The organism is Methanococcoides orientis, from assembly GCF_021184045.1.
Lineage (GTDB): Archaea > Halobacteriota > Methanosarcinia > Methanosarcinales > Methanosarcinaceae > Methanococcoides > Methanococcoides orientis.
Map to the genome: position 1 here is coordinate 1,381,137 of NZ_CP073710.1, position 115,343 is coordinate 1,496,479.

The 115,343-nt window shown below is 41.9% G+C and carries 99 protein-coding genes, 2 tRNA genes and 2 pseudogenes (1 of these 103 only partly in view); 44 read left to right on the forward strand and 59 right to left on the reverse strand.

All coding sequences use genetic code 11. The features are described from left to right. Positions 1–37: 37 nt before the first annotated feature. Positions 38–436 (forward strand): TfoX/Sxy family protein, encoded by a 399-nt coding sequence (locus J7W08_RS06615; RefSeq protein WP_233083758.1) that lies wholly within the window; start codon positions 38–40, stop codon positions 434–436. An 86-nt stretch (positions 437–522) separates the two neighbouring features. Then, positions 523–1,179 carry a hypothetical protein gene (locus J7W08_RS06620; protein ID WP_233083759.1) on the forward strand — a complete coding sequence of 219 codons (657 nt, stop codon included), beginning with the start codon at positions 523–525 and terminating at the stop codon, positions 1,177–1,179. A gap of 12 nt (positions 1,180–1,191) precedes the next feature. On the opposite strand, the gene J7W08_RS06625 is transcribed toward J7W08_RS06620, so the two are convergent. From J7W08_RS06625 to J7W08_RS06635, 3 genes are all read right to left on the reverse strand, one after another. Then, positions 1,192–4,239 carry an FAD-binding and (Fe-S)-binding domain-containing protein gene (locus J7W08_RS06625; RefSeq protein ID WP_233083760.1) on the reverse strand — a complete coding sequence of 1,016 codons (3,048 nt, stop codon included), beginning with the start codon at positions 4,237–4,239 and terminating at the stop codon, positions 1,192–1,194. 110 nt (positions 4,240–4,349) lie between these two features. Next, positions 4,350–4,988 (reverse strand): 4Fe-4S binding protein, encoded by a 639-nt coding sequence (locus J7W08_RS06630; protein WP_233083761.1) that lies wholly within the window; start codon positions 4,986–4,988, stop codon positions 4,350–4,352. Then, positions 4,989–5,336, reverse strand: coding sequence for a TrmB family transcriptional regulator (locus J7W08_RS06635; protein WP_048194994.1), 348 nt, complete (start codon positions 5,334–5,336; stop codon positions 4,989–4,991). It lies immediately after the preceding gene. Positions 5,337–5,882: 546 nt separating this feature from the next. Here J7W08_RS06635 and J7W08_RS06640 point away from each other — a divergent pair. From J7W08_RS06640 to J7W08_RS06695, 13 genes are all read left to right on the forward strand, one after another. Continuing rightward, positions 5,883–6,287, forward strand: a complete 405-nt coding sequence (locus tag J7W08_RS06640; protein ID WP_233083762.1) for a hypothetical protein — start codon at positions 5,883–5,885, stop codon at positions 6,285–6,287. A 472-nt stretch (positions 6,288–6,759) separates the two neighbouring features. After that, positions 6,760–7,182 carry a hypothetical protein gene (locus J7W08_RS06645; RefSeq protein WP_048204899.1) on the forward strand — a complete coding sequence of 141 codons (423 nt, stop codon included), beginning with the start codon at positions 6,760–6,762 and terminating at the stop codon, positions 7,180–7,182. A 57-nt stretch (positions 7,183–7,239) separates the two neighbouring features. Then, positions 7,240–7,365, forward strand: a complete 126-nt coding sequence (locus J7W08_RS12235) for a hypothetical protein (protein ID WP_259370102.1) — start codon at positions 7,240–7,242, stop codon at positions 7,363–7,365. Positions 7,366–7,367: 2 nt separating this feature from the next. Beyond that, a complete protein-coding gene (locus tag J7W08_RS06650; RefSeq protein WP_048204901.1) occupies positions 7,368–7,871 on the forward strand; it encodes a hypothetical protein in 504 nt (167 codons plus the stop codon). Between the two features lie 285 nt (positions 7,872–8,156). Beyond that, positions 8,157–9,866: a right-handed parallel beta-helix repeat-containing protein gene (locus J7W08_RS06655; protein ID WP_048204902.1), complete on the forward strand. Its 1,710-nt coding sequence runs from the start codon at positions 8,157–8,159 to the stop codon at positions 9,864–9,866. Between the two features lie 15 nt (positions 9,867–9,881). Then, positions 9,882–11,315 (forward strand): right-handed parallel beta-helix repeat-containing protein, encoded by a 1,434-nt coding sequence (locus J7W08_RS06660; protein WP_048204903.1) that lies wholly within the window; start codon positions 9,882–9,884, stop codon positions 11,313–11,315. Positions 11,316–11,599: 284 nt separating this feature from the next. Next, positions 11,600–12,409: a C39 family peptidase gene (locus tag J7W08_RS06665; RefSeq protein WP_233083763.1), complete on the forward strand. Its 810-nt coding sequence runs from the start codon at positions 11,600–11,602 to the stop codon at positions 12,407–12,409. Between the two features lie 73 nt (positions 12,410–12,482). Continuing rightward, positions 12,483–13,016: a hypothetical protein gene (locus J7W08_RS06670; RefSeq protein WP_233083764.1), complete on the forward strand. Its 534-nt coding sequence runs from the start codon at positions 12,483–12,485 to the stop codon at positions 13,014–13,016. A gap of 187 nt (positions 13,017–13,203) precedes the next feature. Continuing rightward, the gene (gene iorA / locus J7W08_RS06675) at positions 13,204–15,009 is read left to right on the forward strand and encodes an indolepyruvate ferredoxin oxidoreductase subunit alpha (protein ID WP_233083765.1); all 1,806 of its coding nucleotides are present in this window, start codon (positions 13,204–13,206) and stop codon (positions 15,007–15,009) included. Continuing rightward, positions 15,006–15,596 carry an indolepyruvate oxidoreductase subunit beta gene (locus J7W08_RS06680; RefSeq protein WP_233083766.1) on the forward strand — a complete coding sequence of 197 codons (591 nt, stop codon included), beginning with the start codon at positions 15,006–15,008 and terminating at the stop codon, positions 15,594–15,596. Before iorA ends, J7W08_RS06680 begins: the two co-directional genes overlap by 4 nt. A gap of 38 nt (positions 15,597–15,634) precedes the next feature. Continuing rightward, positions 15,635–16,474 carry a DNA-3-methyladenine glycosylase family protein gene (locus tag J7W08_RS06685; RefSeq protein ID WP_233083767.1) on the forward strand — a complete coding sequence of 280 codons (840 nt, stop codon included), beginning with the start codon at positions 15,635–15,637 and terminating at the stop codon, positions 16,472–16,474. Positions 16,475–16,738: 264 nt separating this feature from the next. Beyond that, positions 16,739–17,782, forward strand: coding sequence for an RES family NAD+ phosphorylase (locus J7W08_RS06690; RefSeq protein ID WP_233083768.1), 1,044 nt, complete (start codon positions 16,739–16,741; stop codon positions 17,780–17,782). 17 nt (positions 17,783–17,799) lie between these two features. Continuing rightward, positions 17,800–18,630 (forward strand): hypothetical protein, encoded by an 831-nt coding sequence (locus J7W08_RS06695; RefSeq protein WP_233083769.1) that lies wholly within the window; start codon positions 17,800–17,802, stop codon positions 18,628–18,630. A 281-nt stretch (positions 18,631–18,911) separates the two neighbouring features. On the opposite strand, the gene J7W08_RS06700 is transcribed toward J7W08_RS06695, so the two are convergent. From J7W08_RS06700 to J7W08_RS06710, 3 genes are read right to left on the reverse strand one after another with little or no spacing between them, the layout of a single operon-like run. After that, on the reverse strand, positions 18,912–21,602 hold the full coding sequence (locus tag J7W08_RS06700) for a DNA polymerase domain-containing protein (RefSeq protein ID WP_233083770.1): 2,691 nt from the start codon (positions 21,600–21,602) through the stop codon (positions 18,912–18,914). Further along, positions 21,595–21,951, reverse strand: a complete 357-nt coding sequence (locus tag J7W08_RS06705; RefSeq protein WP_233083771.1) for a hypothetical protein — start codon at positions 21,949–21,951, stop codon at positions 21,595–21,597. The genes J7W08_RS06700 and J7W08_RS06705 overlap by 8 nt, the downstream gene beginning before the upstream one ends. 27 nt (positions 21,952–21,978) lie before the next feature. After that, positions 21,979–22,623 carry a hypothetical protein gene (locus tag J7W08_RS06710; protein ID WP_233083772.1) on the reverse strand — a complete coding sequence of 215 codons (645 nt, stop codon included), beginning with the start codon at positions 22,621–22,623 and terminating at the stop codon, positions 21,979–21,981. Positions 22,624–22,837: 214 nt separating this feature from the next. Here J7W08_RS06710 and J7W08_RS06715 point away from each other — a divergent pair, with 214 nt between their 5' ends. The 6 genes from J7W08_RS06715 to J7W08_RS06740 all read left to right on the forward strand — a co-directional run bounded on the left by J7W08_RS06715 (position 22,838) and on the right by J7W08_RS06740 (position 32,752). Continuing rightward, positions 22,838–23,746 carry a hypothetical protein gene (locus J7W08_RS06715; RefSeq protein WP_233083773.1) on the forward strand — a complete coding sequence of 303 codons (909 nt, stop codon included), beginning with the start codon at positions 22,838–22,840 and terminating at the stop codon, positions 23,744–23,746. A gap of 1 nt (position 23,747) precedes the next feature. Further along, entirely contained in the window at positions 23,748–24,962 is a 1,215-nt protein-coding gene (gene cas1 / locus J7W08_RS06720; RefSeq protein WP_233083774.1) for a CRISPR-associated endonuclease Cas1, read from the forward strand. Positions 24,963–25,498: 536 nt separating this feature from the next. Beyond that, complete coding sequence (locus J7W08_RS06725; RefSeq protein ID WP_233083775.1) at positions 25,499–27,136, forward strand: class I SAM-dependent DNA methyltransferase; 1,638 nt, start codon at positions 25,499–25,501, stop codon at positions 27,134–27,136. After that, positions 27,129–28,478, forward strand: coding sequence for a restriction endonuclease subunit S (locus J7W08_RS06730; RefSeq protein ID WP_233083776.1), 1,350 nt, complete (start codon positions 27,129–27,131; stop codon positions 28,476–28,478). The genes J7W08_RS06725 and J7W08_RS06730 overlap by 8 nt, the downstream gene beginning before the upstream one ends. Next, positions 28,478–29,581, forward strand: coding sequence for an SIR2 family NAD-dependent protein deacylase (locus J7W08_RS06735; protein WP_233083777.1), 1,104 nt, complete (start codon positions 28,478–28,480; stop codon positions 29,579–29,581). The genes J7W08_RS06730 and J7W08_RS06735 overlap by 1 nt, the downstream gene beginning before the upstream one ends. 15 nt (positions 29,582–29,596) lie before the next feature. Beyond that, the gene (locus J7W08_RS06740; protein WP_233083778.1) at positions 29,597–32,752 is read left to right on the forward strand and encodes a type I restriction endonuclease subunit R; all 3,156 of its coding nucleotides are present in this window, start codon (positions 29,597–29,599) and stop codon (positions 32,750–32,752) included. A 1,167-nt stretch (positions 32,753–33,919) separates the two neighbouring features. Here the strand turns inward: J7W08_RS06740 and J7W08_RS06745 are convergent. Together J7W08_RS06745 and J7W08_RS06750 are read right to left on the reverse strand one after the other, a co-directional pair. Further along, positions 33,920–34,342: a phosphate-starvation-inducible PsiE family protein gene (locus tag J7W08_RS06745; RefSeq protein ID WP_233083779.1), complete on the reverse strand. Its 423-nt coding sequence runs from the start codon at positions 34,340–34,342 to the stop codon at positions 33,920–33,922. A gap of 1,021 nt (positions 34,343–35,363) precedes the next feature. Next, a pseudogene (locus J7W08_RS06750) lies at positions 35,364–35,510 on the reverse strand (CRISPR-associated endonuclease Cas1); the annotation flags it as partial. A 105-nt stretch (positions 35,511–35,615) separates the two neighbouring features. Between J7W08_RS06750 and J7W08_RS06755 the strand changes: the two are divergent. Continuing rightward, a complete protein-coding gene (locus J7W08_RS06755) occupies positions 35,616–36,245 on the forward strand; it encodes a type 1 glutamine amidotransferase family protein (RefSeq protein WP_233083780.1) in 630 nt (209 codons plus the stop codon). Between the two features lie 95 nt (positions 36,246–36,340). Here J7W08_RS06755 and J7W08_RS06760 read toward each other — a convergent pair whose 3' ends face one another. The 3 genes from J7W08_RS06760 to J7W08_RS06770 form a co-directional block, all read right to left on the reverse strand. Continuing rightward, positions 36,341–36,607: a CRISPR-associated endonuclease Cas1 gene (locus J7W08_RS06760; protein ID WP_233083781.1), complete on the reverse strand. Its 267-nt coding sequence runs from the start codon at positions 36,605–36,607 to the stop codon at positions 36,341–36,343. 32 nt (positions 36,608–36,639) lie between these two features. Next, positions 36,640–37,356: a molybdopterin-dependent oxidoreductase gene (locus J7W08_RS06765; RefSeq protein WP_233083782.1), complete on the reverse strand. Its 717-nt coding sequence runs from the start codon at positions 37,354–37,356 to the stop codon at positions 36,640–36,642. A 140-nt stretch (positions 37,357–37,496) separates the two neighbouring features. Continuing rightward, a complete protein-coding gene (locus tag J7W08_RS06770) occupies positions 37,497–37,823 on the reverse strand; it encodes a hypothetical protein (protein WP_233083783.1) in 327 nt (108 codons plus the stop codon). A gap of 89 nt (positions 37,824–37,912) precedes the next feature. Here J7W08_RS06770 and J7W08_RS06775 point away from each other — a divergent pair, with 89 nt between their 5' ends. After that, the gene (locus J7W08_RS06775) at positions 37,913–38,407 is read left to right on the forward strand and encodes a GNAT family N-acetyltransferase (protein ID WP_233083784.1); all 495 of its coding nucleotides are present in this window, start codon (positions 37,913–37,915) and stop codon (positions 38,405–38,407) included. A 220-nt stretch (positions 38,408–38,627) separates the two neighbouring features. On the opposite strand, the gene J7W08_RS06780 is transcribed toward J7W08_RS06775, so the two are convergent. From J7W08_RS06780 to J7W08_RS06790, 3 genes are all read right to left on the reverse strand, one after another. After that, positions 38,628–39,125, reverse strand: a complete 498-nt coding sequence (locus J7W08_RS06780; RefSeq protein ID WP_233083785.1) for a flavodoxin family protein — start codon at positions 39,123–39,125, stop codon at positions 38,628–38,630. A gap of 247 nt (positions 39,126–39,372) precedes the next feature. Continuing rightward, complete coding sequence (locus J7W08_RS06785) at positions 39,373–39,765, reverse strand: hypothetical protein (RefSeq protein ID WP_233083786.1); 393 nt, start codon at positions 39,763–39,765, stop codon at positions 39,373–39,375. A 318-nt stretch (positions 39,766–40,083) separates the two neighbouring features. Further along, complete coding sequence (locus tag J7W08_RS06790) at positions 40,084–40,323, reverse strand: MTH865 family protein (protein ID WP_233083787.1); 240 nt, start codon at positions 40,321–40,323, stop codon at positions 40,084–40,086. Positions 40,324–40,514: 191 nt separating this feature from the next. On the opposite strand from J7W08_RS06790, the gene J7W08_RS06795 reads away from it, so the two are divergent. Together J7W08_RS06795 and J7W08_RS06800 are read left to right on the forward strand one after the other, a co-directional pair. Then, entirely contained in the window at positions 40,515–41,267 is a 753-nt protein-coding gene (locus tag J7W08_RS06795) for a winged helix-turn-helix domain-containing protein (RefSeq protein ID WP_233083788.1), read from the forward strand. A 233-nt stretch (positions 41,268–41,500) separates the two neighbouring features. Beyond that, entirely contained in the window at positions 41,501–41,653 is a 153-nt protein-coding gene (locus J7W08_RS06800; RefSeq protein ID WP_233083789.1) for a hypothetical protein, read from the forward strand. A gap of 56 nt (positions 41,654–41,709) precedes the next feature. Here the strand turns inward: J7W08_RS06800 and cca are convergent, their stop codons facing one another. After that, entirely contained in the window at positions 41,710–43,050 is a 1,341-nt protein-coding gene (cca, locus tag J7W08_RS06805; protein WP_233083790.1) for a CCA tRNA nucleotidyltransferase, read from the reverse strand. Positions 43,051–43,349: 299 nt separating this feature from the next. Here cca and J7W08_RS06810 point away from each other — a divergent pair, with 299 nt between their 5' ends. From J7W08_RS06810 to J7W08_RS06830, 5 genes are all read left to right on the forward strand, one after another. Further along, positions 43,350–44,696, forward strand: coding sequence for an MATE family Na+-driven efflux transporter (locus J7W08_RS06810; protein ID WP_375141043.1), 1,347 nt, complete (start codon positions 43,350–43,352; stop codon positions 44,694–44,696). A 301-nt stretch (positions 44,697–44,997) separates the two neighbouring features. Next, complete coding sequence (locus tag J7W08_RS06815) at positions 44,998–46,431, forward strand: NosD domain-containing protein (RefSeq protein WP_233083792.1); 1,434 nt, start codon at positions 44,998–45,000, stop codon at positions 46,429–46,431. A 261-nt stretch (positions 46,432–46,692) separates the two neighbouring features. Beyond that, positions 46,693–47,223 carry a ferritin gene (locus tag J7W08_RS06820; RefSeq protein ID WP_233083793.1) on the forward strand — a complete coding sequence of 177 codons (531 nt, stop codon included), beginning with the start codon at positions 46,693–46,695 and terminating at the stop codon, positions 47,221–47,223. 5 nt (positions 47,224–47,228) lie between these two features. Continuing rightward, positions 47,229–47,588 (forward strand): carboxymuconolactone decarboxylase family protein, encoded by a 360-nt coding sequence (locus J7W08_RS06825; RefSeq protein WP_048195014.1) that lies wholly within the window; start codon positions 47,229–47,231, stop codon positions 47,586–47,588. A gap of 105 nt (positions 47,589–47,693) precedes the next feature. After that, positions 47,694–48,509: a GNAT family N-acetyltransferase gene (locus tag J7W08_RS06830; RefSeq protein WP_233083794.1), complete on the forward strand. Its 816-nt coding sequence runs from the start codon at positions 47,694–47,696 to the stop codon at positions 48,507–48,509. 37 nt (positions 48,510–48,546) lie between these two features. Here J7W08_RS06830 and ahbC read toward each other — a convergent pair whose 3' ends face one another. The 6 genes from ahbC to J7W08_RS06860 all read right to left on the reverse strand — a co-directional run bounded on the left by ahbC (position 48,547) and on the right by J7W08_RS06860 (position 55,720). Further along, positions 48,547–49,749: a 12,18-didecarboxysiroheme deacetylase gene (gene ahbC / locus J7W08_RS06835; protein WP_233083795.1), complete on the reverse strand. Its 1,203-nt coding sequence runs from the start codon at positions 49,747–49,749 to the stop codon at positions 48,547–48,549. 62 nt (positions 49,750–49,811) lie between these two features. Then, positions 49,812–50,615, reverse strand: coding sequence for a uroporphyrinogen-III synthase (locus J7W08_RS06840; protein WP_233083796.1), 804 nt, complete (start codon positions 50,613–50,615; stop codon positions 49,812–49,814). A 63-nt stretch (positions 50,616–50,678) separates the two neighbouring features. Further along, complete coding sequence (cobA, locus tag J7W08_RS06845) at positions 50,679–51,431, reverse strand: uroporphyrinogen-III C-methyltransferase (RefSeq protein ID WP_233083797.1); 753 nt, start codon at positions 51,429–51,431, stop codon at positions 50,679–50,681. A gap of 202 nt (positions 51,432–51,633) precedes the next feature. After that, entirely contained in the window at positions 51,634–52,032 is a 399-nt protein-coding gene (locus tag J7W08_RS06850) for a DUF1699 family protein (protein WP_233083798.1), read from the reverse strand. 105 nt (positions 52,033–52,137) lie between these two features. Further along, a complete protein-coding gene (gene hisD, locus J7W08_RS06855) occupies positions 52,138–53,418 on the reverse strand; it encodes a histidinol dehydrogenase (RefSeq protein WP_233083799.1) in 1,281 nt (426 codons plus the stop codon). An 82-nt stretch (positions 53,419–53,500) separates the two neighbouring features. Further along, entirely contained in the window at positions 53,501–55,720 is a 2,220-nt protein-coding gene (locus J7W08_RS06860) for an ATP-dependent DNA helicase (protein WP_233083800.1), read from the reverse strand. Between the two features lie 115 nt (positions 55,721–55,835). Here J7W08_RS06860 and nth point away from each other — a divergent pair, with 115 nt between their 5' ends. Continuing rightward, positions 55,836–56,447, forward strand: coding sequence for an endonuclease III (gene nth / locus J7W08_RS06865; RefSeq protein ID WP_233083801.1), 612 nt, complete (start codon positions 55,836–55,838; stop codon positions 56,445–56,447). A 32-nt stretch (positions 56,448–56,479) separates the two neighbouring features. Here the strand turns inward: nth and J7W08_RS06870 are convergent, their stop codons facing one another. The 5 genes from J7W08_RS06870 to J7W08_RS06890 all read right to left on the reverse strand — a co-directional run bounded on the left by J7W08_RS06870 (position 56,480) and on the right by J7W08_RS06890 (position 61,954). Next, a complete protein-coding gene (locus tag J7W08_RS06870; protein ID WP_233083802.1) occupies positions 56,480–57,001 on the reverse strand; it encodes a GDYXXLXY domain-containing protein in 522 nt (173 codons plus the stop codon). Further along, entirely contained in the window at positions 56,998–58,284 is a 1,287-nt protein-coding gene (locus J7W08_RS06875) for a DUF2157 domain-containing protein (protein ID WP_233083803.1), read from the reverse strand. Before J7W08_RS06875 ends, J7W08_RS06870 begins: the two co-directional genes overlap by 4 nt. Positions 58,285–58,492: 208 nt before the next feature. Then, complete coding sequence (locus J7W08_RS12270; RefSeq protein ID WP_233083804.1) at positions 58,493–59,407, reverse strand: tail fiber protein; 915 nt, start codon at positions 59,405–59,407, stop codon at positions 58,493–58,495. A 386-nt stretch (positions 59,408–59,793) separates the two neighbouring features. Next, entirely contained in the window at positions 59,794–61,098 is a 1,305-nt protein-coding gene (locus J7W08_RS06885) for a TrpB-like pyridoxal phosphate-dependent enzyme (protein ID WP_233083805.1), read from the reverse strand. Between the two features lie 289 nt (positions 61,099–61,387). After that, positions 61,388–61,954: a hypothetical protein gene (locus tag J7W08_RS06890; RefSeq protein ID WP_233083806.1), complete on the reverse strand. Its 567-nt coding sequence runs from the start codon at positions 61,952–61,954 to the stop codon at positions 61,388–61,390. 74 nt (positions 61,955–62,028) lie between these two features. Between J7W08_RS06890 and J7W08_RS06895 the strand changes: the two genes are divergently transcribed. Together J7W08_RS06895 and hmgA are read left to right on the forward strand one after the other, a co-directional pair. Beyond that, the gene (locus tag J7W08_RS06895; protein ID WP_233083807.1) at positions 62,029–62,235 is read left to right on the forward strand and encodes a hypothetical protein; all 207 of its coding nucleotides are present in this window, start codon (positions 62,029–62,031) and stop codon (positions 62,233–62,235) included. 159 nt (positions 62,236–62,394) lie between these two features. Next, the gene (gene hmgA, locus J7W08_RS06900; RefSeq protein WP_233083808.1) at positions 62,395–63,639 is read left to right on the forward strand and encodes a hydroxymethylglutaryl-CoA reductase (NADPH); all 1,245 of its coding nucleotides are present in this window, start codon (positions 62,395–62,397) and stop codon (positions 63,637–63,639) included. A gap of 98 nt (positions 63,640–63,737) precedes the next feature. Here the strand turns inward: hmgA and J7W08_RS06905 are convergent, their stop codons facing one another. The 4 genes from J7W08_RS06905 to J7W08_RS06920 form a co-directional block, all read right to left on the reverse strand. Next, a complete protein-coding gene (locus J7W08_RS06905; protein ID WP_233083809.1) occupies positions 63,738–65,423 on the reverse strand; it encodes an ATP-dependent DNA ligase in 1,686 nt (561 codons plus the stop codon). 49 nt (positions 65,424–65,472) lie between these two features. After that, entirely contained in the window at positions 65,473–66,468 is a 996-nt protein-coding gene (locus J7W08_RS06910; RefSeq protein WP_233083810.1) for a homoserine dehydrogenase, read from the reverse strand. A 13-nt stretch (positions 66,469–66,481) separates the two neighbouring features. Then, a complete protein-coding gene (locus J7W08_RS06915) occupies positions 66,482–66,988 on the reverse strand; it encodes an amino acid-binding protein (protein WP_233083811.1) in 507 nt (168 codons plus the stop codon). 121 nt (positions 66,989–67,109) lie between these two features. Beyond that, positions 67,110–67,964, reverse strand: a complete 855-nt coding sequence (locus tag J7W08_RS06920; protein WP_233083812.1) for a helix-turn-helix transcriptional regulator — start codon at positions 67,962–67,964, stop codon at positions 67,110–67,112. A 406-nt stretch (positions 67,965–68,370) separates the two neighbouring features. On the opposite strand from J7W08_RS06920, the gene J7W08_RS06925 reads away from it, so the two are divergent. From J7W08_RS06925 to htpX, 3 genes are all read left to right on the forward strand, one after another. Further along, positions 68,371–69,873: a hypothetical protein gene (locus tag J7W08_RS06925; protein ID WP_233083813.1), complete on the forward strand. Its 1,503-nt coding sequence runs from the start codon at positions 68,371–68,373 to the stop codon at positions 69,871–69,873. A 2-nt stretch (positions 69,874–69,875) separates the two neighbouring features. Continuing rightward, a complete protein-coding gene (locus tag J7W08_RS06930; protein WP_233083814.1) occupies positions 69,876–70,127 on the forward strand; it encodes a hypothetical protein in 252 nt (83 codons plus the stop codon). 229 nt (positions 70,128–70,356) lie between these two features. Then, positions 70,357–71,214: a zinc metalloprotease HtpX gene (gene htpX / locus J7W08_RS06935; RefSeq protein ID WP_233083815.1), complete on the forward strand. Its 858-nt coding sequence runs from the start codon at positions 70,357–70,359 to the stop codon at positions 71,212–71,214. Between the two features lie 16 nt (positions 71,215–71,230). On the opposite strand, the gene J7W08_RS06940 is transcribed toward htpX, so the two are convergent. Further along, entirely contained in the window at positions 71,231–71,677 is a 447-nt protein-coding gene (locus tag J7W08_RS06940) for a DUF488 domain-containing protein (protein ID WP_233083816.1), read from the reverse strand. 179 nt (positions 71,678–71,856) lie between these two features. Here J7W08_RS06940 and J7W08_RS06945 point away from each other — a divergent pair, with 179 nt between their 5' ends. From J7W08_RS06945 to J7W08_RS06955, 3 genes are read left to right on the forward strand one after another with little or no spacing between them, the layout of a single operon-like run. Further along, positions 71,857–72,510: a thymidylate synthase gene (locus J7W08_RS06945; protein ID WP_233083817.1), complete on the forward strand. Its 654-nt coding sequence runs from the start codon at positions 71,857–71,859 to the stop codon at positions 72,508–72,510. Next, positions 72,511–73,794 carry a 3-phosphoshikimate 1-carboxyvinyltransferase gene (aroA, locus tag J7W08_RS06950; protein ID WP_233083818.1) on the forward strand — a complete coding sequence of 428 codons (1,284 nt, stop codon included), beginning with the start codon at positions 72,511–72,513 and terminating at the stop codon, positions 73,792–73,794. Positions 73,795–73,842: 48 nt separating this feature from the next. Then, positions 73,843–75,042, forward strand: a complete 1,200-nt coding sequence (locus J7W08_RS06955) for a geranylgeranyl reductase family protein (protein WP_233083819.1) — start codon at positions 73,843–73,845, stop codon at positions 75,040–75,042. 28 nt (positions 75,043–75,070) lie between these two features. On the opposite strand, the gene trpY is transcribed toward J7W08_RS06955, so the two are convergent. Beyond that, positions 75,071–75,574, reverse strand: a complete 504-nt coding sequence (gene trpY / locus J7W08_RS06960) for a TrpY family transcription regulator (protein WP_233083820.1) — start codon at positions 75,572–75,574, stop codon at positions 75,071–75,073. 331 nt (positions 75,575–75,905) lie between these two features. On the opposite strand from trpY, the gene J7W08_RS06965 reads away from it, so the two are divergent. Next, entirely contained in the window at positions 75,906–77,183 is a 1,278-nt protein-coding gene (locus J7W08_RS06965; protein ID WP_233083821.1) for a hydroxymethylglutaryl-CoA lyase-like TIM-barrel protein, read from the forward strand. Between the two features lie 133 nt (positions 77,184–77,316). Here the strand turns inward: J7W08_RS06965 and J7W08_RS06970 are convergent, their stop codons facing one another. From J7W08_RS06970 to J7W08_RS07005, 7 genes and pseudogenes are all read right to left on the reverse strand, one after another. Next, on the reverse strand, positions 77,317–78,756 hold the full coding sequence (locus J7W08_RS06970; RefSeq protein WP_233083822.1) for a dicarboxylate/amino acid:cation symporter: 1,440 nt from the start codon (positions 78,754–78,756) through the stop codon (positions 77,317–77,319). 640 nt (positions 78,757–79,396) lie between these two features. Next, positions 79,397–81,622, reverse strand: a complete 2,226-nt coding sequence (locus J7W08_RS06980; RefSeq protein ID WP_233083823.1) for an NADP-dependent isocitrate dehydrogenase — start codon at positions 81,620–81,622, stop codon at positions 79,397–79,399. A 394-nt stretch (positions 81,623–82,016) separates the two neighbouring features. Then, positions 82,017–82,273 (reverse strand): annotated as a pseudogene (locus J7W08_RS06985) (isocitrate/isopropylmalate family dehydrogenase); the annotation flags it as partial. 179 nt (positions 82,274–82,452) lie between these two features. Then, positions 82,453–84,153 (reverse strand): sensor histidine kinase, encoded by a 1,701-nt coding sequence (locus J7W08_RS06990; protein ID WP_233083824.1) that lies wholly within the window; start codon positions 84,151–84,153, stop codon positions 82,453–82,455. 6 nt (positions 84,154–84,159) lie between these two features. Further along, on the reverse strand, positions 84,160–85,203 hold the full coding sequence (locus J7W08_RS06995; RefSeq protein WP_233083825.1) for a uroporphyrinogen decarboxylase family protein: 1,044 nt from the start codon (positions 85,201–85,203) through the stop codon (positions 84,160–84,162). Then, positions 85,203–85,868: a cobalamin B12-binding domain-containing protein gene (locus tag J7W08_RS07000; RefSeq protein ID WP_233083826.1), complete on the reverse strand. Its 666-nt coding sequence runs from the start codon at positions 85,866–85,868 to the stop codon at positions 85,203–85,205. The genes J7W08_RS06995 and J7W08_RS07000 overlap by 1 nt, the downstream gene beginning before the upstream one ends. Before the next feature lie 104 nt (positions 85,869–85,972). Further along, positions 85,973–89,635 carry a PAS domain S-box protein gene (locus J7W08_RS07005; protein WP_233083827.1) on the reverse strand — a complete coding sequence of 1,221 codons (3,663 nt, stop codon included), beginning with the start codon at positions 89,633–89,635 and terminating at the stop codon, positions 85,973–85,975. A 290-nt stretch (positions 89,636–89,925) separates the two neighbouring features. Between J7W08_RS07005 and J7W08_RS07010 the strand changes: the two genes are divergently transcribed. Next, positions 89,926–90,774, forward strand: a complete 849-nt coding sequence (locus J7W08_RS07010; protein WP_233083828.1) for a TatD family hydrolase — start codon at positions 89,926–89,928, stop codon at positions 90,772–90,774. A gap of 69 nt (positions 90,775–90,843) precedes the next feature. On the opposite strand, the gene J7W08_RS07015 is transcribed toward J7W08_RS07010, so the two are convergent. After that, positions 90,844–91,272, reverse strand: coding sequence for a desulfoferrodoxin family protein (locus J7W08_RS07015; RefSeq protein WP_233083829.1), 429 nt, complete (start codon positions 91,270–91,272; stop codon positions 90,844–90,846). Between the two features lie 169 nt (positions 91,273–91,441). On the opposite strand from J7W08_RS07015, the gene uvrA reads away from it, so the two are divergent. Continuing rightward, positions 91,442–94,267 (forward strand): excinuclease ABC subunit UvrA, encoded by a 2,826-nt coding sequence (gene uvrA / locus J7W08_RS07020; protein WP_233083830.1) that lies wholly within the window; start codon positions 91,442–91,444, stop codon positions 94,265–94,267. Positions 94,268–94,341: 74 nt separating this feature from the next. On the opposite strand, the gene J7W08_RS07025 is transcribed toward uvrA, so the two are convergent. Together J7W08_RS07025 and purB are read right to left on the reverse strand one after the other, a co-directional pair. Beyond that, positions 94,342–94,926, reverse strand: coding sequence for an FmdE family protein (locus J7W08_RS07025; protein ID WP_233083831.1), 585 nt, complete (start codon positions 94,924–94,926; stop codon positions 94,342–94,344). 9 nt (positions 94,927–94,935) lie between these two features. Beyond that, on the reverse strand, positions 94,936–96,276 hold the full coding sequence (purB, locus tag J7W08_RS07030) for an adenylosuccinate lyase (RefSeq protein ID WP_233083832.1): 1,341 nt from the start codon (positions 96,274–96,276) through the stop codon (positions 94,936–94,938). 197 nt (positions 96,277–96,473) lie between these two features. Between purB and J7W08_RS07035 the strand changes: the two genes are divergently transcribed. Beyond that, positions 96,474–96,887 carry a hypothetical protein gene (locus J7W08_RS07035; protein ID WP_233083833.1) on the forward strand — a complete coding sequence of 138 codons (414 nt, stop codon included), beginning with the start codon at positions 96,474–96,476 and terminating at the stop codon, positions 96,885–96,887. Between the two features lie 68 nt (positions 96,888–96,955). On the opposite strand, the gene J7W08_RS07040 is transcribed toward J7W08_RS07035, so the two are convergent. Then, positions 96,956–97,027 (reverse strand) — tRNA-Arg (locus J7W08_RS07040). A 380-nt stretch (positions 97,028–97,407) separates the two neighbouring features. Here J7W08_RS07040 and J7W08_RS07045 point away from each other — a divergent pair. Continuing rightward, positions 97,408–99,024, forward strand: coding sequence for a PAS domain-containing sensor histidine kinase (locus J7W08_RS07045; RefSeq protein ID WP_233083834.1), 1,617 nt, complete (start codon positions 97,408–97,410; stop codon positions 99,022–99,024). A gap of 11 nt (positions 99,025–99,035) precedes the next feature. Here J7W08_RS07045 and J7W08_RS07050 read toward each other — a convergent pair whose 3' ends face one another. The 16 genes from J7W08_RS07050 to J7W08_RS07125 all read right to left on the reverse strand — a co-directional run. Further along, entirely contained in the window at positions 99,036–99,236 is a 201-nt protein-coding gene (locus tag J7W08_RS07050) for a MarR family transcriptional regulator (RefSeq protein WP_048195084.1), read from the reverse strand. 200 nt (positions 99,237–99,436) lie between these two features. Then, a complete protein-coding gene (gene rpsJ / locus J7W08_RS07055) occupies positions 99,437–99,748 on the reverse strand; it encodes a 30S ribosomal protein S10 (RefSeq protein WP_048195085.1) in 312 nt (103 codons plus the stop codon). Positions 99,749–99,780: 32 nt separating this feature from the next. Further along, the gene (gene tuf, locus J7W08_RS07060) at positions 99,781–101,052 is read right to left on the reverse strand and encodes a translation elongation factor EF-1 subunit alpha (protein ID WP_233085740.1); all 1,272 of its coding nucleotides are present in this window, start codon (positions 101,050–101,052) and stop codon (positions 99,781–99,783) included. Between the two features lie 127 nt (positions 101,053–101,179). Further along, entirely contained in the window at positions 101,180–103,372 is a 2,193-nt protein-coding gene (locus J7W08_RS07065; RefSeq protein ID WP_233083835.1) for an elongation factor EF-2, read from the reverse strand. A gap of 47 nt (positions 103,373–103,419) precedes the next feature. Next, entirely contained in the window at positions 103,420–103,980 is a 561-nt protein-coding gene (locus J7W08_RS07070) for a 30S ribosomal protein S7 (RefSeq protein ID WP_233083836.1), read from the reverse strand. 4 nt (positions 103,981–103,984) lie between these two features. Beyond that, positions 103,985–104,413, reverse strand: coding sequence for a 30S ribosomal protein S12 (locus tag J7W08_RS07075; protein WP_233083837.1), 429 nt, complete (start codon positions 104,411–104,413; stop codon positions 103,985–103,987). 68 nt (positions 104,414–104,481) lie between these two features. Continuing rightward, positions 104,482–104,907, reverse strand: a complete 426-nt coding sequence (locus J7W08_RS07080; protein ID WP_233083838.1) for a NusA-like transcription termination signal-binding factor — start codon at positions 104,905–104,907, stop codon at positions 104,482–104,484. 18 nt (positions 104,908–104,925) lie between these two features. Next, on the reverse strand, positions 104,926–105,213 hold the full coding sequence (locus tag J7W08_RS07085; RefSeq protein WP_233083839.1) for a 50S ribosomal protein L30e: 288 nt from the start codon (positions 105,211–105,213) through the stop codon (positions 104,926–104,928). Positions 105,214–105,293: 80 nt separating this feature from the next. After that, positions 105,294–106,463: a DNA-directed RNA polymerase subunit A'' gene (rpoA2, locus tag J7W08_RS07090; RefSeq protein ID WP_233083840.1), complete on the reverse strand. Its 1,170-nt coding sequence runs from the start codon at positions 106,461–106,463 to the stop codon at positions 105,294–105,296. After that, a complete protein-coding gene (locus J7W08_RS07095) occupies positions 106,463–109,108 on the reverse strand; it encodes a DNA-directed RNA polymerase subunit A' (protein WP_233083841.1) in 2,646 nt (881 codons plus the stop codon). The genes rpoA2 and J7W08_RS07095 overlap by 1 nt, the downstream gene beginning before the upstream one ends. Before the next feature lie 11 nt (positions 109,109–109,119). Beyond that, entirely contained in the window at positions 109,120–110,934 is a 1,815-nt protein-coding gene (rpoB, locus tag J7W08_RS07100; protein ID WP_233083842.1) for a DNA-directed RNA polymerase subunit B, read from the reverse strand. Further along, positions 110,934–112,523 carry a DNA-directed RNA polymerase subunit B'' gene (locus tag J7W08_RS07105; RefSeq protein WP_233083843.1) on the reverse strand — a complete coding sequence of 530 codons (1,590 nt, stop codon included), beginning with the start codon at positions 112,521–112,523 and terminating at the stop codon, positions 110,934–110,936. The genes rpoB and J7W08_RS07105 overlap by 1 nt, the downstream gene beginning before the upstream one ends. Positions 112,524–112,764: 241 nt before the next feature. Beyond that, positions 112,765–113,001, reverse strand: coding sequence for a DNA-directed RNA polymerase subunit H (locus tag J7W08_RS07110; protein WP_048195102.1), 237 nt, complete (start codon positions 112,999–113,001; stop codon positions 112,765–112,767). Between the two features lie 45 nt (positions 113,002–113,046). Further along, positions 113,047–113,123, reverse strand: a tRNA-Lys gene (locus J7W08_RS07115). 415 nt (positions 113,124–113,538) lie between these two features. Continuing rightward, positions 113,539–114,774 (reverse strand): adenosylhomocysteinase, encoded by a 1,236-nt coding sequence (locus J7W08_RS07120; RefSeq protein WP_233083844.1) that lies wholly within the window; start codon positions 114,772–114,774, stop codon positions 113,539–113,541. Positions 114,775–114,842: 68 nt separating this feature from the next. Next, a protein-coding gene (locus J7W08_RS07125; protein WP_233083845.1) for an amidohydrolase family protein crosses the window boundary here: on the reverse strand, positions 114,843–115,343 show its final stretch. 804 nt of this gene lie beyond the right edge of the window; the window shows 501 of its 1,305 coding nt (coding positions 805–1,305); its start codon lies off the right edge, out of view — the gene reads right to left on this strand; the stop codon is at positions 114,843–114,845.

Sequence of the window (115,343 nt, forward strand, 5' to 3'; positions counted from 1 at the left end):
GTTACTTATATATCCCATCTTCCCAATACTTTTTACTATGACAGCGTGGAAGAAAGCTTCAGAGGAACTTGGGGAATTGATGGGAGAAGCCGTTTCTGAATATGATGTTGAATTCCGGAAGATGTTCGGCAGCCCTGTCTACTTCGTGAACGGAAACATGTTCATCGGAGTTCATGGTGACGGGATCATGCTGCGCCTGCAGGAGGAAGACCAGCAGAAGCTCTACGAAGAATACGACGAAGCAGCACCTTTTACACCAAACGGCAGGCGCATGAGAGAATATGCCCTTATCCCACCGGCAGTATACGATGATGAGATTGAGTTCCGGAAATGGCTGGACATATCATATAGCTATGTAAGCTCCCTTCCGAAGAAAGAGAAAAAGGAAAAGAAGAAAAAAACAGCTGCCGGGAAAGCAAAAAAGAGTGAGAAATGATGCTATGATCACATCTTTTCTTTTTTAGGTGATGTGAGATGTTTCAATCTCTGAGAAGTAGTAAGAAATTATCTATACTTGTTTTGATGTCCCTGTTAGCTATTTCCATCTATGTAGTATCCACATATCTGATAATTGGCCCGGGATTACCTCCTGCTGAGATCATGAAAGAATGGTATCTACCTGATAGAGCAAGTGATAAGGAAGCAGATCTTTCTTTATTCCCAACTATTTCTGAATACTCAGCGGCCGGAAGCTACTCAAATTCCACGATCATGTGTGTGTGGTATTTTGAAAAGAAATCTTCTTTTCTGGAAGGGGAGCTAAAATTGTCAGAATACTTAAAGAAATCTGGACAGTTCAAGATTGTCGAAATTAATATCACAAACGAGCTGGACGCAGTCATCAATGATCGCGGTAAAAATTGGCAACCTACCAACGGACCAAGGGTATTTAATGCGACCAGATACCAAGGAACAGAAACATCAGGTTACTTCATCGTCTATAGAACCCCGTTCCTTGAAACGAGCGAGGATTATTTCATAACATATTACGGTACAAAAGACACGACCAATTTCACTGGTAAGCAAAATGATATTTTGTATCTGATAGCACGATCATATTATCTCGGAGAAGGAAATGTAACATCTCTGGATATCGAAAATAGTCAGGACAGGAAGAACTCCCTCCTGTCCTCTTTAAAAGGCTTTATTGGCTGGTACTATTGTCCTATTGCAGTCTAACCTTGTTTTGTATCACATATCTTCCTTGATGTACTTGATCATCCTCGGCGTCAGCAGTGGAATGATCTGCGGAAGCATGTTAGGCATCAGGTTCTCCATTGACTGTGGCATGAGATCAGGCATCTGTTCCTTCATGTCATCGGACATCTGCACACGTTTCTCCACAGCCTTGAGCATGTCAGGCATGACCTTTGGCATTATGCCTGGCAGGAGCATTGGCATCATGACCGGCATCATTGGCTTCATCATGAGGTCCATACCAGGTACGTACTTGACCATCTTCATCATACCACGCAGTGGAGCAGGCATTGCAGCCATCATCTGTGGGAGGAGTTCCACCATCAGGTCGGTCATGTTCTCAGGTTTGAGGAGCGCGATCATCTGATCGAATGTAACCCATGCTGTGAGTGCAGTGTTCGTTGTATCAGGAATATCATATCCCATACTGCGAGCAACTGTTGCTGAAAGGTCCTGTACATCCACCGGACTGCCGCTCTTCTCTGCAGCGATCCTCAACTGTACCTGACAACATGGACAGGCAGCGACCATTATGTCAGCACCGATATCCTCAGCTTCCTTCAACCTCATGTTACCGACGACGTTAGCGATAGCCGGGTCAGCGACCAGTGTAAGGACTGAACCACAGCAGTGACCTTCTGCTCTGTTGTGCTCCATTTCACGCAGCTCAACGCCCGGAACTGACTTGATAAGGTCCCTTGGTGGCTCATAGATACCACCGGCACGGCCCATGTGACATGCATCGTGTACTGTGACAACCTTGTCAAGAGGTGTGACGAACTTCTCGGAAAGTACATCGAGCTTGTCCTGAAGCACCTGTGAGTAGTGCTTTGCCTCGAAATCGTATTCAATACCGAGTTTCTCCGCCCACTGGCGATAGAAGGTGTCCCATACCAACCAGCATGCAGGACAGGATGTGATAACGGTCTTTACACCCTTCTTCCTCATGTTCTCGATGTTCATCCTCATGATCTTCTCGAAAACATCCCACTTACCGGCAGCAAGCATCGGGATACCACAGCAGGATTCTTCCTTGCCAAGGTAGGTGATCTCCATTCCGGCATCTGTCAGCAGACGGACCGAGGCTTCAGCGATGTCCTTCTCGACAAATGATGCAGTACAGCCTGCAAAGTAAGCATACTCAGCCTTGTCCTTGATCTTGGGCTTGAGATCCTCAGGGATCCATTCTTCCCTGTTCTTGAGGTATTCTCCCCAGATGTTCCTTTCCTTGAGCAGGCTGGAAGCCATGATCTCGAACGGCGGGATTGTCATCATACCACGCTCAACCACCAGTTCATTCCTCATGGTCATCCAGGAATCGTTGATCGGAAGGTCAAGCTGGCATCTGTGGTCACAGAGCTCGCAGGTCGTACAGGCAAGGAAAGTATCCACTTGCTCCTGTGTCATCTTGTCCCTGCCGGCAAGGTATTCCTTAATAAAGAACCACTTACCTCTCGGGGACTGGGATTCCCATCCACGACCGTAGTACTGGTCACACTCTTCCACACAGTAACCACACTGTGCACAGGTGTATGCATGGGATACGATGTCTGCCGGGATGTCCTTCTGCTTTTTGAAGGTCTCTTCACCGACACCACTTCTGTTTCCGACGAATCTCATGATCGGCTCAAATGCCTTGGACATTGAGATACCTGCTTTTAGGATACCTTTACCTGAGATGGTCTCAGGGTTCATGATGTCATCCGGATCGACCTGTTGCTTCAGTGCAACCATCTTCTTCAGTCGGTCGCCATAGACCTTCTCTGCCTCCTTGGCAAAGTAGAGACCTGAAGCATAGATCCTGCCGCCATTCTCCTCGGCGATCTTGATGATGCTGATACCGAGTGTGAATGCAAGGTTGAACTTGAATGATCTCTCGGAGTGAGGAATAAAACAAAGAAGTATCACATTGCCATTCTTCTCCACCATACCTTCTATTAGTACAGGAAGATCGATCTTGGCTTTGATCTCATTGAAGACCTTGCCAACCTTGTCCACAGGGACGATGATCTCCGCAGGGATGAACGAAGGACCAAGCCTCTTGACCTTCATGGAGCGGAACCACTCACCAGCTTCATGTTTGGATATATCTTCAGAAAGAACCTTGCCACCATTGCTGGTTATGATATTTTCAAGAGCACTAACATCCCTTGATTCAGGATAAATAAAGTTACAAATATATGACTTCGGCAATTCCGGCCTGTCCTCGACAACCGTTTCGCCATGATGGGTTGAAAATGGCATTTCATTCTTCATGCCTGCCCAATCGGGATTTATAAATGATATTGACCAGAGTGGCACTTTTTCTGCAGCTACTGCCTGAAGGGCCTTCTGCATGGATTCTGAATCAGCAAATTCTGCTGAAATGGATGCTGTGTTTTCCAGGTTGCGGATCTTCAGGGTGATCTGTGTAATGATACCGACAGTACCCATACTTCCGATAAGGCTGTCCATTTCATCGCCTGTGAAATCCCTGACCTCACCGTTTGGCAATACTGCTCTTGCAGAGACCATGGTGTCCTGGGACCAGCCATATTCATAGCTGCCGTAACCAATACCGTTCTGTGCAAGCCAGCCACCTACTGTTGCTGCGGGGGCACTTGAAGGCATGGCACAAACAGAAAGGTCCTTTTCATTGAGCTTTTTCTCAAGGCGCTCCCATACAATACCTGCTCCGACAGTAACGGTCATGTTATCTGCATCGATGGAGATTATCTCGTTCAACAGGTTGACATCTGCAATGATACCGCCCTTTGTAGGAATTACACCACCGTAACCGGATGATGCTCCAGCGCGAGGAACAACAGGAATGGAATGTTTACGGGCAAAGCCCATTAGCTTGACAATGTCTTCCTCTGTGCGAAGTTTTACTATCGCTGCAGGGTCGGTGTTTCCTAACATCATCTTTGCCATTGACGGAAGTGCACCGACATCATGACAGTAGAAGTGTCTTTCTCGTTTGCTGAAATTCACGCGGTCGCCAAATATGCCACCGAGTTCTTCCTCCTGAGAGGAGGTGAGGTTTGCTGTGTTTTTTGCCATACGTTCTTCCCCCTTATATTGTGGGTCGTTTTTCAATATAAACTTATTACATTAATTGTGAGATTTATCCAATTTAAAAAAAGAAAAAATTGGAAAACATGTTCTTCATTTTAGAATGAAAGTGAATCCTTTGGACATTTGTCAACACATCTTCCGCATTTGATACAATCCGGGTTGTTGCCGATATCACGAACCTTGAGTTCCATCGGGCAGACCTTCTCACAGAGCTTGCAGTCAACACATGTATCGTGATCCATCTTGAGCTGGTACTTGTTGCCGCCGATGATCCTCTGCATTGTTCCCATTGGACAGAAGTTACACCAGGACCTTGTGTTGAAATGGCCACCAAGGATTGTGCCGATGATTGTCGTCATAAGACATACCGAGACAAAGATGGTACCGATAAGATCAAAGGTATTCTGTGCAGCAAATGTGACCGAGATACGGTACATCATCAAAGTGATCATTGCTGTGAATACAGGGATTCTGAGCCACATGCTTGACAGGATCTTCGGGATCTTCCTTTTCTTCGATATCTTGATTATGCCATAATCGAAGTAGCTTCCACGTGGACAGAGATTACCACAGAACCAACGCCCTCTGAAGAGGCTGGTGATGAACAGTGTACCCATGACAACGACCATGAAGTAACCAAGGATCGGATACCAGAGACCTCCAAGGGAGACAATGATGACCAGTGAACCAAGATAAGGCCTGATCTTATCGAGATATGTTTTTGTGTTAAACATTTACCAGTCCTCCAGTTCCTGTTCGACCTTCGCTACCCATTTGCTGACAATGCCCATGATCAGCTCTTTTATCTCTGCTTTGTTGTTTATCCTGTAAATGAATGAATATCCGCCTCCATCAAGGTTGTTTTGTGATTTTGTGAGTATGCCTTTTTCATGCAGCTTCTTGACAGACCTCTGGACGGTTGAAAGGTCGAGTTCTGTCAGGGTTGCAATCTGTTCCGTTTTGCTCCAAATATCAGGCTCTTCAAAGAAGTACTCCAGCACTTTCATGTCAGCCCGTGTCAGGTTCAGAGCACATTTTATCACATCTTTAATTTTGAATTCTTTACATGCGAAATCGATCATTGAATCACCTTCATTATTTGTCAGTACTGCTACATTATTGCAGTTGTATATAAACGTGGTTAAGTACTGAAGGAAGATGCAAGGTTTTGGCAGTACCGTGGATAACTGTGTGGATATGGCAGTAATATAGTGTAGGAACTAAAACCCACAAATATTATTTTAGAAATATTCAATTGCAGATTTTTTAATTTAATTATAACTATCAAATTCTGTTGGGTTAAATTCGAAATGTCACCCTTGAGGCAATCAGTTTCAAAATGGATATCGCACATATCTCCTAAATTCGACCATCGTTTTGTGAAAAAAGAATCTAAATATTATGATCATGTAGTCAACAAGTTCTTTTTCAGTTCGATGATATGGACAGAAAATATTAATACTGTGTCTTAGTTAGAATATAATGCAACATCGCAAAGATGTTAGCGGGGTTCAGCCAGTCTTGACGGAATAACTGAAACCCCAAACCAAAAGGCAAGGTTAGCTTTTGAAGTTTACACTATATAAGCATAGCTTTGCCTCTGGATTACTGAAATGAGGTATAAGTAAATGTATAAATTGAAAAGAAATGCTATTTTTACGATAATGCTACTGATGTTAGTATCGTTTATTCCAATGGTAAGTGCCCAGATAGAAATATCGTCTGATAGCTCAAATGCTGAACAAGTTACCATAGAACTAAATCAAAAAGATGGAGTTCTGATAATTCCTACAGATGAGAAATATATTGCTGATTTAAGCAGAACCGCTACAACTGAAAAATTAGCAGGTGCATATTTCTCAGGTACTATCGATGAGAACAATCTTGTAACTCTTGAAGGCGTAATTACGATTGATGGAAATAAAGAGAAAGTTCAATTATCCGGTGAAGCAACCCAAGTGTTCATAGGATGGGATGTACCAGAAGGAGGGCTTGCCCATAAAGTCCTCTTGACTACAAACTACGCAATTTGACTACAAAGTGTTACACTTGACCATAAACTCAAGAAATCAGCAACTTGCAATGCCCTTGTTTTTCTGAAAATGGTATCAATTTCAAAAATTCTTCGACAAGGAACACAGCATCCGTGTTTATATAAAATTTTAAAGAAGAATTGTAGCTTCTGATTTTTTGACCATAAAGTCAAATTTTGACTATAAATTCTCTCTGTCATATGTGCGGCAACAGTTTATGGATTGAACTATTCATTTTGTCTGAAAAATGATTCAAATAAATGCAAAGCTATTGATGTTTTCCCATGGATATGACCAAACCAGGATCACATCCAGTTGACAAAGGTCGGTTAGCTCCCACTCTTATATTCTACATTTTTTAAGCAAATGCGCTATTGGTTCAACATCTATATTCACACAGTTAACATATTTGTCCGATGTATTCATATACTTCCAACTAAAATATATTGCCAATGTTGGGGAGTTGTTATAGATGCAAATGAGAATTAAGCAAGTTATATTAGTTTGTTCAATAACTGTTTTGGTATTAGTAGCAATCTTATCCCAAGTGCCGTTTTATTCTGAAAACAATGATGAGTCAGCGTCAGTGGAAGAACCCATGGATGAAGTCCATACAGATGAACCCGTGGGAGAGGAGCCAAGGGACGAAAATTTGTTTGAAACTGATATCGCAGTGACACAAGGGAATTGTGTCAGTGCGTTGTATCCCTTACGGAATGGGGATATTCTCAAGCTTTCGGACAATTATGAACTCACAGCAAGGCACATCGATGGGGTAAACAAAGAGATTGGTATAGAGTTCTCGGAAAACGGTGTAGTGGTCAACGATGAGAATCTAACAACATCGAACAGTGATGAGACTTGGGATATTTGTTTCTTCCAAGAAAATGAATAGCTGGTGTATAAAGTCAATTTAAAGTATATATACCAACATCAAGAGGGTGATGTAGCCATGGTTCACATTAATTTTCCATCCCCGATTCCAGAAGAAGAAATACCAATATTGGAATCGAACGTAAAGGGTATACCAGGAATTGATTATCCTGAATATGGTATTATCATGTATATGGAAGGGTAAGCATGGAAATATTTGGTATCGAAAGCAAGTGGATTGTGTTCTTTTGTATAGGCATCTTCACATTTTTCTTGAGCGGATATATTCTAAGAGGCATACATCCACCCACAAATGCCTTTTTGATGTTGCTTGTATACTGGGTGTTATTTGGTACTGGGATACTGGCCTATAAGGAAAGATCGGCTGGATTTGTAGCAAAGGCGTTTGTCATTTCATTCATGGCGTTGCTTCTGATCTCTGTAGGTTTTTTTGCGTGGAGTGCACACCGTCATACGTATTCAACAGAGATTGATGCTGATCGTTTAGACTTTGTGCCCGAAGAATTTGTTGTTGTGACCGAAGAAGAGTTGAACGATTACCCTGCTCTGAAGGAAGCCATTGAGACCCAAACGTATGTGAAAGCAAATCCTGGCGAATGGACACGGACCATTGAATTCCTCGATTCAAAGGGATCTAGTGTTATTAAAGTGGGAGATGCGTACTATCAGATTGGTTTTACAACAGCATGAAAAAAGTCTGCTGTGTACGAAAAATCGATTTGTCCGATAATTCACATTTTTGTCCGAAAAATGATTCAAATAGATGCAAAGTTGTTGACGTTTTCCCATGGAAATTACCTAGCCAGAATCACAGCCAGTTGACAAAGGTCTGTTAGCTCCCACTCTTATATTCTACATTTTTAAGCAAATACGGATATTGGTTCACCATCTATATTCACACAGTTAACATTTTTGCCCGATGTATTTATCTACTTCTAATTGAAATATATTGCCGATGTTGGGGAGTTGTAATAGATGCAAATGAAATCATGCTACATATTTTACATTGCGATGGCAATTGGTTTTTTAACTATGGTCACAGGTGGTGCTGCGGCAGATACAATTACTGTCGATGATAATGGGAGTGCAAACTATACTAACATACAGGCAGCAATTGACGCTGCAAACAATGGTGATACTATCCTTGTTTATCCTGGAATATATTCAGAATACGTTGATGTGAACAAGGAGTTAACGATAGTTGCAAAATCAGGAAATCTAGGAGACACCATTGTTCAAGCCATAGATTCAAGTGATTATGTATTTCATATAACTGCAGACGAAGTAAAGATCAGTGGATTTTATGTGAAGGACGGCGTTGAACGTTACTGGGAGGATTCCGTACCTGGAATCTATCTCGATGGAGTTCATAATTGTGTCATTAACAACAACCAATTCTCCAATGTTTTTTATGGACTCGTTCTTGAAGCATCCAGCAACAACACATTGAGTAACAATATTGCAACATACAACATTGGCGGCATCCATCTTATCGATTCAAACTACAACATACTAGACAACAACGCCGCGTTGAACAACTCTGAGAATGGGATCCTTCTGGAACATTCTACATACAATAATCTGAATAAGAATAATGCCTTTAACAGCATTCATGGAATCCGCCTTACCAATTCCGAGAACAACTTCCTGAGTTATAATACCGTATCAAACACTACTTGTGGAATCTATTTTGAGGCATCCGATAACAACACCTTAGACAATAATATCGCATTGAATAACTTTATTGGGATACGTCTTATTGGATCAAGCTACTGCACATTGAAAAATAACACTGCATCAAATAATAAAGATGGTATCTACTTGGAGAGTTACTGCAACGATAATATTCTCATCAATAACAATGTATCGAATAATCATGCTGGTATCTCTTTGAGAGGGTATAATAAAAATAACACTTTGGAATATAACAAGGTAAATTCAAATGAAAAATATGGAATAGTTCTCTTTTCTTCTAACAATAATAAGCTTAGAGATAACACTGCATCAAACAACGACATAGGCATCTTCCTTAAGTTTTCTCATTGGAATCTTCTGGAAAATAATGATGGCTCGAACGAGAGGTACGGTATATATCACAGTGCTTCCAAGTACAATACTTTGAGTAATAACAATATCAAAGGCGAAGTTTTTTTGAAGGCATTAGCGTTTGTGTTCTTGCTAATACTAATTATGCTTAGTACCTCATATTTGCTCAAAGATAAAATTGGCAAGAAGAAATCGATTATCTCTGTTTCAATGATTTTGTTACTTCCACTTCTACCTGCATTGATTGGAGTTATATATGAACTACATTTGCTGGAAACAATAATTTCTATTCTCCTGTGGAATTACTTGTTTATAAGATTCCTGGAATTCGGCCTGCCTGCAGCAGTCATAATTTTTTATGGATATACAACGGAAGATAAGCTTTTTTCAACGCTTTCAGGGGTATTTCTAATCCCTCTTTTCTTCATATATGCAGATATTCTTTTGGGAATGCTCGATCCCCAATCTATAATGAATCTTGGATATTGGTTGCAATGGAATGCAATTGTTGATGTATCTCCATTTATGGTACTTTATGGATTAATTGGTTATTTTGGAGCAAGAAGAACAAAACTATCCCTTATAATTTCAATTTGTATTGCTATATTCATTCTCGTTATAATCAGCGGAATCGATTGAAAGGAGTGTAAGTAGATGCAAATGAAATCAAGTAACGCAATCTATATTGCGATAACAATTGTCTTTTTGATAATAACATCGAGTAACGTGACAGCGGATACAATTATCGTCAACGATAATGGAAATGCAGATTATACTACCATTCAGGCAGCCGTCAACGCATCAACCAATGGTGATACAATCCTTGTTCATCCAGGGAAGTATTCAGAAAACATTGATGTGGACAAGGAGTTAGCGATAGTCTCTGAATCTGGAAATCCAGATGATACGGCTGTTCAAGCAGCAGACTCAAATGATTCTGTATTTCATGTGACTGCGAATAACGTAACAATCAGCGGATTTAACATAACAGGTGCCAATAGCACTGAAAAAAACAGTCCTGCCTATGGAATATATCTTGATGGAGTTCCTGTATTTGTTCCCGTAAAGGATACTGAGGTCCAAGGTTGTATTATTACTAACAATCGATTGTTCAACAATAGCATAGGTGTCTTTTTGGAGGGATCCAGCAATAATGTACTGAGTAATAATACTGCATCAGGCAACCGTATCGCCATCTTTTTGTCGAGTTCCAACAACAGCGAACTGAGTAATAATGCTGTACTGAACAATGAAGGAGGCATCCTTATGTATGGAGGCTCTAATAACACATTTAACAATAACAACATTTCGAACAACGGGATTGCTATTGTTTTGCACTTTTATAGCAACGACAATACGTTTATCAATAACAGAGTTTCGGACAACGAACATGGTATCTACATTAGAGAAGCCTCAAATCTCACACTTATAAATAACACTGCAAACTTCAACAAACGTGACGGTATCTACCTTGATTCTTCTCATTACAACGTGCTGGAAGGCAACACAGCAAATTCAAACGGTGAACATGGAATCTATCTTAATGATTTTTCCTGGGGCAATTATCTGGGAAACAACACTGCTTCGAATAATGAGCACGGAATCCTGTTGTATTATTACAGCGACCATAACTCATTGATCAACAATACTGCAAATTCGAACGAACAATATGGTATATATCTGAATGAAATCAGTAACAACAGTATCGAGGGAAACACTGCAAACTCGAACAAAGTACATGGGATATACCTTAAGTCTTCCACCTTCAACACGATTATTAACAATACTGCAAACTTGAACGACTATCACGGTATCAACCTCAATCAATCCAATAATAAAAGAGTGAATACCGATATCGTGACACATGATTTCAAATATTGCAAGTTCCTTGAAGATTCCAGCAATAACAACACCGTAAGTGGAAATCATCTATTCGACAATGGCAAAGGTCTCGTTGCAAATGTTTCTGAAAATAACATTGGTATCAACTACATCAACGATAGGGGAATTACCGAGATGCCTTTTATCGGTTCCGTGTTGACATTGATCATGTTGGGAATCGCATTTATGTTTATGCGAAGAAAATGAGATGCAACAGGATTAATTAAGAAACTGTTGATGGGTGGCAGTTAAAGCGAGGGGATTTAATGTATTTTATTTTTTGTCCAAAAATTGATGTTGTTGTCCAATAAGTGTCCTATTTTTCGGACAAAGTGGCAATATTGATGAAATTTTAATATTGTACATTTACAACCAAATGATGATTTTCTGTCCTTGTAATAGTCGGAAATAGTTTGCCGATATGCGATTTGACCATAAAGTGGGCTATTTGACTATAAAGTGGGGCATTTGACCACAATGTAGGGGACTTTATGGGCAAGCCCCCAGAAGGAGCAAAACCCATTTACACCAAAGTCGGCAACAGGACAATGACCCGCTATGAAGGAGCAACAGAAATGTATGCAACATATGTTGATCTTCAAGATAAAGAAGGAATCTATAATCTGCATGGAGAATTCTATGAAGATGGTCATGGTGGATTTGTTGGGACTACCATAATCGATGGAAGAGAATGCCAGATTGGGCTTCGTGGCGACTCAATCAGTATGTATGAAAATGTACAGCCAGCTGTAACAACTAAAAGCACTAGTAAATTTTTGACTGTCCCTCAGAGGAGTCAATGGGAAATCTACTATAATCAGAATGATTTAGATGCTGCTGGCCAAGCATGTGGTGAAACATCTGCTGCAATGCTTGATGAGTACTGGACCGGCATCCATCCATCGATATGGAGTATCTGGGTTTTTAATGGTTGTGATCCAATGAATGCCAATGAAGCACAAGATTATTTGGATTACCAAGGAGTATATTTGACCAGAGGACTAAAAACAGGATCATTTTATGATACAATTGATGAAATAGAAAGCATGATTGATGATGGAAGACCTTTCTATCTTACAGAAGAAAGTAGATGGGGAACTTGTCATGCAGTAGTTCTTAGAGGATACTATGATTCAACCCTGAATCCATACTTCAAGTTAAATGATCCAAACACTGTAAATGGGGAAAATACAATGTATTGGCTCAATACAGATGATACTACCTTCAATTATGAAGAAAATGTCTATGAATACACAGGATCAACTGATACTTCATCAACTGGGTATTCATATTTGGGTTAAGAGCACGGTAAAAATTAGAAAGTGAAACATTGTTTCACTTTTATCTTTATCAATGCAAATATAGGATGTAGTCATGAAACTTAGAAGCATAAATTTCCCGCTGAAAAGAACCCTTATTGGTTTAGGCATTCTGACAGTAATGTCTTTGATCGTGATCGTCGCCTGGTACTTCCCGTTTGAGTCTGATCTACCTGGAAGCAATGTTTACATTGAAAACACAGAGACTAATGCTATTAAAATAAACGAAACGCATTCAAGAGTTACTCTGTCAATGGATCTCACTTACTTGTACAAGGACTCCTTTCTTCACACCAATAAAGGTGATATGACAGATAGCTTACCTGTTATTATCCAGATAAAATCCTCGTCTCCAATTAATGGAACATATATTGATAGAAATGCTCATCTGGAATTCGAAGAAGAGACCGTTTTACACTATCAGGAAACTGACTCATATGAATGTACCTTCGATCTGGAATCTGGAAAGGATTATTACATATCGATCGATGTATTGATTAAAGAAGAATTTGACAATCCACATCCATATTATGGAGAATCCAGATTGGATTTGTTAGGTGGCCTCCTGATTGAAACTGACTTAAAGTGATAAGCAAGATCGATTATGTTAATTGATGGTTGGAAAATCGGATCATGAAGAAGCTGAACAATCGCGAGAATAGCCAATACCCATACACCAACGTACAACAACCAACAATCTAAAAAACAATCACCTGCCGGATTTTACCTACATATTTATCAATGATGGACTATTATCAAAACGGCAGGAGATTAACATGAGCACACGCGAGTATATGCTTGGAAACGTGGCGATCGCACGCGGTATTGTGGAAGGAGGAGGTAAAGTTATCTCCGGGTATCCCGGTACGCCTTCTTCTGAGATCGTTGATACGTTATCTGCAATGAAAGAACGTGATTTTTACGTTGAATGGTCAGTTAATGAAAAAGTTGCTATGGAGGTTGCTGCAGGAGCTGCCATGACAGGTGTGCGTTCTGTGGTGACAATGAAACACGTCGGTCTAAACGTTGCAGCAGACCCTCTTATGACACTTGCCTACATGGGCGTCAAGGGTGGAATGATCATCATTGTCGCTGATGATCCTGCATGTCATTCATCACAGAATGAACAGGACACACGCAAGTATTCCGAATTCTCACTTATGCCATGTCTTGACCCTTCCACACCACAGGAAGCAAAGGACATGATCCCATACGCATTCGAGCTTTCCGAGAAGTTCGAGATCCCTGTGATCTTCAGGCCAACAACAAGGATATCACACGGCAAATCCGAGATCGAGCTCGGAACAATAACCGACCACAAGGTAGAGGCAAAGTTCGAGAAGGACACCTCACGCTGGGTAATGGTACCAAGCAATGCAGTAATTCGTCACCCACACCTTCTTGGAATACAGGAAGGTATCATGGAAGAGCTTGAGAGCTCACCATGGAACGAACTTACTATCAACAAGGATTCAAAGATCGGTGTCATCGCATCAGGTCTGGCCTCAGTATATGCTAAGGAAGCAATGGAGAACCTCGGTCTGGAAGCATCCTTCCTGAAGATCGGAGCATATCCTGTTCCTGAAGGTCTTATCAAGAAGATGTACGAGCAGTGTGATACAGTGCTTGTGATCGAAGAGCTTGAACCAATAGTCGAAGACCGCTGCAAGGTCCTCGCAAAGGACATCGAAAGCCCTGTGAAGATCCTCGGCAAGACAGGCGGATACGTCCCAAGGGTCAGCGAGCTCAACACCGATGCCTGCGTAAGGGCAATTGGAAAAGCATTCGGCATCGAAGTCGATGTTCCGGAGATCGCTGAAGCAGAACTTGAACTTCCACCAAGGCCACCAGCACTCTGTGCGGGATGTTCACACCGTGCTACCTACCATGCAATGCTAAAGGTCTTCGGCAAGAGAGCTGTGTTCCCAAGTGACATCGGTTGTTACACACTCGGTGTACAGAACGGAACCGTCGATACAACACTCTGTATGGGTGGCAGTATCACCGTTGCATCAGGCATCTACAATGCAGGCGAGAAGCAGCCTATCTGCTGCTCCATTGGAGATTCCACATTCTTCCATACAGGTATCAACGGACTGCTCAATGCTGTCTACAACAAGTCCAACATCACAATAGCCATCCTTGACAACCGTATCACCGCAATGACAGGACACCAGCCAAACCCTGGCATGGGACTCACATCCACAGGCGAGCCTACAAAGGAGATCGACATGGAACTCCTCTGCCGTGGACTCGGTGCCGAGTTCGTGGAAACCGTTGACCCATACGATGTCAAGGCAACCGAAGAAGTGTTCAAGCGTGCAAAGGACTTCGAAGGTCCTTCCGTGGTCATCACCAGACAGGCATGTGTCATCCACGCTCGCAGAGCAGGTGTCAGACGTGTACCTTTCAAGGTAGATACGGAGAAATGTATCGGATGCAGAATGTGCGTCAACCTCGGATGTCCTGCAATCGAGTTCGATAAGGAAACAAAGAAAGCACATATCAATGCAATGTGCACAGGCTGTGGACTCTGCAGTGTGACCTGCAAGTTCGATGCTATCGTGGAGGTGCAGAAATGAGCAGCAAAGCTTCTGAATTCGATCTTGTGATCTCAGGTGTCGGTGGTCAGGGAACCATCCTTGCATCAGACATCATCGGAAGATCAGCAGTCCTTGAAGGAAAAGGCGTAAGAGCAGCAGAGACCCACGGAATGGCACAGCGTGGCGGTTCAGTTGTCAACCACGTCCGTATCGGATGCGAACTTGGTTCCATGATCCCACTCAAGGGTGCAGATTGCCTCCTCGCACTTGAGCCGGTGGAAGCCCTCCGTTACATCGAGTACCTCGCAGACGACGGTGTCATTATCATGAACACCGAATCAGTCTACCCGGTCACTGTCACAACAGGAAAGGCAACCTATCCATCCGTTGACAGCATCGTGGAAAAGCTGAAGGAAACACATCGTGTCATCGCTTTCAACGCTACCGAAATGGCAGCAGAGGCCGGAAGCAGGCAGGCAATGAACGTCGTGCTTGTCGGAGCAGTCTCCAACTTCCTGCCGATTAAGACAGAAACTCTGCTTGATCGCGTTAAGGAAATGGTCCCTCCAAAGACCATTGACACGAACGTAAAGGCTTTTGAAACGGGAAGAAGCATGGTCAAGTAAGACCATACTTCAATTTCTTTTTGTTTTTAAGACCAGAGATGTACACCATCAGGACAGAGGACTTCAACCTGGATTATACGCTTGACTGCGGCCAGGTATTCCGCTGGGACAAGAACGGAGACTGGTGGACAGGCGTGGTCAACGGTGCAGTTGCCCGCATAAACCAGGACCCCAAGACAGGTGAACTTCTGGTCGATTCATCCCTTGATGAAGATTTCTTTTATCATTACTTCAGGCTCGACGACGACCTGCCCGCGATATTCGAGCAGATCAACAAGGACGAGCACATGGACATCGCGATCAACAAGTATCGCGGATTGCGCCTGATTCGCCAGGACCCGTGGGAATGCCTGATCTCCTACATGCTTGCCACCGCTTCGAACATCCCGAGGATAAAGAAGAACATATCCATGCTTTCAGCAATGTTCGGAGAAGAACTGGAAGACGGACTCTACAGCTTCCCAAAACCAGAAGACCTTGCAGCAACCTGCTATGATGATCTTTGTGAATGCAAGATGGGATTCAGGACAGCCAGAATAATCAAAGCAGCAAATGTTGTTGTCACCGGGGATATCGTTCTTGATAACCTCTTCAGACTTGACTATCATGATGCGAAGAAGGAACTGATGTCACTGGAGGGTATCGGCGAGAAGGTAGCTGACTGTATCGTGCTATTCGCCTTTGACAAGATGGAAGGTTTCCCTGTGGATACACATGTGGAAAAGATTGTCAGGACCTACTATGGCGACGACCCGTTCTTTGAAGGCAAGGCCACCAAGACAAAGATCGGGAACTGGGGAAGACACTATTTCGGGAAATACTGCGGCTATGCCCAGCAATATTTGTTTTACCAGAAGCGTCTCGAGGGGCTTATCTGATCCTACTCAGTATATTCCCACGCTGTTCAAATAATTTGGTTAAAATTACCCCGATTGTTAAACCATAGTTGCTGCCCTATACAAAAGTGAGATGGTTCGAATCCAACCCCTCGCAGAATACTTCGGGGATATATATAACGCGAAAAAAGTGTACGCTTAAAATTTATCGAACATTGAATTTTACATTATTTATTCATTGTGTGTATTTGACCAAGATTTTGATATAAACCATTGACTTATTATATTAAGTTCCATAGTTACTGTATGGAAAATTCTATAGAACAAAAAGATAAAATTAAAAATGATGATGATGACTTTATGGATGATTATCTAAAAGACGTTTTTTTTGATGTCATATTTTTTGAAGAAATGGAATCTTGGTTTTCAACAAACTTTTTTTTATGCGATAATTGTATTAATGAATTCAAGAAAAAATACAAGGGCATTCATTTAGCGGACGGCACACTTGAACTGAATATGATACCGTTAGATTGTTTTTATCACGGAACTTTGTTATTAAAATATTATACGTCTGACGAATTTAAAAAATATTTGAAGGGCATTTGCTGTCCTTTTTGTTTTCATTCATTAGAATACAGTATTTATCCTTATGACGAATTTGTGCTTGATACTGAGAAGTACCAAGATGATATTGAAAAAATATCGATAATAGCTGCATCCACCCCATTTTTACTGATGACAAATTCCTTGGCAAAAAGCACTTTGAATTTAATTAAGAAACTTGCAGATCTTTCCACTGCCACAAAAATGAACACTAATGTTTACAGGGGTAGAGTTACTGAGAACCCAGATATCCTGTTAAATCCTGATGAAATGGAAGCTGTACCAGATTCCAAAGCTTTTGAAGGTAGGTTTAATCACTTAGCCCATGGACACTTATATGTTGCAACATCAAAAGAAATCTGTAGCAAAGAAATTGATCCCACTCAAACGAAATCAAAATGTATTGCGACAATTAAGCTGTTAAATCCATTAAAAATACTAGATTTAACAGACTTTCATGGGTCTTATATTTACAATAAAGGATTAGATGAGGATTTGTATAAGGCAATCCTTACTTCTGCTCTTATATATAATTCTCCTTCTGAAAACTCTTGGGAAAAACCAGAGTATGTATTTACGCGTTTTGTTGCTGATTGTGCCATCTTTGCAGGTTTTGATGGAATCAAATATAAGAGTAGATATGATTTTGAAGGAGCTAACTATGTAATATTTAAGGATAAATCCAAAGAAGACTTTAATTGGGATTTTATTTACTTAATCGAAAAAGTGGAGTCAATGAACTAATTTAAGGATTGAGTAGTATGGATGAAGAGGTAAAAAGAAATGATATTGGAAATATGCTTTTTGCATCAGGTTATATTTCAGAATATAGGTACTTAAAACAAGTGTTGCTTGAAAAAGAACATGATGATATTCAAGATGTTTTTTCCAACCTCAAACAATCGCAACATGAAAATCTAAGGCAAATGATTGAAATTGAAATGATTATAAATGCCGTTCAATATTGTGGGGAATTAGCGGCTTTTGCAATTTGTGTAAAAAATAAGAATCTATTAAACTTTATGAAAATAATATCTTCATTGCCAGAAGCATCAATAAAAGATTTTTTTGACAAAGTAATGAATGCCGATGAAAAACTGCTTTTTAGGTATATGGGCTACCATGAAATAGACATAAAATACGAAGATATAGGTCGATATATTCGTAGTTGTAAACGTTATCAAGAAGATATTTTGATATTATCTGAATTTTATAATCGTTGGTACAATCTCTATACTGCTTATAAGCATGGTCTTAGGATTATCCCCTCTTTTAATGAAAAGAATGGGAAAAAAATAATTATGGAAGCTTGCAAAGACAATACGATGACCATTTATGAAATTCCAGAAATGTGGTGGCTCAAATCGATAGAAATAACAGAAACAATAAAAAAAATCTATGCAAAATTATATGTTCCTTTGATTAAACTAAAACTAAGTGATTTCCTGAATATTTCTCTTGATAATGATTCTATTTCAACATCAATAGAATCTACTGAACTTCCTGATCCAAACAGACCAATATCTTTCTCATCCACTATATCTTTACCATGGTGGATTCATGAACCGAGAACACCAAATCCATTTTACTAAAAAAGAAAAACTTCATAAAAATAATAAATGTTGGGTATAACCCTCAACATTTCTAGAGATTCTTATTCAACTGAAATCTGCATGCGGACATTCTTCAGGGTTATGGTCCCATTCACAATTGAAATAATGTTCACAACCTTCACATATGCTTTCCAAAAATTCTAGAGTTTCTCCCATTTTAATCACTTCATATTTTTGTAAGTAGTGCTAATTATACCTTGCTTTTTATATATTCATTTCTGAATGCAGATCTTGGTTCCAAAATGGGTAATATGGAAACTTCACTGGTACATTGCTTCTAAAACCTTTTTCATCTCCTTCGTATTCGTTTTAAAAATCCCTTCCATTACCCTATCTTTCAGTTTTTTCAACGTACTCCTGTATTTGATCCCAATACACCTAGCTTCAGCAGGAGTAAGCCCTAGAATGAATTTTCTAATCATTTCAAAATCATGATATATCTCAACGTGATTGCTCTCAAGCTCCTGCATTTCGACCTTATTAGCTTCCTTGCCAATATATACACACCCAGTAGTCTTTAAGTGCCTTCTTTGCAGCACACCAACATCTCCTTCAAACTTAGCTTCAGGATGATTGATGTAATCCAGGAACACATCACTTAGTAGCTTCCAGTATTGCCTTCCTTGAAGTGTATCTCCTGTATTGTAGTCAATAAACTCTTTCTCAATTGCAACCTGTGGATTCTTGTTGAAAGGAGCAAGAGGCTTTACCTTCTCACCACCCTCATTGATAGATGCACCATTACCAACAAGCATAAAGTTGAAAGGCTTGATTCTTTTATCAAATGGTTTCCCTTCATTCGTTTTTTTGAACCGTCTCAGGACTGTTCCCGTTGAAACTGCAAGTTTTGAGATAACTGCATAGTTCTCATATTTCTCCAATATATCAGGTAGTTCTTCAGGACGGAAATGATGCCTGAGAATGTCTTCCCACAATCTCTTATGCCATTGGTCTCCTTCCTGCAATTCCCTCTTGAATGGGTTTGTAATATGTCCTAAACCATGTAGTTTGTAGAACAGTTTCTTCCCTTCAGGAATGATGATCTTATCTCCAACTTTGTGGAACAAGCAATATCTCTTGGAACTGATTCCATAGAACCAGATATCTTCCATCCCATCCTCTATTTCTAGAATCGGCTTATCAAAATCATAAGGATTTAATGAATCAAATAGATGGCTTAATTCTTCTGCGAGATAAGGGGGAACAAAGATTGAATCTGTATCCATGTAAGCGTGAACTTCTCCTTTGTCCAGCACAAACCTTTCAGCAATCGCAATTAATAACCTTGCTCCTGCTGTAATGTTTGCTCCGATTATAGGATTAAAGAATTTACCTGGCTGTTCATATTTGCCTTCAGACTCAAATTCAACATTACTGTACACATCCAGTTTTTCTCCATCCTTTGGATGCATCTCAATATAAATTCCGTATGTAGTAGAATTATTGAGGATTTTCAAAGCTCTCTGCTGAGCGTCCAGTACATCATATTCATGAGAGTCCTTGGACACTTTCTTCATTTCCCTTTTGATCTCCTGCCTGCGTTCAACAAGGACTTTGATAAGATTATCTTCCTTTGGGTTTACATGAACCCCATAGACCTCCGATTCTTTGAGATCTTCCTGTATACCTTCGGGAATGAACCTGATAGCTCTCTTAATTTTAGGAGACTTGCCTGTAAGCAGCTTTGATGCTAAAATATCAGGGAGGAAGTAGTACATCGAATCATTCGACGTTAAGTAATTAATGCCGATATTGAACGTTCCATCCTCCCCGCCATACTTCGTCCTAACGGGGAAAATATCGCCATCAGGCTCGATTTCAACAACGACGTTCAATTGCTCCCACATATCGCCGTCGAGTGCATCATCAAAGGTGAATGTCTCGATTAATCGCCGAACGTTCTCTGTATCGTCGGCGTAATGAATCTTGTCTGCTATGACAAATTTCCAGAGATCAAGAAGGAGTGTTACTGTTGGATACATACTGAAGAAGTCCAAAACTGTGGCTTTTGTAGGCGTTTTCCTTATCCTACATTCGCATCTCCCTCCATAGTAGGCACTCATCAGATTTCCGAGAATTTCAGAAGGAAACTCTGGATTTTGTTGCATAAAAGGAGTTATATTGAATTGATTAAGTGCCTGTTTTCCAAGAGATGCAGCAGAGTAAATATCAGTCATTGGAATGTCCAACTGATACCTTTCATACTCCTGCCTTACTTTTTTGAATAGCTCGTAAGTGGACTTTACGTCTTTTATGTTGTAATCAATGTACTTTGGAGTGATTTTTCCATGCTCAGCTGTTGCTTTTTTCTTAATTGGAGTATCAAATATCTCACAGGCTTTTTCAAGTGTAAGTGACTTGTTGTCAGTCAAAGTACAAGCTAAGTTACTTATATCTAGAAAATGTCCTTTGAAAGTTTTTTCCTTTCTGTACTTTCCCTTTGCCCTGGTAAACTCAACATTGTATGATCTCCCAGTCAGATGCTTTATGCGTAGTCTTGGGTAAGTCGTATCTTCACTAAGTACGAGGGAAAAACCATCCTTGCCCGAATATCTACCATGACCATAATCAAGAATAATCCGTGATAGATCAAAGTTGATATTATAACCAATACAGAGCGTTTTCTTTTCATAGACTTCCAAATAAAAGAGTTTGATGAACTCTTTAAGGGAGAATAAACGTATGTTGTACTTTTCTGCATACATCTTCAGTACTTTATACTCTTTTTCTGAAATGTGCCTCTTGTCCCAGAACAATCCTGCATATTGATATATATCATTCTCATGTACCATGAATGAGCCAAATTTCAAGTTAAGGAATTCATCTGCTGTTGTTTCTGTATCAAAAGTGAGAACTCTGGAAAAATCAGGAGTTTCCTGCTTATGCGTGGAAAAGGATCGTTTCTTCTCATCTTTTTTGGTTGAGAAAGTCCTCAATGCAGCATTATTCATTTTTTAGCCCCTCATATCTTTTATTTATTAGATCAATTTCAATCTCAGCCATCCGTTTACTTAATGCTGCATGCGAAAGTCGAACATAGTCTAGTCTCTCCTCTAACGGTAATTGTTTTGATCTGAATTTTGGAGGAAGTTCATTTTGAAAATGCGTGACAGCAGCGTGACAGTTCAGACAAAGAACTCTAGTTTCATCCGAAAAACCTCTTGTGGAAATGTGATGATTTTCATAAATCTTCAAAGCATAAGGATTGGTTTCTCCACAAATTTCACAGATGCCGTTTTTAACAAGCTGTTCAGTCTTAGCCTGTTGTTTTATCTGTGAAATAAAATCCTCGTTGGACAAACCGCTCCCTCTTTGAACTAGAGCTGTTTAGCTTCTGTCGTCGTATATTGGTAAAAGCTCAGGATTTTCGATCTGCAGTTTCAACTCATACAACTTTTCAAGATCGGTTTCAAATGGGTAATCTTTTCCATCTGCTCCCTTTATTGTGACACCTTTGAACGCTTCAAGTTTTTTTGCAGGTCCTGTTATTACAGCAATCCTGACAGCATTGAGATACTTGCTGATAAGAGATGCATCTCTTGAGCTTTTGATTACAACACTAATCCTTTTACCATTGGAGTAGAACCATCTCCCCCTCTCAATGCTGTCTGTTTTTGTTGCAATCCAACGACCATTCTTTTTATAAACGGCTTTTCCAAGATGCTTTAGAGCATCCTGCACATTGATTCCTTGTTCCTTTGCTGCTGATGTGAGGGATTTACCTTTCCTCATGTCATTCAATGTGTAGAGTGCCCTTGTTCTCATTTCTCGCTGTTCAGGAGAAAGCTTGTTAAAAGGACTAAAAGCAGGTGCAATATCAGATACCCTCATTTTACGGAGGGTAGTGAGCGTAGCTGATGGGTTCAGGGTATGTTTCCTGATGATCTCTTTTGCATACCTGGTATCTCTTGGTTGAGCCTTTAGCCATTCGCCATAGGTCCGATACTTTTCAGAAAATTGCATTCGGCTCATTTTTCAGCCTCCAAGAGCCTAATAAACGATGTCCTAAGGACCTCGGCCTGAGAGCATCCATATTCTTTTGCTTTCTGTTCTAGCTTCTCCTTGAGATAAGGAGACATTGTTGTTAGAATTCTTATTGTGTTTGTCATCAGGCTATAGTAAGTGACACTTAAACTTAACTACTATGATATCATATTTGATATTGATATTAGGGTATGATGATATTATGAATGAATATAATGATTTGAAATATCTACAAAATGATATTGACTTTGAAGAAGAAGTCATTCAATATTTATCAGAACATGGGTACGCACGAAGAGAATTGCTGATAGCCACCCTTATGAAAAGTCACACTAAACCAGATTCAAATGGTTATGAGAGAATTGAAGCTGGCTATAGCAAACCAACAATTAATCGAAAACTAACTCGAATGGTCAAGGAAAAAACAATCTTAAGCCTCGATTATAATGAATTGCAGAGATATCGTTTTCCAGAAACTGATAAGCGTTCATCTTGTCTAATTTTACCTAAAACGTTGAAATTAAAGCAACATCTAGATTCGCTTTTTACTGGACTAGAATCTAAGAATGACCTCTATAAAAAGATGGTATTAAAAGATTTAGATCGCTATGGGGATCAATATATTTTAGATTCTAATCAACTGGATTCCCTATTAAATATTTTTGATTCAAAGGATGATGAACTTGTAGATCGATTGTTGAATTTATTATACCAATATGTAATAGACAAAGAAATAAAACCACTTGATGAAGACAATTTTTTGTTTGCATTGAAGTCTTTATTAAAAAGATATCCTATAACTCCAAATGGATATTCAATGCTTAGAAGACGTATTCTTCAGCTACTAGCATATTATAAAGACAAAACTATAATCGATCAGCTTGTCGAAGATACGAAGGATGATGACGTATTCAATTCTGTTAAAGACGGATATAATCATGAATTGATTTACCCAATCATTGAAGAATTCAATACACAACTTTTCAATCTTGAATTTGAATTGAGAAGTGAAGGCAAAAAAGATCAAGCCAAATTCATTTCTGAACTTCGAGATAAAGCTCTGAATTTCATAGATGATAAAACTGAAACACAACCAAGGGGGCTTGCTTGATATGAAGCTTCTACTTTTAAATGGTCACGGAATCAACATGCGTGTTGATGGTGCTAAACTTCACATTAAGGATGGAAGATTCTCAACCACTGAAGAACCGGAGGAGTATGTATTCTCTCCAAAGAGGATTGATGTTGATAGCATAGTAGTCTATGGACAGACGGGTAATATCACGTTGGATGCTATCAGATGGTTGATTAAGCACAATGTCCAAATTTCAATTCTCAATTGGGACGGAAAACTGTTGACAACAATGCTTCCTCCTGAAAGTACCAATATAAAAACCAAGTTTGCTCAATATCATGCATTTGAGAATCAAGAAAGTAGAATTAAGATAGCAAGAGGCTTTGTTGAGGCGAAAGTTGATAAATCAACAGTTGTCCTTGATTTCCTAAATCAACGATATCCTACGGTTGATTTTAATTTTTCAGAGGATATTGATAAACTAAACAACATCAACTCAATCAGAGATATTTTGGGTGTTGAGGGTGGTGTAGCTTCCAAATACTGGAATGAGTTCTTAAAAGTTATACCTGAGAAATGCGATTTTAAATCTCGACTTAACCAGAGCGGGAGGGCCATAGGGGCAGGAGATATGGTAAATGCCATGCTTAATTATGGATACGCATTGTTAGAGGCGGAGTGCCTGAGGGCCATTAACTCTGTGGGCTTAGATCCTCACGTGGGTTTTTTGCATGAAATGAACCCTAGCAAGAATAGTCTGGCTTATGATCTTCAGGAACTTTTCAGATTCCTTATTGACCTTGCTGTTCTTAACGTGATTGAGACGAATGGTATTGATAAGAAAGATTTCATTAGGACAGACAATTATTCATTGAGGCTCAGGCCCAGTGGAGCTAAGAAACTGACTGAAGAGATCAATTTGTGGTTCAACAAACGAGTAAGATATCAAGATAAGATGTTAATGTGGAATTATGTTATTCTCCTGAAAGCTAGGGAATTAGCTTATTATCTAACAGGTAAACGAAAAGAGATTGACTTTTTGGAACCACAATATGAGACAAAGCGACAGGATTCAAGCGACATCCGAAAGAAGATACTTAGTATTTCATATTCTGATTGGAAAAAGCTAGGATTTTCAAAAGGGACATTGCATTATATGAAGAAAAATGCTGAGGCAGATAAGCCTTTTACGCTTAACGCTCATGTAAGAGAACGCTTGGATCAATGGGAAAAACTTGCCCCATATGCTTAATTTATGAGGGTTTGGTGTCTCGTTTCTATGAACATTAAACAACAATTCTAGGAGACACATGCGACAAGTGAAAAGCGAAAGTGTAAGCGACAAAAAAAGAACAATTAAGAATCTCAAGCAATTCCTTGAGCTTCTGCAAATTCTCATTAAATTATACCTACTGATTTTAGTACGTGCTTTCAGAGAATCTCGGGATATTGAAGGGGGGAGATTTGTGCAAACTGAACAATGTGTATCCCTTTAATAGTTTTATTTTTAATGTATTCTAGATAATATTCAATGATTTGCATTCAGTATATTTTAAATTGGGAAGCAGTGTCTATTTAAAAAATGAATAAAACAAGAGAAAGAGTTAAAAATATTAAAGAATATCCTGAAAGAAAATAATAGAGCCAAAGTGAATTAAATTCATATGTCAAGAAGGATGATTAAAATCATTCCAAGGATTATTAAATGAATAAAATAATCCAAATTTAATTTATAAAATGTATTTATTGACTAATTTTACCACAGAATAATACTAACGGATTGAGACTATGGAAGAAAACGAAAAATTCTTAGAAGACCTTGACAACAAACTCTGGACATCCGCTGACAAGTTACGTTCCAATCTTGATGCTGCTGTCTATAAGCACGTAGTTCTTGGCCTTGTTTTTCTTAAATATGTTTCTGATGCATTCGAAGAGCGACGAAAAGAGCTTCTAGAACAATTCAAAGACCCTGAGCATGATTATTATTTAGGCGGGGATGAGGAATTAGAGACTGAAGAACTGGAAATCCGGGACTATTATACTGAGAAAAACGTCTTCTGGGTACCGGCACTGGCTCGCTGGGACACATTGCAAAGTTGTGCCAAGCTTTCTTCTGGTGCAGAGATTAACATCAAAAATGAAAAGATTGATACTTATAAGATGGTAAGTGTGGGTCGTCTTCTTGATGATGCAATGGAGGCAATCGAAAAAGATAATCCAAAACTTAAAGGTGTGCTAACTAAGGATTATGCACGTTTGCAGATTGAATCCGGTAAGCTTGGGGAATTAATAGATCTTATTGCTACTATACCTTTTAGACACAAAACTCTGAAGGCAAAGGATATCCTTGGACATGTATACGAATATTTCCTTGGTGAATTTGCTAGCGGAGAAGGGAAAAAGGGAGGGCAGTATTACACTCCAAAATCTATAGTAACTCTTATTGTTGAAATGCTGGAACCTTTCCAGGGTAGAGTATACGACCCTGCTTGTGGTTCAGGTGGTTTCTTTGTCCAATCGGAACGTTTTGTGGAAGAACATGGTGGGCGTATTGGACAATTATCGATATACGGCCAGGAATCAAACCCTACAACTTGGCGACTTGCCTGTATGAATATGGTTATCCGAGGTATGGATTTTGATTTTGGGAAAGAGTTTGCTGATACTTTCACTCGTGATTTGCATCCAGACCTTCGTGCAAATTACATCATGACCAATCCACCTTTTAATATGAAAGAATGGGGTGGAGAGTATTTGAAAGATGACCCTCGGTGGAAATATGGTCTGCCCCCCACTAATAATGCCAATTTTGCATGGATGCAGCATATGATTTATCACCTTGCACCCAATGGTAGCCTGGCATTGTTGTTGTCTAATGGTTCCATGAGTTCCAATACTAATAATGAAGGAGTGATTCGTAAATCTATAATCGAAAGTGACCTAGTGGAGTGCATGATAGCATTGCCAGGGCAACTCTTCACGAATACTCAAATTCCTGCATGTATTTGGTTCCTGACTCGCAACAAGGAAGCATATAACGAAAACCGAGCACGTAAGGGAGAGACATTGTTTATTAATGCCCGTGATCTTGGTTATATGAAGAATCGTGTTTTACGTGATTTTGATTATGATAAAGATATTCTTCGTATTGCCAACACTTTCCATGCTTGGAAAAAAGGAGATGGTTATGAAGATGAACCTGGTTTCTGCAAATCTGTAGATATAGACTACATCCGTAAGCATGAATATGTACTTACTCCTGGTCGCTACGTTGGAGTGGCCGATTTGAAAGACGACGTTGAACCTTTCGAAGAGAAAATGGAAAAGTTGACCAAGGATTTGTCCAAACAGTTTAAAGAATCAGCACAATTAGAGACTAATATCAGAGTAAACCTTCTAAATGTGGGGTATGAGATTGAATAATAATGATTCCAAATCATATCCACTTATTCCAATTGGAGAGTTATTGGAAACAATTATTGATTATCGAGGGAAAACACCACCCAAATCTACTTCTGGCATACCGGTACTTACAGCTGCTAACGTAAGAAATGGACGAGTCATATTAGATAAGTGCTCTTACGTTTCCCAAGAAACGTATGATGAATGGACTACTAGGGGATTCCCAAAACCAGGTGATGTTCTAATAAGCACTGAAGCACCTGTAGGTGAAGTTGCTTCATTCCCAGGAGACAGAACTTATCTCATTAGTCGTCGTTTGATAGCTTTAAGAGGAAAGGAAGGAGAACTTGATAATGATTTTCTGAAATACTCCTTGCTTTATACCAGGAACAGAGATTTGCTTTTAGCTTCGACTCGTGGATCTACTGTCCCACGTGTTCTTAAAACTGATATCACAAACTTGGTAATTCCAATTCCTCCTTACCATGAACAAAAATTGATTTCTCAAATTCTTAATACATTTGATGAAAAAATTAAACTCAATAAGATAATGAACCAGACACTTGAAACTATGGCTCAGGCCATCTTTAAGTCTTGGTTTGTGGACTTTGACCCTGTTAAAGCCAAAGTCAATAATGAAAACACCGAATCCATATGTCGTCGTCTCTACTTAACACCTGAAATGCTTGCTCTCTTCCCCAACAGCTTTGAAGAGACAGCAATGGGTGAAATGCCGAAGGGTTGGAGCATGAAAACTTTGGCAGATATGATTTATCTAACTCGTGGAAAATCCTACAAGAGTAGTGAATTGCAGGACTCTGATACTGCATTAGTGACTCTCAAATCATTCAAGCGTGGGGGTGGCTACCGACCAGATGGACTTAAACCATATAGTGGCCAATATAAGTCGGACCAAGTAGTTCAACCCGGGGAATTGATTGTAGCTCAAACAGACGTAACTCAAAAAGCTGAAATAATTGGTAAACCTGCGCTTGTGCGGCAGGATCAACTCTATAGCACTTTGGTTGCATCATTGGATACAGTAATCGTTCGGCCGATTGAAGATCGCATTAATATTCCCTTTCTGTATTGTCTTTTCAGAACAAATGCCTTTCAAGCCCACACTTATGGACACTCAACAGGCACCACTGTTCTTCACCTTAGCAAGCAAGCAATCCCTAGCTACGAGTTTATATGTCCGCCGAAACAATTGATGGATAAGTTTTCTATAATTGTAGATTCTGTGATCACTAAAATTGATGCTAATGAGCAAGAAAATAAAAAACTAGCTGCTATCCGTGATCTTTTATTGCCAAAGCTTTTTTCCGGAAAAATACGAGTGAACTCATCTGAGGTTGTTTAATGGATAAACTGAGACAACAAGAAAGCCTTATTGAGCAAGCACTTCAGCTGTATTCTGAGAAATACAATAATAATAAAGAATTTAATGACTATTATGACAGCTTGGTGATTTCTTTGGACCAACTGGGCTTAAAAAATAGTCTTGTGCTCTTCTGGGGGGATCTTGACTCTTACAACAACGAAATGGCTGAATGGGAAAACCAAGAAATTGAATCCCAACATGCAGATTGTAAAGAACTATTAAGTTCAGGTAATGCTGACCAGACCTTACTATTCAAGGATGTTATCGAAGCCGTTAGACGTCGACGAATTGTTCCATTTGTTGGTGCTGGCTTTTCTAAATATATGGGCATGCCACTTTGGCATGAAGCACTACAAGAGATACACGACAAACAACGTAACCCACAATGTGATGTGTTTGATAAGTATTTGAATGAAGGCCATTATTTGGATGCTGCACAACTTCTCGCTGACAAAGATCAAGATGTCATGAACAATTTCATAAGAACAAAATTTCGTGTCCAAAAAATAGAAGGGCCAGTCCAACTTTTACCAATGATTTGCAACGGATGTGTTGTGACCACAAACTTCGATGATTCAATTGAAGAAGTGTTCAAGCAGGCGGACAAAGGATTCGATGCATATATGCATGGCACTCAACAACACACATTTTTTTCGCGACTTGTTAAAGGGGATCGCTGCATACTGAAAATACATGGTGATGCAGATGATAATCCAGATACGTTTGTTTTTACACAAAGCCAGTATGAAAATGCCTATGGGAACCCATTCGATTTTACAAAATCATTACCCAAAGCTTTAAGGCAAATTTTTGTAAGTAACTCCCTTCTTTTTGTTGGTTGTAGCCTTGATCAAGATTGGACTCTGAAGTTGTTCAAGGCGGTACGGGATCAAGATGAGTATGAATTGCCAACTCATTATGCTATTCTGGAGGAACCACCTCAAGAAGAAATACTAGAAAAAGAAGCTGATCTCCTGAAATGCAATATTCACCCAATCTGGTATCCTGCAAAAGAATACGATTCTGTAGAAAAGCTACTAAACTTAATAATTGATGCAGTGAATGGTCGGATTAATCTATAAGCCTGGGTGTGAGCCATGATAAACGAAAATGAACTAGAAAATCTGATTCTGAATTGGTTTCAGGACGTTGGTTGGAGCTATATTCCAGGCACCAATATTGCTAACGACGGTCAAACACCCGAAAGAGAAGATTATGGTCAGGTGCTATTGAATGGTCGGATTCTCAAGGCACTACATCGCCTCAACCCGGAAGTGCCTGCACCAATATTGGAAGAGGTGTTGAACCGACTCGCTAAGCCGGAACATCCATCTCTCATACAGAACAATCACTCTTTTCATAAGATTCTACTGGAAGGTTTTCCTGTAGTTTATGAAAAGGATGGTGAGAAACGTGGGGATAGAGTACGGCTCATTGATTTTGAGCATCGTGAGATGAATCAGTTTCTTGTTGTGAACCAGTTCACTGTACAAGGTCTGAAACAACTACGTAGACCCGACATTGTTGCCTTCATAAATGGATTTCCCATTGCTGTAATTGAGTTAAAGAATCCAACCGTCGAGCAGGCGGATATATGGGCTGCATATCATCAATTGCAGACCTATAAGAATGAGATATCCGATCTCTTCATGTTCAATGAAGCGATGATAATCTCAGACGGGTTCAATGCTCGTGTTGGTTCACTGACTGCATCAAAAGAATGGTTCATGCCCTGGCGTACCATCCGTGAAGAACAGGACAAACCTCTTCTAGAGTATGAACTGGAAAAAATAGTTCGTGGTTTTTTTGACCCTGATATGCTGCTTGATTATCTTAGGTACTTCATACTTTTTGAACCTACAGGCGATACGTTTGTGAAGAAAATTGCAGGTTACCATCAGTTCCATGCTGTGCGTGAAGCAGTTTATACAACTATAAGAGCTGCTGGATTGTCGACAAATACTGAAGAAAATGGAACACTTGGGGAATATACAAACAAAGTGGAACCTGGCTCAAAGCGTGGTGGAATAGTCTGGCACACACAGGGTTCAGGCAAGAGTATCTCCATGGCCTGCTTTGCCGGTAAACTAATGCAACAATCGGAAATGCAGAATCCTACTCTTGTTGTAGTCACCGATCGCAATGATCTTAATGGTCAGTTGTATCAAACTTTTGTTAATGCAAAGATGTTGCTCAAGGAAACACCTGTAAAGGCTGAAAATCGTGATGAATTACGCGAGCTACTTGCTGGCCGCCCTTCAGGTGGAATCATTTTTACTACAATTCAGAAATTCATGCCCAGAAAAGGCGAAAACCATTACCCAAAACTCACCAATCGTAATAATGTTGTAGTGATAGTCGATGAGGCTCATCGCAGCCAATATGGGTTCCAAGCTAAATTAGATGCTGATGTAGGGGCTTTCAAATACGGCTATGCTCATCACATGCGTTCAGCATTACCCTCAGCAACGTTTGTCGGTTTTACCGGTACTCCCATTGAAAATGATGACAAAGACACTCGTAAAGTTTTTGGATCTTATGTAAGCATTTATGACATCCAAGACGCGGTAATGGATGGTGCAACTGTGCCTATTTATTACGAAAGCCGCCTCGCAAAATTGGATATAAAACAAGCTGATATCGACATACTTAATGAGGAAGTAGAGGAAGTTTTAGAGGATGAGGAAGATCTTGCTCTGCGTGAGAAATCAAAATCCCATTGGGCAGCTTTGGAGCAACTGGTAGGAGCCGATAAGCGAATAAAAGAAGTAGCTAAGGACTTGACAATGCATTTTGATAATCGGAATGCTTCCATTGAAGGTAAAGGTATGATTGTCTGCATGAGCCGTGAGATATGTGTGAACATGTATAATGCTATCACGGAATTAAAACCACAATGGCACAGAGAAGACCCACATAATGGGACTATAAAAATTATTATGACGGGATCTGCTTCTGATGACGAACTCCTTCAGCCCCATATCTATAACTCCCAGACAAAGAAGATGCTGGAAAAACGTTTCAAGGATCCGAATGACCCTCTTAAAATTGTCATTGTGCGTGATATGTGGCTCACAGGATTTGATGTTCCATGCCTTCACACAATGTATGTGGACAAGCCGATGCGTGCTCATAACCTAATGCAGGCTATAGCTCGTGTGAACCGTGTATTCCATGAAAAGCAGGGTGGTCTTGTGGTTGACTATATCGGTATTGCTTCAGAACTTCGCTTAGCTCTGAAAACATATGTTGAGAACCGAGGTAAGGGAACGCCTACTATTGATGCCTCTGAGCCTCTAGGAATACTCAAAGAAGAGATGGAAAAGGCTCGTGACATGTTCCATGGATTTAATTATGACGATTACCAGGATGATGCAGCTGAATTACTTTTACCAGCAGCGAATCACATCCTTGGTCTTGAAAATGGACGAAAACGCTATTTTGATGTGATTGTCGCGATTTCAAAAGCATATTCATTATGCGGAACTTCAGATGATGCAATGAAAATTCGCGAAGAGATTGCATTTTTCCAGGCAGTTAAGGTAGTTATTTCCAAAGCATCTAACAGTGATAAAAAAATAGCCGATGAAAAGAAGAACCAAATCATCAAACAAATTCTTGACAATGCTCTCTTATCAGAAGGTATCGAGGATATCTTCAAATTGGCAGGCTTAGAAAAACCAGACATTAGCATTTTGTCTGATACATTTCTCGATGAAATCAGGCATCTACCACAGAAAAATCTGGCAGTAGAGTTATTGCAAAAGCTTCTTCGGGATCAAATAAAATCACGAGTTCATAACAATGTGGTACAGGAGCACAAGTTCAGTGAGCGCTTAACTGCCTCTTTGAACAGATATCATGGTCACACTATCAAAAGCGCTGAAATTATAGATGAACTAATCGCTATGGCCAAAGAATTCCGTGAAACTGCAAAGCGTGGTGATGAGCTTGGGCTCAATGATTCAGAATTAGCTTTCTACGATGCCCTAGCAAACAATGAAAGCGCTGTTCATGAATTGGGTGATGAGACTCTTAAGATAATTGCACTGGAATTGACAGAAAAGCTACGTAAAAGTACAACAGTAGACTGGCAAAAGCGAGATAGTGTACGTGCAAAACTACGTAATCTAGTTCGCATAACTCTGCGTCGCTATAAGTATCCACCTGACAAACAAAAAGAGGCCATTAAACTCGTATTACAACAAGCCGAACGTTTGTCGGATGATTGGAGCAAAGATGTTGAAAACTAAGCAGGTTAAATAGTTCATGTTTAGAGTGATTTATTTTCCTGCATGTAGTTTTTTAACTCAAATATGAAAAAATGTGTTGGAATAAAAACATATGTTTTTTTCTTTTTCTAGGCAATAGCATAACTTTTAGCAGCTGTCTTATTTTGTTTGACTAATACAAAAACGAACTAATATCACTTATTTATAGAATTCAGTTATTATATTATTTTTTGATTAATCCCAAGTTTGACAGTCAAAATAAATATTAGTGTTCTTAGTTATGTTGATTCGATCAAAAACGCAACAACAACTAAGAACATACGAAATAGTTCCTAATACCAATTATCCTTTCCAATTAGAACCATTCTTGCTGTTGAAAAATTTTATGATATCTTGAATTTTAACTCTGTTTTCAGCAAACACAAGCTAGAAACTGATTGAAACTGTTAAATTTGGGATTGATATAAATTCTAAACTATTTTGAAATAGACTTTCACTTTGTCATTAACCCCATAGATAATTTCAAAAAATCGATTTACAAGATGTATTTTTTGATGAATAATATATATTTTTAATTTCAACTTTCCTCAATTAAAATAATAAAACACCCTAAAATTATGAGTATCTATTTTTCAAGATACCTATTACCCCAACTTTCTATGCGAGGGGTAAGATTCGAACTCAAAAAAATCAAAATCTCAATTCAAAATTTGTAGCGTACACTTTTTTCACGTTATATATATCCCCGCAGAATACTTCGGGGATATAGGTAACGTGAAAAAACGGAACTTTTTAAATTTTAAATTGGTATTAGTATGCTTGGATGCTGATTCTTGCCTAAGGTTAAAATATTGAGAATCGCATAAAAATCATCAAGCTTTTCTAAGTACGAATATAAAAGTTTATAATCTAGCATATTAATTAAATGTCATGTTAGAAAAAATTGAGTTAGATTTCTTTTTTGGGAACTATCACAAAGACCTTTTAATGTAACTCTGGCTCTGTAGAAATCCGAATACCTGCTTAATATTCTAAGCATGAATTAGCTTAAAAAGGAGTGCTACAAATTGATACTGTATAACATCAATAAATCTGTTAGTTACAGATTTGTATTAGTTTATAGAGGATTTCTACAGAGCCTAGGAAATATAGTGATACATCACTTATTGCCCTTCATCAAATGGAGACTCAGTCCTCCAAAGGCGAATATTTGGCAGCTATAACCCTTATTACACCCAATGCCAGTAGCAATGCCGATAGACTTAAAACAAATTCATATTCAACTTTGTGGGCATAAACCTCAGATGCGATTTCACGCATGACGAGTAAAATCGTAGCATCGGTTATATATGTAAGTCTGATTCGCTCATGTTCACGATAATCAACAAAAGTCTTGAAAAGGTCAATAAGAACAAAAACTGTGAGAACACTAACTACTACATCAATAAAATCTATATGAATAAAATTGCCTTCAAGAACCTCAAATATAATTAAGCCGAGACTCACAAAAATATTTAGCACTCCCACAATTAGCGCTATTAGCAGTACATAAAGGATGGAAAAAGTGACTGAACGTATTACTGTATCAAATATTTTATCATGAGTTATCATTTGTCCCACACTCGTCCAAATTAGGCTAATAGTAATTAGCATTGATATCAATATATAGTTTTTCGGCTTTGTAGAAATCCTCCTGAAAACAGATGATGAAAGGTGTTCAATAGAGTGACAATCCCTCCGCCATATGCGTACATTGACATTGCTCCAACAACTGTGAGTGGTGTAAAAACGATGTACTTAAAAAATCCTGCTTCATATAACATGAAGAACTATATTATGTTATAAAGATATGAAATTTCGAAAACAACAAGGAGAAGTCTTCGTTTTTTGTGTTAACGAGATACCAAAATACAGATGAAGGGCCTTTCCGGAAAGACCTCACGATGCCTGGTGGATGCATTGAGCGGTGCGTTCAATTATTTCAACCGGAAGAGTGTGCATGTTCCGAGGTTTAGTTCTGGATTCGGTGTGAGCGGTGGGTTGAGGGTTTAATATTTATTGACCTCTGTGACTTGGCGTTTAAAGATAATGCTGTTCCCACATATTGCAACGAGTTCCCAATTTGAAGATCCATGTTTATTTAGTTGTCTTTCAAAATTTGTCCCGTCTATTTCGTCGACAAGATATTCCCAGTGATTTTTTTCTTCATAAGGCATATAAAACACTCCCTAAATTAATATTGCAGTAGCATTACTTTAATCTAATCCTGCATGATTGTCAACTTTCCTTTTTATATTCCCATCACTCAGCTCCACCTATGAGCTTTATCAATCTCTTATTTTCATCCAAACCTCAACCCAAAAATTCAAATCCCGTAGATGCATTTGCCAGCTCCGACCCTACGAAACCTACGCTTCTAACTTAAAATGGATCTCTGAAACCAAAACCAAACTTCCCAATGGAACAACATTCAACATCACTTCCACAATGCACAAGGAAGCCTTCTAGGCAGATCCTCTACTGAAAGGTACCATCACACCATTCCTGAAGAATGCAGTCATTGGAACGTACCACATTGAGACTGAGGACGACAAAAAACATGAGGTATTCATCCAAGAGATCGAAGAATATCTCAATTCTCCAACCTCTCCCTGACATGAGCATTGAGAGTAAACGGCTTATCACTCATAGCATTCTGCTTCATGTAGTGCAATGTGCCTTTAGAGAACCCCATCTCCTTCCACTCGGTGTAAGGCATGTCAATGATCTTCTTTCTCAACTGCTTGAATACTGCCTAAAGTAAATTTCAAAAATAGTTTTGTACCTACAAGTCAGTTTAGTAAATGAAAATATAGAATCACATACCAAAATCAGGAGTAATATAATGACTAAAATAGCTTATCTTTACGTTCTTAACACGATGGCCGACTGGGAGCCGAGTTACCTGATCGCGGAATTGAATTCCGGCCGTTATTTCAGGAAGAATGCAAGCGAATACACGGTCAGGACAGTAGGTATTACAAAAGAGCCTGTTGTTACCATGGGTGGGTTGCGTATTGAGCCAGACATTAGCCTTGATGAATTAATGACTGACGATGCCGGAGTGCTGATCCTGCCAGGTGGCGATACCTGGCTTGAAGATATTCACACGCCAATACTGGAGAAAGCAAAGGAGTTCCTGGATGCAGGTATCACTGTTGGTGCCATATGTGGTGCAACTCTGGGTTTTGCTAAAGCCGGCCTTCTGGATAACAGACTCCATACAAGTAACGATCTGGATTACCTGAAAACGGTCTGTCCCGATTACACCGGAGAATCATTTTATCGTCAGGAGCCTGCTGTGACTGATGGTAACCTTATAACTGCCTCAGGGATTGCCCCTCTTGAATTCGCAAAGGAAGTTATCAGGAACCTGGATATATTTTCGGCCCAGACCCTTGAAGCATGGTATCAGTTATATGTTACTCATAAGACGCAGTATTTCTATGCAATTATGGAGTCGCTGGAAGAGTGAGGTAAGAGTTTACAGTGTATTTTAGGTTTGGTATTCTGCTCCATGTCGTGCAAAAATGGATATATAAAAAACTAAGATATTCTTTGTTAAGGGAATTAAAAGATGGGAACAATGGAATTAGGCGCATTTTCAGTTAGTCTTAATGTAAAGGATATTGAAGCTTCAAGGTTAGGAACAGCTTTAGCATACTCATTCCAGTATTTCCAGGCAATTCCACCTTCAATACCAAGTATCTCTCTTATGGATTTAGCGTTCTCAAGTTTAGCCTTATCATCAGAGAAATCAGACTCAATCTTCTCCCCGAATTTTAGATCTTTTACTTCCTGGCTGAAAGCAGGGAATAGAAGCTCACGATATTCCAAGAGGGATTATCAAACTTCACAACTTAGACCCTTCAGCTAACATCTGCATTGTTGCTGTAGCCCTTGCTTTCCCAGTATCCCTGGTAATCCTCGTCAGTTACTTCTATCTTCACTATCCACTTTGCCCACTTGTAACCATATTTGCCTTCCGCAACAAGCTGCAGCGGGAATCCCTTGTCAGGAGGCAGTGTTATGTCATTTATTTTGTAGGCTGCAATTATGTTGTTACCCAGTAAATAATCCAATTCAAGAGCTGTGGAATAGCCCTCTTTGGAATAGAAAATGACAGTCTTCGCCCTTTCCTGCAATCCGGCTTCATTGAACATGGTCTCCAATTTAACCCCGGTCCATTTTGCATCATATCCCCAGCCTTCCCCATAATTAAGGGTTACTGCCTTTGAAACGGATGGATATGCCAGTATGTCATCATAAGTCAGGACAATCGTCTTGTTTACCAGTCCGGTTATCTCGAGCCTGTAATCGTCAGGATCAAGATACTGTATTCCCTTGAGGGAATAGGTTTGCTGCTCGTTAATCGGGGTAAGCTTCACACCATCATATTCCAGTGTCTCGGTTTCGTTCGATGGGAATACTTCTTTCTTCTCCCCGGGAGGAAATTGGCCGGGTCCTGCTGAAAGTAAAAACGGAAGAAGTTGTAAAGCACAAAAGAAATTTTTCATGTTATTTTCACACTCCGGGCATGCGAATCCTTTTGCAGGCTTATATAGCTTTTCACGATTCTTCTGCATCTTGATTGTTGATGTACTCGTTGAATTGCAGGACAGTTAATTTTGGATCTCTTGTGTTCATACCATTTCCTTAAAAGACTTGCTATGTAAATTATGTCGTTTTAAATGAATTATGCAGTGCAAAATTACAGGTATCTAATTTAGGATGAAATACACTCGACTAATTTTTCCACTGCATCCGTATTCAAATTAATATCATTATTCGCCAGAATCCTATCCTTTATCCTCTTGAAAGTGCCTCTGTTTACACCCCATTCTTCAACCTGTGATTGAGACAATTCAAGTATATTTCTCATAATGTCCTGCTTGTCAATGAACACCTGTGAACGCTTAACATCCAATTCCTGTTCATCAATGTTGTTAGCTTCCTTTCCAATATATATTACAGAATCAACATGAACATGCTCCCTTTCAAGAACCCCAACCTCACCATCAAACTTATGCTCAGGATGTTCCACATACTGCATATTTGTCCTGCTCAAGTCGTTGAATTCGGATAGATTTTAATTTTGCTAAGGATCAAATTTATCTTTTTGAAGACTTAAGCAGTATAGTTATGGAACAAGATCTCTCGATTCCACCAGTAATTATCCGACCTGCAACCGAAATTGACACTGCCCAAATAATGATCTTCATCAGGTCCCTTGCTGAATTCGAAAAATTAGCTCACACACTGACAGCAACCGAAGATGACCTGAAAACTTCTTTATTCGGAAAAGAACCATGTGCCGAAGCAGTGATAGCTGAGATCAACAACAACCCCGCCGGATTAGCACTCTATTTCCACAACTTTGCTGCATATATTGGAAAACGCGGGCTCTACATTGAAGCTATATATGTCGATCCTAAATATCGCGGATTAGGGGTTGGAGAAGCACTTCTAAAACATTGTGCGAAGATTGCAAAAGAGAGAGATTGCGGGACAATGGATTGGGTAGTTCTGGACTGGAATCCTGCAAGGAAATTTTATGAGAAAATGGGTGCTAAAGCAGAAGATGAATGGGTTTTTCACACCCTAGATGCGAAGGGAATAGATGATCTTGCAGAATGAATACATTCGTGTACTTTATTTCAAATTCATTTTCATCTATTTGAGAGCTTCAAGGCTCAGAGATCCACTTCTGCCATACACAACAATACTATATCCCCTCAATTCTCTACTAGAGGTTGTAAAGTTATTAGACATTGAGAATAGTAAGCAGGATTGAAAATCAAAATTGATCAAAGGAAATGTAAAAAGATTTAAAAAAAATGAAAATAGAAATGTTCGGTCACTGGACCTTTGCCTGAACTTCCTTTGCAAAATCCTTTGCTTTCTGAAGATGAGCTTCATCTGGCTGTCCTTTTGCAGCTGGTCCCAGCGCAGCAAATGCCTTCATCTCAGGGTCATCGGACTTTTCGAGCATATCAAGAACTTGCTGTGCAATTTCACCCTGACACTCAAATGTACCAAGTAAATTACCCTTGGCTGCGATATCCTTTAATGATCCAGTCCATGATTTAATGGCCTCAAATCCTTCAGGAACACCATGGGTCATGAAGAATGCTATGTCCTTACCGGCTACATTCTCTTTTACTATTTTTGAAACATTCTCCGGAACATTAAATTGTAATACAGGGAAACCTACGAAGACAAGGTCATAACCTTCAAAGTTGCTTAGATCCTTGATGTCTTTGATTTCCTTTTCATCAGCAATTTCATCATAAATAGCTTCTGCGATCTTCTTTGTGTTTCCTGTCTGTGACATATATGATACTAATGTTTTCATGAACTCCCACCTTATAATTGATATAAAAAATAGGTTGTACAAATTTATAAAGATGCGGGTTGGTAAAATGTACGAACATTGAATTGGTACAGATAAATATACTATAAAAAAGGACCTTTGCAAGCTTTATCATTAACAGAAACCTTCTGCCCTCATCATTCCAGCCTCTCCCTTACATGACCATTAAGCGTAAAAGGCTTATCAGCTTCAATATCGCCTCCCCTGAACTTCATTTCTCGTTTAATATTCATAACTTTTCATGTGGGAACATCAAAGTAAAATTCCCATCCTCGAGTATTTCTATGTTCACGGTCCTCTTTTTTCCATCAGGGAACTCGACCTCACCGATATAACTCGATTCAACTGCATCCTCAAAACCATGGCTTAATGTTCTCAAAAGCAAACTACAATTCCGAATCAGGTCCAAAAAATTTGGCATATTAACCGTATCTCCGTCCTCCTCGAACATTCCAGCCTCCATAACACCCATGCTCACATAACCAAAGAACGGAGGAGCCAATCTTTTTCCACTAGGACTCAAGACCTTATCAAGGTCCATGAATTTACCATCTTTCACTGCATCCTGAATAGTATAAACCTTTTCAAACAAGTCCTCTGATCCCTCATTTTTGTCAGACATTCTCCTTTCCCTCCACACTCTTCTATCATTCTCTAAATTCATACCCATCGCATGATCTTTCAGGGTTATAGCTAACTGCCATTTTTTGTACGCTAACAATTTAGGCAATAAGAATAGCAAAATCTTAAAAAATGTAGGATGAAGTCATTTCCAGATTTATTCTTTTGACTTCAGGTATTCTGCAATATTCTTACCCAGTTCTTTTGCTGCAGCGACAGCTTCGGGTTGGTCTTCGAATCTGTTTATCCCTACTTATCCACTCTTATTAACAATCAACTTGTAAACATCTTAAATATTGTGTACAAAAGGGTGTGGGTATCACAACCCTGCCCTTTCAACAAGAGTATCTGCAATCTGTTTCGCACTTTCGATCGGGAAGTCCTCTGATGTAAGAAGTGCACCTGCTTCTCCTGCAGTTATTTCGACATCTCCTGCTTTACATTTGGTGTCTGCACCTGCAGGCATTGCTGCAAGAAGGTCTTCAGGTGTGTTTATAGGGAATGTTGCATTTACAAGTGCTCCAACGATCTGGGAATGGATTTCTTCTTTTACGCTCATATTTTACTCTCCTTAATAGGTTTTTATATGGCTGCATGTCTTCCGGAAGATTAGAACCACAATTAATAATTGAAAGGTTACCCATATATACTTGAGCGGCATTGTAATGTACTTAGTACATTCGGGTAACTCCAATGACTATTATGGTTGTGCTGGAAACCTTTATAACCAATATGCAGAAAATCACTACTATGAACGAAGATTGTGAATCAGAACTCGGAGACATCAGGGAAAAACTCGATGAGATCCACAGGGATATCAGGACATTTACCGAAGATTCCAACAGAGAACATCTCGAATCCATTCTGGCTTTTGTCCGAGATGATTATTCCAATGTCCTGGAAAAGCACCTCGTTGACGATCTAAAAAAAGGCCTTTCAAAGAATATGGTCAAGAAATGTGACAGGCTTGACCAATGCAGACCTATTTTCACAGATATGTTGCAGAAGAATGCAGCCCTTATCAAGCAACCTTCTGTTGACAGTGAAGTTATTGATAAAAAACGCGTAGATATCAAAAACTTAAGGAAAGAAATGCCCTACGATAAATGTGACATCTGCTTCGCCGAGGCAACCGACCTTTTTGAAAAACAGGTCAGCCTCATGCAGTCTCTGAGGATATATGAGACAAAGAAGGACAAGAAGCAGGACATATCACTTATCCCGGCACAAACTGTGATCGATGACGTGCTTGATCCCTTATGTCACACAAAACGTTTCGAAATATTAAAAGCAGTTTCCAGCCAGTCAATGAGCTTCTCTGCCCTTTCCAAGCTTACAGGTCTTCGCGGAGGAAACCTTTTGTTTCACCTCCAGAAGCTCTCGGATAGCGGGATGATCATCCAGCAACATGAAAGAGGCGATTATATGATCACTGCTAAAGGATTTAGGGTAATGGAAGGTGCCAGCGATATATATTTCTCCCTCGTCCCTGAAGAGAATTAAGCTTTCTGGAACAACTGTAGAGAAGCAAGATCAGTGAAAACATTCAAATTTAAAAATAAGCTAAAGCAATTGACCTAACAGGTAATTAATAGGCGCCAGAATTAATAAAATCGCCTATTGATATTGATTTCATACATTAAATGTGCTAACACCAACTTTTAATGTTAATAAAACCTTGATATATATTGCATTTCATTATTTTTTTTAAAGTGTATTTCCAAGAGGTGTTATGTGTGTCAAAAAATATGTGTGCATGGAAAAAAGAGGACATCAGAGACAAGGGAGATGAATTCAAAGAACTTGTCACAGATGCGAAATTCTATTGCAAGAATTGTGGAAGGGCATCAAACGATATGAAGTACCTTTGCAGACCGGGGAAACTCTAAACCGGTCATGAGATTTAACTTTCCGATCATTTCCAAGAGACCGTTACAGATGACTCTCAGAGCCAGCCATTGAGGAAGCTTCGCAATCCCTCATCCTTCAGATCAAGGATCTGCTCACCCTCAAGAACTGTGAACCCTTCCCTTACGCTCTTAGAAATATGCTTTCCAAGGGAACATTTGCCAACTTCGGATTCCAGAAATACAACTGCATCAGTATGTTTGCGAGGAATCTCAGCAACATAGAAACCATCCTGAATTGTCAGGGAGTAAGCGTCCGGGTTGTCCACATACTTTGACCTGAACGCCTCAGCATGAGCTCGCACCCATACAGGTGGACCCCTATGCCTTTTCACATCCGGCAGAGTCTTTGAAATAAGCTCAAGGATGACGACGGAATCTTCGCCACTCCACTTGCCTGCCTTCAGGACAGTGAACTCGTTCTTCTCAAGCAGAGGAACGATGGAGTGCTCCATCTTGGCAAACTGGGGGTAGAAGATGTCATCCACGACATCAGGTGTTTTGAAAACGATCGCTACCAGAGATGTGCCACGGAGGTCCATCCTGTCCAGCAGTTCAGCGTCGGATATGGGAGGTTCCTGAGAAGCGAAGAACATGGTTTCATCGGGTTTCTCAAGAAAGCTCCTGGAAGCATCGACGAACGTGCAGAACTTATCCAGTGATAGTGCAGCAGCAACATTCCTTCTGGGGTCAGTGGGATCAATAACAACAAGCGGATCCTCAAATTTTTGGGCACCGTGTTCCATCAGGTCAAGAAGCAGACCCGGGCGCCACTCAGATGCAGCCTCCAGCACTTTTTCGAAAGAACCGTAGTTGATCACCAGAAGCTCTGTGAGATAACCTGAGAATCCTTCGGTCTTCAGCTCGGAGCCATAGACACCTGTGCCTTTCATGAACTGCTTGAGCAACAGCACATCATCCTCGCGACCATTGAGATGAGCTTTTATGAACTCATTATGGAAAGGTGTCCTGTCCACTGCAGAAAGGATGCATGATGCGCTGGAAACACTGTAACATGGAACAAGATCGACATCAAAGCCACCGTATTTCATCTTCACATAAGGATGCTCTGCATAGTGCTCATCCCACTCCTGTGCCTCTTTTGCTATCTGGCGACCAACGGAGAGACCGTAGCTCTCAAGGTCCTCACGGCTTGTGGTGTCAGGGAACATGATGAATATATCAAGGTCATGGGTTCCGGATATCCAGGTACCTCTGGCTGCTGAGCCTACAAGTTGTGTTTTCACACCGGTCAGACCGACCTTAAAAGTGATGCAATCGATCTTGTACATCAGTTCATCGGCAACTTTGGTCAGACGTGCCCTTTCTTCATCTGATGGCTTGATCTTATCCAGAATTCTGTTTTTGATATCTTCCATGTTCATTCTCTCGATGATAATCCTTGTAGGTACTACTCCTCAAAGGTATAAAACCATTTGAGATGAACGACGCTTGATGCTTGATTATTCGACTTTAATGATATTGTATTCAGATAAAAATATAGAGAGATTTTAGATGAAAACATTATAAAATTTACATAAAATAAAAGAGAAAATATTAAGTAGACGGAATCCGTACCAGCAAAAGATTTGAGGTGTTGAAATTTTCGATGGAACTTGTGCTATTCGTAAAAGTATCATGAAGATCAAGTCGCCTAAATTTATCAATAGGTGAAAACGTGAACAAAACTATAGAATCAATCAAAAGAATTAACTTGCGTCTATTCTTAGCACTTCTTTTGACCGGTTTGATACCAACGGCATACACGACTGTACGTATATTTTTCCTTGGAAATCTCCCGAACGATTGGGGGATTAATATTGCCTCACAACTCATGTGGGTCAATCTTCTCTACGAAATATTACAGGAATCCCTGATTTTACCACTTTATTTCATACTTGGAAAAGCAATATCGAATACTAACGAGTTCACGAACCGTCTAAAGGGTAGTTTGATAGTGGTATTCTCTATATACACCGCCCTTTCACTGCTTATATCCATATTCGCCGAGCCGATGGTAGTGGCAATGGCACAAACCCCCAATTTGGTGACTGCTACAGTGTCATACATACGTCTGGAAACGATAGCATATATCTTCCTGACAATGTGGAAGTTCATAATGCTCGTACTTCTTCTTATAGGAAGAGACAAACTGATCTACATCGTGCTCGCAGTCCAGATGGTCCTCACAATGCTATTGGATACATTGTTCATTTCAGAACTTGATTTTTCTCTGAACCTTGGAGTAAATGGTATCGCAATAACCAACATAATAGTAAACATCATCCTCTTGGCAGTCTTTTTGGTCCTGCTCAAGAACAATGAGAATATAGACATATTCCAGAAAGACAGAGTCAGTTTTAGCTGGCTCAAACAATGGAAGGTAATTGCAGGTTATTCCGGCCTTGAAACTTTGATAAGGAATATAGCGTTCATGTTTATGGTAGTGAGAATGGTAAACATCATCAGCGAACCGGGAACATTCTGGGTCACTAATAGCTTCATCTGGGGATGGTTACTGCTTCCGGTGCTACAACTGAGTGAATTGATAAAAAGTGATTGTTCCAAAAGCGAGGAGAATATTACCAGGAATTTCAGAGGATATATGGGGATCACAACCATAATAATTGCAGCTTGGTTGGTGACAATACCACTCTGGGAACCGTTCATTAAGAATGTAATGAATATGGGAAATTATGATGTGATATTCCACCTTGTACTGATATCACTACCTTTCTACATCATATTCGCATACAACAACCTCATAGATTCAATATTTTATGGAATAGGGAAAACGGAATACATGTTGTTCCAATCAGTTTTGGTGAACACCATATTCTACGGTGCTCTTTTCATTCTTTTCCAGATGGGAGTATATAAACCCACATTGGAATTGATCACATTGATGTTCGCAGCAGGAATAGCAGCAGACTCAATGCTCACATTTGTGATGTACTGGTACTTATCGAAGAAAGGTAAGATCGTGCACAAGTACGGACTGGAGGCGTCGATGGCCACAGATTGACTTAGACAACTCAAACCGAAATTCCTTTTTTAACCAGCATTAGCAGAGTTCACCGAAAAATCGATTTTACCGAAAATTGATTCAAATAGATGCAATGTTGTTGACGTATTCCCCGAGAGATTACCAGGCTAGGATCACAGCCAGTTGATAAAAGTTCGTTAGCTCCCACCCTCATATTCTATATTTATCGAGTAAATGCAACTATGGTTCAGCCCCTACATTCATACAGTTAACACATTTGTGCGATGTTTTCATATACAACTTAATTGAAATATATTGGCAATGTTGGGCGTGGGAATAAATGCAAATGAAATCAGGTAACACCTTCTATATTGCAATAACAATTATCTTTTTGATAATAACATCGAATAGTGTAGCAGCAGCTACGATTACTGTTGATGATAGTGGGAATGCAGATTATACTACCATTCAAGCAGCCATCGACACTGCAAACAACGGTGATACAATCCTTGTTAATCCTGGAAAGTATTCAGAAAACATTGATGTGGACAAGGAGTTAACAATAATAGCAGAATCTGGATATCCAGATGATACGACTGTTCAAGCCGTAAACCCAGATGATCCTGTATTTCATGTAACTGTAAATAACGTGACAATCAGCGGATTTAATGTGACAGGTGCTAATGGCACTGAAAAAAACAGTCCTGCCTATGGAATATATCTTGATGGAAGACATGAATTTGTTATCGCTAATGATAGCGAAGTCCAGGGTTGTACCATTACTAACAATCAATTGTCAAACAATAGCATAGGTGTCTGTTTGGAGGACTCCAGCAATAATGTACTGAGTAATAATACTGCATCAGACAACCGTATCGCCATCTCTTTTGGGAGTTCCGACAACAGTAAGCTAAGTAATAATACTATATTGAACAATGAAAGAGGAATTCTTATGATTGGAAGCTCTAATGACACATTTAACAATAACAATATTTCGAACAACGGGATTGCTATTGTTTTGGTCATTTATAGCAACGACAATACGTTTAGCAATAACATAGCTTCGGACAACGAACATGGTATCTACATTAGGGACTCCTCAAATCTCACACTTATAAATAACACTGCAAACTTCAACAAACGTGACGGAATATACCTTGATCGTTCCTACTATAACGTGCTGGAAGGCAACACAGCAAATTCAAACGGTGAACATGGAATTTATCTTAATGAATTTTCCTGGGGCAATTATCTGGGAAACAACACTGCTTCGAATAATGAGCACGGAATCATGTTGTATTATTACAGCGACCATAACTCATTGATCAATAATACTGCAAACTCGAACGAACAATATGGTATCTATCTGAATGAAACCAGTAACAACAGTATCGAGGAAAACACTGCAAACTCGAACAAAATGCATGGAATATACCTGAAATCCTCCACCTTCAATACGATTGTTAATAATACTGCAAACTTGAACGACCATCACGGTATCAACCTCAATCAATCCAATAACAAAACTGTGAATACTGATATCATAACACATGATTTCAAATATTGCAAGTTCCTTGAAGATTCCAGCAATAACAATACCGTGAGTGGAAATCATCTATTCGAGAATGGCAAAGGTCTCGTTGCAAATGTTTCTGAAAATAACATCGGCATCAACTACATCAACGATAGGGGAATTACCGAGATGCCTTTTATCGGTTCCGTGCTGACATTGATCATATTGGGAATTGCATTTATGTTTATAAGAAGAGAATGAGATGCAACAGGCTTAATTAAAAGACTGTTGAGAGGATGGGAGTCAAAGCGAGGGATAATTTATTCTATTTTTTGACCGATAAATACCCTATTTTTCAGACAAATCTGCCAAAACAGATAACCATTTATACAGATTGAAACTATAATTCAATGTACTTTCAGAAGAAAAATACCATTCGGAGGCTCAGGGGGAACACCGGAAATATCGGGGAGCCAGTTCCGGAATGGAAGAATAATACATCGATACGGAGGAGTCTCTAAAATGATAAGTGAAAAGATGACAGATGCACTTAACACGCAGATCAACAAGGAAATGTATTCCGCATATCTTTACATGGCAATGTCAGCTCACAGCTCTAACATCGGGCTTAACGGATTTGCGAACTGGTTCATGGTCCAGTACCAGGAAGAGATGTTGCATGCTATGAAGCTCTACAACTATGTTAACGATCAGGGAGCACCTGTCAAACTCATGCAGATCGATGAACCACCACAGGAGTTCGGCAGTGCACTGGACATGCTCTATGCAACCCTTGAACATGAGCAGTTCATCACAAAATCCATCAATGATCTCGTGGACCTTGCCATCGAAGAGAAGGACCATGCAACCCACATCTTCCTCCAGTGGTACATCACCGAGCAGATCGAGGAAGAGGGCAATGACAATGAGATCATCGACAAGCTCAAACTTGCAGGCGAGGAAGGCAACGGCCTGTTCATTATCGATAAGGAACTCTCTGCAAGGGTATTCAACCCGCCTGCAGCAGTAACCGACTGGACACAGATCAGGTGATATCAATGACAGGAAATACAGAAGAAATAAAGCAGGTCAAAGGCTCCATGCCAAAGGCCATCAAGATGGCAAAGGAGATGGACGATGACTTCGGACAGGGACTTGCGGGATTCTACAAGGCCATCTGGAAGGACAGGGAAGACGGACTTTCAATGAAGAACAAGCACCTGATGGTCTTTGCCATAGCATGTTCAAAGAACAATACCAACAGTGCTAAGAAGATCCTCGTGAAGCTCAAGAAGCACGGTGCTACAAGAGCAGAGGTCCTGGACGCAATGATGATGGCAGCATGGACCGGCGGCATCCAGAACTTTACTGACATTAGCACTGATGTGCTGCCAGAAATGGATAAACTTGGTTACTAAGACCTGATCCGGGTCTTAACTTCTTTTTTTATTGAGGAGGGGGAGAGCATAACAGATCGAAAAAGGGATAGCCCTTCACTGAAAGATAATATAATCATCAGGAACATGAATAAAGAAGAGGTATCTTTTGCAATTGAAATGGCATCTTCTGAAGGCTGGAACCCCGGAATCCATGACGGAGAGATCTTCTATGACACTGATCCTAAAGGGTTCTTTATTGCCGAAATGAACGGAGAGTTCCTTGGTAGTGCATCTGCTGTCGCTTACGATAATTCCTACGGTTTTATGGGATTTTATGTTGTACGACCTGAATGCCGGGATAAAGGAATAGGAATGTTATTGACAAATGCCTGTCTGACCCATCTTGGCCATAGAACTATCGGGCTAGATGGCGTTGTCGAGAACGAAATAAAATATCGTGATCGAATGGGATTCAGAACACTATACAGCAACTTGCGATATGAAGGAACGGGAGGAGGAGATATACCAGATGGGATTACCAATATCTCAGATGTCCCTTTTGATGATCTGGTCGAATATGATTCAAGAATGTTCTTCTGCAAACGCCCTTACTTCCTTCGCTCATGGGTACGACAAAACGAAAGCAATGCTTTTGCAGTGCTGGATAATGGAACTATAAAAGGATACGGCGTCATTCGAAAATGCTTTGAAGGATATAAGATGGGACCACTATTTGCAGATGATCATGAGACAGCACAAAAACTTTTCAGTGCCCTCAAAAGCAGCGCAGGGAATGAAAAGTTCTATCTTGATATACCCGAACCAAACAAGAATGCGGTCTCAATGGCAGAAGATGAGGGAATGTCAATCGTTTTCAAAACGGTAAGGATGTATAAGAACGGAAAACCGGAACTTCCCCTAGAATCGATATACGGGGTTACATCTTTCGAACTTGGTTAATAGAAATAATAAAAATAATAAACGAAGAGCGATAATCTCACTCTTCGTCGTAATAACCGATCTCTTCTTTTGTCAGGTAACATGCAGGGTCATCTGCCCAGACATTGTCATACACAGCCTCGGCTCGTACACGGAAATTGCCATTGCAGACATCGAACCATTTGCACTTTGCACACCTGTCGGCATTTGCCTTGATGAGAGGTTTTCTGTCCTTAAGGCCTGCCATGAGCTCATCGTCAAGATCGGTCCAGATCTCGCTGAACTTCCTGTCCTTCACGTTTCCGAAGCTGTAGTGTCTCCAAAACTGATCAGGGTGTACTGAGCCGTCCCATGAAACGCAACCAAAGCCAATTCCTGTGGAATTACCGCGGTTCATCTGCAGGAGCTCGTAGACATCATCTGCACGTTCCGGGTTCTCTTTTGCCAGTCGCATGTATATGTATGGACCATCACAGTGATTGTCCACTGTCAGTACCTCGACAGGCATTGCCTTCTCATGAAGCTGCTTTGTGCGGTCCATGATCAGGTCGACGGTCTTGCGGCTATCTTCCAGTGAAAGGTCCTCATCGATGATCTTGGTACCCCTTCCGGCATAGACCAGATGGTAGAAGCAGATACGTGGGATGTTCTCTTCCTCGAGCATGTCGAAGATCGCAGGAATATCTGCAACGTTCTGCTTGTTAATGGTAAAACGCAATCCCACCTTGATACCCTCTCTCTGGCAATTGCGAAGGCCTGCCATTGCATCATCGAAAGCTCCTTTCATGCCACGGAACTTGTCGTTGGTCTCACGCACACCATCAATGGAGATGCCCACATAGGAAAGACCGATCTTCTTGAGCGTCTTTGCCATTTCCTCGTCAATAAGAGTGCCGTTGGTGGAAATTACCGCACGCATTCCTTTGGATATCGCGTATTCGGCAAGCTCAGGAAGGTCCTTGCGCATCAGCGGTTCGCCTCCTGAGAAAAGTATCACAGGGGAGCCGAACTCTGCAAGGTCATCGATCAGTTCCCTACCCTGCTCGGTGGTAAGTTCGTCCTTGTAATCAATGTCCTTTGATTGTGCATAACAGTGAACACAGCGAAGATTGCAGCGTCTGGTCACATTCCAAACGACTACGGGCTTCTTGTCCTTTGCAAATTGCAGCAGGTGTGAAGGAAGTCGTTTTGAATCCCGCCCGTAACGAAGGGCGTCTGATGGTTCAACAGTTCCGCAATAGAGTTTTGAAATTCCTATCATTGTGATCCTCCTGCAATATTAGTTAATGATCAAATTTTCGTTTTTTATTTTAAATTTATAATTTAGTTGTTATCAAGTGCTGCTTTTGCAACCTTGAGTATCTCTTTGAAAGTGTATTCATCCGGTGTGACGTTCACTTCAACATCATATTCCTTCAATGTATTGGCCGTAGGAATTCCGATCGCAGCCACAAGTGAATCGGCAAGCACTTCCCTGATCTTTTCACCTGCACCCATTGCTGCTGCCTGGTCGAAGAAACTGCGCACCATCATGGAGCTTGTGAATGCAAAGACATCGATCTCTTTGTTGAGACTTCTGGTAATAAGCTCCTCCTGCAATGGCCCTTTGGGCATTGTCAGGGTGTAAACCTTTGTCTCAAGAACGTTCGCACCACAATCACGAAGTCCGGTTATCAGCAGTTTTGAACCGTATGCGCTCCTTGCAGTATCTATGTTCTTACCCTTAACTTCAGGACAGAGGAATTCCACAAGTCCTTCTGAACTGTAGACACCTGGCATTCCCATTACTTCGATACCAAGGTTTTCCAGTTGCTTCCGGGTCGTTGGACCAATAGCAATAACTTTGGTGATGTTGAGCGCTTCGATGAATTCATCACGCCTGTCCACCGGGATCTTCTCCAGGGTAAAATCAATACCATTAGCACTTGTAAATATCACATAATCGGATATGCCGGAGAATACGTTCTCTGCGAAAGTGCCAAAGTACTCGTCTTCCATAGCCTCAAGCTCGATCATGGGAACAGCCACTACATCGAAACCAAAAGATTCCGCAAGTTTTCTGGAACCCTCAACATATCCCTGAGGCCTCATGATTGCAATAACAGGCTTACGATCAGTTGCATCCATATGAACATCTCTTAATTATCAAATATCAAATATCAATTTACTATCAGATGGCGTTCGAGAACTTTAGATCTGGGAACCCAGTATCTCATGGAGCTTGACAACATCACCAATTACAGTAAGTGCCGGTGCTTTTACATTCTGGTCCTTTGAGATCTGTGCGATTGTCTCAACTGTACCGATGGTCACGCGCTGGTCAGGACGTGTTCCCCTTTCTACCATTGCAACAGGGGTATTTGGATCCTTACCGAATTTCATGAGCTCGTTCATGTTGCGCTCAAGCATCTTGACTCCCATGAAGATAACGATAGTGCCACCAAAAGCTGCAAGTGTCTCCCAGTCAAGAGCTGTTTCTGCTTTGGTAGGGTCCTCATGTCCGGTGATGAATGTCACCATTGAAGCATGGTCCCTGTGAGTTACAGGAATACCTGCATAAGCGGTAGCTGCCAGTGCAGATGTTATGCCGGGTACAACTTCGAACTCAATGCCTGCTTTGACAAGTTCCTCGGCCTCTTCTCCACCACGACCGAACATGTATGGGTCGCCTCCCTTAAGACGAAGCACATTCTTGCCTTCCTTTGCCTTCTCAACGATCACATCGTTGATCTCGCTCTGAGTAAGTGTGTGATCGCCTGCATGCTTGCCTGCATCTACCTTCTCAGCTGCCTCCGGCATGGTATCCAGGATCTGCTTTCCCGGAAGCTGGTCATATACTATGACATCAGCTGTATCCATAAGTCTGCGAGCTTTCACGGTCATCAGTTCAGGGTCGCCGGGACCTGAGCCTACAAGATATACTTTTCCGTATTTTTGAGCCATATTACCAGATATCCTCAATTTCTATTTTGCTGATGGTAAGAACCTGATATAATAAATAGATTGATATGCGTATCTTCCGGGATTACAAAGAGATGCTCAGAACAAAAGCTATCTTGAACTGGAAAATAGCACAACGTGTACAAAAATGCCTATTGAAAAGAAAGAAGAGGTTACCCAATGAAAACTGAGTAACATGAAAAGATCAGCTTTTGTCCAGAATATATAGAAGCATTTCCTTGTTCAGTTTTCCTTCACGTGAAAGCTTCGCAGCAATATCATCATTTACAATTCCTTCAGATTTCATCTCCTTGATCTTCTCAATGATCGCAGGTGAGATGCTGTAGTACTCATTGATGTCCTTCCTGTGTCCCCAGACATCGCCTTCAACAAGCTTTATCTTCTGCATTTCCAGGAACATTTCAATCGATTTGGAAACAGTGCGGCGGTATGATGTAGGTATCTGGATAACTTCTACATCCTTGCATCTTTTTATGAGATTGAAGATATCCTCATTCGATGGTCTGAATGCAAGATGGATCACTTTTTCACCGGTGTCAAGATTTTGAATTTCATCTCTTTTGCTTACAACTCTAATTTTCATAGGAACACCTCATTATATTGAAACAGTTTGATATAACTTATCAAATTAATTATTAATCTGCGACCTATTAAATAATTAACGACTGAAAAATTCTTTAGAGCCCGATTAATCATTGAGGCGAAGTTTTACAGAATCAGCATGCGCCTGCAACCCTTCCTTTTCAGCAAGAGAGATTATCGTATCCCCGATAGAGCTTAAGCCTTCCTTCGAGATCTTCTGTATGGTAGAATACTTCAGGAAGTGGTGGATGTTCAGACCGGAATATATCTTAGGATACCCAGCTGTCGGAAGTACGTGGTTCGTACCTGATGCATAATCACCTGCTGCCACTGGAGCATAGTTACCTACAAAAATGGAGCCTGCATTCTCGATCTTCTCTAGTACGGAATCGTCATCCATCACCATGATCTCAAGATGTTCAGGTGCGAAATCGTTGGAGATATCAATACACTCATCCATGGTATCGGTAACGATGATAGCTGCATTCTCAAGTGATGTGTCCACGATCTCTTTGCGGACAGCAACATCAGCCTGCTTTTTGACCTCAGCGTTCGTCTGCTCTGCAAGCTCAGAAGATGTTGTCACAAGTACTGAAACTGACTTTGGATCATGCTCTGCCTGTGCAAGGATATCGGATGCGATCATAGCAGCATCGGCAGAATCATCGGCAATAATAAGCACTTCACTTGGACCTGCAGGGAAATCGATCTCGACCTTATCGCGCACCATCATCTTGGCAACGGTAACAAAGACATTTCCGGGTCCCACGATCTTATCGATCTTCAAAACAGATTCTGTACCATAGGCCATTGCTGCGATTGCCTGAACACCGCCAAGCTTGTAAATATGATCTGCACCTGCAACCTTAGCTGCTGCAAGTGTAAGCGGATTGATCTTGCCATCCGGACCCGGTGGTGTGCACATTACAACGCTTTTGACACCTGCAACTTTTGCAGGAATGATGGTCATGAGTGCAGTTGAAGGATAGGAAGCCCTGCCACCCGGCACATAAGCACCAACCGATGCAAGAGGAGTAGCCATCTGACCAAGCTTGATGCCGGGAGAAGGTTCGATGAACCATGTCTTCTGCGGAAGTTGTGCTGCATGGAAGTTCCTGATGTTCTCTGCTGCGATCTTGAGATGTCTGATAAGTTCGGCATCAACAAGTGCCATTGCCTCTTCGATCTCTTCAGGGGTAACTTCTATGGCCTGGATATCTGCTTTGTCAAACTTCTTCGTGTATTCACGTAGCCCATCGTCACCTTTTTCCTGCACGTCATGAAGTATAGCTGAAACGGTTTCAGATACGTCCATCAGCTCTCCTGTGCGGTCAAGAAGCTTATCCATCTCTTCTTCGGTGACATCGGATAGGTGTTTATACAGCATGTGATCATCTCGTCATTAAGGTTAGAAAGGACAGAAACTGCATCACAGATCGCAGGTTTGTCCACATGAAATTATTTTAACATTACTGGAAATCACTGAATGTTTTCTGGTCTTTGTCAAGTAATGTATCTAGAGTATTTGAATTTATAGGTGTGCCCTTATCCACCTGTTTCCTGACACGGACCCCGATGTTCGAAAGGATATTTGCAGCCACATTCGGACCCACCAGTTTGGATAGCACGGAATAATCGGCCTTTTTAAGTTCTGCAAGTGAAACAAATCCGGCTTTGTGGAGCTTACGTGCACGCACACGTCCAACTCCCCTGATACCAACAAGCTCCATGAGCTCCGGGCTGGCGCCGTAATGTATCCGCTTCTCAAGTCCGCGTGCATAGGCCGAATACTTCACGCCGAGAAGTTCCGCCAGTTTTGTGGTAGCATGCATCAACCACTCTGCGGTGTCCGCAAGGGCATGGATATCCCCCTCGCCAACATTGAAGTGCTGCGTGATGTCATCTGCAGGGATCTCACTGATCCATTCGTCCAGCAGCATTGCAGTCTTCACTTCACAAAGGAACCACTCATAATCGATTTCCTTGAACTGATTCGGAACCTCAATGAAATCATCACTATGCGACATCACAAAATCATTGATCTTCACGTAATCACCACTGCGCATGTACAACTGCCTCATGTCAGGCGTACTGCATATCAAATGAAGAAGCGTAAGATCAGTAACATTGACAGCCTTTTTCAGCCCGTCCACGATCTTTGCCCCTGACATCGGATCAATATAAAGCATCGAGATAAGCTTTCCGAGCTGGGTCGAGCTTAAAGAGATCGAATCCGGCATTTCATTCTTCACGATCATGTCATTGTCAGCCAGGAAATCGATACAATCGTCAATAACATCCTCAAGGCTCCAGGTATCCTGCTGGAATGCAAAGAACGTCGCACCCATGAATTCCATCAGCTCTGCCCGGTCAGATGCAAAGCCATTCACAATGGTGGAAAGAACGTGTGTCCTCAGAGCATTTTCAGTACCAAGCTTCGACCATATATCCTCTGCATCAGCTTCCACATAATTTTCCAGCAACTGCTCGAATTCCGCATACTCCTTAGCAAGCAGCACGGACTCCCCATAAGGATCGAGATGAGGACGTCCCGCCCTTCCGGCCATCTGCTTATATTCAAGCACAGGGATCGGTTGCATCCCGAAATTTGAATCGAACCTGCGATAGTTCCTGATGACCACCCTTCTGGCAGGAAGGTTCAGGCCGGCTGCCAGCGTCGGAGTGCTGGATATGACCTTGATAACATTTTGTTTGAACCCGTCTTCCACGATCTTCCTGTGGGATGAGTTAAGTCCTGCATGATGGAAAGCAACACCTTTCCTTATACAATTTGCAAGCACCTTTGCAGTATCAGTTTCCCCGGTGGATTCCACCTCTTCCGCCATCTGAGCAAGTTTCCCGCGAACATCATTGTCGAGCAATTTCACAACCTTGTTCGAAGAAGATTTTGCAAATCCCGTACAATTACGGCGACTGCTCTCAAAAACAAGGCATTGCCCACCTTCAATGATAGTATCAAGCACAAGGTTCGTGGCATTATCCTTGTCCCGCCGTTCGATCTTTTTTTGTTTCCCCAGGAAGTTGATGGCCTCACCAAAGAAAACACCCTCATGCAGATCCGTGGGCCTCCATTCGCTCAGGACAAGAGCTGCATCAAGCCAGTCTGCCATCTCCCGGGCATTGCCAACAGTGGCCGACAGCGCGATTATCTGGCAATCCGGATTCAGACGCATGAGTTTTGTTATGGTGACCTCAAGGGTCGGCCCCCTGTTCTTAGAATCCAGCAGGTGGACCTCATCAACAACGATCGTTGTGATCTCTTCCATCCATGAGGTCCCATTGCGGAGAAGAGAATCGGTCTTTTCAGAAGTTGCTACAATGATGTCATTTACACCAAGCCATTCATCCCTTGATTCAAAATCACCTGTGGATATGCCAACCTTGATACCAAAGGGTGCAAGCTCCCTGAAACGATCGAACTTCTCAGAAGCAAGAGCCCTAAGCGGAACTATGTATAGTGCTTTCCCACCATTACGGATCGCCTTGAGCATTGCAAGCTCTGCCAGAAGCGTCTTTCCTGAAGCAGTTGGTATTGCAGCAAGAAGGTTCTTTCTTTCAAGTAGACCATTATCGACAGCTTCAGCCTGTGGAGGATAAAGCTCCTTTATACCGGAATCTTCGTAGAAACGGATTATATCATCGGGAATGTCAAGCTCTCTTATCAGCATGGGAATTTCACATCACTTTACAGCGATTGCTCCAGTATCGTATAAGTAATTTCTTAAGACCGGAAAATTAGCGCTACCACAAAAGATTAAATTACCAGGGACCTTTCACTATTTGATGGACGTCGAAGAGATCATTTCCCGCCTTAAGAAATTGTATCCGAAAGGTTATTTCCACATCAACAGGGACCCTTACTACCTTCTTATTTCCACAGTATTGTCCCAGCGAACCCGGGATGAAGTAACGATCCCAACAACCCAGAAACTCTTTTCTGTTCTCGACACTCCCCAAAAAATGGCAAGTGCCGACGTAGGTGAAATTCGGGAACTGATAAGGGAAGTAGGATTCTATAACGTCAAGGCACAGCGTCTGATAGAGATCTCACGTGTGCTTCTGGAAGAATACGATGGCATCGTTCCGGATGACATCGATGAGCTTGTTAAGCTCCCGGGAGTTGGCAGGAAAACAGCCAATTGTGTACTCACCTATGCTTTTGACAAAGATGCTATTGCTGTGGATACTCATGTACATCGCATATCCAACAGGATGGGACTCGTTGAAACAGATACTCCTGAGGAAACGGAGATAGAGCTTGAAAATGTGATCGACAAGGATTCGTGGAAAGATATCAACGGGCTGATGGTACTTTTCGGAAAGAGTATTTGCCGACCCATATCGCCAAAGTGTGACAAATGTATAATGAATAATATTTGTCCGAAGCTGATCTGAAAATAAGAAAATTGATCAGGTGACGAAATAAATTATTCAAATGTAACAGGTTCATCGTCTATCAAAAGCTGTTTTAGCACAGCTGAACAATCCGGACCAACTGAAACTATCACTGATGTGTTTTCCATCTGCATCTGTATTGGAATACCATCCCCTTCAGGTACAAAGTAGCTTTCAATGCCCCACCTAACGTTCAGCGTATCATCATAGCTACTTGTTACCACTCCTTTCATGCAGACATCCTCATCACTGACATCAGGTTTTCTATGGCTTACCCAATCTATCGTCCAGTATTTTTCTTTTTCAGAAAGCTTGGCGTATATTGATTCGCCCATCATAAATTCGTGATCAAAAGGAGTTTTATCAAGATCTATTGTTGATATCTCATAGTTAAGATTAACATAATCTCCCCGGAATACATCCCTTGGATCTACAGGTTCGGTCTTTAGTAAAATATCCTTACCCAGACTTAATGTGAACATTTTGGGCAGGAATATCAATGAGATGATGATCAGTGAATAGACCATAAGCAAACCAAATCTTTTCGAATTCATAAGACGGTGCCCCCTTTGATATCGGTTATGATCGAACGCCTCTTATTCTCCATATACCAGCCAAGTATTATTAGGATCAAACCTCCGGCAATGAAAGCAAGAGACCTTGGCAACAGCTCGTAAAGAGTTGTAAAATACAGATGCAGCACACCCAGCACAAAGAAGGACATTCCTATATTGACAAAGGCCACTGTAGCCTTATAGTATCCGACCAGGATGCTGCCAATAGATAGTACGAAGAATATCAAGTTGAAAAAAATGAATAATAATGTAGCTATTGTCGAGTCTATTCGAGTGTAGGTATAACCATATTCTGTGACCGATGTTGTCAATGAATCTATGAAGAAGGTTAGCAGCCATGCACCTATCCACCCTGAAAATGCTAGTGCAAGTACGATGAGCTCGTATTTTGTATTCTTGACCTTTCGGTACATTGAAATGTTCGATATCAAAAAGAGAACTGATGTTACTGCAAATAACAGGAAGAACAACTGGACCTGCCAGTTTACCGGCGTGGAACGTGTCAGGATCTCACGATAAGGTGTTTCTAAACTAAAATAGAAGTATGAGATCAGGATGAAAAACAGACCAAAGCCCTGATGGATGATCCTGAAATGTGCATATTTTTCAAATTTCAGATGCATTTGCCCAAGACCATAAAGATTGATACCAAGTAGCAGGTATAACATGAATATCTCGAAGCTGCTCAGCGCAAGATAACGGGCCTGCGAGATATAGAACGTTGTCCAGAGAGCAAATGTGACTATATTCAAAGATATAATAATTGAAGACCTGAAAGCGTAACCAAACGGAAGTATGGCAAGGAACCACACAAGTACAAGCCAGTGCTCATTCGCGTTAACATTGAATATCTGGGCAGTCAGGAATATTGTTGCACCAACGAACAACGAAGCAAGGAAAAGCAATGCTTCACCCATTGCAGGATGTGTTCTCCTGTTAAATTTCAATTCCCATCCAATGAAGTAAGTTCCATACGTTGTACCAAGTAGAAGCACCATTTTTACAATGGTAGGAATCTTTTGCCAGTTCGATGCAACAAATAGAATTGCGCCGATACCGATCAGGAAGGCACCCAATATTGAGATTACTGTGACAAGCTTTGATGTATCCTTCCTCTGATCCATCTGTTCTATTTCGGAAGGTGCCTCAGATAAACCATACTTTGATAGTATCAGCTTCGCCTGATGATCGTCAACGATCCCTTCCCTGCTCCAGTCTTCGACCTCTTGCTGGAGCCACATTTTATGCTCATCTTCCCCCATTGTAATATTATAAAAGAATTTGGGAATACTTAATGTTTTTGTTATGATGTTAGTATGAGAAAATATTATTACAACTTTGAATGCAAGCTTCTGACAAAAAAATAAGAACATACAAAAAAAGCACATTGGCTTTGAAAAGGCGTTAAAAATGTCAACGTTGCTGTGTAAAAAAAAGAAATGATAGCCTATGTGTAGGCCATCAAACATCTTAGACAGGATTTATAGCATGATTGTGCTCTGGCATCTGCGAAACCACCAAGTTCACACGTTCTTGTCCACCTATTTGACCCAATGATACTGGTGAAAGTCCAACTCCAGTTCCTGCATGTACCGGAGTACGTCCTCGGAGATCAGGGAGATTGAAATAGGTTCGTCCATCACCACCATAGTATGTACTAATGATACTATACAGAGCCGTATATTCGGAAATTGCCAAAACTTGTCCGTTACAGAAAGCCCAACCACTTGGCGCGTAATTTCCGGCAAACATCCGAATTTCACCAATATATGGACCTTCGGCTGGATATCCACCATCACGAGGAGGATAAGTTCCATCAAGGGCAATAATGTAATTTATACCTACATAGGGATCTCTGTTTTCATGATATTGACCTCCACCTGTGTTGCCTACAGATGCAGGTATCTCCCCTGCTGGACCCTGAGGACCAGGTTCGCCCTGAATTCCCTGAGGACCTTGAGCACCAGTATCTCCTTTAGGACCAGTAAGACCAGGTTCGCCCTGAATTCCCTGAGGACCTTGAGCACCAGTATCTCCTTTAGGACCAGTAAGACCAGGTTCGCCCTGTGGACCTGTTAAACCCTGCTCACCTTGTGGACCCGTTGGACCTCGTGAACCCCGCGAGCCTTGTTCGCCCTGAAGACCGACCTCACCTTGAGGACCTGCTGGACCGGTATCACCCTGGAGACCAGGAATTTGTTCACCATTGCCACTTGACCCTCTTAAGTTATCTAAACCACCAAATAATGCACCCCACATGTCAAAGAATGTGCGGCCTTGAGTTCCATTATTCTGTTGATCCCCATTGTCCACAGCTGATGCCGGGATCGCTATCATTGCAATAGCAAGAATAATGGAAACTATGAGTATTACTTTTTTTACCATAATTTTACCTATTTGAGTTTTTATAAGTACATGAATCTTGGTCATCCACCTAACAAAAGTTGCATGATATGAGATATATATTCAAAATAAAATTAATTTCATGTGGCTTAAATCGAGTATTTTACAACATATAAAGGTGATCACAGATGAATTTTATTTTAGGAAAGTATAAAATGAATAGAATAGATGATCAGAAAGTAAGAACAATAGGTTCAAAACGAAGAGTTCGGAACCATAAATATACAAGAAGAAATTCCCAGTCAATGTTGCTATTAAAACAGCAAACTACAGCAAAAAAAGCGAGCACGTAATGCTATTAGTATTATAATAGAAGGAAATTAAAATAAAAATGAGCAGGAACACGGCTGTTAAGCCGCTTTCCAGAATTAATCGTTGCTAAGCTGGCCGCTGAAGTACTTGTCGTAAGAGTACATATCGAAGTGACCGTGACCGCTGAGACAGAACAGGATGGTCTTCTCTTCGCCGGTCTGCTTGCACTTGAGAGCCTCATCGATAGCGCATTTGATAGCGTGGGTGGACTCCGGTGCTGGTGGGATACCTTCACTGCGGGCGAACATGACGCCTGCTTCGAATACCTCTACCTGATGATAGCTGGTAGCTTCCATAAGTTTGTCTTCGGTCAACTGGCTGATTATCGGTGAGCATCCGTGGTACCTTAAGCCGCCTGCATGGATGGCTGGTGGAATGAAATCGAATCCCAGTGAATACATCTTAAGGAGTGGAGTCAGTTTTGCCATGTCACCATAGTCATACTGGAACTTGCCATCACACAATGTTGGACATGCGGAAGGCTCCACAGCAATGATACGTGGGTCATGGGTTCCTTCTATCTTATCCCTCATGTATGGAAGGCTGATACCTGCAAGGTTACTTCCACCACCACAGCATCCGATGACGATATCAGGATATTCCTCGACCTTGTCGAGCTGCTGCTGGGCTTCAAGACCTATGACAGTCTGGTGTAACATGACGTGGTTGAGCACACTGCCAAGAGCATATTTTGTGTTATCGTGCTTCACAGCATCTTCTACAGCTTCTCCGATAGCAATACCAAGACTGCCTGTTGTGTCTGGATATTTCTCAAGCATGTGACGTCCGAACTCAGTGTCAGGACTTGGAGAAGGTACTACCTGTGCACCCCAGAGATTGATCAGGGATTTACGGTATGGTTTCTGCTCGAAGCTGGAGCGTACCATATAGACCTTACATTCAATATCAAAATAATTACAGCTAAGTGAAAGTGCGCTTCCCCACTGACCGGCTCCGGTCTCGGTGGTTATCCTTTCGGTGCCTTCTTTCATATTATAGTAAACCTGTGCCACAGAGGTATTTGGTTTGTGACTGCCTGCAGGACTGACACCCTCATATTTGTAGTAGATCTTTGCAGGAGTGTCAAGTAATTTTTCAAGCCTGTGTGCACGGAACAGAGGAGCAGGTCTCCAGAGCTTGTAGATCTCAAGAACCTCATCAGGGATATCAATATATCTCTCACTGCTCATTTCCTGTTTGATGAGCTCCATAGGGAAAAGAGGAGCAAGGTCCTCTGGATTTAGTGGCTCATTATTTGCAGGATTAAGTGGAGGAGCCAATGGAGTGGGCATATCCGGAAGGATATTATACCATTTTTTTGGCATCTCGTTTTCATCAAGTAGGATCTTAGTCTGTTCCATAGATATTCCTCATATAATGCACAAATAAGTACTATGATGTAGATTTAATTATGATATATAGATGTTGTGTTCTAAAATGAGCAGATATTCCAAGAGCCATCTGCATAATAACTAAAAAATATCCCAGAAAAGATAGCATTAAAGGCATTAGCAGAAAAAAGATCAGAAAAACTAAATTGTTTATCTGAAGTTATCTACCTGAAACCTGATAATGATATTGCCATCATGATTTATGATTAGATATTGTGGTTATATATTGGTTAGATGTTGTTGAGGATCTGGTTGGATATTAGGGTTTACATCCAAGAGATATACGTTCTTCAGGAGAAAGTGACAGATAAAAATCAATTACCTGAAAATCATTGAATTCATTTTCATGCAATGAGTCAAAGAACCTGTCAAGAGTTTGGATAGTCTTTTTATCCATTGGTTCCGTCGAAGCAAGTTTTTGTGCCTCTTTTTCAAGACCGATCTTGCTCAGACTTGAGGTTATGCGTTCGATTGCCTCATTATCATGTTTAATAAAATCCTTTCTGATTCTGTCAAGGTCGCCATATCCAGGATTAATGCTGAAACCTGAACCATTGGAATTACTAAGTTCCAGTTCCCTGCAATCCTTTGCAGTTATGTCAGAATAAAGATTATTATACCTACGGGTCAGATCACTATGCTTTTCAAGATACCAGGCCCAAAAACCATTGGTATTATTATGGTCAGTCATCTCCTGATAGACTTCTAGCTGCCTGGACTTCGCATTTTCTACGATCCATTCCTTGCGCCACTTATTGAACTCCTCTTTAGAATCGGAGCCTAACCTGGCAACATGACCCATTGTAAGACTGTTCGAATTAATCATTCAATACCACCTATGTAAACAGATGCCCTGAATTCTCTATAAAGAACACATAGACAAGTGCAATTAATCCTTGAATGACAACAACCAAACCGCTGAATTACGGTTCGTTTCATCCCTCTCTTGTGAACCCATACCAGAGATACGGCTTCCTTAAAAAGATTGGTATTTTAATATTTAAGCTTATCTGCACTTCAGTTAATACTAATCATCATCATTATAGAGAGAGGAAGCTATTTAACCAATTTAAAAAAGAAGATAAAACAGATAAAGAAGTCGGTTGATGCTGATTTACTGAATATGAACCTATAAATATCATCAAATACTATAATCAGCGACCAATAACAGGAATTTATTGAACATATTTTTACCGAACTGCGGAAAAATATTCATTCTGAGATCATCTGGCATTAACAATCTACATCATACAAAAGGGGAATATCATGGCATCAAACACCGAACCCACATTTAACGAAGAGGAATTGATTGAGAAAATCGTATCAGGAGAGATCCCCCTAAGGAAGATCGATGCATATACAGACAAGGATACTGCGATCAGGCTGAGGAAATGTGCGATCGAGAAGATGGAAGGTGTCCAGTTCGAACATATTCAGAACTATACAATTGATGCCGAATCAGTTACAAAACGCAATATCGAAAATATGATCGGCGCCATACAGATCCCCCTTGGAATTGCAGGAGCCATTAAAATAAACGGCGAATATGCTAACGATGAGTTCATGCTTCCACTTGCCACCACCGAAGGAGCACTTGTTGCAAGTACCAACCGCGGATGTTCTGCCATTACAGCTTCCGGCGGTGCCAATGTCAGGATATTTCAGGATCAGATGACACGCGCACCTGTTTTCAAAATGGATGATGTTGCACACGCAAGGAAATTCGTGGACTGGATAAGAAAGCCTGAGACATTTGAAAAGATGAAGGAAAAGGCCGGCGGAACAACACGCTTTGGTGAACTGCTCAGCGTTGAGCCATACGTTACAGGAAACACCGTTTTCTTAAGGTTCGCCTATGATACAAAGGATGCAATGGGAATGAACATGGTCACCATTGCCACCGATGCAATACTCAACCTCATCTCCGATGAGTTCGGAGCTTATCCAATATCCCTTTCAGGGAACATGTGCACTGACAAGAAACCTGCAGCCATCAATAATATACTTGGCAGAGGGAAGACAGTTGCAGCCGATGTAACGATCCCAAAGGAGCTTGTCGAAAAGAAACTGAAGACCACTCCAGAAATGATGGAAGAGGTGAACTACAGGAAGAACCTCCTTGGTTCTGCAAGAGCAGGAGCACTTGGTTTCAATGCACATGCTGCCAACATCGTAGCAGCATTATACCTTGCATGCGGACAGGATGCAGCTCACGTCGTGGAAGGCAGTACCGCCATCACAACAATGGAAGTGAATGAATATGGAGACCTCTATTGTGCAGTTACCATGCCATCCGTGCAGGTCGGTACAGTTGGAGGAGGAACAAGTATCGGAACGCAGAGAGATTGCTTGAACCTGTTGGGAGTTGCAGGTGCCGGCAAAGTTCCGGGTGAGAACTCAAAGAAACTGGCAGAAATAGTAGCAGCAGCGGTGCTTGCAGGCGAGATATCACTGATAGGTGCACAAGCTGCCGGACATCTGGCAAGAGCTCATGCCGAGCTCGGCCGATGAACTTTATTTAATAATAAATAAAAAAATAACTTGGCCGGATCATAATTTAATATCATCATATTAAATTATGATTTGGCTTTGATCTTTAGTTTTAATCTTTAACTCCTTTGAGCAAGATAAATACTCTCGATACGCTCAAGGGTCTCGGCTTCTTCAGGAGACTTGTCTTCCCTGACATTCACAAGCCTTGGGAACCTCAATGCATATCCAGATTCATAATTAGTACTCTTCTGGATCTCCTCGAAGGCGACCTCGAATACTACTTCTGGTTTTAGCTCGATCTCTCTTCCGGATTCAACAACGATCTGATCGGACAGAAGCTCTGTCAGTTCTGCAAGTTGTTCATCTGAAAAACCGGTAGCCACCTTTCCTATTGGAAGGAAAGTGCCTGCATCGGGATCAAAGCATGCCAGTGCATAGGAACCAATGAGGTTTGCACGCCTTCCATAACCCCATTCCGCACCAATGACCACAAGGTCGAGAGTTTCCATGATAGGTTTCTTCTTTAACCAGTTCTTGCCCCTTTTGCCGGGTGAATAGGGAGCTTTTGGATTTTTGATCATGACACCTTCATGACCTGCAGCCAGTGCTGCAGAGTAGATCTCGTTCACTTTTTCGGCATCATCAGTAAGCACCTGCTCATCAACCATTATACCACCGTTGTTTTCAACACATCCGACCAGAGCATTTCTCCTGTCGGAAAGTGACATATCGATCAGCACTTCACCATTAAGGTAGAGAATGTCAAAAAGGTTCAGCTTAAGAGGGATCTCACGCACCGTGGTCTCAACATCATACTTCCTCCTGAAGCGCTTAAGGATATCCTGAAATGCACGAGGATTTCCATCCTCATCCACAGCAACAGCCTCACCCTCAAGAATTGCAGAATCTGCCTTTACATTATTCTTCACAGCTTCAACGATATCTGGTAATGAACCTGTAACATTCTCAAGACGTCTTGAGAAGATGTTGATGTTATCCCCATCCTTGTGTATCTGCACCCTGGCACCATCGAACTTCCATTCAACAGCCACAACACCAAGATCATTGATAGCAGTTTCAATACTTGGCGTGACCTGTGCCAGCATCATCTTGATCGGTCGGTTCAGTTCCATATCAAGCTTTGAAACCGCCTCCAAACCACCTTCTTTTGCAGCAATTGCCACAAGGCCAAGATCATTGGTCAGCATAAACCCACGTTCAATATCCCCCGCAGGCACTCCGAATGCTTTGGAGATTGCATCCCTTACGATACCTTCACCAACACCAATTCGAAGATCTTCTATTGCCAGCCTTGCAAGATAGCGGGCTTCCTCAGGAGTTGCTGAATTGAAAAGATACTGCAAATTCTTTATCTTAGTTGTCTGAGAACCTTTTCCGTTTGTCCTTGAAATGTTGTTGAACCTCTCAAATACTTCCATGATAGAAAGCGATGGAGTATCATCCATGAAAGCAGAGAACGTTGCCTGATTCTTAGTTTCTTTTTTCAGTGCGGCAATTGCAGTCTCACCGATATCCCCGGTATTTCGCACGAGGTTCTCGATCTCTTTTTGCGAAAGACCTGATGATCTGGACAGAGCTGCGTAAAGAAGACTCGGACCAACTCCAAGCTGTTCGGTGCTCCATGCAGGGAAGACATCCCCCATAACAAAATGAACAACAACCGGAAGTTCTTCACCGGATACTGAATGTAACATCTCAGAGACGATGTCCGTCATATCCAGTGAGCCTGCAGTATGTTCTATTTTTTTACATACGTCAGCGAATTCTTTGAAATCGGTCATGCAGATAACTTCCTGTTAATATTCCCCAATAACAACATGTAAAGAAATTTTATTCCCTGTAAATGGATATGACATCACTCAATATCGCACTTGCAGTTTCAATGGAACCTGCACCCCTTCCGGCAACCGTGACGGTGCCTGCAAGATCGGTACGTACTGATGCAACATTAAGTGTCCCGCCAACTGCCAGTGGATGGGAAGCCGGTACAAGACGTGGTGATACCCTTAGGCGATCCTTCCTGACCTCTCCAATGAGCTTGATCACATAGCCCTCATCATAGGCAAGAGCAAGTGATTCAGGTGTGATCTTGGTAATACCGGTGACCTCAACATCCTGGAAAGTGGCATTCTGCCCAAAGATTGAATTTGAAAGAATTACCAACTTGCATGCAGCATCGATACCCTCTACATCGTAGGTAGGATCGGTCTCAGCAATACCCAATTCCTTGGATTCTGCAAGCATCTGCTCATATGATGCTTTTTCTTCCATCATACGTGTTAGTATGTAATTGCAGGTACCATTCAGGATACCTTCAATACTCTGGATCTCGTTACCGGCAAGTGTGCTTTTTATAAGATTGATAATAGGCATTGCACCGCCTACGGTAGCCTCGAACATGAACTTGCAGTCTGCTTCACTGGCAGCCTTCATAAGCTCCTGGTATTTAAGTGTAAGAGGACCTTTGTTAGAGGTAACGACATCCCTGCCATTTTCAAATGCAGCAAGCATATTGACAAGTCCGGTACCACCGGTCTCAATATCGGTAGGTGTCGTCTCGATGACAAGATCATGATCAACATTCCTGATGACGTATTCACCAGTGAGATCTTCAATAGCCACAGTACCGGTTTCATTTTTTCTTGCAAGAGCAGCATTAAGATCGATGCCTTCGGAGTTGACCTCAGCTCCCCTAGAATCGGCTATTGCAACAACATCAAGGTCGATACCAAGAGACTTCAGTTCATCATCCTTTTGCAGTATGACCTCTGCAACACCCCGTCCCACTGAACCAAATCCAATAATGGATGCGCGTACTTTTCTCATTGAAATATCACCTTTATGCAACTTCAGCCCCTATCGGCTCTATGACCAGAAGGTCCTTTTTCTCTGCTACTTCCTTCAAGACAGCCATTGCTTCATGAAGCTCTTTCCTGCCAACAGCATCTATCTTCAGGGAAGCAGATGACCGTTTATCGATGTGAGGCATTGAAAGGCAAATGTCCACAACTTCTGCAAAACCTGTCTTGTCAATAGTATCTATAGTGTCCTGTATATCGGTATGTACAATGTGACCTATCAAAATGACCGCACCATGTTCCATAAAGCGCTTTTCATCAACCCTGGCAACACCGATACCGTTCTCTTCAAGACGTGAAATAATAAGATCGAGGTTCTCATGTTCTACCTCGAACACGAGCTGAACAGGAATAGTACTTCTTGGAGTACGATCTTCATGGTGATGTACGATGGACTTAAGGTTCCCTTTTAGCTCTGAGATCGGATTCAGAGCCAGAAGCAACTGTCCCGGAGCATCCTTTAGTTCGATATCCATTGAAACTCTCATGTGTTCCCTCTTAGTTATTTCTCATATAAATGTATTGATAAGAACAGCCATGACTTTAGAATGGTAGAAGGAACTTTTCAGGTCAAAATCCCGGGAACCATCAAAGTAACTTATACCTCCATCACCTATGTTCATCAGGAATGATGATTATATTGCCCCTGCCCTTCTTGAACTTCTCCACAAGTCCCCGGTTCTCAAGATCTGAAACGAGCAGGCTTACCTTTGCTTCAGAATAGCTGAGTTTAGAGCGAAGGTCCTTCTGAGTGATCCGTCCTCCGCTCGATCTGATAATATCAAGAACTTCCTGCAGGTCCGAAGGTAATGGAATCTCTCCCCCCACATCAACCACTTCAGGTGCTTCAGGTGCATCGAGCATTTCCGACTCCAATCCTTCTGATTCATCAGGCATACCTGCAGGGGACTCATCCTTAGTTTCCACGACTGCGATTTTTACAATATCTTCGCCAACGGCAGATATTGAATAATCTTCATCAGCCTCTTTCTTCCCATTCTTCTTTGAGAAGAGATAAAGACCACTCCCGGCCATTAAAAGAATAATAAGAACTGCAACATAATATAGTGTATTACCACCTGCTCCATTTTCAATTGCTTCGGAATCAGCTTCCAATGAAGTAGTAATGTTCAAAAGATCAGGGTCTTCGCTAAGATCGCTATCATATGAAGGAAGAAGTATCAGGTCTATAATGTAGTCACCATCATCACTGATGGTAATCGTTTCCTGCGTAGAGGCTGTAAGCGTGTTGTTCTCGTAATAAGTTGCTGTGATCAGGTATTCACCCGGAGCAAGATTCATAGAATATACACCATATTTAGCTACGATGGACTGTGGCGGCGTGGTGTTCACTTCAATGATAACATTCTCCATCAGCTGGAAAGTATCCCATTCATAGATGGCACCATGAATAGTCGCTGTCCCTTCGGCACTTGCCGGAACTGCTGAAAAGAAGCATGCCAAGATACATACGCTGAAAACAAATAAGGTCCTAATCTTCACAATGTAGTATTATGGCAGGCAACTATTATAGTTTATTGTTGCTCTCGAATCCATTTTTCAGGTTATTTTGTTATTTTGAATAGATGTTCCAATAAAAAGCACATGTTGTCGTAGATCATATCAGGAAGAAATAGTAAAAATAATCAGAAAACCTTGTTGTAAAGTATTAATTAGGAATAAAATGCTTTTAAGAACTTATTTTTAATAAATAAGCCATCATCAAGTTTTATCCTAAATATTATGCTTGAAAAAATCTGCAATTATTATGAGACATATCTTCCGAACAATTAGCCCTAAAGTAAGTTTATATTCAAATATTCAGAATATTGTTTTGTAAGTTAATTTCATGATAATGGAGGAATCCGTAATGAAGAGAGGAACGATGAAAGGTTTTGCAATTATCGCTGCTGTGCTGATGGTAGTCAGCTTACTTCCTATGGCAGCACTTGCAGACAATGGAAATGGATTTGAGAACGCACCTGGTCAAATGAAGAAGAATGCTACCGGTGAGACGGTAGGCGTACAGGACCAGGACAGGTTAAGGACAAATTACCAGGAAGCTAAGAATATACAGGCTGCCAAGAACGACTACAACAAGATGACATCTGAGTTCCAGATGATAAAGAGGCAGCAGGCAAGAGGTAATCTTACAACTGAAGAAATGGTCAACGAATCAAAGATTTACCTCAATAGCACTATCGACTACATGATCATTCGCCTTGAGAATATCAAAGACGAAGGCGGCTATTCTGATGAAGTGAATGATACAATTGACGATTACATTTCACAATTTGATGATATTAAAGAAGACGTTGGAGATGCTGAAACAAGAAAAGACTTATCAGATGCACTGAAGGACATCAGGAAGCTCTGGAAAGATGCAATAAAAGACATTAGACAAAGCACAAGAGAGAGAGTGGGCGATGGACTTGAAACATACCTTGAGAAATCAGATGATGTTTCCGAAAGTCTACAAGATGAAATCGACCAAGTGGAAGATGAAGAGCAAGCTGCCGAACTTCAGGAACTTCTCGATGAATACAACCGCCTGATAGCTGAAGCTAAGGCACTGCTGGAAGAAGGAAACCTTGAGGATGCAATCGATAAAACCAAGGAAGCCAACGAGGTTCTTAGAGAAATTCTGGATGAAATGAAGGAATCCAGAGATGGTTATGTGAACATGACAGGCGAGGGTGCTCTCAATGCAGAGGGTGACGGTACCATTGTTCTTTCCGGACAATTTAACGTTACCATCAATGCAACAGATGCAATGCTTGTGATCAAGGACCTTGCAGGGGATGCAGAAATTGATGTCAGCGGAGCAACATACGATGTCGTGAATCAGCAGACAGAAGACGGATACCGTGCCTCTGTGTATGATAACTTCACAGGTGACGCCCTCATTAATGGAACAAGGCTTACCGTCATGGTAAGTGGAGAGGATCTGACAGTCTTCGCAGAAGGAACCGGAAGTGCTTCACTCTCAGGAGAAGGAACATATAAGGTCGGCGCAGGTGACGAGATGCAGTTTGCAGAAGTCGAAGATGATGAAGAAGTCACTGCAACAACTGACTCCACTGAAGAAGAAACCGATGAAGAGGATGAAGAAGACGATGAGATCGAAATCGAGATCGAAGTAAAGATCTTTGAGATCAACTCATCTGCAACAGTGGAGATCAATGATACTGTAACCGAATACATATTCGATACCATCGATGAAGAAGAGATCAAGAACGAGATCGTGAACGAAACTTCATTGACATATGAAGAGGTAAACGACACCATAAAGTTCGAGATAGAGGATTTTACCTCATCTTCAGTAACTGATGCAGAAGAAGATGATGAAGAGACTGAAGAGCAGGAGGACTAATCATGGTCAGCTTTAAACACATTGGAATTGTCGCCATCCTTCTGATCGGATTAACCTTCTCAGGTTGTGTGGGCGACCAGGCAGCAGATGACGAGGTTGAAGCAGAAGCACCAACTGCAGATGAAGTACTTGCAGAGGAAGGGGTCGGGCTGACCGATTCAGAGATAGAGGACCTTGAAAGTAACCTTGACGAACTGGAAGCCACGCTTTCAGAACTTGATGAGGACGAGAACCTGACCATTGAAGAAGTCTGAGCTGCTCGCAGTTCATTCTTCTTTTTTCTTTTTCTTATTACCCTTGTTTCTTTTTTGTCTTCTGATATATTGTAGTGGCAGAAGTATAGAGAGAATAGTATAGCCGTTCTTTAAATAATGCACCAAATTGTTTATATAGAATTACAATTCAATGGATTACAGGGCATGTGTGGATATATTAATGGTAGTTAATTCGATCAAAAACATCCACCCCAAAATGAGGTAGAAAATGAAAAATATGTTTAAGACCACATTACTGCTGGCATCCCTGACAGGACTGCTGGTCATTGTAGGTAATCTTATTGGCGGCACTAGCGGAATGATCATAGCTTTTGCTTTTGCTGTCATCCTGAACTTCGGTAGTTACTGGTACAGTGACAAGATCGTCCTGAAGATGTACCATGCAAAAGAAGTAACAGAATCTGAAAGTCCTAAACTTTATGAGATCGTCCGCAAGCTTGCAATGCGTGCAGACCTTCCAATGCCTAAAGTTTACATTGTGGAAACATCCATGCCAAATGCATTCGCAACCGGAAGAGACCCAAAACATGCAGCTGTTGCAGCTACTACAGGCATCCTTAATCTTCTGACACCGGAAGAGATCGAAGGTGTACTGGCACACGAGCTTGCACACGTAAAGAACCGTGACACACTTATCAGTGCAGTTGCAGCGACCATTGCAGGTGTTATAACAATGCTTGCAACATGGGCAAGGTGGGCTGCTATCTTTGGAGGCATCGGAGGAAGGGACGACAATGGAGGAACCAATATCGTAGGATTCATTGCACTCGCAATTGTGGCACCACTCGCTGCGACCATAATCCAGCTTGCGATATCCCGTTCACGTGAGTTCGCAGCAGATGCAGAAGGAGCACGCATATCACAGAAACCATGGGCACTTGCCAGCGCGCTCTCCAAACTGGAGTCAGGTGCACAGAACTACCACCCTCGCAGGAATGATGTACAACCATCCGAGAATACGGCACATATGTTTATCGTCAACCCTCTGAGAGGTAGCAAAATGATGAATCTTTTCAGGACACATCCAACCACAGAAGAAAGGATCCGTCGTTTGAACTCAATGTAAGCACAAGCCAATACAATTAGAAACTGAAAAGGTCTGCCTGGCCGGGATTGGTCAGGTGGATAACTCTTATTCCACTGGATTCCAGCTCATTTGATAGCTTATACCTGTGGCAGTTCTTCGGATTTTTCTCAGCACACATAAGGACAACATCAGAGCCGTTGCTATTTACTTCTTTTATCTTGCCAATCAATTTTTTGAAATATTCCCGGAACTCATCCGTTCCGATATAATTGATATAACTTTCTTCCCGTAAGCCTCCAAGCCCGGGACAATGGGAATAAACAATATTATATTTCGGCAATACTATCTCGAGGTTCTCTTTATTGAACTCTTCACGTACCGAATGCGGATAGCTTCGAATATCAACCAGATAGGAGAGGTCATACTGTTGTAGAATGTCGATAAATTCTTCCAGTGACCTGTTTCCATATCCAACGGTATAGCATCGGGCATCTTCATCCATCGGGATGACTGAATGGATGTGAAGTTTATTACTTTTTCTGTGTTAATTATCAGCAAAGCTTAGTTCAGCGATTGAGCAGAAAGACAAATCCCCTTCGTGACGATTCCCGGATTATTTTTAAATAGATAGCTATATTAGAGGATAATGCTTACTTTAGTACATTATAGGGAGAATTTGTCATGACGCAGGATGCGGCAATTGGAAGGATCATAAAAGCTCAGACCATCAGTGATGCATGGTACCGCGGACTCAATGTAATATGGAATCACGGCAAGGTCATTACAGATGAGAGAGGAAGCCAGATACGAGAGTTCATGAACCTGATGGTCGTGATAGATGATCCGTACAGGGATGAGATCCCTGCAGATATAGCATGGAACCATGAAAGGCTGGAAGAATATGCAAAGCAGCTTATCACCGGCGAAAATGCACAGGATTTCGAATATACATACGGCCAGAGGCTTCGCAACTGGGATGAAAAAACAGACCAGATCGCATATGTAATTGAAAAACTGAAGAACAACAAAACGACACGAAGGGCTACAGCAGTCACATGGATCCCAACTGTGGATACCCATGTTGATGAAGTACCCTGCATGATACTTGACGATTTTAAGATCAGGGATGAAAAGGTCCACCTGACAACAGTATTCCGCAGCCACGACTTTGCAGGGGCTTATCCCGCCAATCTCTATGGCCTTTCCAAGCTTCTTGAGTACGTTGCCGAACATGTGGGACTGGAAGCTGGAACCATCACCACGATGAGCATCTCTGCACATATATATGACCATGACTGGGACAAGATAGAGAACATTGTAAAAGGAGTGCAATAAATGAAAGTAACAGTTGGAAGATCCGATGTGCATGGAGAGGTATTCGCACCTCCTTCAAAGAGCTATACCCACAGAGCCATCACCATAGCCGCTCTTTCAAGAGAGGCAACCATCCACAGGCCACTGCTATCTGCAGATACACAATCAACCATTCGCGCTAGTGAGATGTTCGGTGCATACATTGAAAAGGATGGAGAAGACCTTCTGATCAGCGGTGTCAATGGAGTTCCGCAAATTCCCGAGGATATAATAGATGTAGCAAACTCAGGAACTACACTTCGGTTCATGACCGCCATCTCTGCACTTACAGAAGGAACTACTGTGCTCACAGGCGACAATTCCATAAGGTCAAGACCAAATGACCCTCTTCTTAGGGTCCTGAACGATCTTGGTGTTGATGCCTATTCTACCCGTAATAACGGATGTGCACCAATTGTGGTCACCGGTGGACTTACAGGTGCTATCGTCAAAATAGACGGGTCCATCAGTTCACAGTTCATATCAGCATTACTGCTTGCATGCCCGCTTACAAGGAACAGTACAACCCTCTCTATCAAGGGTGAACTAAAATCCAAACCTTACATTGATGTCACACTGGATGTCATTGAAAAGGCAGGTGTTGAGATCCTAGTTGAAGATCATAACAACCCTAAGTTCATAATTCCCGGTAACCAGAGCTATAACCTTGAGGAATACACAGTACCGGGTGATTTCTCATCTGCATCATACCTTCTTGCAGCCGCTGCAATGACGAACTCCACCTTGACGGTCAAGAACCTGTTCCCTTCAATGCAGGGTGATATAGCCATCATAAACATACTGAAAGAGATGGGTGCAAATATCTACTGGGATATGGAAGAAGGAACAGCCACCGTAAGAGGCGGAGATCTCCACGGCATAACCATGGATGCAGGTGCCACCCCTGATCTCGTACCCACAATCGCAGTCCTTGGAGCCATGGCAAAGGGCGAGACAGTAATTACCAATGCTGAGCATGTACGCTATAAGGAGACGGACAGGCTTCATGCAATGGCTATGGAACTTGAGAAAATGGGAATATTCTGCAGGGAAGAAAAGGATAGCCTGACAATAAGAGGAGGGGAATTCAAGGGTGCAGAAGTACACGGATGGCACGACCATCGTATCGTAATGGCTTTGACACTCGCAGGCATGGTGGCCGGAAATACCATTATCGATACCGCAGAATCCATCTTCATTTCATACCCTAACTTCTTTGATGCAATGCGTTCAATAGGCGCTGATGTCATACTTAGTGAGCAATGAGAACGAACCATTGTTCATTTTATTCTTTTTACTTTTTGAGTTGTTCCTATGATCTATGATGTTGTTGTTGTCGGAGCCGGACCTACAGGATCCACAGCTGCACGCTATGCTGCCAAATACGGTGCAAAGGTGCTCATGATCGAGGAACACTCATCTATCGGCACACCAGTGGAGTGCACCGGACTATTAAGTACACGTGCTGTAGCGGAATGCGATATTAAGCCAGATGAAGAATTCGTACTGAACAGTGTACGTGGTGCTTTTGTCCATTCGCCAAATGGAACCTGTCTTCCCATAGACGGTAGGAAGACAAAGGCATATGTTGTTTCCAGGAAGATCTTTGACCGAAACCTTGTTTCAATGTCAGTGGATGCAGGTGCAGAACTGATGCTAAAGGGACGTGTGACCGGCCTTCTGGAAAAGGACGGAATCCAGTTTATTTCAGTAATGCATATGGGAAGACCAGCCACCATAAAGGCTAGGGTCGTCATCGGAGCAGACGGTGTGAAAAGCAATATTGCCAGATATGCAGGACTGGGAAGAGTTGACAGGGTCCTGTCAGGAGTACAGATAGAAGCACCTTACAGATCAAAAGACGATGATTTTGTAGAGCTTTTCATGGGATCGAATGCACCTGGTTTTTTTGCATGGACCGTACCTGTCAGCGAGGAGATATCAAGAATAGGACTTGCTGTTGAACCAGGCAACGAACAAAATGCAATTAACTATCTCAAAGGAGTTATTTCTTCAAATCCTCAGCTTTCCACCGGTCACTCCGGATGTATGCTTGATCTTGTGGTGGGTGGGATCCCCATCGGCCCCCTTAAGAGAACTTTCGGGAATGGCGTACTCATTGCAGGAGATGCTGCAGGACAGGTAAAACCTACTTCCGGAGGTGGCATATATACCGGAGCTGCCTGTGCGAAGATCGCAGGAGAAGTTGCAGCAAAAGCCGCACTTGACGGTGATATTTCCGGGGAGAGGCTAAGTTCATACGAAAAACGATGGAAGGCCGAACTTGGTCGTGAACTTGGCATCGGGATGAAGATACATGATTTTGTCGGCGGACTAAACGATGATCAGCTGGATGAACTGATAGGATCGATGAACAATCCTGCTATACTTGAAATGATAACAAAGTATGGGGATATGGACCATCCCTCGATACTGGTCAAAAAGTTATTGAATCCAATGAACTCAAGACACCTGATAGGTGTTTTCAGAGCTTTTGCAAAAGCAGTACTGTGATCTTTTTATGTCTTGACTTTTTTACTTTTCAGTATATGCTGACGCCTTTGACCCCTTGAAGATCAAGGATGTCACTAACAAGTTCACCCGGGATCTTTGCGTCGGTGATGATGGTCAGTTTTGCTTCATTATTAAAATAGGGATCATCGGATACTGCCTGCCTGATACTGAGACCGTGGTCGGAAATTACTTTTGAAACGTTAGAAAGGATACCTACATTTGCAGCATCATCCGGCGTGATTATGATAACACCAAGACCCAGGGACGGAGCAACATCACGAAGGAATGGTATAGATTTTACATTCTGGAAAATGTTAGTCAAAAGTTCATCTGTGAGAATGGTATCTGTAGTAGCATCGACCACCCTGCGGTCCACGCCTGCTTCCTTTGCAAGTTGTGTGTGAGGGATCTCAATTGAACCTGATGTCACTTTTCCCTCATCATTCACCTGAAATCCACGTTCAAAAAGAATCTTTATGACCTTTTGCTGTGCAGGATGTTTTTCGAACTTTTTGAGTACTGTGCTCCACATGATTACCATCTTGTTTCCCAAATTATAAAGATTTAAGCTCTAACCCATACTAAAAGGCAGTTAATAAATGTTCCGTTATTAAAGAAAGTTGTAAACTATATGACATTTACTCAAAACTATTTTGATGAAGAAAAAGAAAGACATTTTAAGGATAAAGTATTACAGGAGTTAAATCAAAGAGAACACTCAATCAGATGATGATGTTTTTTACAAGCAGGTTCTGTTCAGAAAACGGACTGTTCTTAAACCGTTTTGTCACTAAGAAATATAAGGGACCTGTGATAGCTTTAACCACATATTTCGCAGTTGATTACGTCCAAGGAGGTATTTTATGAATATATACAAAACTTATGAAGATCTTCCAAAGATCAAACTCCCACTGGGACAGGAAGTAAGCATAAGTGACAGTACCATTCGTGATGGAGCACAGATGCCTGGTATTGTCTTAAAAGCAGATCACAAGCTCCAGATATACGAGTATCTGCATCAGATAGGAATTGAAAAACTGGAAACATTTGTCTACAATGAGCGTGACAGGAACGCAGTTAAGATGATGTTCGACAGGGGCTATGAATCACCCGAGATCACCGGCTGGGCAAGAGCCGTACCTGCAGATATAGACATGGTTTTGGATATTGAAGAAATTGAAGAAACAGGAGTATTGATGTCAGTCTCCGATGCCCATATCATAGATAAGATGGGACTTCCAAACAGGGAAGCAGCAGAAGAGAAGTACCTGAACGCACTCCAGTATGCAGTGGACCATGGTCTTCGCACCCGTGCACATATCGAGGATATGACACGAGCTGACAATACTTATTTCGTATATCCGCTTATCGAAAAGATACTTGAGATCGACCCGGATTGTACGATCCGTCTTTGTGACACCATCGGTTTTGGAGTTCCATTTATAGATGTGGATGAACCATTCGGCATACCCGAGATGGTGAAACACTTAAAAGAAGATCTTAATGCAAAGAACATTGAGACACATTGCCACGATGATTTTGGCCTGGCAGTTGCAAACTCTATTGCAGGATACTGGCACGGTGCAAACTGGTCCAATGTAACTTTCCTCGGTATTGGCGAAAGGGCTGGAAATGCAGAGATGGAGAAATTATTGCTATTCCTTAGCCGCCGTGTTGAAGGTTTTGACAAATATAACCTTGAATGTCTTGCAGAGTTTGCAAAATTCATGCAGACAGAAATTGGTATAAGGATACCAAGAAACAAATCTGTCGTCGGGAAAAATGTTTTCGCCCACGAGTCAGGCATCCACACTGCAGGCGTCATCAAGAACCCATTCACCTACGAACCATACCCACCAGAGATCGTAGGCGGAACCAGAGCTTTCCTTATAGGTGATTCATCAGGTATCGAAGTACTTCGTTTCAAAGTGCAGGATACACTGAACGAACTTATTGGCGTTCAGATAACCGTCGAAAAGAACGACTCACGCCTGAGGTCGATCCAGAACGATATACACGCACTTTATGACAAGGAAAAGCGTGTCTCCTGCATCTCTGACGAAGAGATACAGGCATATGTAGAGAAGTATTTCCTTTTCGAACCTATAGTCGAAAAGAACATGGGCAGAAAGACAGCCTGAAGCTTGTCCGCTTTTTTGCGGATAAGTATCTCTTTTTTAATATCAGTTATTGAATTTTTATGTCATCTTAGTTTTGAAGTGCTACTTGTTTCACAGGAAAATGCCCAGTAAAGATCTTTGTTGAAGAACAAGATCACGCATCATTCGAATTAATAATAACATCTTCACCCAGAATCTTTCTTTCGGTTTCACGTTTTGAGTGTTCAAAGCGTTCTTGCATTGCTGGTTTCTTGCTGCCCACCCATTTATCCATGATCACACAGGTTACAAGATCCCCGGTGACGTTTACAGATGTACGGCACATGTCAAGAATCCTGTCCACACCAATTATAAGTGCTATACCTGCAGTCGGAATCCCAACACTGCTCAGTATCATGGCAAGTATAACAATACCGACACCAGGTGTGGAAGGTGTACCGATCGAGGCACCAACCACTGTGACCATGATCAACAGAAGAGCACCAAACCCAAGTTCCACACCAAACACCTGTGCAAGGAAAACTGCTGCTATGCTCTGATAAAGAGCTGTTCCATTCATGTTTATAGTTGCACCAAGTGGAATGACAAATTGAGAAATCGAAGGTCTTACACCTAATTTATCCTCGGCGGTCTTGATGGACAAAGGCATGACAACAGCAGAACTGGATGTTGAGAATGCAAGTAACAGTACATCCCTTACAGATCTCAGGAAATCAATAGGACCTTTTCTTGAAATTATAAAAACGATCAGCAAATAAAAGACAAGTAGTGACAGGAGACCTAAAAGTACAGTACCCACATAGACCAGCATCCCCAGAAGTGCAGCGAGCCCAAGATTCAGCGTGAACTTGCTTATAAGACCAAAAACAGCAAGAGGAGCAAGTAACATACTCCATCGCACAACTGTCATGCTCACTTCCTGAAGCGAGCCCAGCAGATCAAGCAAAGGTTTTGACTGTGTGGGTGACATCGAAACCAGGGCCAGACCTATTATAATTGAAAAGACAACAACCAGGAGCATTTGTCCGGTAGCTAGTGATCCAAGCGGATTGGTAGGCAGAATGGTAGTGACCAGACCAGGAACATCTGCAATTCCGGGAGTTGTGACAGCACCTTCGCTGACCTCCGGCATTTCCGACCCCATTGTCCCCTGAACCAGATCGCTGCTGATATAATTACCCGGACCTATCACTAAAGCAAGGCTAAGACCGATCAGTATGGCAAGTGCTGTGGTTGCAAGAAAATATCCAACCGTACGCAAGCCAACCATTTTGAGCTGCTCCATATCCTCACCCGAAGCAATACCCCTGATGATAGATGCAAAAACAAGAGGAACAACTATCATCTGCAGCAATGCCAGGAATATGTATCCCGGTAATGCAAGCCATTCACCGATCGCATATGAAACATCCTGACTTATCATTCCAGTCGATGGTCCAAGTATCAGACCGGTAACGATTCCCAATGCCATTCCGATAAGTATCTTGAGCCAGAGTCTACCCCTAACGAATGCCTGAAGCTGGAAGCTAAGATGCTTTAATGAACGTGGATGTATCAGAGATAGAGGTTCAGGAATACGATATATTCTTGACATGATCACAACTTTACTTACATTTTTAAAAAATTGAGTGTTAATTAGCACACATCATGATCCATATTTTAATAGAACCCTTCTGAAAATGCTTTTTTGCATATTAAGCTTTTAATATTGAACCACTGCCCGGTATAAATGCCTATTGTAGATGAATGCAAGAATAATTAGAGATTTTCGAACTATATGTATTATTGAAACATAAATCTAGAAAATATGCAGGCAAATAGAAAAAAACACCATTGAAAACTAAATTCAAAGTATGTGGAGCAACATTCGAATTAAATTATAGTTACTAGAATTTACTAAAAGTTCGGAAAAAAAGAAAAGAATAGTGTAAAGGATCCGCAGATCCCATACACCTCAAGTCCCATTCTCGCCAGAGTCGGACTTACTTACGTATAATATTGTTTTACAGTTTTGCGATGATAGCATCGGTCATGCCGCTAAGGGATGCATCTCCACCCATATCGTAGGTAAGATACTTGCATTCTCCAATGACAACCTCTGTTGCCTTGAAGATAGCATCTGTCTTCCCAACCCAAGCAGACGCGGAAGCTTTAGCCCCCTGATCACATTGCTTATTTAGATACTAAAAAGCTCCGGCTGAAACCGGGGCTTTCCTTTTGTTTCCACAATAAAATTAAATGGAATCGATGATCCCATTCAAAGTCGCACTAGGTCTCATGGCCTGGGATCTCAACTCCTCATCTGGAGAGTAGTATCCTTTGATATCCATAGCTTTGCCCTGAGCTTCTAACAACTCATTGGCAATCTTCTCTTCATTTTCCATCAGAGCTTTAGCTACAGGTTCAAAAATCGCTTTTAATTCGCTATCTTTCTCCTGATCAGCCAGAGCCTGAGCCCAATACATTGCCAGATAAAAATGAGATCCTCTGTTATCAATCTCATTCACTTTTCGGGAAGGTGATTTGCTGTTTTCCAGAACCAGCTCTGTCGCTTTATCCAATGTTTCTGCTAAAACCAGAGCTTTAGGATTATCAAAACTGTTGCCCAGATACTCCAGAGAAGCAGCTAAGGCCAAGAATTCTCCCAGAGAGTCCCAACGCAGGTGACCTTCCGATTCAAATTGCTGTACATGTTTGGGTGCCGAACCGCCAGCACCTGTCTCGAAAAGTCCACCGCCATTCATTAGGGGAACGATTGATAGCATTTTTGCACTGGTTCCCACTTCCAAAATGGGAAAGAGGTCTGTCAGATAATCTCTCAAAACATTTCCAGTCACAGAGATTGTATCTTTGCCCTCTTTAATTCTCTCCAATGAAAACCTGGTCGCTTCAACGGGAGCTTTGATCAATAGTTCCAGGCCATCAGTATCATAATCTTTCAAGTATTTGTTCACTTTATTAATGAGCTGTGAATCGTGAGCTCTTTTCTCATCGAGCCAGAAGACTGCAGGATAGCCTGTTGCTTTGGCTCGTTTAACGGCCAGCTTGATCCAGTCCTGAACGGGTGCGTCTTTCACCTGACACATGCGGAAGATATCTCCTTCCCCTACCGGCTGTTCAAGGAGTACATTATTGTTGTCATCGACAACTTGAACTTTTCCTGTACCAGTCATCTCAAAGGTCTTGTCATGTGAGCCATATTCTTCAGCTTTTTGCGCCATAAGCCCCACATTGGAAACGCTTCCCATTTTTGATGGATCAAAGGCACCGTGTTTTTGACAGAACTCAATAGTTTCCTGATACACTCCCGAATAAGAGCGGTCTGGAATTATGGCTTTCATATCTTTCAGTTTCCCGTCTGGTCCCCACATGCAACCTGATGAGCGGATTGCTGCAGGCATGGAAGCGTCGACGATAACATCGCTGGGAACATGGAGATTGGTAATTCCCTTGTCGGAGTTAACCATAGCCAATGCCGGTCTCTTGGCATACACAGCTTCTATATCTGCTTTGATTTCAGCCTGTTTGTCTTCAGGCAGATTCTGGATTTTTGAATAGAGATCTCCCAGTCCTTGGTTGGGATCTACACCCAATTCTGAAAGCAGATCACCATATTTATCAAATATCTCTTTAAAGAAGACCTTAACAACATGACCGAAGATAATAGGGTCGGAAACTTTCATCATTGTCGCTTTCAAATGAACGGAGAATAAGACATCTTTAGCTTTGGCATCTTCTATCTGTTCAGCCAGAAATGCCTGAAGCGCTTTTTTGTTCATAACAGATGCATCAATGATTTCTCCGGTCTGAAGAGGGGCTTTGTCTTTTAATAGTGTTTTATTACCAGCGTCATCTGTAAAGAAAATTCTGAAATTGGTAGCTTCTTCAATTTCAACCGATTTCTCACTGCCGTAAAAATCTCCGCCGGTCATGCTGGCTACATGGGATTTGGAATCGGACTTCCATTCTCCCATGGAATGGGGATGTTTTTTCGCATAATTTTTTACAGCTTTAGGAGCTCTGCGGTCAGAATTCCCTTCTCTCAATACAGGGTTAACAGCACTGCCCTTGACAATATCGAATTTCGCTTTGATCGCCTTTTCTTCATCATTAGAAGGATCTTCTGGATAATCGGGCAGATCATATCCCTGAGCCTGGAGTTCTGTGACTGTCGCTTTAATCTGGGGAACTGAAGCGCTGATATTGGGTAGTTTGATAATGTTGGCTTCCGGAGTTAAGACCATCTCTCCCAATTCGGAAAGGGCATCGGAAATCTTCTGGTCCTCTGTCAGTCTTTCGGGAAACTGGGCAATGATTCTTCCCGCCAGGGAGATATCCCTCGTTTCCATAGTGATTCCGGCGTTTTTTACATAAGCCTGTACAATAGGCAGGAGAGAACTGGTTGCCAAAGCCGGAGCTTCATCGGTTTTCGTATAAATGATTGTCGATTTCTGTGCCATGTTAATCCTTTTCTCTGTAAATTAATAACGTTTTATCGAATCGAAGCGCTTTATTCTATATAAAAAGACCCCATCCCTTTTACCCAGGAATTCGTCATTTTGCACAATGATCTCTCCGCGGCTCATTGTCATTTCCAGCCAACCTGTTATTTTCTGGTTTTTATAGGGTGTCCATTGAGCTTTTTCATGAAGTGTCTCTGCGGTAAGTAATTTCTCTTTTTCGGGATCGAAGATAACAAGATCGGCATCTTTACCGACTATAATATCCCCTTGTTCTCTTTAGTTGATGTAAACTTGAGTGAATGAGTATCACCCATCTTTTTTATGATAATGGGAGGATTAAATCTGTTCTCTGAAAAAGTGAAGGTGAAACCTCCCTTATTCTTCCCTTTTGGATCTCCAACTTTTTTTGAGATCCTGCTCCGCCAGGTGTTGTGGTAGGACCCTTGTAACATGCATCTGCTTCGTCAAGGATAGCCCATGTCTCATCAGGAACAAGGGAAGTTCCACCGTCCTTCTCCCACCATTCTGCTCCTGCTTCACATTTCACGAACTCGACATTTGTGCCAACGGCCTCTACCACTTTAAGCATAGCATCTACGAGTTCCGGTCCGACTCCATCTCCTTCAATTACTGCTCAGTTTTACTCATATTATTAATCCCATTTTGTCGTTTAGAATAGTATTAAAATTAAGTTAATTGTGTTATTTATGTAACACATCGTCTGGTTGCCTCTTAATCTCACATAGTAATATAAGGTATGGGAAATCAAATTCCTGACATATATTCACTGCGGATATAAAATTGATGAAAAAAAGAAACATAGGGATTCAAATCGTTGAACTATCCACAGTATGTATCGAAGGTAGCTCAATTATAAAAGAAGCCCCTTTTGGAATATTATCCGATACATATATAGTACCATTGTATCTTTCAATTGTCTTTTTTACAATATAAAGTCCAAGACCCGTATTGCCGGTATCTCCATACTTGAAGCCCTCACCGAAAATATACGCTTTGATCTCGTCCGGAATCCCGACACCATTGTCCATGATGCGGATCTTACAATTGGTTTGATCATCATCTATGGTCACATGAATGCTATCTGCCTTACCGTGGACCTGTGCATTCCTTATTATGTTCTCAATAACTGAGGGCAGAGCGTTGTCTGCCATAATGAGTGCATTACCTTCTATCGAACTTTTAATATCGAAATGCCTGCATGCAACTTTAATTAAATCGTGGACATGATAAGGTAAAAGATCCTGGCTATCTAATAAGAATTGACTTTCAATATCTTTCATATTCCTGATCGTTTCTACACTCCGATGTGCAGAACTCTGTGCCATTTCAAGGAACTTCGCATCATTTTTGAGATTATATAGCTCGATCGCATTAATTTCCACATTCAGATTATTTGCAACATCATGTCTCAGGATCTTGTTAACTACCTTCAGGGTATCGGCAAGGTCTTGCTGTCGCTTCCTGGATTCAAGTATCTCCTGGTACCTTCGGATGTTAGACACTACAAGAGATGAAGCATTTGCAATGATAAGAGCTGTATTCAGGTATTCGTTTATATTCCCTGGATAAGAAAATCCTTTAACTTCAACAGTACCCATGACCTCTGCCTGATTTTTTATCTTCAACAAGAAACCATCCCGACTCTCACTTAACAGGTATTTTTCATCTGATTCCAGAAAATCCCTGTTCAGCTCATTATCCGGATCAGAGCTTATCGAAAATTCCGATTGAACGAGTCCATCATCTACTGAGATATAACTGACCTTTTCTGGTGAAAACAGGACATTGTACATCTGACTGATTTTCTCTGCGACTTCTTTCTCATCCTTAAGTTCCACAAGTTCCTTTATGATCTCAATGGACATGGAACAGGAAGCCATCTTCTCTGTTGCCTCTTTTAACTTCCGGGTCTTACTAACGCAATCATGTTCAAGAACAATATTTTCCAGACTCAGCCCCATGAAATCAACATCCACATGCATCGTCCTGAATGGTTTTCCCACTACCTCAGAAAATTTCTCTAAATTCTTAGAACTACCTTCATAAAATCCAGTCTCAAGATGAAGGATGGAGGAATACGATGAATCAATGCACTTCCTGATCCTTTCCATACCCAGTTCATCATTTTCGACCTGGCTGAGGATCTTATCAAGCCATCCTGATGAAATTATGAACTCACTATTGTACTCTTCCAGTTCTCTGCTACTTAACATCAGCTCGTACAGGTTCTCCATTCCATGAGTATGAAGTGTCCCTTTACATTCAGGAGACCTTATTATATCAGGACATTCAGAACCATGGATCAGTAAAGCCTTGTAAAAACATTCAGAGCTCTCAAGTGCCTGTTGGATCAAACCGCAGTTCACACAATCACATTTCTGTTCGAGGAGATCAGTGTAAGGCACTCCAATCACATTGACATTTTTAAAAAGGTCATTATTACCTGCAACATACTTGACCTCCCTGATGATACCTTCAGGAACAAGTAAACACATATTGTCGATCAATAATTTTCACCTGTTTATTGGATAATTCCCATACTTACGAACTGCATCAGAAATAGCCATAAGAACTTCGTATGGCACTTGATATGGGATCTCACCATGATTGTCCGAAAGGATGAAGCCTCCCCCTTTTGCAGCTTTATCAATAGCTTCTCTTACAGTATATTCTGTTGTTTCAACAGTCCAGTTCCTCATGTCGATACCATTCAGATTTCCAAGTACAGACATTCTTCCTTTGCATGCTGCTTTGACCTCTGCAAGGTCCTCCGTTGCACTTGTACAGACAACTGAAGCTCCTGCATCTGCAATATCATCTATGATCGGTAAAGCACGTCCTGATGCAAGATGCACCGCAGCAGGCCCGTTTAAGCTGGAGATCACATTCTGCTCTACCTGTTTTCCAGTTTCCATATACATCTCCTTTGGAACTATTGTTGGTGAAGATATAGGATCAAAATAACAAATCGCCGTAGCACCTGCTTCCAATTGTGCATTTGCCCATTCGATGCAGAAATCAGTATTTAACTCCATGAGCCTGTTGAACAATTCATGGTTTTCATACATGAGATCAAAATATTTGCTAAAACCAAGCTGCATAGGTGGGACAGAAAATGGAGACATGACCACTCCAATTATAGGCACATCCTCTCCGGAATCTTCTTTTAACAATTCTGTGGTTTTTAGGACCTTAAGAAGCTGAGGACTATCCCACACATCGGGTGCTTCGAGACTTTCTATATCTTCCATACTCTTAATGAAAGGTGCCCCTGCATTAGCGGGTCCGTCCTCGTAGAATATAGTCTTGCCTCCCCAGGCTTCGGTCTCAAGTGACGCATAATAGAAAGGATAATAACAATCATGCCCGTATCTTTCCCTCATACGAATCTGCCCTTTAGCTACATATTCAGGCTTGGAAAAATATTCCTTAATTGACATGCCCAGCTCTTTGGCACCATGCATGGTAAGTAAAAGGAAGTAAGGCACCCTGTCAGGTTCCTCCTGCCCAAGTGTGGTAAGTACACGTTCCATAGATGTCATTTCTTCGTTGACCATCAGAATTCCCCAATAAGTTCCTGAGCTATATGCATACCTTCCACAGCAGTTCTGGCCATTGCACTGGCATTGACCTCTTTCCATAATTCATCATCAAAAAGGAAAGGTGCACCACCTACTATGACCTTTGTGCCGTTTTTTTCCTTTTCTATGAACTCGGTAACCTCTTTTACTCTGAGTGCGTGGTTCAGCATAAGGGTGGAAATAAAAAGAACTTCGACTTTGTCAGATGTTATCTTTTTCTTGATCTTTTCAATAGACATACTGCCATAATCGATGAAATTGAACCCCATTGAACTTATCAGGGCCTTAAGGATCTGTTTCCCAAGCATGTGTTGGTCTTCAAGAGTCGTGATACCTATGACAGCTCTTGAAGTCCTCTGCGAACTTTCAACTGGAAGAATTTCACTGGTTAGCTCTTCTGCAATCTTGCTTGCCATATATTCCTGTGAAAGTGCGATGTCACCATGTTCCCACTTATATCCAATGCTTTCAAGTGCAGGTGAGATGATATTATCAATGACCTTAAAAATATCTTCATTCTCATCAACTAACGCTTTTTTAACGATATTCTCTGCTGCTATCCTGTCAATATTAAGCAAAGCATTCTCAAGATCTATCGCTAATCTTTTGTCAACACCCATATTCAAATCCTTGAAATGCATTAATCCTAAAACTCATCATTCTACCAATATTAATAATAAATTTAAGAATTGAATCATATTAAGCATATCCCTATGATCCAAACCTATCGGAAAATATAGATTTTTCAATCAAAATCAGAGCACCTAGAATTACATTGGGAGAACAATGCACATTTGGCACACTTAAATGAGTCCTTGTTGTCAATAAATATCTCATTTTTCATCGCCCCCATTGGAATTGTAAATGTGAACCTGCTACCTTTGCCCGGTTCACTCTCGACCCAGACATCGCCGCTATGCATTTTAACATATTCCTTAACAAGCATAAGACCAATTCCGGCACCACCATATTTACGAGTAGTTGACCCATCTAACTGCACAAAGGGCTTGAATATAGTTTCCCAATCCCCTTTTGAGATACCAATGCCAGTATCAGTAATTGATATTTGTACATGATCTGTTTTTCGGACAGCATTGATAGTCACCATCCCACCAGTCGGTGTAAACTTAATGGCATTATCTACAATAGCAGAAAGGATCTCTTTGACCTTGAACGCATCAGCAACAACCTCCGCTATCTCTGGGTCAACATGTGCCTCCAATAGTATACCTCCCCTCGACGCCATGCCATCTTTTGAGTCTTTTACTTCCGCAATGGCATTTTGCAGATCAAAAACATCACGTGCAAGACCCACATTTCCGGATTCGATCTTGCACACATCGAGTATATGATTGATGAACTCCAGCAGTTGGACACCATTACGTTTGATATTAGAAGCATATCTTTTCTGATTCTCGTTAAGCTCACCAGCCATTTCATTGGCCAGGATATCTGAAAATCCAATGATAGGATTAAGAGGTGTTCTTAGTTCATGACTAATATTCGCAATAAATTCTGATTTTGCCTTATTTGCATCTTCAGCTGCAATCTTAGCATTTATCAATGCCTCCTTTGCTTCCATCCAAATTGTGACGTCCCTGAGAATTGCCATCGTTGCCGGAAAACCCTGATACTGTATAATAGATGCACTTACATTTACAGGAATAGCAGTCCTATTTTTAGAGATTATATCTACATCATAATGATTTGAAATTCTTTCCCCATTTAATCTTCTCTTATACTTTTCCATTATAAGATCGATATATTCAGGTGAAACAAATTCAATAAAACTCTTATCGACTATTTCTTCATAAGAATATCCAGACATTTCCTGCATTGTTTTGTTCGCATATCTGATCTTATCACCCTGAAGGATAATTATCCCATCATTACTATTTTCCACGAGACTTGAATACTTTTTCTCACTCTCATACAGTTTTATATCAGCCTTTTTGCGTTCAGTGACATCGTTGATAAGACATATTGTTCTCTCATATTTTCCGTTGAGCTTGTTGATACCGGATGAATTAATGACCACATCAATGAGATTGCCATCCTTTCTGACCATCTTGTATTCTTTGCCATAAGAAAAACCAGTTTCAAGCATTTCCTGAAGAGATGCTAAAGCTTTGTCCAAATAATCCGGATGAATGATCTTTGCTATTGAATGCCCTAAGATCTCTTCTTTTTCATAACCCAGAACAGTCGTAATCTGGTTGTTGCAATCTACAATGATGCCATTCCCATCAACTGAAGTGATAAGATTGGCTGCGGCTTCGAATATTGAACGATAAAGTTCTTCACTTTTCTCAAGTGAATCTAAATTCATTTTGTTGTTTAGGGATATAGCAAGATATTCGCCGAATGTCCTGGCAAGGAGGGCATCATTTTCATTGAAATCACCATCCTTGTAAGAAAAACCCATTAAACCCAGAGTTTTACCTTCTATACGTAAAGGAGTGAACAGCACATTCGGAAGGTACATATGACCTTCGGGCATATAATTTACCCATTCACTATTCATGAAATCATTGTGATAGACCACATTGCCCCTCTTGTATACCTCAGCCCGTAATCCTCTTACAGGCATTGAGAGAGTAGGATCAACAAAACACGGCATCCCACCATCTTCCCGGAAAAGGACCTCGTTCTCATCCCCTGTTTCCGATAACAATGCAACATATCCGGCTTTTGCACCAATGGTCCTTGCACATGCATCAAAGACAATTCTTGCCACTGATCCAAAATCCTTGTTCTTCAAAATAGAATGAGTTGAGTTCAGAAGTTCTGTTACCTCATTTTCTTTTTGAGTGGAATATTTTAATGTTTCTATAATCTCAAATTCAGCGGTTTTTCTTTTAGTAATATCTTTCTTAAAAGTGATTATACGGTCATCAGGAAGTAGGGAAGCATTCACATTCCACCATCTTTTACAACCATTCTTTGTCAAAAAACGAACATCAATTTCAACAAAACCATTTATTTTCAGTTCACTGAATTTATCCAATATAAATTCATGATCTTCTACAGGAGTTACATCCAGGAAGTTCATTCCAACCAATTCGTTTTCAGAGTAACCTGTAATTCGACATGCGGCTTCATTGCCCTCAAGATAGTTACCATCCGGATCGGATACAAATACAGCATCAGGAGCATTATCTATGTAATTCCTGAATTTAGCTTCACTTTCCTTCAATGCGTTCTCTGTCTTTTTGCGATCAGTTATATCCCTTGTTGTTCCCTGAAATCCAATTGGAGAGCCATCTTCATCACAAAGCACCTTCCCAACGATCTCAACGGGGAACTCGGCACCATCCTTTTTAAAAAGTACAGCTTCAAATTTCATTCCTAAAACATTAGGCAGTTTGTCAAGACCTTTCTGAACGAAATTTAAAATCATCTGGTAATTCATATCATCGCAGTGATCATAGAGTCTAGTTCCGATGAACTCATCGGGAGTATATCCTGAAATATTATAACAAGATGGACTTACATATGTAAACTCCAGATCTTTGTTCATAACCCATATAGCATCAAGACTGTTATGTGCAAGAAGACGATAGTTTTCTTCACTTTCTATTAAAGCTTGCTCAGCTTTCTTGCGTTCAGTGATGTCAAGTCCAGTAAAAGTAACTCCTTTCAATAGATCGTCCGGGTCTATAGGTGATGAAATAACTATTACGTCAATTATCTTGCCATCTTTTCTCTTCCATTGAGTTTCTACAGTTCCGATGCCCTGTTTTTGTATCTGGGAATATTTTTCCCTCCCAACATACTCAAATTCATCATCTGTAGGATAGAGTATCCTTGAACTCTGACCAAGCAGTTCATCTCTTGAGTATCCTGTCATTTTACAGATCAGGTCATTAACTTCCCTGAGGATCCGCTCCTGAACAACACCTACACCAGTAGGTACAGCCCTGAAAATGCTATTAAATCGATTTTCTCTTTCGCGTATATGTTCTTCTGCAAGTTTGCGATCAGTGATATCAATATGCTGTAAAAGAACATTTGAAGGATAAGTTTTCGAAAGTGGTGTGACCTTCAGCAAAAACCAGTGTTTATCATCAGGACTGTGACAGGGATACTCAATTTTAAAAAGATTTTTTGTCCCATTTATGACATCAATTATACCTTTTGTTGCAGTAGAAACATCAATTGAACAATTACCATTTGGACCATCGCATACTTTCAAGTAATTAGTGCCTTCACTGCATTTTAACGGATCAAGACCATTGTCTTTAGCAAACTGTTTCCAACTTTGATTCGTATAAATGATAAGGCCATCTGGAGAGATGATTGCAATATGATCATCCCACATGTCAAACAAATAAGTTGTCTTTAAAATATCTTCAAAATCAGATGTATAAGTGTTATCCCCTGATGAATTATGGTCGTATTTTTTCATTAGCCACCAAACAAATTTTATTGACAATAAAATATAAGCATTAATTAATTCATTATATATAATTTTGCATTTAATATTAAATAATATATATGCAAATGATATAAGATTATACGAATTGTATAATTATATAGCAATCCAATAAGTTCCACACAAATTTAATAGAGCTGCGAAATTAAATCAATTCATTTGATTTTTTAAAAACAATGAAACATATGAGAATGTTTTCCCGATAAAAGTACCAACTCTTAAGAAACAGTAACATTATTTGCTTTCACTACATCTATTAGCACATGAACACATCACCAAAAATTCCCATCACTGATGAGCACATGCACATCGACCCCCGTGCAAAAGGACTCAAAGCTGTCAAAGAGTTCCAGAATTCAGGGGGAACCCACATTATTCTTGTTACCAAACCCACCTGGACCATCGGCGTGGAAGTCACAAAGCCGGAAGATTACAAGATCGTCTTTGATGAGACCATCGACCTTGCCAGGCAGATCAATGAGACCGGCGTGAAGGCATTCCCGGTACTTGGTGTGCATCCAGCCGAAATAACCAAACTGACCGAACGCATGGAACTTGACAGGGCTGTCGAGCTTATGAAGAGCGGTCTTGAGATCGCTGCAAAGTATGTCGATGAAGGTCTTGCTGTAGGATTGAAAAGTGGCCGCCCACATTATCCAGTCTCAGAAGAGATATGGGATGCATCCAATGCCATCATGGAACACGGTTTCATTCTCGCAAAAGATCATGACTGTGCGATCCAGCTTCATACTGAGAGTGTAGAGGAGCCGGAACTGGTCGATATCACAGAGAGAGCAAAGAAAACAGGCATCCGCCTTAATAAGGTGGTCAAGCATTACGCTCCCCCTCTTGTGAACGTTTGCGAGAAGCTTGGTATCTTCCCGGGAGTACTTGCAGGCAAGGGAGCCATAGAGCAGGCTCTTGAAGAGGGAACACGATTTATGATGGAGACCGATTATATCGATGACCCTGAAAGGCCGGGGGCCGTACTGGGACCAAAGACGATTCCCCGAAGGACATTGAAGCTTGTGGAAGAGCACGGTGAAGAGCCGTTCTGGAAAATTCACAAGGAGAATGTCGAAGAGGTATATGAAGTTGAGATCGAACTTTAAAACTTAAATTTAAAGGTAAAGTTAAATTGAAAATTAAAATTTAAAACCTTAAACCCTTATTTTCAATTTTTATACCCCGAAACCTTCCTGCAAACACTTTTCCCTTCTGCAACCTGCCGTCAGCCTGAGTTGTTCACGGATCTCGATACAGTTTTGCCAGGGCCCGTGAACATTGCAATAGGCGATAGCACAGAATTCCCGGTACTTACCGAAATTCACAAGCCCGAAAATAGCATCCGGTTTTACTCCCGGACCAAAGGTTACTCTTCCGATAGTGACAGTGTCCATCATTTTGGTGCGCCCATAAAGCTCAATATATTCGATATGGTGCTCAGGAGTGTTCGGATGTATTGCATTTTCCCCCACAACGACACGAATGTATTCCTTCCCGGTGTCGTTGTAATTCCTGAGTACTTCAATAATGGGGATGTGCCTTTCTTTTGAGCGGTCTTCGACATTGTTTGTATCATCAGATCTTATGATATCAGCAAATTCCATTATAGCACCTACCTGTTATCCGATAGTATATTTTTAAAGAGAGAGTATATTAACTGTGTGAGTACAGATTAAAATACACTTGTATTCCAACCCAACAGCAAACCTTTAATCCTCTCACCCAAATATCTCAAATCCGAACTTATCCTGAAAATACTCCCTTCCAGAAACCATGTCTCTCAAAAATATAATCGTAAAAGGTGCTAAAGAGCACAACCTCAAGAATGTCGACCTGGTCCTACCCCGTGATAAACTGATAGTCATCACAGGTCTCAGCGGATCAGGAAAATCATCCCTTGCTTTTGATACCATATATGCAGAGGGACAGAGGCGATATGTTGAATCGCTCTCAGCTTATGCAAGGCAGTTCCTGGGGCTGATGGAAAAACCGGATGTTGAGTACATCGAGGGACTTTCTCCTGCGATCTCCATCGAGCAGAAGACCACAAGCAAGAACCCTCGTTCCACTGTAGGAACAGTTACCGAGATCTATGATTACCTCAGGCTGCTCTATGCAAGAATAGGCATCAGGCATTGCCCTAAATGTGGCAAGGTCATCGAGCCTCAAAGTGTCGACCAGATCGTTGACAGCATTATGAAGATAGAGGAAGGCTCAAAGGTTCACATCCTTGCACCTCTTGTTCGTGAACGAAAAGGAGAGTACAAGAAGCTGCTCACAGACCTGAGGGGAGAAGGCTTTGCACGTGCAAGGGTGGATGGCGAGATCGTTGAACTGGATGATGCCGAAACCATCGAACTTGGGCGCTACTACAAACACAACATCGAGGTTGTAGTAGACCGCCTTGCCATCAAAAAAGGGATGGAAGAAAGATTGTCCGACTCAGTGGAAACCGCACTTGAGAAGAGCGGCGGGACATTGATGGTACATGTCCTTGACGGCGAAGAGATGGTATTCAGTGAAAACCTGGCATGTACGGATTGTGGAATTGGTTTTGAGGAAATGGAACCTTCTGCGTTCTCTTTCAATAGCCCGCAGGGTGCCTGTGAAGAATGTCACGGGCTTGGTACTTCAATGGAGTTCGACCCTGAACTTATCGTTCCTGACCCCACCCTTACATTGAGAGAGGGGGCTGTCGAGACATGGAACAAGAAAGACGGCTACTACATGCAGGCGCTGGAGTCCGTAGGGAAGCGTTTCGGGTTCTCACTCGATGTGCCCTTCGAGGAACTTGAACAGAAGCACAAGGACATAATCTTCAACGGCACCAACGAAATGATCGATTTCGTGCATGTCGGTAAGAACGGTGGCATGTGGAGGCACAAAGGACGCTTCCGGGGAGTCATCTCCAACATCTCAAAGACGTATGATAATACTGAGTCAGAGAACACAAAGGACAGGCTGAGGAAATACATCACCACCAAACCCTGTACGACATGCAAAGGCAACAGACTGAAACCTGCCAGCTTGGCTGTGAGCATCAATGAAAGCAACATCATTGAGGTCACGCAAATGTCTGTGGAAACTGCATTGCATTTCTTTGAAGAACTTGAACCAAACCTTACACCTCGCGAATATTCCATCGCAAGGCTGATCCTTAAGGAAATAAAGGCAAGGCTTGGATTCCTCATGGACGTCGGACTTGATTACCTTACATTGAGCCGCTCGGCTGCGACACTATCAGGGGGTGAGGCACAGCGTATAAGGCTTGCAACACAGATAGGATCCAGTCTTATGGGCGTATTGTATATTCTGGATGAGCCAAGCATAGGACTGCACCAGAGGGACAATCTCAGGCTTATCAATACATTGAAACATCTTCGTGATATCGGCAACACAGTTGTGGTTGTGGAACACGATGAGGAAACGATCCTCAATTCGGATCATGTGGTGGATATGGGACCAGGAGCCGGCATCCACGGAGGAGAAGTTGTAGCAGAAGGCACACCTGAACAGATCATGGAACACCCGGATTCACTTACCGGGCAATACATGAGCGGAAAACTTGAGATAGCCGTCCCAAAGAAAAGACGCAAGCCCACAGGCAAATTGATCCTCAAAGGTGCATCACAGAACAACCTCAAAGGGATCGATGCGGAGTTCCCGCTCGGGGTCATGGCATGTGTCACAGGAGTATCCGGTTCAGGAAAAAGTACTCTCATCAATGAGACACTCAATAAGGTGCTTGCCCAGAAATTGCATCGTGCAAGGGACAGACCGGGTAAATATAAGGACATAAAGGGTCTTGACCAGATAGACAAGGTCATAACCATCGACCAGTCGCCTATCGGAAGGACACCACGTTCCAATCCGGCCACATATACTAACCTTTTCACACCCATAAGGGAACTCTTTGCACAGACAAAGATGTCAAAATCCCGCGGATACAAACCTGGAAGGTTCAGCTTCAATGTGCGCGGAGGCAGGTGTGAGACCTGTTCAGGTGACGGTATCATAACTATTGAAATGCACTTCCTTCCTGACGTTTATGTGCCCTGTGAGGTCTGCCATGGGAAGCGATACAACCGTGAGACACTTGAGGTCACCTACAAGGACAAGACCATCGCTGACGTACTTGATATGACCGTAGAGGAAGCAGTGGATTTCTTTGAAAATATTCCAAAGATAAAGAACAAGCTTCAGACACTCTATGATGTTGGTCTTGGTTACATCAAACTTGGCCAGTCCTCGACAACCCTCTCAGGAGGAGAGGCACAGCGTGTAAAGCTTGCAACAGAACTTAGCAGGCGTTCTACCGGAAAGACAGTTTATATCCTTGATGAGCCGACAACGGGACTACACTTTGACGATGTGAACAAGTTACTTGACGTGCTCCAGCGACTTGTGGATGCAGGCAATACGGTCATTGTCATAGAACACAACCTTGACGTTATCAAGACAGCAGACTGGGTAATAGATCTGGGTCCTGAAGGTGGAGAACGTGGTGGCAGTATCATTGCCAAAGGTACACCCGAAAAAATAGCAAAGAGCAAAGTATCCTATACAGGAGAATTCCTGAAAAGGGTGCTCAAAAAATAAGTTAATAGCTTAAAACTGATTGAAAAGTAAAGAATTTGGAAACTTAAAGAGTTAAAAAAGATATCTGACCAACGTCAGATATCATGACCTTCAAAGCAGGAAAGACAGACCATATTTCCATCTTTTACACGAAGGCGTGTTTCCATAGTTTCCTCGCCGCATTCTGCACATGCAATGGAGCGATATACCATTGCCTTTTCAGGCGGTTCGACCTCAACTCTTGTTGCAGTGAACAGATCATCAGCCGGAATGTCAAGAATTGCAAGACCTCTTTCAGCATGTCTTTTCCTGAACTCTTCCTGTTCCTCATCCGTTGCAGTGCCATTTCTTACTTTGGGGAAAAGCTCATTGTAACGTGGATCTTCACGGCGCTGGCGCGGATTGATCGATATACGAAGTGCTTCGCGCTCTCCCCTTTTGAAGAAAGTATATACGTGCTTGCCAAGGTCCTTGAATACAAGGTTTCCTTTTCCAAAGGTACAGCCATTGATCACCTGAATGGCATCCACGCTGCATGACTTGTTCTCAACGACAGCCACAAGTTCCTCGTCCTCTGAGCGGTCCTTGAACTGCTCGGCTGCATAGGTTGCGACCCTGTAACCAATAACAAGTCCCGGGCAGAGGTGCCCATGGAACTTTACTGCATCTTCCAGTTCCATGATCTCACCTTAGAACTGGCTTCTGATCTTTGCAGCTACGTTCTCGACCTGCTCCACAGCGGTACCGATGTACCTGTCAGGGTTCACGAGGTCTGTGATATCGGATTCACTTAAGTATTGTGTGACTTCCGGCTTGCCAAGAAGAACATCCTTAAGGTGCATTCCTGATTCGTGTGCTTCCATTGCGGAGCTTCTGACGATCTCATGAGCTTCCTGCCTGCCGACACCACGCTTCGCAAGCTCTATCATGACAGACTCACCCATGTTAAGTCCACGAAGGAGATCAAGGTTCTTGCGTATGTTCTCAGGATAGAACCTGAGGTTCTCGATAACGCCAATAGCCAGTTTGAGAAGGTGATCTGTAAGCACACAGCTTTCAGGGAAAACTACCCTTTCGCATGAGGAGTTTGTAAGGTCACGTTCGTCCCAGAGAGTATTGTTAAGCAGTTCAGGCTCGACCATTGAGCGAACGATACGTGCCAGACCACTGATCTGTTCTGACTTGATCGGGTTCCTCTTGTGAGGCATGGTGGAAGACCCTACCTGATTCTTGCGGAAGCTTTCCTCGACCTCTGCGATCTCGCTTCTCTGGAGGGAGCGAATCTCTACTGCGATCTTGTCCAGGGTTGTTACTGTGTTTGCCATCCACATGACGAATTCTGCATGGCGGTCACGCTGGATTATCTGGTTTGAAACGTCAACGCTGCCAAGGCCAAGATATTCCATTGCGTACTTCTGAATCTCGATGCCGTCCTTGCCGAATGCTGCCTGTGTACCTACAGCTCCGGTCATCTGGCCTACCAGAAGACGTGGTGTAAGCTGGCCGAGGCGCTCAAGGTGTCTTGCCATCTCACTTGCCCAGATCGCAAATCTGAGACCATATGTTGTTGGTACACCGATCTGACCATGTGTCCTTCCTGCACAGACAGTGTTCTTGTGCTCTTCTGCCTTTGTGAGCAAGACGTCCAGAAGTGTACGTACCTTATCCTCAAGGATAGCAACGGCATCCATCATCTGAAGTGCAGTAGCTGTATCCAGGATATCATTGGATGTTGCACCAAAGTGCACCCACTTGGCAGCATCCTCTGTACACTGCTCAGAGATCGCAAGAACGATAGCCATCATGTCATGGTGGATCTCATCTTCTATCTCTGTGACCCTTTCAAGTTTTACCTGATTTATGCTTTTCTCGATCTGTGCTGCAGCTTCAGCAGGAACAACACCGATCTTTGCTTCAGCTTGTGAAAGTGCTGCTTCGGTCTTTAGGAGCTTTTCAAGGCGATTTGCCTCACTCCAGACGTATTTCATTTCGTCAGTACCGTAACGATATTCAATAGGATGGATTGCCATATCTTTTGGTCTCCTTGGATTATGAAACTAAATTTATCAATGAACTATATGGGGTAGATAAACAATAAACCCATAAATAAGCTTTGAGCATGGAATCCCATTCTGCCTTAGAATGAGGCACTTAAGAACCATCAAGAAGGTAATGTTTATCTATTGATAGACACCATAAATTATATTATAGACAGGGGGAAATAATCGTGGAAAAATTACATGTATTTCTTGAAAAGCTCGACAAGAATGAATTTACCAGAAAGGATATCACCCTTCTTTTGACACAAATGGAAGAAGATTCAAAGCAGGGCATCATTGCATTAACAAAGGATGATATGCAATGGCTCGAAACATACGCATTCGGGTTGCAGCAATTTGAAATTATGTGTAGCAAGGATCCATCAAAAATGAGAGCTGGTGACTGGAGACAAGTTGTTCATGATTTCAGCAAGGTAAGATTCTTCGTGGATGACATGGAAGAGAGAGGTCTGGTTAAGAACGTATTCTGGAACGTGGAAGGAATCGTTACATTCGATATTCCCGACAACTTCGGCTATAGGAATTTTATATATTGCAGGATAAAAAGCTATCTTGAGAAACTCTACAATCTACAAAAATGATCAGAATAATTGAATATGAATTGATCATAAATTAATTCGTTAATATTCAATTCAAGTAGATTATAGAACGGGCCTGCCGGGAATCGAACCCGGGTTCTAAGCTCCGGAGGCTAAAGTGATATCCACTACACCACAGGCCCACAATATAACTATTCATAAATATGTCATCGAGTTAGTGACAACGGTAACTGAATGTAGGATAAACCAATTATTATATTATTGTTTTGGGATTAGAACCTGACAAATGAACACATTTTCACAAAACACTCATAATTTTGAACACTTCAAGCATAATTAACAAGAATATACTCAAAAATGAGAAGCTTTCTGCATAATAAGAATCAAATTTCTCAAACAGGAATTAGTTCATTGGTATAATATTGCCTCATGAAATAGAATATATTATTGATATAACATTATTTTTGAAAACATATTAATACACATTTTAATACATTAAAGCAAAGGTATAATTTGAACTGACTCCTACATATTGCAAAAACGACTCCATTTTACAGAAAAAATGACAATGGAAAATAAAGATATGGGTTCTGAAAAGATCAAAGATCTGGAACAGACTATCAAGAACCTCAGAGATGAGATCGAACTGGTCAAAAAGGAAGCTAGTGTGAAAAAAGAATTTTATAAGCTTCATATTGAGAATCTCAATGATGTCATCTTTAGTGTCGACAAAAACGGAAACTTTACATATATAAGTCCGGCTATTGAAATTTTTACCGGCTACATGCCAGAAGAAGTAATCGGCACATCTTTTATGCAATATGTACACCCGGAGGATCTTACGGGTCTTCTTGAAGATATGGACCTGACCCTTAAAGGTGAACACAAACCCTATATGTTCAGAGTTATTGCAAAATCAGGCAAGGTAACACACGTACACACATCTTCCAAAGGAATCATCAGGAACGGAGAAGTAATTGGTCTAAATGGGATCATGGTAAATATCGACCAACTAAAGAAAGTTGAGTTCGAGCTGATGAAAGAAAAAGAAAAAGCACAGCATTATCTTAATGTGTCTAATGTTATGTTCGTTGTTCTTGACAAGAACCAGAAGATAAAACTCGTGAACAAAAAAGCTGCAGAGAACGTTGGTTATTCCGAAAAGGAACTAATTGGCAGGAACTGGTTTGACATGTTCATACCTGAAAACATTCATGCAAATGTAAAGGCTGTGTTTAATAAAATTATTTCAGGAGATTCCAAAACATTTGAATATTACGATAATCCGATCATCACAAGATCTGGTGAAGAAAAGGTTATTTCCTGGAATAATTCGATACTTTATGATCAGGATGGAAATGTCAGTGGTTTACTCTCTTCAGGAATCGATGTTACTGAAAAGAAGATTGCAGAAAGGGCACTAATATCTGCAAAAAATGAGGCTGAAACTGCAAATCAGGCAAAGAGCACATTCATTGCAAACATGAGCCATGAATTACGGACACCTCTTAACTCAGTAATCGGATTCTCTGAAATTCTTCTTGAAAAGAAGTTCGGAGATATTAATGAAAAACAGGAAAGATACCTTCACAATATATTCGCCAGTGGTAAACACCTTCTTGATGTTTTTAATTTAATGCTGGAAGTTTCAAGGATTGAGTCCGAAGTGCTTGAACTTAATTATAAGAAAGTAGAATTATTCGGATTTATGGAAGATATCCGGAAATATGTGGCCCCACAAATTCAGGATAAAGAACAGAGAATATTATTTAACATCAACACAGATGTCGAATATGTTGTAGCAGATCTCGAAAAGGTAGAACAAAGCATCATTCATCTTATCGAAAATGCCAGCAAATTTTCAGAAAATGGTAGCCCCATCACAGTTGAAGTCAGGAGCACTGATAAGGATCTGGTTTTTAATGTATCAGATAATGGGATAGGGATCTCAGAGAAAGATATTGATACACTTTTTAACCCCTTCACTCAGATCGATTCATCTTCAACAAGAACCCATGGCGGAATTGGAATAGGACTATGTCTTGCCAAAAAATACTCCGAATTGCATGGGGGATCCCTGTATGTCAGAAGTAAGATAAACGAAGGTAGCAGCTTTTACTTTGCAATACCACTAAACCCTGACATCGAAAAAGATAATTTATTAAAAAAAGAGATTTAAAAAGGAAAGGATCATTCCTTTGAAACATCGTAGTAGCATCTTTTAGGAGAGTAGACAAGACCCTTTTTCTTCAGTGATGCAATTGTTTTACTAACCAGTTTACTGTCCAGACCAGTAGACTCTGCAATATCACCAGGTCTCAAGGATTTGTCAGAGCCTTCCAGAGCATTTAGTACTGTTGATTCATTTTCAGTTAATGTTTCTTCACTCATGATATAACCTCACATTGATATGGAAATGTGTACGATATAAACATTATCGATAGATAAATAGAGTACTGACCAATAATCAATAGCATTGAAAGTCAGATAAGATTTAAAGTTTAAAAATAATTAAAGAAATAGGGAGGAGAACTGTTACAGATTAAAATCTGTAACATAGTCCCAGGCCCTTTTGAATAATATCGAAGTACTTAATTCTGAAGTACGATCTCGATATTGATGTCTTTTGGAACCTGAATCCTCATGAGCTGTCTTAATGCGCGCTCATCAGCTGCGATGTCAATAAGTCTTTTGTGGACACGCATCTCCCAGTGGTCCCATGATGCTGTACCATCGCCACTAGGGCTTTTCCTTACAGGAACTACTAATTTCTTAGTAGGTAGTGGTACTGGACCGGATATGCTTACTCCAGTGCGGTTTGCGATGGCTTTCACCTGATCACAAACACCATCCAGATTCACAGGACTTGTGCCTGATAATCGTATTCTTGCTTTCTGTGCCATTTTTATCTCCTCTTAAAAGAAAGAGAAGAGTGTTACTGCTTCTCTTTAACACTCATGCACATACCGGCAGCGATTGTCATACCCATATCACGGATAGCAAATCTGCCGAGCTGTGGAATCTCTTTTACAGGCTCAATGCACATTGGCCTGGTTGGTCTGATTGTAACGATCGCTGCATCTCCAGCCTTGATGAAGGTTGGGTTCTCTTCCTTGACCTGACCGGACTTTGGATCCAGCTTCTTGTCGATGGACATGAGAGTACATGCAGTCTGGGTGGTGTGGCAGTGGAACACAGGAGTGTATCCGACTGTGATAGCGGATGGGTGCTGAAGGACAACGATCTGACCGGCAAACTCTTCAGCTACCGATGGTGGCTTCTCTGCAGGACCACATACGTCACCTCTCCTGACATCGTTCTTTCCGATACCCCTTACATTCCAACCGATGTTGTCACCAGGTACAGCCTGATCGACCTCTTCGTGGTGCATCTCGATTGACTTGACCTCACCAGTTGCGCCGCTTGGCATGAATGTGACCTTCTGGCCTTTCTTCATGATACCGGTCTCTACCCTACCTACTGGAACGGTACCGATACCGGAGATGGTGTATGCATCCTGTACTGGGATACGGAGTGGAAGTGTGTCTGGCTTTTCTGGTGTCTTAAGATCATTAAGGCAGTCAAGCAATGATGGACCATTGTACCATGGAGTGTTTTCGCTTGATTTTGTGATGTTGTCACCCTCGAATGCGGAGGTTGGGACGAATGGGACATCTTCTGCCTTGAATCCTACCATACCGAGAAGCTGTGATACTTCTTTCTTGACCTCGTTGTACCTGTCCTCACTGTATTCAGCTGCGTCCATCTTGTTCACAGCGACGATGAGCTGGTTGATACCAAGGGTCCTGGAAAGGAACACGTGCTCCTTTGTCTGAGCCATTACACCATCTGGTGCTGCAACTACAAGTACAGCTGCATCTGCCTGGGAAGCACCGGTGATCATGTTCTTTACGAAATCACGGTGACCTGGGCAGTCCACTACTGTAAAGTAGAACTTGTCGGTATCGAATCTCTTGTGTGAGATATCGATGGTAACTCCTCTCTCACGCTCTTCCTTGAGTGAGTCCATAACCCATGCGAAAGCGAAGGATTCTTTACCTTTTTCTTTTGCTTCTGCCTTGTATTTTTCGATAAGGTGTGCAGGTACTGCACCTGTCTCGAACATCAATCTACCGACAAATGTTGACTTGCCGTGGTCAACGTGACCAATAACTGCTAAATTCATGTGTGGTTTCTCAGCCATAATATATTCTCCTTTATTTTTGAGTGTTAGACGTAATATCTATATTTTTGACCTAAATTGTTGTTTCTACTCTTAAACCTTTCCAAAGGATAGGATATTTCATACAAATAAGATGGATAAAATATCCACCTTACATGCTCATGAAGTCCTGTGCCTGTGGAAGGTCCTTCTTGAGTCCTTTTCGCTCACGGATGCCAGAAACGACTTCGGTGATCATGTTAGTTGGGAGTGGTTCAAAGCCTACGAACTCTGTACTCCACATAGCACGACCCTCTGTTGCGGATCTGATATCGCCGGCAAATCCGAACAATTCGGACACTGGTGCCTTGGATTCGATGATCGTTGTGTCACCCTCGGATGTCATATCAATAATGATACCACGGCGACCCTGGATCTCCTTTGTAGCTCCACCCATCTGTTCCTGTGGGGTCTGGATGAATACCTTCTGGTATGGCTCAAAGAGCGTATCGTCTGCCATGAGCATTGCTGCCTGGATTGCCTGCCTGGATGCAGGAATTACCTGTGCAGGACCTCTGTGGACAGCATCCTCGTGGAGCTTTGCGTCCATGAGCTTTACCTTTACACCCATGCATGGTTCTTTTGAAAGCGGACCTGCTTTCATAACTTCGACGAAACCTTCAAGGACCAGTTCCATTGTCTCGTTCAGGTGCTGGATACCTTTGGTCATATCAAAGTAAGCATTGCTCTCAAAGATGTCAGCAATTCTCTTTGCTTCATCCTTGTCAAGACCTGCTGCAATAAGCTTCTCCCTTCTCTCAAGTTCAGGCATTCTCATTGAGATCTCGCCCTCACGGATAAGCTCACGTACTTCAGGCTCGAGTGGCTCGACAACAACATAGAATCTGTTGTGCCTGTTAGGAGACTTACCTTCAACAGGACCTGCTGTTCCTGTGATGGTCTCACGGTATACCACAATAGGAGGTGTTGTTGTGATCTCTACACCCTTGTCACGCTCGATTCTGTGAGCAATGACCTCAAGGTGAAGTTCGCCCATACCTGCCATGAGGTGTTCACCGGTCTCTTCGTCCAGTGTGATCTTAAGTGTTGGGTCTTCCTTTGCGACCTGACGCAGAACCTCAACAAGCTTTGGAAGGTCTTTCATGTGTTTTGCTTCCACAGCTACGGTCACGACAGGCTCACTTGCGTGTCTGATGCTCTCGAATGGAGACATGCCTTCAAGTGATGTTACAGTAGAACCGACAATAGCGTCCCTAAGACCTGTAACTGCAGCAATGTTACCTGCAGGGATCTCATCCACTTCAAGTCTCTCCGGACCCATGAAAACACCAACCTGCTGGATCCTGTTCTTCTTTGCTGCACCTGATACGTAAACTTCCATACCACGTGAAAGTGAACCACTGAAAAGTCTTCCTGTTGAAACTTCTCCTGCATGTGGGTCCATGGAAATATCAGTTACCATGAATGCAAGGTCGCCCTTTGCATCAGCATCAGCCATCTGCTTTCCAATACCAGTCTCAAGATCGCCGTGCCAGATGACACCGACCCTGTCTTCCTGAGCATCGATAGGACTTGGAAGGAACCTGATGACCATGTCGTTTACAGCTTCGTGGAGCGGACATTTCTCACCAAGTGATTTCATATCTTCAGCACGGCAGTAGTCAAATACTTCACCAAAGCTGACACCGGTCTTCTGCATCATAGGAACACTGATAGCCCAGTTGTAAAGTGCTGAACCGAATGCTACTGTACCTTCTGCAGCGTCAACTCTCCAGCCCTGGTTATAGCGCTCTTCGTTCATACCTTTGATAAGCTTGTTGACGTGGTCAATGAGCTTACCGAGCCTGATCTGCATCTCCTGTGCATCGACCTGTAACTCGTTGATAAGACGGTCTACCTTGTTAATGAAAAGTACTGGCCTTACGTGCTCTTTCAGTGCCTGTCTCAGAACGGTCTCGGTCTGAGGCATGGTACCTTCTACAGCATCAATAACTACAACTGCACCATCTACTGCACGCATAGCACGTGTAACGTCACCACCAAAGTCAACGTGACCTGGTGTATCGATAAGGTTGATGAGGTACTCTTCATCCTCGAACTCGTGCACCATTGAAACGTTTGCGGAGTCGATCGTAATACCTCTTTCCTGTTCCTCTTCATCAGAGTCCATGAATAACTGGCGACCTGCAAGATCCTTGGAGATCATACCAGCGCCTGCAAGAAGATTGTCTGAAAGGGTAGTTTTTCCGTGATCGATGTGAGCAATAATTGCGATGTTCCTGATCATTACCGGGTTGCTCATCAGCGCGTTTACACGCTCAACCATTTTTTTCCTTCGTCCCATAATAAAACCTACAATTGAATATTGTTAAAAAATAAAGAACAACACGATTAACGTGCTGCCTTTGCGACTCTTTCCTTTCCGTCCTTTCTGTTAATAGAGAAGCACTTTGCATCACGGTTGGAAGCTGCGATCAGCTCGGATGCAAGGCATTCGGATGCAGAACGCTTTGATTTGAATGCTGCCTGGTTTGCACCTATTGCAATATGCCTCAATGCAGTGTCAATACGCCTCTGTGGTGCAGTATCTACTGCTTTTGGTACAGAGATACCACCGTATTTGAGTCTTACAACTTCTTCCCTTGGACCAGCGTTGCCAATGGCTTCCACAAGTACCTGAACAGGGTTCTTCTGTGTCCTCTTATTGATCACATCAAACGCATCGTCCACAATACGCATAGCGATCTGCTTCTTACCGGTGTTCTGCGCATTGCGCATCACATTGTTGACAAGACGCTCAACGATACATAGATCGGATTTGTTGAACTGCTGTCTTGCGTGCTTACCTGATGTGTGTGGTATGATCACAGGATCAAGGTTCACGTATCTCTTGATACCAGCATCATTAACTTCTACCTCTGAAAGGTCCCATTTTCCGAATAACTTATACATGGAATTATCTCCTTGGCTTTTCCTTTCTTCCAATGACCATTTCTCTCAAACAAACATTGTTAACTGCAGTGACCTTGAAGCGCACTCCGGGAATATCACCCATTGCACCACCCATGCGGCCACCGATCCTTTCCACGGTCACTTCATCGTGCTCATCAATGAAGTTGATAGCACCGTCACCTGGACAGAATGCTGTTGCCTGACGGCCATTCTTGATCAACTGGATCCTTACACATTTCCTGATAGCAGAGTTAGGCTGTTTTGCCTCGACACCCACTTTTTCAAGTACAATTCCACGACCCTGTGGCGCGCCACCGAGCGGGTCAGATTTAACGTCCAGACCTAAGGTACGTCTACTGTAGCCGGTATCTTTCCACCTGGCATCTTTGCGAACCTGTTGAAGTCTGTGAGCTGCATATTTTCCATTTGGCATATATTATCCTCCCAATAGTGTTCCGTACATAATGAGTTGAAATTATTAATCATTTAGCGAACGAAAGTTCACTCTAAGATCACATCATCGATATCGTGATGGCGACTAACTACCATTTTTACTTTTTCAATGTTGCTACCATTACGTCCGATAGCAAGCCCTTTCTCACTTGCAGATACATCCACATAGGCGATCTTTTTGTCACCCTTACTGGATATTTTGACGGACTTGATAGACACAGTACCGAAAGCATTCTTTATAAATGTAACCGGCTCATCCGAGTATTCGATAAGTTCTATGTGTTTATCAACGGATCTTTTGACCCGATTAATGTTGTCTCCACGTTTCCCAATAGCAGCACCCATGTCACCAGTATTCACGACATAGATGACCCTGCCATCATCGATAATACAATCCTTAATTGAAGCGTCGGTCATACTTTCAAACAGTGCAATGTATCTTACACATTCCGTTGAAAGTCTGATCTCGCTCAAATAATACAACTCCTGATCTTAAGCTACTGCAAGTATATCAGATTCTCCTACATCCATTATAGCCATTGCAGCAATAGTGAATGGCTTACCGCATGCAGGACCAAGATCTACACTTGTTCCAGTATAGTTCAGGACCGGCACGTTTGTTGCTTCGATCTGTTCCCTCACGTGTGCAGGACAATTGGATGCAAGAACTATCATCTTTGCCTCGTTCTTGACAGCTGCATCAATGGTGCGGTTTGCCCCGATGATAACAGAGCCTGTCCTGATAACTTTGATCAGTGCTTTATCAACATTAATATCCATTTTACATCAACTCATATATATTGTCAATTTGAGATTTGTATTCTAATAACTGATTCCTTATATCTACTTTCTGGTTGTACTTACTCTTCATCAAGGTTAGCAAGAGGATTTCTAGCCACCAGATGAACGTCACCAGTACCAAGTTTTATAGGCTGACCAACAATGATGTTCTCAGTAACACCATTGAGCTCATCAATATCACCGCGCATTCCCGCATCAAGTAAGTGGTTAACAGTAACCTCGAATGCAGCACGGGCGAAGACACTGGCCTTCTCTCCGGAAATTCCATGACGACCGATCTGTTTTACTTCACCATCACAGGTCATGATATCTGATACAAGCATTATGTGACGAATATCCACAGTAAGACCCTGCTCACGCAGAGTATCACTTGCTTCTTTTATGATGGAATTACGAGCAGCTTCGATTCCGAATACCTCATAGATCTCACCAATGTTGTTGGTATACGTCCTTGTAATATCCACACCTTCAACATTGAGAACTTCCTTTAGTACAGAGCCTTCTGTATAAAGAGTATATTCCTCACCATCTTTCCTGATAACTACCCTCTTGATACCTTCAATACCTTTGAGAGTGATAGTATGGATCTTCTTTGCAAGCTGAAGAAGTTCCCTGTATGATGGCTCGTTTGGCTGAGCAATTATCTGATTGCTCACAGCACCTGAGACCTTAACTGAAACTCCAAGTTCTTCCTCGAGCTTCTCTGCAATATCATCCACAGCGATAGCCCTCTGGACGAGCATTTTCTCGTTAAGGTCAATAACAAGGTTCATGTTAGCAAGATCAGTGGTCACATCTGCAAGATGTGCAATGTGAGTTGCTTCGATCTCCCATGCGACCTTCCTTGCAAGATCCCTGTCATTTGCATGATCTTTGTCAAGTGCAACTGTCATCATAGGAGTACTTGGAGTCTTTCTCGCATCCACGATCTCGATAAGACGTGGCAAACCCAATGTAACGTTGATCTCAGCGACACCAGCGTAGTGGAAAGTACGCATGGTCATCTGAGTACCCGGTTCACCAATGGACTGAGCAGATACAACACCCACGGCTTCACAAGGTTCAACACATGCATATTCATAATCCGTCATGACGCGTTCGATGATCTCTTCCAGCTCTTTCTTGGTTACTCCGACCTTCATTACATCATCTTTGAGGGTCGCAAGCGTAGTCATTGGAAGTGGAAGACCACCTATCATTGAATCAATAGTAGCTTCACTGATGGACATTATGCCACCTCCTTTCCCGTAACAGCCCTGACAACACGGTGTATTGCCTCAGGCTTACTGTAATCACTCTTAGTGGAGTCAATACCATCTTCTCCATATTTGAACTGTACAATGACCCCTCTGGTCTCGCGTACAGATCGATCATACTGGACCTCAAGGTCCTGAAGTGCATTCACAAGACGCCTCTGCAGGTAACCTGACTGGGAAGTACGTACCGCAGTATCCACAAGACCTTCACGACCTCCAATTGCGTGGAAGAAGTATTCGGTCGGATTCAGTCCGCTCTTGTAACTTGCTTTGACGAAACCGTGTGCGTCTGCAGCAAGGTCACCCTTATAGAAGTGAGGTAATGTCCTTCCGGCATAGCCTCTTCTTATACGCTCACCACGAACAGCCTGCTGTCCGACACAAGCAGCCATCTGAGTCAGGTTCAAAATCGAACCACGAGCACCAGACCTTGCCATGATAACCGCAGAGTTCTCCAGACCAAGCTGGTTGTCAGCGATCCTACCAGTATCATCTCTTGCCTTACCAAGGGTCTGCATGATCCTCATTTCAATGGTCTCTGCAAGGGTCCTACCTGGTAATGGTTCAAGTTCCTTGGCCTCATATGCATTGATAAGTTTAGAGACCTCTTCTTCAGCATCCTTAAGCCTTGCTGCGATCTCGACCTTAGCATTTTTAGGAATATCCTCATCACTTATACCGAAACTCAGTCCGGTATACATTACACCCCTGATCGCAAGCCTTGTGAAATCATCTACGAACTTGGCACCAGCTGTAGCACCAAATTCCTTGACCACCTTATCAAGGATAAGACCTTTGAAAGCGCCGATCGATTGTTCATCAATGGTACCCTGAAGCAATTCACCATCTTCGATAACAACATAAGCGTCGTTTTCACATTCAGCCTTCTTACAAACTTCACATTTAAAACATACCTGTGCAGGGAACTCTACGTAAAGACCCTTAGGAAGGATCTGACTGAAGATCTGCTTACCGTTCCAGTAAGGAGCACCATCTTCAAGATGTCCTGCAGGTTCTGGGAGCTCACGCAATTCAGACTTGCGGAGAAGTTCCAGTGCATCATTCTTACTAATGAAATTCTCATTCCTTGTTAAAAGGAACAGACCTGAGATGTGGTCGTGAATACCACCTATGATCGGACCACCGAAACGTGGAGATAGAATGTTCTCCTGCACCTGCATGAGAATGCTTGCCTCTGCGCGGGACTCCTCTGTCTGGAGTACGTGCATGTTCATCTCATCACCATCAAAATCAGCATTGTATGGAGGACATACTGCAGGATTGAGCTTAAAGGTCTTACCAGGAAGTACCTTTATGCGGTGTGCCATGATACTCATCTTGTGAAGGGAAGGCTGCCTGTTGAACAGAACGATATCTCCATCCTGCATTTGCCTTTCAACTACCCATCCTGGCTCAAGTTTCTCAAGAAGTTCCTCAGTGTTGAGATCTGTCACCTTGATACGGCGACCATCCTCACGAATAACATAGTTCGCACCCGGATGGACCTTCTTCCCACGACGGACATATTCCTTCATGAGCTCAAGGTTCCTGGAGATGACCCTTACCGGGATAGTCATATGCTTTGCAATTTCAAAAGGCACGCCCACCTCATTTATACTAAGGTTAGGGTCAGGGGAAACTACCGTACGTGCAGAGAAATTAACACGCTTACCGGACAGACTTCCCCTGAAACGTCCTTCTTTACCCTTAAGACGCTGGGTCAGTGTCTTCAGCGGTCTTCCTGACCTGTGCCTTGCAGGCGGTACACCTGAAACTTCATTGTCGAAATAAGTTGTAACGTGATATTGCAACAGCTCCCACAGATCCTCAATGATAAGCTGTGGAGCACCTGCATCCCTGTTCTCCTGGAAACGCTGGTTGATACGGATGATATCTACGAGCTTATGCGTCAGGTCATCCTCACTTCGCTGACCGGACTCAAGTGTAATGGAAGGTCTCACCGTTACCGGTGGAACCGGAAGTACGGTCAGTATCATCCATTCAGGCCGGGCAGTATCAGGGTTCATACCCATGACACGAATATCATCATCTGAGATATTCTCGAACCTGTCACGGATCTCAGTAGGAGTAAGTTTGTGCCCATCTTCGATATACTCGCTTGGTTTCTCAAACTTGATATCGAGTTGTGCCTCACCACAATATGGACAGACCTTAGGCTTTCTTGCCTCTTTGAAGACATCATTAATGACATCATCAGGAAGATGTCCCATATCCTTATACTTGGAAAGCTGTTCGAGGTACTCCCTCTTCTTGCCTTCCTCAAGCATCAGAGAACTGCATTTGCAACAAACTGAACGTAAAATCTTACGAATGGTCTTGTTAAAGCCTACATGTATCACAGGGGCCACAAGTTCAATGTGACCGAAGTGACCAGGACATTCACCGGCGCGGCTTCCACAGCTCTTACATTTAAGACCCGGGTCAATAACACCAAGGCGCAGGTCCATCAGTCCCATATCGATAGGGTACCCGTCATCATCATAAGTGTCAGCAGTTATGATCGATGTGACACTCATCTTCCTGACTTCACGAGGAGAGATCAGACCGAATTTGATCGCACCGATCCTTTTTGGTATTGAAGGTATCATATTATCCATCTGTATCACCATCACACTGCATCATCAAGTCTAAGTCTTGGAGCAACTCCCAGAGATTTGATCTCATCAAGGAGCAACTTGAAAGCATAGCTCATTTCTACCGGGTGAATATCTGTTTCCGCACCACAGTTCGAACAGTACCTTATGTTGCGTGTCCTGTCAAAGGTAGCAACCATTCCACAGTGTCCACATACAAGCTCTACGACCTTGTCAGATTCATCAAGCAACCTTTCCTTCAGGGTCATTGCAGCACCGTGTCCGATCAGTACATCTCTTTCCATTTCACCAAACCTCAGACCACCCTCACGAGCACGTCCTTCTGTTGGCTGACGGGTCAATACCTGTACAGGACCTCTGGACCTGGCGTGTATCTTTGATGCGACCATGTGATGCAGTTTCTGATAAAGGATCACACCTACGAACACATCTGCCTGGATCTTCTTTCCGGTTACACCATCAGAGAATACTTCCTTTCCTGTGTGTGAGAAACCATGTTTCTTCAGACCATCGCGAATGTCATCCTCGGTCTCACCTGAGAAAGCAGTTGCGTTAATGCGGTGACCTTCGATACAACCAACCTTACCCCCGATCATTTCAAGAACGTGAGCAACAGTCATACGTGAAGGGATTGCGTGTGGATTAATAACAAGATCAGGAACCATACCGCCTTCAGTGAATGGCATATCCTGATATGGAACTATCAGACCGATAACTCCTTTCTGACCGTGTCTTGATGCAAATTTGTCACCGATCTCAGGGATCCTCTGATCCCTTATCTTAACCTTTGTAAGACGGGTTCCGTTGATAGATTCTGTAAGAATGACAGTGTCAACGATGCCTTTCTCGTTGGAACGCATGGTAATTGCACTTTCCCTGCGCTGCTCAACAGTTATACCGAAATCAGACTGCTCTTCAAGGAACCTTGGAGGACTGGTCTTTCCGATAAGAACAGCGTTTGGACCTACAATGGTCTCAGGGTTCACAAGACCGTCAATGTCAAGGTTTGCATATGCCTCTGCACTGCGGGCACCCCTGAACTCAGAGTCAGGTATCTCGAACTTGTCTTCCTGCCCACCAGGGTAACGTCGTTCTTCTCCCTCGAATGTCCTCAGGAAGTGGCTCCTTCCGAGACCTCTCTGAATGGAACCTTTGTTGAAAACAAGTGCATCCTCAATATTGTGACCTTCGTAGGACATAACAGCAACTACGAAGTTCTGCCCTGCAGGACGGTCATCAAAGTGAATTGACTCACATGTGTGAGTGCGTGTAAGTGCCTTTTGAGGATAGTGGAGTACGTGTGCACGTGTGTCTGGCCTAAGCTTGATGTTAGAGGTGGATACTCCAATACACTGCTTGATCATCGCTGCACCCATTGTGTTCCTCGGAGAAGCATTGTGTTCCGGATATGGGACCATACCGGTACAGATACCAAGGATCAGTGAAGGGTCGATCTCAAGATGAGTGTGATTTGGAGTAAGGTCCTCTTCGTAAAGACCAATGAAAGCATTCTCCTCTTCTTCAGCATCCAGATACTCAACACATCCCTGCCCTACAAGATCAAGGAATGATATTTCACCGGCATTTAGTTTCTCTACATGTTCACCTGTGACCAGAGGAACTCCATCTTCTACGACGATGACCGGCCTTCTGGCACGACCCATGTCGGAACTGATGATAACTTCATGAATGTCCTCATAAAGAGTTACATTCAGCTGACTGGAGAGCATACCATTACGGCGCTGCTTCCTTATGTCTGCGACCAGCTCTACCGGATTGTTATGTGTTCCGATAAGTTCCCCATCAAGGAAGACCTTTGCTTCAGTCATTAAAGAACCTCCTCTGGTTTATCATCGCCGATAGGATCAGCGTTCTCATCCATAATATCATGATATTCAACCTCTGGTTTTACAGTCTCTTCAGGTGCTATATCAAGCTCCTCTGCATAGACCGCATCAACGGAGTAATCAAGCACCTTCTCAGGGACATATAATTCAACAGGAGCAACTCCAACTCCATAAAGGATGTTCTTGATAGCATCAATCTCTTCAGCACCTGTAGAGAGTTCGACCATCTGGGCAAAGTTCTTTACAAGACCACAGTTTGGACCTTCAGGAGTCTCTGACGGACAAAGACGACCCCACTGAGTTGGGTGCAGATCACGGGCCTCGAAGTGAGGTTGTGCCCTTGACAATGGTGATATCACACGTCTTAAGTGAGACAGAGTGGAAATATAGTCAGTACGATCAAGCAACTGTGAAACACCACTTCTTCCACCTACCCAGTTACCTGTAGCAAGAGGGTGCTGCAGACGGTCAGTAAGTACATCTGCACGAACAAGAGTGGCTACGTTCAGTTCCCTGTTTCTCATGTTAGCTCTCTCGAGCTGGTATTTTACATCGCGTGCAAGACGGTTGAATGCTACCCTGAACAGATCTTCCATCAGGTCACCTGTAAGTTTCAACCTCTTGTTAGAATAGTGATCCTTGTCATCGCCGGCTCGCCTTCCGAGAGCAAGCTCGAAGCAGGATTCTGCCATCCTTCCAAGGAAGTGAGCTTTTGCGATCCTGTCTGCAGGATCATTACCAAGGTGAGGGAGCAGATAACGATCAATTACGTAATTTGCACGCTTCATCTGGTATTCCCTTGCCTGGCCTGAAGCAACACGACCACCGATCTTCTCAATAGCATCCTCGATGGTGTCCACTTCGGCTTCCTCAAGGTTCTCGAACATGAACTTCATGATCTCCTGGTCGGTAGAGACAACCTTCACAACATCCTCATCAGTCTCAATTCCAAGAGCACGTATCAGTGTGATGAAGTTTATACGACCGGATATGGATGGGAAAGACACTTCCAGAAGAGATTTACGTCCTCTTTCCACAACTACCAGAGCTCTGTAACCTCTTCTCTGAGAGAATACTTTTGCAACCTCGATAGTATCACCGTAACGCTCACCGAACTCGGCAAGTATCTTGTTAGGTGCAAGGTCCTCGAGGGTCATTACAACACGCTCGGTACCATTTACGATGAAATATCCTCCCGGATCAAGCGGATCCTCACCATGTTGGATCATTTCAGTATCATTTATGCCAACAAGGTTACAGATATCCGATTTGATCATTACAGGAAGCTGTCCGATCTTGGCTTCCCTTGGTTCTTGTTCCTCACCATTCTGTACAACAGACATCTCCAGGAAAAGGGGAGCTGAATAAGAAAGGTTACGTAACCTTCCTTCGTTTGGATACAATTTCTCAATTGCACCGTCAGCTTCCTTAACTACCGGATTTTCCACCCTTATCTTACCAAGTTTTACATAGATATCTTCAAGATCTGTCTCGATTATACCCTGCTCATCAATGATCTTCTGGAGACCAGATCTGGTGAACTTGTTGTAAGAGTCAATGTGATGCTGCACAATCTTGTCCTTTGTGAAATAGGCCTCTGATAGTATGCTTGTATCTAATGCGATGATAGCACCCTCTTTTAGTTAATTGGATATTTAAGAGAAATAAAGCGATTATGATCATTAGTAGCGTTCAATAGGATGAACACAGTATTGACTAGACCGGCCGTAATATGGGAAATGTGCATTATACTGCGGCCAAAAAAAGTACGTAAAAAATAAACGAAATGCCTCAAATTTGAAAACCTCGTGTTCACTCTATTACATATCTGTAATACAGTGCTTCACCTGCAGTCTGACTTTTGCGAGTGATCTTAACAACATCACCAGGCACCGCATCAATCTCCTGTGCAATAGGATCGGTTACTTTTAATTTAGGCAACTGCTCCCTCTCTACATTAAAGTGCTTCAGGACAGTCCTTAATTCATCCTCATCCATAATCTCATGATTGGGGATCAATTCGTGGTCAAGCAGGCTGAACTTACTCAAATTTACTCCTCCTTAAAAATATGCAAGCAATTATTCCAGGATTGCTGGCGGGCTCGTAGGGATTTGAACCCTAGGCCGTCTGGTTAAAAGCCAGACGCTCTGCCTGACTAAGCTACGAGCCCATGACGATACATAGTACGAGTGCCACATATTGCACGCCTCGTACGACGGCACAAAGAGGGACTAATACTATTTAAGGATTTCTATGAAACTGCCTTTGCATTTTGTTATTGCCCCATAAACAATATAGAGATATAAAAGATATAGGATTGTATCAATGATCAGGCATGCAGTAGTTCAATACATATATATAATATAATTTCGGACTTTTACAAAGTTACAAGTCGGGATCAAGTAAGCAAAATAATACCGCATCCTTTTTTTTATAATTAGGCAATTTATACCACTAACGCATCATACCCCACGAATGGACATATGCACTTCTTTATTCCAACCATGTTTATAAAATTTTTAAAGATTGTAAGCCAGATTCAAAAATGAAGGGAAAACACCATCATAAAAAATAATGCAGGACAATTATGTCCCGCACTCCCAGCCTTCCATGTATTCGGTCTGGTGGGATTCAAGTTCATCGATCTCTATTCCGAGTGACTTAAGCTTTAACTCAGCAACATAAATGTCAAGATCACGAGGAACAGGATGTACACCAGCATCCAACTTGTTATCAGCGATGTACTTAACGCACTGTGCCTGGTTTGCGAAGCTCATGTCCATGACCTCTGCAGGATGCCCGTCACCTGCTGCAAGGTTCACAAGCCTTCCATCAGCAAGTACATTGATCTTCCTGCCTGCAACACGGTACTCCTTGATGTTATTCCTGACAATATTGATAGAATCTGCCATAGCTGTGAGCTCTTCAAGGTTGATCTCCACATTGAAGTGACCGGAGTTTGCAAGAATTGCACCATCCTTCATAACTTCAAAATGCTTTCTTGTAAGGACATCCACGTTACCAGTAGTTGTCACAAATATATCACCATACTTTGCAGCTTCTGTCATTGACATTACACGGTGACCATCCATACGTGCCTCGAGTGCCCTTATAGGATCGATCTCGGTCACAACGACATCTGCACCAAGTCCGGATGCGCGCATTGCTGCACCCTTTCCACACCAGCCATATCCACCGATAACAACGGTCTTACCTGCAACAAGCAGATTGGTTGTCCTCATGATACCATCCCAGGAAGACTGGCCGGTACCATAGCGGTTATCGAAAAGGAACTTGGTCATTGCGTCATTGACAGCAATTACCGGCATCTTCAGGGCGCCATCCTTTTCCATTGCCTTGAGCCGGTGGATACCAGTAGTGGTTTCCTCACAGCCACCAAGGATCCCAGGAAGCAGGTCCTGACGTTCAGTGTGAAGCTTGAAAATAAGATCTGCACCATCATCAATAGTGATGTCAGGTTTCATATCAAGTACTTTGTCAATGGCTTCATAATATTCATCGCCACAGCAATCGTATTTAGCATAACAATCAATGTTGTCCCTTGTATTGAGAGCAGCTGAGACATCATCCTGTGTACTCAGTGGATTGCAGCCGGTAATAGCTACTTCCGCACCACCTATTGCAAGGGTCTCAACAAGAGCAGCAGTCTTTGCCTCGACATGAAGCGCCATTGCGATCTTATGCCCTTTAAGAGGCTGCTCGCGCTCAAAGTTCTCCCGGATAATAGATAGCACAGGCATGTGATTACGCACCCAGCCGATCTTCATATCACCGGATTCTATCAGTTCTTTTTCACTCATATTCGAATCTCCAATTTAAAGCGTAAAATATAATTTAATATGAACAATGTAATTGAACAAATGACAAATCATTTCTTCGCATCCACGCGGGACATAAGTTTCTCTGCTGCATCCCGACCCTCATCGATGACCTTCTGCTCATCCATGCAAAGTACTTTGTAACCATCCATAAGCACTTTACCATTTACAATGGTAGTTCTCACATCACTGCTACCAGCCGAGTACACAAGGTGAGAAGGAACATCATACAAGGGATTCAAATGTGCTTTGTTCATGTCAACAATAATAACATCTGCATTATAACCTTTCCTTATCATCCCGCTGTTAATACCCAGTGCCTTTGCGCCGTTGACCGTAGCCATCTCAAGCACCTGCCTTGCAGGAAGTGCCATCGGATCCATAGTATCAACTTTCTGGAGCAAAGCCGCAGTCTTCATCTCCTCGAACATGCCAAGATTATTGTTGGAAGCGCATCCATCGGTTCCAAGACAGACGTTCGCTCCGCGATCGAGCAACTTCGTAACAGGAGCAATACCTGATGCCAGCTTCATATTGCTTACAGGATTATG

Excerpts from the sequence above, each read along its gene's own strand:
- J7W08_RS06615 (WP_233083758.1), top strand. The coding sequence starts at position 38 with ATGACAGCGTGGAAGAAAGCTTCAGAGGAACTTGGGGAATTGATGGGA.
- J7W08_RS06620 (WP_233083759.1), top strand. The coding sequence starts at position 523 with ATGTCCCTGTTAGCTATTTCCATCTATGTAGTATCCACATATCTGATA.
- J7W08_RS06625 (WP_233083760.1), bottom strand. The coding sequence starts at position 4,239 with ATGGCAAAAAACACAGCAAACCTCACCTCCTCTCAGGAGGAAGAACTC.
- J7W08_RS06630 (WP_233083761.1), bottom strand. The coding sequence starts at position 4,988 with ATGTTTAACACAAAAACATATCTCGATAAGATCAGGCCTTATCTTGGT.
- J7W08_RS06635 (WP_048194994.1), bottom strand. The coding sequence starts at position 5,336 with ATGATCGATTTCGCATGTAAAGAATTCAAAATTAAAGATGTGATAAAA.
- J7W08_RS06640 (WP_233083762.1), top strand. The coding sequence starts at position 5,883 with ATGTATAAATTGAAAAGAAATGCTATTTTTACGATAATGCTACTGATG.
- J7W08_RS06645 (WP_048204899.1), top strand. The coding sequence starts at position 6,760 with ATGCAAATGAGAATTAAGCAAGTTATATTAGTTTGTTCAATAACTGTT.
- J7W08_RS12235 (WP_259370102.1), top strand. The coding sequence starts at position 7,240 with ATGGTTCACATTAATTTTCCATCCCCGATTCCAGAAGAAGAAATACCA.
- J7W08_RS06650 (WP_048204901.1), top strand. The coding sequence starts at position 7,368 with ATGGAAATATTTGGTATCGAAAGCAAGTGGATTGTGTTCTTTTGTATA.
- J7W08_RS06655 (WP_048204902.1), top strand. The coding sequence starts at position 8,157 with ATGCAAATGAAATCATGCTACATATTTTACATTGCGATGGCAATTGGT.
- J7W08_RS06660 (WP_048204903.1), top strand. The coding sequence starts at position 9,882 with ATGCAAATGAAATCAAGTAACGCAATCTATATTGCGATAACAATTGTC.
- J7W08_RS06665 (WP_233083763.1), top strand. The coding sequence starts at position 11,600 with ATGGGCAAGCCCCCAGAAGGAGCAAAACCCATTTACACCAAAGTCGGC.
- J7W08_RS06670 (WP_233083764.1), top strand. The coding sequence starts at position 12,483 with ATGAAACTTAGAAGCATAAATTTCCCGCTGAAAAGAACCCTTATTGGT.
- iorA (WP_233083765.1), top strand. The coding sequence starts at position 13,204 with ATGAGCACACGCGAGTATATGCTTGGAAACGTGGCGATCGCACGCGGT.
- J7W08_RS06680 (WP_233083766.1), top strand. The coding sequence starts at position 15,006 with ATGAGCAGCAAAGCTTCTGAATTCGATCTTGTGATCTCAGGTGTCGGT.
- J7W08_RS06685 (WP_233083767.1), top strand. The coding sequence starts at position 15,635 with ATGTACACCATCAGGACAGAGGACTTCAACCTGGATTATACGCTTGAC.
- J7W08_RS06690 (WP_233083768.1), top strand. The coding sequence starts at position 16,739 with ATGGAAAATTCTATAGAACAAAAAGATAAAATTAAAAATGATGATGAT.
- J7W08_RS06695 (WP_233083769.1), top strand. The coding sequence starts at position 17,800 with ATGGATGAAGAGGTAAAAAGAAATGATATTGGAAATATGCTTTTTGCA.
- J7W08_RS06700 (WP_233083770.1), bottom strand. The coding sequence starts at position 21,602 with ATGAATAATGCTGCATTGAGGACTTTCTCAACCAAAAAAGATGAGAAG.
- J7W08_RS06710 (WP_233083772.1), bottom strand. The coding sequence starts at position 22,623 with ATGAGCCGAATGCAATTTTCTGAAAAGTATCGGACCTATGGCGAATGG.
- J7W08_RS06715 (WP_233083773.1), top strand. The coding sequence starts at position 22,838 with ATGAATGAATATAATGATTTGAAATATCTACAAAATGATATTGACTTT.
- cas1 (WP_233083774.1), top strand. The coding sequence starts at position 23,748 with ATGAAGCTTCTACTTTTAAATGGTCACGGAATCAACATGCGTGTTGAT.
- J7W08_RS06725 (WP_233083775.1), top strand. The coding sequence starts at position 25,499 with ATGGAAGAAAACGAAAAATTCTTAGAAGACCTTGACAACAAACTCTGG.
- J7W08_RS06735 (WP_233083777.1), top strand. The coding sequence starts at position 28,478 with ATGGATAAACTGAGACAACAAGAAAGCCTTATTGAGCAAGCACTTCAG.
- J7W08_RS06740 (WP_233083778.1), top strand. The coding sequence starts at position 29,597 with ATGATAAACGAAAATGAACTAGAAAATCTGATTCTGAATTGGTTTCAG.
- J7W08_RS06745 (WP_233083779.1), bottom strand. The coding sequence starts at position 34,342 with ATGATAACTCATGATAAAATATTTGATACAGTAATACGTTCAGTCACT.
- J7W08_RS06755 (WP_233083780.1), top strand. The coding sequence starts at position 35,616 with ATGACTAAAATAGCTTATCTTTACGTTCTTAACACGATGGCCGACTGG.
- J7W08_RS06765 (WP_233083782.1), bottom strand. The coding sequence starts at position 37,356 with ATGCAGAAGAATCGTGAAAAGCTATATAAGCCTGCAAAAGGATTCGCA.
- J7W08_RS06770 (WP_233083783.1), bottom strand. The coding sequence starts at position 37,823 with ATGCAGTATGTGGAACATCCTGAGCATAAGTTTGATGGTGAGGTTGGG.
- J7W08_RS06775 (WP_233083784.1), top strand. The coding sequence starts at position 37,913 with ATGGAACAAGATCTCTCGATTCCACCAGTAATTATCCGACCTGCAACC.
- J7W08_RS06780 (WP_233083785.1), bottom strand. The coding sequence starts at position 39,125 with ATGAAAACATTAGTATCATATATGTCACAGACAGGAAACACAAAGAAG.
- J7W08_RS06785 (WP_233083786.1), bottom strand. The coding sequence starts at position 39,765 with ATGTCTGACAAAAATGAGGGATCAGAGGACTTGTTTGAAAAGGTTTAT.
- J7W08_RS06790 (WP_233083787.1), bottom strand. The coding sequence starts at position 40,323 with ATGAGCGTAAAAGAAGAAATCCATTCCCAGATCGTTGGAGCACTTGTA.
- J7W08_RS06795 (WP_233083788.1), top strand. The coding sequence starts at position 40,515 with ATGAACGAAGATTGTGAATCAGAACTCGGAGACATCAGGGAAAAACTC.
- cca (WP_233083790.1), bottom strand. The coding sequence starts at position 43,050 with ATGGAAGATATCAAAAACAGAATTCTGGATAAGATCAAGCCATCAGAT.
- J7W08_RS06815 (WP_233083792.1), top strand. The coding sequence starts at position 44,998 with ATGCAAATGAAATCAGGTAACACCTTCTATATTGCAATAACAATTATC.
- J7W08_RS06820 (WP_233083793.1), top strand. The coding sequence starts at position 46,693 with ATGATAAGTGAAAAGATGACAGATGCACTTAACACGCAGATCAACAAG.
- J7W08_RS06825 (WP_048195014.1), top strand. The coding sequence starts at position 47,229 with ATGACAGGAAATACAGAAGAAATAAAGCAGGTCAAAGGCTCCATGCCA.
- J7W08_RS06830 (WP_233083794.1), top strand. The coding sequence starts at position 47,694 with ATGAATAAAGAAGAGGTATCTTTTGCAATTGAAATGGCATCTTCTGAA.
- ahbC (WP_233083795.1), bottom strand. The coding sequence starts at position 49,749 with ATGATAGGAATTTCAAAACTCTATTGCGGAACTGTTGAACCATCAGAC.
- J7W08_RS06840 (WP_233083796.1), bottom strand. The coding sequence starts at position 50,615 with ATGGATGCAACTGATCGTAAGCCTGTTATTGCAATCATGAGGCCTCAG.
- cobA (WP_233083797.1), bottom strand. The coding sequence starts at position 51,431 with ATGGCTCAAAAATACGGAAAAGTATATCTTGTAGGCTCAGGTCCCGGC.
- J7W08_RS06850 (WP_233083798.1), bottom strand. The coding sequence starts at position 52,032 with ATGAAAATTAGAGTTGTAAGCAAAAGAGATGAAATTCAAAATCTTGAC.
- hisD (WP_233083799.1), bottom strand. The coding sequence starts at position 53,418 with ATGCTGTATAAACACCTATCCGATGTCACCGAAGAAGAGATGGATAAG.
- J7W08_RS06860 (WP_233083800.1), bottom strand. The coding sequence starts at position 55,720 with ATGCTGATAAGAGAGCTTGACATTCCCGATGATATAATCCGTTTCTAC.
- nth (WP_233083801.1), top strand. The coding sequence starts at position 55,836 with ATGGACGTCGAAGAGATCATTTCCCGCCTTAAGAAATTGTATCCGAAA.
- J7W08_RS06870 (WP_233083802.1), bottom strand. The coding sequence starts at position 57,001 with ATGAATTCGAAAAGATTTGGTTTGCTTATGGTCTATTCACTGATCATC.
- J7W08_RS06875 (WP_233083803.1), bottom strand. The coding sequence starts at position 58,284 with ATGGGGGAAGATGAGCATAAAATGTGGCTCCAGCAAGAGGTCGAAGAC.
- J7W08_RS12270 (WP_233083804.1), bottom strand. The coding sequence starts at position 59,407 with ATGGTAAAAAAAGTAATACTCATAGTTTCCATTATTCTTGCTATTGCA.
- J7W08_RS06885 (WP_233083805.1), bottom strand. The coding sequence starts at position 61,098 with ATGGAACAGACTAAGATCCTACTTGATGAAAACGAGATGCCAAAAAAA.
- J7W08_RS06890 (WP_233083806.1), bottom strand. The coding sequence starts at position 61,954 with ATGATTAATTCGAACAGTCTTACAATGGGTCATGTTGCCAGGTTAGGC.
- J7W08_RS06895 (WP_233083807.1), top strand. The coding sequence starts at position 62,029 with ATGACAACAACCAAACCGCTGAATTACGGTTCGTTTCATCCCTCTCTT.
- hmgA (WP_233083808.1), top strand. The coding sequence starts at position 62,395 with ATGGCATCAAACACCGAACCCACATTTAACGAAGAGGAATTGATTGAG.
- J7W08_RS06905 (WP_233083809.1), bottom strand. The coding sequence starts at position 65,423 with ATGACCGATTTCAAAGAATTCGCTGACGTATGTAAAAAAATAGAACAT.
- J7W08_RS06910 (WP_233083810.1), bottom strand. The coding sequence starts at position 66,468 with ATGAGAAAAGTACGCGCATCCATTATTGGATTTGGTTCAGTGGGACGG.
- J7W08_RS06915 (WP_233083811.1), bottom strand. The coding sequence starts at position 66,988 with ATGAGAGTTTCAATGGATATCGAACTAAAGGATGCTCCGGGACAGTTG.
- J7W08_RS06925 (WP_233083813.1), top strand. The coding sequence starts at position 68,371 with ATGAAGAGAGGAACGATGAAAGGTTTTGCAATTATCGCTGCTGTGCTG.
- J7W08_RS06930 (WP_233083814.1), top strand. The coding sequence starts at position 69,876 with ATGGTCAGCTTTAAACACATTGGAATTGTCGCCATCCTTCTGATCGGA.
- htpX (WP_233083815.1), top strand. The coding sequence starts at position 70,357 with ATGAAAAATATGTTTAAGACCACATTACTGCTGGCATCCCTGACAGGA.
- J7W08_RS06940 (WP_233083816.1), bottom strand. The coding sequence starts at position 71,677 with ATGGATGAAGATGCCCGATGCTATACCGTTGGATATGGAAACAGGTCA.
- J7W08_RS06945 (WP_233083817.1), top strand. The coding sequence starts at position 71,857 with ATGACGCAGGATGCGGCAATTGGAAGGATCATAAAAGCTCAGACCATC.
- aroA (WP_233083818.1), top strand. The coding sequence starts at position 72,511 with ATGAAAGTAACAGTTGGAAGATCCGATGTGCATGGAGAGGTATTCGCA.
- J7W08_RS06955 (WP_233083819.1), top strand. The coding sequence starts at position 73,843 with ATGATCTATGATGTTGTTGTTGTCGGAGCCGGACCTACAGGATCCACA.
- trpY (WP_233083820.1), bottom strand. The coding sequence starts at position 75,574 with ATGTGGAGCACAGTACTCAAAAAGTTCGAAAAACATCCTGCACAGCAA.
- J7W08_RS06965 (WP_233083821.1), top strand. The coding sequence starts at position 75,906 with ATGAATATATACAAAACTTATGAAGATCTTCCAAAGATCAAACTCCCA.
- J7W08_RS06970 (WP_233083822.1), bottom strand. The coding sequence starts at position 78,756 with ATGTCAAGAATATATCGTATTCCTGAACCTCTATCTCTGATACATCCA.
- J7W08_RS06980 (WP_233083823.1), bottom strand. The coding sequence starts at position 81,622 with ATGGCACAGAAATCGACAATCATTTATACGAAAACCGATGAAGCTCCG.
- J7W08_RS06995 (WP_233083825.1), bottom strand. The coding sequence starts at position 85,203 with ATGGTCAACGAAGAAATGACATCTATGGAACGTGTACTTACCACACTT.
- J7W08_RS07000 (WP_233083826.1), bottom strand. The coding sequence starts at position 85,868 with ATGCATTTCAAGGATTTGAATATGGGTGTTGACAAAAGATTAGCGATA.
- J7W08_RS07005 (WP_233083827.1), bottom strand. The coding sequence starts at position 89,635 with ATGAAAAAATACGACCATAATTCATCAGGGGATAACACTTATACATCT.
- J7W08_RS07010 (WP_233083828.1), top strand. The coding sequence starts at position 89,926 with ATGAACACATCACCAAAAATTCCCATCACTGATGAGCACATGCACATC.
- J7W08_RS07015 (WP_233083829.1), bottom strand. The coding sequence starts at position 91,272 with ATGGAATTTGCTGATATCATAAGATCTGATGATACAAACAATGTCGAA.
- uvrA (WP_233083830.1), top strand. The coding sequence starts at position 91,442 with ATGTCTCTCAAAAATATAATCGTAAAAGGTGCTAAAGAGCACAACCTC.
- J7W08_RS07025 (WP_233083831.1), bottom strand. The coding sequence starts at position 94,926 with ATGGAACTGGAAGATGCAGTAAAGTTCCATGGGCACCTCTGCCCGGGA.
- purB (WP_233083832.1), bottom strand. The coding sequence starts at position 96,276 with ATGGCAATCCATCCTATTGAATATCGTTACGGTACTGACGAAATGAAA.
- J7W08_RS07045 (WP_233083834.1), top strand. The coding sequence starts at position 97,408 with ATGACAATGGAAAATAAAGATATGGGTTCTGAAAAGATCAAAGATCTG.
- J7W08_RS07050 (WP_048195084.1), bottom strand. The coding sequence starts at position 99,236 with ATGAGTGAAGAAACATTAACTGAAAATGAATCAACAGTACTAAATGCT.
- rpsJ (WP_048195085.1), bottom strand. The coding sequence starts at position 99,748 with ATGGCACAGAAAGCAAGAATACGATTATCAGGCACAAGTCCTGTGAAT.
- J7W08_RS07065 (WP_233083835.1), bottom strand. The coding sequence starts at position 103,372 with ATGGGACGAAGGAAAAAAATGGTTGAGCGTGTAAACGCGCTGATGAGC.
- J7W08_RS07070 (WP_233083836.1), bottom strand. The coding sequence starts at position 103,980 with ATGTATAAGTTATTCGGAAAATGGGACCTTTCAGAGGTAGAAGTTAAT.
- J7W08_RS07075 (WP_233083837.1), bottom strand. The coding sequence starts at position 104,413 with ATGCCAAATGGAAAATATGCAGCTCACAGACTTCAACAGGTTCGCAAA.
- J7W08_RS07085 (WP_233083839.1), bottom strand. The coding sequence starts at position 105,213 with ATGGATATTAATGTTGATAAAGCACTGATCAAAGTTATCAGGACAGGC.
- rpoA2 (WP_233083840.1), bottom strand. The coding sequence starts at position 106,463 with ATGTCCATCAGTGAAGCTACTATTGATTCAATGATAGGTGGTCTTCCA.
- J7W08_RS07095 (WP_233083841.1), bottom strand. The coding sequence starts at position 109,108 with ATGGATAATATGATACCTTCAATACCAAAAAGGATCGGTGCGATCAAA.
- rpoB (WP_233083842.1), bottom strand. The coding sequence starts at position 110,934 with ATGACTGAAGCAAAGGTCTTCCTTGATGGGGAACTTATCGGAACACAT.
- J7W08_RS07120 (WP_233083844.1), bottom strand. The coding sequence starts at position 114,774 with ATGAGTGAAAAAGAACTGATAGAATCCGGTGATATGAAGATCGGCTGG.